General features: G+C 54.8%; 96 protein-coding genes, 6 tRNA genes and 1 pseudogene (2 of these 103 cut by a window edge). 48 read left to right on the forward strand and 55 right to left on the reverse strand.

The window, feature by feature from the left end:
- The 6 genes from SCARR_RS25380 to rpoD form a co-directional block, all read right to left on the reverse strand.
- Nucleotides 1-1,730, reverse strand: the 5' portion of a protein-coding gene (locus SCARR_RS25380) for a sulfatase-like hydrolase/transferase (protein WP_136065112.1). Its footprint begins 1,207 nt before the window's first position; only the first 1,730 of its 2,937 coding nucleotides appear in the window; it begins with the start codon at nt 1,728-1,730; the stop codon falls past the left edge of the window.
- Between the two features lie 46 nt (nt 1,731-1,776).
- The gene (locus SCARR_RS25385; RefSeq protein WP_136065114.1) at nt 1,777-2,163 is read right to left on the reverse strand and encodes a response regulator; all 387 of its coding nucleotides are present in this window, start codon (nt 2,161-2,163) and stop codon (nt 1,777-1,779) included.
- Between the two features lie 188 nt (nt 2,164-2,351).
- Entirely contained in the window at nt 2,352-2,987 is a 636-nt protein-coding gene (locus tag SCARR_RS25390; protein WP_136065116.1) for a response regulator, read from the reverse strand.
- Between the two features lie 121 nt (nt 2,988-3,108).
- On the reverse strand, nt 3,109-5,232 hold the full coding sequence (locus SCARR_RS25395; RefSeq protein WP_136065118.1) for a sensor histidine kinase: 2,124 nt from the start codon (nt 5,230-5,232) through the stop codon (nt 3,109-3,111).
- A 252-nt stretch (nt 5,233-5,484) separates the two neighbouring features.
- Nucleotides 5,485-6,822, reverse strand: coding sequence for a uridine kinase family protein (locus SCARR_RS25400; protein WP_136065120.1), 1,338 nt, complete (start codon nt 6,820-6,822; stop codon nt 5,485-5,487).
- Nucleotides 6,823-6,824: 2 nt separating this feature from the next.
- Nucleotides 6,825-8,540 carry an RNA polymerase sigma factor RpoD gene (gene rpoD, locus SCARR_RS29415; protein ID WP_222846462.1) on the reverse strand — a complete coding sequence of 572 codons (1,716 nt, stop codon included), beginning with the start codon at nt 8,538-8,540 and terminating at the stop codon, nt 6,825-6,827.
- Between the two features lie 28 nt (nt 8,541-8,568).
- Between rpoD and SCARR_RS28720 the strand changes: the two genes are divergently transcribed.
- The 6 genes from SCARR_RS28720 to SCARR_RS25430 are packed head-to-tail and all read left to right on the forward strand — an operon-like array spanning nt 8,569 to nt 14,604.
- Nucleotides 8,569-8,922, forward strand: a complete 354-nt coding sequence (locus tag SCARR_RS28720) for a hypothetical protein (protein WP_222846463.1) — start codon at nt 8,569-8,571, stop codon at nt 8,920-8,922.
- Between the two features lie 31 nt (nt 8,923-8,953).
- Entirely contained in the window at nt 8,954-11,113 is a 2,160-nt protein-coding gene (locus SCARR_RS25410; protein ID WP_136065124.1) for a tetratricopeptide repeat protein, read from the forward strand.
- Nucleotides 11,114-11,151: 38 nt separating this feature from the next.
- Nucleotides 11,152-11,520: a hypothetical protein gene (locus SCARR_RS25415; RefSeq protein WP_136065126.1), complete on the forward strand. Its 369-nt coding sequence runs from the start codon at nt 11,152-11,154 to the stop codon at nt 11,518-11,520.
- Between the two features lies 1 nt (nt 11,521).
- On the forward strand, nt 11,522-12,991 hold the full coding sequence (locus SCARR_RS25420) for a leucyl aminopeptidase family protein (RefSeq protein WP_136065128.1): 1,470 nt from the start codon (nt 11,522-11,524) through the stop codon (nt 12,989-12,991).
- 3 nt (nt 12,992-12,994) lie between these two features.
- Nucleotides 12,995-13,528 (forward strand): DUF456 domain-containing protein, encoded by a 534-nt coding sequence (locus SCARR_RS25425; RefSeq protein ID WP_136065130.1) that lies wholly within the window; start codon nt 12,995-12,997, stop codon nt 13,526-13,528.
- Entirely contained in the window at nt 13,525-14,604 is a 1,080-nt protein-coding gene (locus tag SCARR_RS25430) for a hypothetical protein (RefSeq protein ID WP_136065132.1), read from the forward strand. The genes SCARR_RS25425 and SCARR_RS25430 overlap by 4 nt, the downstream gene beginning before the upstream one ends.
- Before the next feature lie 99 nt (nt 14,605-14,703).
- Here SCARR_RS25430 and SCARR_RS25435 read toward each other — a convergent pair whose 3' ends face one another.
- Nucleotides 14,704-15,639, reverse strand: a complete 936-nt coding sequence (locus tag SCARR_RS25435; protein WP_168433615.1) for a 1-phosphofructokinase family hexose kinase — start codon at nt 15,637-15,639, stop codon at nt 14,704-14,706.
- 89 nt (nt 15,640-15,728) lie between these two features.
- Between SCARR_RS25435 and SCARR_RS25440 the strand changes: the two genes are divergently transcribed.
- From SCARR_RS25440 to SCARR_RS25450, 3 genes are all read left to right on the forward strand, one after another.
- Nucleotides 15,729-15,813, forward strand: a tRNA-Tyr gene (locus SCARR_RS25440).
- 10 nt (nt 15,814-15,823) lie between these two features.
- Nucleotides 15,824-15,900: transfer RNA gene (locus SCARR_RS25445), tRNA-Val, on the forward strand.
- Nucleotides 15,901-15,910: 10 nt separating this feature from the next.
- A tRNA-Pro gene (locus SCARR_RS25450) sits at nt 15,911-15,987 on the forward strand.
- Between the two features lie 45 nt (nt 15,988-16,032).
- On the opposite strand, the gene SCARR_RS28725 is transcribed toward SCARR_RS25450, so the two are convergent.
- The 3 genes from SCARR_RS28725 to nrfH form a co-directional block, all read right to left on the reverse strand.
- Nucleotides 16,033-16,326, reverse strand: coding sequence for a transposase (locus tag SCARR_RS28725; protein WP_222846464.1), 294 nt, complete (start codon nt 16,324-16,326; stop codon nt 16,033-16,035).
- 546 nt (nt 16,327-16,872) lie between these two features.
- On the reverse strand, nt 16,873-18,297 hold the full coding sequence (locus SCARR_RS25460; RefSeq protein ID WP_136065138.1) for an ammonia-forming cytochrome c nitrite reductase subunit c552: 1,425 nt from the start codon (nt 18,295-18,297) through the stop codon (nt 16,873-16,875).
- Nucleotides 18,290-18,796 (reverse strand): cytochrome c nitrite reductase small subunit, encoded by a 507-nt coding sequence (gene nrfH / locus SCARR_RS25465; protein WP_222846465.1) that lies wholly within the window; start codon nt 18,794-18,796, stop codon nt 18,290-18,292. Before nrfH ends, SCARR_RS25460 begins: the two co-directional genes overlap by 8 nt.
- Before the next feature lie 221 nt (nt 18,797-19,017).
- On the opposite strand from nrfH, the gene mtaB reads away from it, so the two are divergent.
- Genes mtaB through rnc form a run of 3 tightly spaced genes read left to right on the forward strand, consistent with a single transcriptional unit; the run spans nt 19,018 to nt 21,937 of the window.
- Complete coding sequence (mtaB, locus tag SCARR_RS25470) at nt 19,018-20,307, forward strand: tRNA (N(6)-L-threonylcarbamoyladenosine(37)-C(2))-methylthiotransferase MtaB (protein ID WP_136065142.1); 1,290 nt, start codon at nt 19,018-19,020, stop codon at nt 20,305-20,307.
- A 47-nt stretch (nt 20,308-20,354) separates the two neighbouring features.
- Entirely contained in the window at nt 20,355-21,230 is an 876-nt protein-coding gene (locus SCARR_RS25475; protein WP_168433616.1) for a class I SAM-dependent methyltransferase, read from the forward strand.
- Nucleotides 21,230-21,937, forward strand: coding sequence for a ribonuclease III (rnc, locus tag SCARR_RS25480; protein WP_136065146.1), 708 nt, complete (start codon nt 21,230-21,232; stop codon nt 21,935-21,937). Before SCARR_RS25475 ends, rnc begins: the two co-directional genes overlap by 1 nt.
- A 7-nt stretch (nt 21,938-21,944) precedes the next feature.
- Here rnc and SCARR_RS25485 read toward each other — a convergent pair whose 3' ends face one another.
- Nucleotides 21,945-22,472 (reverse strand): NUDIX domain-containing protein, encoded by a 528-nt coding sequence (locus tag SCARR_RS25485; RefSeq protein ID WP_136065148.1) that lies wholly within the window; start codon nt 22,470-22,472, stop codon nt 21,945-21,947.
- A gap of 53 nt (nt 22,473-22,525) precedes the next feature.
- Here SCARR_RS25485 and SCARR_RS25490 point away from each other — a divergent pair, with 53 nt between their 5' ends.
- On the forward strand, nt 22,526-23,671 hold the full coding sequence (locus SCARR_RS25490) for a deoxyguanosinetriphosphate triphosphohydrolase (protein WP_136065150.1): 1,146 nt from the start codon (nt 22,526-22,528) through the stop codon (nt 23,669-23,671).
- Here the strand turns inward: SCARR_RS25490 and SCARR_RS25495 are convergent.
- From SCARR_RS25495 to SCARR_RS25520, 6 genes are all read right to left on the reverse strand, one after another.
- Nucleotides 23,668-25,116: a TrkH family potassium uptake protein gene (locus SCARR_RS25495; RefSeq protein ID WP_136065152.1), complete on the reverse strand. Its 1,449-nt coding sequence runs from the start codon at nt 25,114-25,116 to the stop codon at nt 23,668-23,670. The genes SCARR_RS25490 and SCARR_RS25495 overlap by 4 nt on opposite strands.
- A gap of 12 nt (nt 25,117-25,128) precedes the next feature.
- Nucleotides 25,129-26,472: a Trk system potassium transporter TrkA gene (gene trkA, locus SCARR_RS25500; protein ID WP_136065154.1), complete on the reverse strand. Its 1,344-nt coding sequence runs from the start codon at nt 26,470-26,472 to the stop codon at nt 25,129-25,131.
- Nucleotides 26,473-26,559: 87 nt separating this feature from the next.
- Nucleotides 26,560-27,258, reverse strand: a complete 699-nt coding sequence (locus tag SCARR_RS25505) for a PHP domain-containing protein (protein WP_136065156.1) — start codon at nt 27,256-27,258, stop codon at nt 26,560-26,562.
- A 9-nt stretch (nt 27,259-27,267) separates the two neighbouring features.
- Nucleotides 27,268-27,612, reverse strand: a complete 345-nt coding sequence (locus SCARR_RS25510; RefSeq protein ID WP_136065158.1) for a DRTGG domain-containing protein — start codon at nt 27,610-27,612, stop codon at nt 27,268-27,270.
- Nucleotides 27,602-28,531, reverse strand: a complete 930-nt coding sequence (locus tag SCARR_RS25515) for a CBS domain-containing protein (RefSeq protein WP_136065160.1) — start codon at nt 28,529-28,531, stop codon at nt 27,602-27,604. Before SCARR_RS25515 ends, SCARR_RS25510 begins: the two co-directional genes overlap by 11 nt.
- A complete protein-coding gene (locus SCARR_RS25520; protein ID WP_136065162.1) occupies nt 28,531-28,869 on the reverse strand; it encodes a hypothetical protein in 339 nt (112 codons plus the stop codon). Before SCARR_RS25520 ends, SCARR_RS25515 begins: the two co-directional genes overlap by 1 nt.
- Before the next feature lie 163 nt (nt 28,870-29,032).
- On the opposite strand from SCARR_RS25520, the gene surE reads away from it, so the two are divergent.
- From surE to SCARR_RS25535, 3 genes are all read left to right on the forward strand, one after another.
- Nucleotides 29,033-29,794 (forward strand): 5'/3'-nucleotidase SurE, encoded by a 762-nt coding sequence (surE, locus tag SCARR_RS25525; protein ID WP_136065164.1) that lies wholly within the window; start codon nt 29,033-29,035, stop codon nt 29,792-29,794.
- A gap of 90 nt (nt 29,795-29,884) precedes the next feature.
- Entirely contained in the window at nt 29,885-30,118 is a 234-nt protein-coding gene (locus tag SCARR_RS25530; RefSeq protein WP_136065166.1) for a ribbon-helix-helix protein, CopG family, read from the forward strand.
- A 3-nt stretch (nt 30,119-30,121) separates the two neighbouring features.
- Nucleotides 30,122-30,508, forward strand: coding sequence for a type II toxin-antitoxin system VapC family toxin (locus SCARR_RS25535; protein WP_136065168.1), 387 nt, complete (start codon nt 30,122-30,124; stop codon nt 30,506-30,508).
- Between the two features lie 32 nt (nt 30,509-30,540).
- On the opposite strand, the gene lipB is transcribed toward SCARR_RS25535, so the two are convergent.
- From lipB to SCARR_RS25585, 10 genes are all read right to left on the reverse strand, one after another.
- Complete coding sequence (gene lipB / locus SCARR_RS25540) at nt 30,541-31,245, reverse strand: lipoyl(octanoyl) transferase LipB (RefSeq protein WP_136065170.1); 705 nt, start codon at nt 31,243-31,245, stop codon at nt 30,541-30,543.
- A gap of 60 nt (nt 31,246-31,305) precedes the next feature.
- Nucleotides 31,306-31,689, reverse strand: a complete 384-nt coding sequence (gcvH, locus tag SCARR_RS25545) for a glycine cleavage system protein GcvH (protein WP_168433617.1) — start codon at nt 31,687-31,689, stop codon at nt 31,306-31,308.
- A 37-nt stretch (nt 31,690-31,726) separates the two neighbouring features.
- Nucleotides 31,727-31,800 (reverse strand) — tRNA-Cys (locus SCARR_RS25550).
- A gap of 106 nt (nt 31,801-31,906) precedes the next feature.
- Nucleotides 31,907-32,752, reverse strand: coding sequence for a pantoate--beta-alanine ligase (gene panC, locus SCARR_RS25555; protein WP_136065771.1), 846 nt, complete (start codon nt 32,750-32,752; stop codon nt 31,907-31,909).
- 1 nt (nt 32,753) lies between these two features.
- Nucleotides 32,754-33,545 (reverse strand): 3-methyl-2-oxobutanoate hydroxymethyltransferase, encoded by a 792-nt coding sequence (gene panB / locus SCARR_RS25560; protein ID WP_136065174.1) that lies wholly within the window; start codon nt 33,543-33,545, stop codon nt 32,754-32,756.
- 121 nt (nt 33,546-33,666) lie between these two features.
- Nucleotides 33,667-34,173, reverse strand: a complete 507-nt coding sequence (gene folK, locus SCARR_RS25565) for a 2-amino-4-hydroxy-6-hydroxymethyldihydropteridine diphosphokinase (RefSeq protein WP_136065176.1) — start codon at nt 34,171-34,173, stop codon at nt 33,667-33,669.
- Nucleotides 34,157-34,951, reverse strand: a complete 795-nt coding sequence (dapF, locus tag SCARR_RS25570) for a diaminopimelate epimerase (protein ID WP_168433618.1) — start codon at nt 34,949-34,951, stop codon at nt 34,157-34,159. The genes folK and dapF overlap by 17 nt, the downstream gene beginning before the upstream one ends.
- A gap of 96 nt (nt 34,952-35,047) precedes the next feature.
- The gene (locus tag SCARR_RS25575) at nt 35,048-36,217 is read right to left on the reverse strand and encodes a sodium ion-translocating decarboxylase subunit beta (protein WP_407984928.1); all 1,170 of its coding nucleotides are present in this window, start codon (nt 36,215-36,217) and stop codon (nt 35,048-35,050) included.
- A gap of 342 nt (nt 36,218-36,559) precedes the next feature.
- Entirely contained in the window at nt 36,560-38,350 is a 1,791-nt protein-coding gene (locus SCARR_RS25580) for a biotin/lipoyl-containing protein (RefSeq protein WP_136065775.1), read from the reverse strand.
- A 58-nt stretch (nt 38,351-38,408) separates the two neighbouring features.
- Nucleotides 38,409-38,636 (reverse strand): OadG family protein, encoded by a 228-nt coding sequence (locus SCARR_RS25585; RefSeq protein WP_136065180.1) that lies wholly within the window; start codon nt 38,634-38,636, stop codon nt 38,409-38,411.
- A 134-nt stretch (nt 38,637-38,770) separates the two neighbouring features.
- Between SCARR_RS25585 and SCARR_RS25590 the strand changes: the two genes are divergently transcribed.
- Both SCARR_RS25590 and SCARR_RS25595 read left to right on the forward strand, forming a co-directional pair.
- On the forward strand, nt 38,771-39,505 hold the full coding sequence (locus SCARR_RS25590) for a biotin--[acetyl-CoA-carboxylase] ligase (protein ID WP_136065182.1): 735 nt from the start codon (nt 38,771-38,773) through the stop codon (nt 39,503-39,505).
- On the forward strand, nt 39,502-39,948 hold the full coding sequence (locus SCARR_RS25595; RefSeq protein WP_136065184.1) for a 3D domain-containing protein: 447 nt from the start codon (nt 39,502-39,504) through the stop codon (nt 39,946-39,948). The genes SCARR_RS25590 and SCARR_RS25595 overlap by 4 nt, the downstream gene beginning before the upstream one ends.
- A 15-nt stretch (nt 39,949-39,963) precedes the next feature.
- Here SCARR_RS25595 and SCARR_RS25600 read toward each other — a convergent pair whose 3' ends face one another.
- From SCARR_RS25600 to SCARR_RS25640, 9 genes are all read right to left on the reverse strand, one after another.
- Complete coding sequence (locus SCARR_RS25600; protein WP_136065186.1) at nt 39,964-40,794, reverse strand: ParA family protein; 831 nt, start codon at nt 40,792-40,794, stop codon at nt 39,964-39,966.
- A 101-nt stretch (nt 40,795-40,895) separates the two neighbouring features.
- Complete coding sequence (locus SCARR_RS25605) at nt 40,896-41,609, reverse strand: RsmE family RNA methyltransferase (RefSeq protein WP_136065188.1); 714 nt, start codon at nt 41,607-41,609, stop codon at nt 40,896-40,898.
- A 65-nt stretch (nt 41,610-41,674) separates the two neighbouring features.
- Nucleotides 41,675-42,847, reverse strand: a complete 1,173-nt coding sequence (gene dnaJ, locus SCARR_RS25610) for a molecular chaperone DnaJ (RefSeq protein ID WP_136065191.1) — start codon at nt 42,845-42,847, stop codon at nt 41,675-41,677.
- Between the two features lie 3 nt (nt 42,848-42,850).
- Nucleotides 42,851-43,456 (reverse strand): nucleotide exchange factor GrpE, encoded by a 606-nt coding sequence (locus SCARR_RS25615; RefSeq protein ID WP_136065193.1) that lies wholly within the window; start codon nt 43,454-43,456, stop codon nt 42,851-42,853.
- A gap of 133 nt (nt 43,457-43,589) precedes the next feature.
- The gene (gene uxaC, locus SCARR_RS25620) at nt 43,590-44,996 is read right to left on the reverse strand and encodes a glucuronate isomerase (protein ID WP_136065195.1); all 1,407 of its coding nucleotides are present in this window, start codon (nt 44,994-44,996) and stop codon (nt 43,590-43,592) included.
- A gap of 28 nt (nt 44,997-45,024) precedes the next feature.
- The gene (gnd, locus tag SCARR_RS25625; protein WP_136065197.1) at nt 45,025-46,431 is read right to left on the reverse strand and encodes a decarboxylating NADP(+)-dependent phosphogluconate dehydrogenase; all 1,407 of its coding nucleotides are present in this window, start codon (nt 46,429-46,431) and stop codon (nt 45,025-45,027) included.
- Nucleotides 46,428-47,708, reverse strand: a complete 1,281-nt coding sequence (locus tag SCARR_RS25630) for a lactate racemase domain-containing protein (protein ID WP_136065199.1) — start codon at nt 47,706-47,708, stop codon at nt 46,428-46,430. The genes gnd (SCARR_RS25625) and SCARR_RS25630 overlap by 4 nt, the downstream gene beginning before the upstream one ends.
- Before the next feature lie 50 nt (nt 47,709-47,758).
- Nucleotides 47,759-49,234 carry a decarboxylating NADP(+)-dependent phosphogluconate dehydrogenase gene (gene gnd, locus SCARR_RS25635; RefSeq protein WP_407984894.1) on the reverse strand — a complete coding sequence of 492 codons (1,476 nt, stop codon included), beginning with the start codon at nt 49,232-49,234 and terminating at the stop codon, nt 47,759-47,761.
- A gap of 44 nt (nt 49,235-49,278) precedes the next feature.
- Complete coding sequence (locus SCARR_RS25640; protein WP_136065203.1) at nt 49,279-50,352, reverse strand: sugar kinase; 1,074 nt, start codon at nt 50,350-50,352, stop codon at nt 49,279-49,281.
- Between the two features lie 205 nt (nt 50,353-50,557).
- Here SCARR_RS25640 and uxuA point away from each other — a divergent pair, with 205 nt between their 5' ends.
- The 9 genes from uxuA (at nt 50,558) to SCARR_RS25685 (ending at nt 62,816) form a co-directional block, all read left to right on the forward strand.
- Nucleotides 50,558-52,036: a mannonate dehydratase gene (gene uxuA / locus SCARR_RS25645; RefSeq protein WP_136065205.1), complete on the forward strand. Its 1,479-nt coding sequence runs from the start codon at nt 50,558-50,560 to the stop codon at nt 52,034-52,036.
- A gap of 71 nt (nt 52,037-52,107) precedes the next feature.
- On the forward strand, nt 52,108-52,350 hold the full coding sequence (locus SCARR_RS25650) for a DUF6868 family protein (RefSeq protein ID WP_136065207.1): 243 nt from the start codon (nt 52,108-52,110) through the stop codon (nt 52,348-52,350).
- Nucleotides 52,351-52,486: 136 nt separating this feature from the next.
- On the forward strand, nt 52,487-53,806 hold the full coding sequence (locus tag SCARR_RS25655) for a dihydroorotase (protein WP_136065209.1): 1,320 nt from the start codon (nt 52,487-52,489) through the stop codon (nt 53,804-53,806).
- A gap of 48 nt (nt 53,807-53,854) precedes the next feature.
- Complete coding sequence (locus tag SCARR_RS25660; protein WP_187356391.1) at nt 53,855-55,081, forward strand: ATP-binding protein; 1,227 nt, start codon at nt 53,855-53,857, stop codon at nt 55,079-55,081.
- 89 nt (nt 55,082-55,170) lie between these two features.
- The gene (locus SCARR_RS25665; RefSeq protein WP_136065211.1) at nt 55,171-56,916 is read left to right on the forward strand and encodes a hypothetical protein; all 1,746 of its coding nucleotides are present in this window, start codon (nt 55,171-55,173) and stop codon (nt 56,914-56,916) included.
- 72 nt (nt 56,917-56,988) lie between these two features.
- On the forward strand, nt 56,989-58,866 hold the full coding sequence (locus SCARR_RS25670) for a TIGR01212 family radical SAM protein (RefSeq protein ID WP_136065213.1): 1,878 nt from the start codon (nt 56,989-56,991) through the stop codon (nt 58,864-58,866).
- A gap of 38 nt (nt 58,867-58,904) precedes the next feature.
- Nucleotides 58,905-59,918, forward strand: a complete 1,014-nt coding sequence (locus tag SCARR_RS25675) for a 3-deoxy-7-phosphoheptulonate synthase (RefSeq protein ID WP_407984929.1) — start codon at nt 58,905-58,907, stop codon at nt 59,916-59,918.
- Between the two features lie 85 nt (nt 59,919-60,003).
- A complete protein-coding gene (locus SCARR_RS25680) occupies nt 60,004-62,205 on the forward strand; it encodes a serine/threonine-protein kinase (protein WP_136065217.1) in 2,202 nt (733 codons plus the stop codon).
- Nucleotides 62,206-62,207: 2 nt separating this feature from the next.
- The gene (locus SCARR_RS25685) at nt 62,208-62,816 is read left to right on the forward strand and encodes an RNA polymerase sigma factor (protein WP_136065219.1); all 609 of its coding nucleotides are present in this window, start codon (nt 62,208-62,210) and stop codon (nt 62,814-62,816) included.
- Between the two features lie 228 nt (nt 62,817-63,044).
- Here SCARR_RS25685 and SCARR_RS25690 read toward each other — a convergent pair whose 3' ends face one another.
- The 5 genes from SCARR_RS25690 to SCARR_RS25710 all read right to left on the reverse strand — a co-directional run bounded on the left by SCARR_RS25690 (nt 63,045) and on the right by SCARR_RS25710 (nt 68,546).
- Nucleotides 63,045-63,656: a class I SAM-dependent methyltransferase gene (locus SCARR_RS25690; RefSeq protein ID WP_136065221.1), complete on the reverse strand. Its 612-nt coding sequence runs from the start codon at nt 63,654-63,656 to the stop codon at nt 63,045-63,047.
- Entirely contained in the window at nt 63,646-64,974 is a 1,329-nt protein-coding gene (locus tag SCARR_RS25695) for a PQQ-binding-like beta-propeller repeat protein (protein ID WP_168433619.1), read from the reverse strand. Before SCARR_RS25695 ends, SCARR_RS25690 begins: the two co-directional genes overlap by 11 nt.
- A 309-nt stretch (nt 64,975-65,283) precedes the next feature.
- A complete protein-coding gene (locus SCARR_RS25700; protein WP_222846468.1) occupies nt 65,284-65,613 on the reverse strand; it encodes a sulfatase-like hydrolase/transferase in 330 nt (109 codons plus the stop codon).
- A gap of 87 nt (nt 65,614-65,700) precedes the next feature.
- Nucleotides 65,701-67,143, reverse strand: coding sequence for an arylsulfatase (locus tag SCARR_RS25705; RefSeq protein ID WP_136065227.1), 1,443 nt, complete (start codon nt 67,141-67,143; stop codon nt 65,701-65,703).
- Nucleotides 67,140-68,546 (reverse strand): sulfatase, encoded by a 1,407-nt coding sequence (locus SCARR_RS25710; RefSeq protein ID WP_136065229.1) that lies wholly within the window; start codon nt 68,544-68,546, stop codon nt 67,140-67,142. The genes SCARR_RS25705 and SCARR_RS25710 overlap by 4 nt, the downstream gene beginning before the upstream one ends.
- Nucleotides 68,547-68,647: 101 nt before the next feature.
- Here SCARR_RS25710 and SCARR_RS25715 point away from each other — a divergent pair, with 101 nt between their 5' ends.
- Entirely contained in the window at nt 68,648-69,892 is a 1,245-nt protein-coding gene (locus SCARR_RS25715) for an IS4 family transposase (RefSeq protein ID WP_136065231.1), read from the forward strand.
- A gap of 144 nt (nt 69,893-70,036) precedes the next feature.
- On the forward strand, nt 70,037-70,246 hold the full coding sequence (locus tag SCARR_RS25720) for a transposase domain-containing protein (RefSeq protein WP_168432988.1): 210 nt from the start codon (nt 70,037-70,039) through the stop codon (nt 70,244-70,246).
- A gap of 241 nt (nt 70,247-70,487) precedes the next feature.
- On the opposite strand, the gene SCARR_RS25725 is transcribed toward SCARR_RS25720, so the two are convergent.
- Both SCARR_RS25725 and SCARR_RS25730 read right to left on the reverse strand, forming a co-directional pair.
- Complete coding sequence (locus SCARR_RS25725; RefSeq protein ID WP_222846469.1) at nt 70,488-72,026, reverse strand: sulfatase family protein; 1,539 nt, start codon at nt 72,024-72,026, stop codon at nt 70,488-70,490.
- Nucleotides 72,027-72,707: 681 nt separating this feature from the next.
- A complete protein-coding gene (locus SCARR_RS25730; protein ID WP_136065233.1) occupies nt 72,708-72,881 on the reverse strand; it encodes a hypothetical protein in 174 nt (57 codons plus the stop codon).
- 390 nt (nt 72,882-73,271) lie between these two features.
- Here SCARR_RS25730 and SCARR_RS25735 point away from each other — a divergent pair, with 390 nt between their 5' ends.
- Nucleotides 73,272-74,417: an AraC family transcriptional regulator gene (locus SCARR_RS25735; protein WP_136065235.1), complete on the forward strand. Its 1,146-nt coding sequence runs from the start codon at nt 73,272-73,274 to the stop codon at nt 74,415-74,417.
- Between the two features lie 267 nt (nt 74,418-74,684).
- On the opposite strand, the gene SCARR_RS25740 is transcribed toward SCARR_RS25735, so the two are convergent.
- Nucleotides 74,685-74,760, reverse strand: a tRNA-Phe gene (locus SCARR_RS25740).
- A gap of 121 nt (nt 74,761-74,881) precedes the next feature.
- Here SCARR_RS25740 and SCARR_RS25745 point away from each other — a divergent pair.
- The gene (locus SCARR_RS25745) at nt 74,882-75,832 is read left to right on the forward strand and encodes a phosphotransferase (protein ID WP_136065237.1); all 951 of its coding nucleotides are present in this window, start codon (nt 74,882-74,884) and stop codon (nt 75,830-75,832) included.
- 70 nt (nt 75,833-75,902) lie between these two features.
- A tRNA-Pro gene (locus tag SCARR_RS25750) sits at nt 75,903-75,979 on the forward strand.
- Nucleotides 75,980-76,121: 142 nt separating this feature from the next.
- On the opposite strand, the gene SCARR_RS25755 is transcribed toward SCARR_RS25750, so the two are convergent.
- From SCARR_RS25755 to SCARR_RS25790, 8 genes are all read right to left on the reverse strand, one after another.
- Nucleotides 76,122-77,156: a hypothetical protein gene (locus SCARR_RS25755; RefSeq protein ID WP_136065239.1), complete on the reverse strand. Its 1,035-nt coding sequence runs from the start codon at nt 77,154-77,156 to the stop codon at nt 76,122-76,124.
- An 80-nt stretch (nt 77,157-77,236) separates the two neighbouring features.
- Nucleotides 77,237-78,016, reverse strand: coding sequence for a hypothetical protein (locus SCARR_RS25760; RefSeq protein WP_136065241.1), 780 nt, complete (start codon nt 78,014-78,016; stop codon nt 77,237-77,239).
- Nucleotides 78,017-78,105: 89 nt separating this feature from the next.
- Complete coding sequence (locus tag SCARR_RS25765; RefSeq protein ID WP_168433620.1) at nt 78,106-79,224, reverse strand: ankyrin repeat domain-containing protein; 1,119 nt, start codon at nt 79,222-79,224, stop codon at nt 78,106-78,108.
- Between the two features lie 90 nt (nt 79,225-79,314).
- Nucleotides 79,315-80,472 (reverse strand): M48 family metallopeptidase, encoded by a 1,158-nt coding sequence (locus SCARR_RS25770; protein ID WP_136065245.1) that lies wholly within the window; start codon nt 80,470-80,472, stop codon nt 79,315-79,317.
- 5 nt (nt 80,473-80,477) lie between these two features.
- A complete protein-coding gene (locus SCARR_RS25775) occupies nt 80,478-81,638 on the reverse strand; it encodes a TerB family tellurite resistance protein (RefSeq protein WP_136065247.1) in 1,161 nt (386 codons plus the stop codon).
- A gap of 20 nt (nt 81,639-81,658) precedes the next feature.
- The gene (locus tag SCARR_RS25780) at nt 81,659-83,203 is read right to left on the reverse strand and encodes an Hsp70 family protein (protein ID WP_136065249.1); all 1,545 of its coding nucleotides are present in this window, start codon (nt 83,201-83,203) and stop codon (nt 81,659-81,661) included.
- Between the two features lie 16 nt (nt 83,204-83,219).
- Nucleotides 83,220-84,182 (reverse strand): nucleotide exchange factor GrpE, encoded by a 963-nt coding sequence (locus tag SCARR_RS25785; protein WP_136065251.1) that lies wholly within the window; start codon nt 84,180-84,182, stop codon nt 83,220-83,222.
- Nucleotides 84,183-84,395: 213 nt separating this feature from the next.
- Entirely contained in the window at nt 84,396-86,063 is a 1,668-nt protein-coding gene (locus tag SCARR_RS25790; RefSeq protein WP_136065253.1) for a DUF6538 domain-containing protein, read from the reverse strand.
- Between the two features lie 278 nt (nt 86,064-86,341).
- Between SCARR_RS25790 and SCARR_RS25795 the strand changes: the two genes are divergently transcribed.
- Nucleotides 86,342-87,616, forward strand: a complete 1,275-nt coding sequence (locus tag SCARR_RS25795; RefSeq protein WP_168433621.1) for a tyrosine-type recombinase/integrase — start codon at nt 86,342-86,344, stop codon at nt 87,614-87,616.
- Between the two features lie 113 nt (nt 87,617-87,729).
- On the opposite strand, the gene SCARR_RS25800 is transcribed toward SCARR_RS25795, so the two are convergent.
- Nucleotides 87,730-88,647, reverse strand: coding sequence for a nucleotidyl transferase AbiEii/AbiGii toxin family protein (locus tag SCARR_RS25800; RefSeq protein ID WP_222846470.1), 918 nt, complete (start codon nt 88,645-88,647; stop codon nt 87,730-87,732).
- Nucleotides 88,644-89,237, reverse strand: a complete 594-nt coding sequence (locus SCARR_RS25805) for a type IV toxin-antitoxin system AbiEi family antitoxin domain-containing protein (protein ID WP_136065257.1) — start codon at nt 89,235-89,237, stop codon at nt 88,644-88,646. Before SCARR_RS25805 ends, SCARR_RS25800 begins: the two co-directional genes overlap by 4 nt.
- A gap of 475 nt (nt 89,238-89,712) precedes the next feature.
- Here SCARR_RS25805 and SCARR_RS29420 point away from each other — a divergent pair.
- From SCARR_RS29420 to SCARR_RS25860, 11 genes and pseudogenes are all read left to right on the forward strand, one after another.
- Nucleotides 89,713-89,853: pseudogene (locus SCARR_RS29420) on the forward strand (aldo/keto reductase); the annotation flags it as partial.
- Between the two features lie 432 nt (nt 89,854-90,285).
- On the forward strand, nt 90,286-93,399 hold the full coding sequence (locus SCARR_RS25815) for a right-handed parallel beta-helix repeat-containing protein (RefSeq protein WP_136065259.1): 3,114 nt from the start codon (nt 90,286-90,288) through the stop codon (nt 93,397-93,399).
- A 36-nt stretch (nt 93,400-93,435) separates the two neighbouring features.
- A complete protein-coding gene (locus SCARR_RS25820) occupies nt 93,436-94,875 on the forward strand; it encodes a sulfatase-like hydrolase/transferase (protein ID WP_136065261.1) in 1,440 nt (479 codons plus the stop codon).
- A gap of 2 nt (nt 94,876-94,877) precedes the next feature.
- On the forward strand, nt 94,878-97,070 hold the full coding sequence (locus tag SCARR_RS25825) for a right-handed parallel beta-helix repeat-containing protein (protein WP_136065263.1): 2,193 nt from the start codon (nt 94,878-94,880) through the stop codon (nt 97,068-97,070).
- A gap of 326 nt (nt 97,071-97,396) precedes the next feature.
- On the forward strand, nt 97,397-98,737 hold the full coding sequence (locus SCARR_RS25830; protein ID WP_136065265.1) for an alpha-L-fucosidase: 1,341 nt from the start codon (nt 97,397-97,399) through the stop codon (nt 98,735-98,737).
- Between the two features lie 3 nt (nt 98,738-98,740).
- Entirely contained in the window at nt 98,741-100,162 is a 1,422-nt protein-coding gene (locus SCARR_RS25835) for a sulfatase (RefSeq protein ID WP_136065268.1), read from the forward strand.
- A 21-nt stretch (nt 100,163-100,183) separates the two neighbouring features.
- The gene (locus tag SCARR_RS25840; protein WP_136065269.1) at nt 100,184-102,940 is read left to right on the forward strand and encodes a sulfatase-like hydrolase/transferase; all 2,757 of its coding nucleotides are present in this window, start codon (nt 100,184-100,186) and stop codon (nt 102,938-102,940) included.
- A gap of 16 nt (nt 102,941-102,956) precedes the next feature.
- A complete protein-coding gene (locus SCARR_RS25845; RefSeq protein WP_136065271.1) occupies nt 102,957-104,348 on the forward strand; it encodes a sulfatase family protein in 1,392 nt (463 codons plus the stop codon).
- 318 nt (nt 104,349-104,666) lie between these two features.
- Nucleotides 104,667-106,466, forward strand: a complete 1,800-nt coding sequence (locus tag SCARR_RS25850) for a hypothetical protein (RefSeq protein ID WP_136065273.1) — start codon at nt 104,667-104,669, stop codon at nt 106,464-106,466.
- Nucleotides 106,467-106,614: 148 nt separating this feature from the next.
- Nucleotides 106,615-107,376 (forward strand): hypothetical protein, encoded by a 762-nt coding sequence (locus SCARR_RS25855; protein WP_136065275.1) that lies wholly within the window; start codon nt 106,615-106,617, stop codon nt 107,374-107,376.
- 165 nt (nt 107,377-107,541) lie between these two features.
- The gene (locus tag SCARR_RS25860) at nt 107,542-109,635 is read left to right on the forward strand and encodes a serine/threonine protein kinase (protein WP_136065277.1); all 2,094 of its coding nucleotides are present in this window, start codon (nt 107,542-107,544) and stop codon (nt 109,633-109,635) included.
- Here the strand turns inward: SCARR_RS25860 and SCARR_RS25865 are convergent.
- Entirely contained in the window at nt 109,632-110,381 is a 750-nt protein-coding gene (locus SCARR_RS25865; protein WP_222846471.1) for an RNA polymerase sigma factor, read from the reverse strand. The two genes, SCARR_RS25860 and SCARR_RS25865, sit on opposite strands and share 4 nt — an antisense overlap.
- 69 nt (nt 110,382-110,450) lie before the next feature.
- On the opposite strand from SCARR_RS25865, the gene SCARR_RS25870 reads away from it, so the two are divergent.
- The 4 genes in view from SCARR_RS25870 to SCARR_RS25885 are tightly spaced (at most 50 nt apart) and all read left to right on the forward strand, a layout consistent with a single transcriptional unit that may run on beyond the window.
- Nucleotides 110,451-111,941 carry a glycoside hydrolase family protein gene (locus SCARR_RS25870; protein ID WP_168433622.1) on the forward strand — a complete coding sequence of 497 codons (1,491 nt, stop codon included), beginning with the start codon at nt 110,451-110,453 and terminating at the stop codon, nt 111,939-111,941.
- A 50-nt stretch (nt 111,942-111,991) separates the two neighbouring features.
- On the forward strand, nt 111,992-113,830 hold the full coding sequence (locus tag SCARR_RS25875) for a right-handed parallel beta-helix repeat-containing protein (RefSeq protein WP_168433623.1): 1,839 nt from the start codon (nt 111,992-111,994) through the stop codon (nt 113,828-113,830).
- 21 nt (nt 113,831-113,851) lie between these two features.
- Nucleotides 113,852-115,315: a sulfatase gene (locus SCARR_RS25880; protein WP_136065286.1), complete on the forward strand. Its 1,464-nt coding sequence runs from the start codon at nt 113,852-113,854 to the stop codon at nt 115,313-115,315.
- Between the two features lie 20 nt (nt 115,316-115,335).
- Nucleotides 115,336-115,343, forward strand: the 5' end (the start) of a protein-coding gene (locus tag SCARR_RS25885; RefSeq protein WP_222846472.1) for an alpha-L-fucosidase. It continues 1,501 nt past the right edge of the window; 8 of the gene's 1,509 nt are visible here — the first part of the coding sequence; it begins with the start codon at nt 115,336-115,338; the stop codon falls past the right edge of the window.

Below are 115,343 nucleotides of genomic sequence, written 5' to 3' on the forward strand. Positions count from 1 at the left end.
ATCGTTGAAGAACCAATCGCTCTGGGCACGACTGCAAACCCGGCAGGGTTCGGCAAGGGCGGATGTACATCGGGGGCAACATAGGCGGTGGTGGTTCGGGGATCATTCTTCTGATCATGCTGAAGGTAGAGCGAGTGAAGCTCATTGCTCAGCGCAACGTGTTCCGGCAATGGAACCCCTTCCAGCAGATTGGTGGATTGGCCGAGATCGTCCGCAAGATTATAGAGTGGGCCTCCGCCTTTGGCCTGATCGAAGAACATCACGAAATCACCCTGCCGGATGGCGTAGGGATACACTTTGGAGTTCTGGCTCTGGTGAATCATGAAATCGTGGACGGGGACGTTTTCATCCTGTTCACCGAGAAGAATAGGCAGAATATTCGCGCAATCCATTGCCTGATCAGCGGGCATGCTGTTGGTGGTCAACGCATACATCACCCCCACCCAGTCGTGGCCGCAGATGAGCTGGTCGCTCACGGAATTAGTTTCGATCATGCCCAGCCACATCGCCACAAACGGAACACGGTACCCGCCCTCCTCCATCTGAGCCTTCCAGCCGCGCAAAGCCCCCGTTGAATCATAGTCCGGCAAGCCGCGGTCAGTTCCCAGCCCCCCATTGTCCGAAGTAAACATGACCAGCGTATTGGTCAGAATGCTGTCCGAAAAGTTGCCGTCACCGTTCGGATCATCCAAACTGTTCAGGATGCGACCCACCTGCAGATCGAGCTCGTAGATGATGTCGGCAATATTCGAGCCGCCCGTCGCCCCGGCCACGGGCACATTCGGCGGCGTGCCCGGCGTTCCATCCGCGTTCGGTTCAAAATCGATGGGCGGGGTGTGAGGCAGATGCACCTGTGGCGAGCAATAGTACATCATGAACGGCGTGTCCGGATGGTTCGCCACGTGATCGCCAATGAAAGTCGCCGCCTTCTTCGAGTTGATGATTCCGTTCTGGCTGGAGTTCCAGTTTACGTCGCCGAGCGTGTCGGCAAAATCCTGGATAACGCCCGTACCGTTCACGCCGGGATGGCTCCCGACCGCCCAATCCATCAGATCGGAATTCATTCCGGGCAAAGACGGGTTCAGCGGGTCGGCGGGATCGATTTTCACGAAACGGTCGTTTTCAAAATACAGATAGGGAGCATTCTGGATGCCGCCATGTGTGCAGAAAGTGTAGTCGAACCCGTAGGTGGTCGGAAAATTCGGCATGACGGATTCATAATCCTCGGCACCGCCGCCAAAATGCATTTTGCCGAAAAAGGCGGTTCGATAACCCGCAGTCTTTGCAATTTCCCCCACCGTTACATGCTTTCGCCCATTGGAAAACGCGCTCGTTGCCGTGAACCCCCACGTGCCCCACTGCACCCCGTTGCGGTAGGGGTTCGATCCCGTCATCATCGAAAAGCGCGTCGGGGCGCACAACGCCGCCGGAGAATGCGCATCCGTAAACATAATGCCCTGCTCCACCATCCGGTCAAGGTTTGGAGTCGGAATAGGATCGTTCAACCCCTGACAACGCCTATAGGCCGCGATGTCCGACCATCCCCAATCGTCCGCCATGATCATAACAACATTAGGAAGACCGGAGCCAATCGACCTATTTATGACATCGTGCTCCTCCACATCGGAATTCACATCGGCATTCACATCAACCACATATGTTGCGGACTGAGCCGACGTCAAGAATACTAGTGATAAGGCAATCACCATCCAAAGTTTGCTTTGCGTCATCGAGACTGCTCCCTCTAGGTTGATTGTAAAAACCAGATACCCTCGATCAGGCGACGGCTGGACTCAAATCATCCGCAAAAACCTCTCGCAAACCTTGTACGATTTCGGGGCCATCGGACTCCTTCAACAGATAACCTGAGGCTCCCGCCTTCAACGCTGCCGCGACCTTTTCCTTCTCCTTAAAAACGGTCAGAACCATCACGGCAACCTTGGGGGCGATTCTGGACAGCTTCCGGATGGCCTCAACCCCGCTCATGCCGGGCAAACCCAGATCCATCAGCACCACATCCGGTGAAGCCTCAGAAGCCAATGCCTCAAAAAATTCCGAGCACGCAGGAAACACGCGTCCTACGTCAACCTGATCTTCGAGTTCAAGCGAGGCCCGCAGGTTACGGCGGTAACCGGCGTCATCTTCAACAATCCATATATTCATTGGTTTCACGGCTATATATTCCTAATTGAGAGGGTATTGTCCCAATTCGAGGGCACGCCGTCTACTGGAGGAATCTCTAGGTGTGAAAGACCGGTCAAAAGTCGCAGGTCGAAAAGTCGAAAGGCTTTTCCGTGCGGAATCCACAGACCTAGGACATTCGACCTTTCGACTTTCGGACAACCAAAGAATTAAATAATTCCGGAACGCAACGCTTTGGCGACGGCGCCGGTTTGGGACTGTACGTGAAGCTTTTTGTAGATATTGGTGAGATGGAAGCCAGTGGTGCCGACACTGATGTTCAGCACGTCGGCGATTTCCTTGACCGCCAACCCTTCTGCCAGTTTTTCGAGAACTTCGATTTCGCGGCCGGACAGGTTGAACTCTTCGGTGGGCGCCGGTTTACGAAGCTGTTCCACCACGATCTTTGCAACGGCGGGACTCAATGCGGAACCGCCCACCAAAACCTCCTGCAAACCCTTAACGATTTCGGGGCCGTCGGACTCCTTCAACAAGTATCCCGCCGCACCCGCATCCAACGCCTCGAGCACCTTTCCCTTGTCCTTGAATACGGTCAGCACCATAACCGCAATGTCCGGGGCTACTTGGGCGAGTTTGCGTATCGCTTCGAGTCCGCTCATGCCGGGCAATCCCAGATCCATCAGTACGATATCCGGCGCATCCTCTGTCTTTAATGCCTCGAAAAACTCAATGCACGAAGGGAACACGCAACTCACGGAAATGTGTTTTTCCAGCTCAAGCGACATGCGCAGGTTACGTCGATAACTGGCATCATCTTCTACAAGCCATATATTGATCGGTATCATCTTCACTCCGTTCAGAACTCCGAATATCGAATAAGAAACTTCGAATCATGAAGTCTGGCATTCTGCATTCATTATTCCCTGTTCGTTATTCATCGGTTTCAACTGAAGTTGCAAAGCAACCTCAGTTGGAGGTTTGGTATGTATGATCCGTTCGGATCAGCAAGGCGCTCAACGGCACGGTCAGCGCTACCGTTGTCCCTTTTCCAGGTTCTGTTTGCAAATCCATTTTCCCGCCCAGTTCCGCCGCCCGTTTTCCCATGCTGTCGACGCCCCAACCCTCGCGGTTTTCTTTGCGGTCAAAGCCGCAGCCGTTGTCCTCCAGGCTGAGCGTTAGGATTTCATTGTTTACCGATATGCGAAGCTGTACCTCCGTCGCTCCGGAGTGCCGAGCGCAATTATGCACGGCCTCCTTGAAAAACATGAGTAGATGACGCTTAAAGGGTAGAGGAACCTCACGGTTCGGGCAGCTCGCGGGCAGATCCACAATCAACTCTATCCCGCTAAGCACACGCTCTGCACGCTCGGTAAGTTTTTTCAGCAATTCCGGCAGGCGGATTGTGACTTGATCAATAACCCAGACCACATCTTTTAACGAAGCAGAAGCCTCGCGGGCCATCAAAGAGAGTTCGGAAAGATCCGATGGAGTTGCGCCGGCATCCTCCATGCGTCTAGCCGCCAGGGTAATGCCGCCTAAACTGCTGCCGACCTCATCGTGGAGATCACGCGTGATGCGGTTCTTCAGTTTTTTAAGCACCTTCCGACGCTGCAGGCGCTGCAAGCCCATCGCACCGAGCAATCCAACACCGATTAATCCGCCCCCCCAAATGCTCGCCCGGAATTTGAGTCCACTCCAAGCGTCCCGCGCCAGCTCCAATTTCTGCTCTACCACGGCCAACCGTCTATCGAGCGGCCTGCGCAGAGCCAGACCTTTAATCCATTCCACTTCGCGAAGAATACGGCGCTTCCGGCTGAACCCATCGACCAAACGCGGCAACTGTTCCATTCCCGCCTGCGGGATTCCCGACGCTGATACGGCACAGTTGAGCGACCAGACCTCGTCATATTCCGATACCCGGATCTCGCCCAAACCCAAAATCTTTTTTCCCTTATATGTGCCAAGGTCATCAAGGGTAAGGCGTATATAGCGCGCTTTTTCCCCTCTGGTAATGACGTTCAGCAGATTATCGTTATGCAAACGTCCCCGCACACTGCTAGCCTCAAACCGTTGTGCCTCGTTAAAATCCGGATGATTCGAAATCTCAACAGAAACCATTCCCGGAAACCCAAACTGAGGTATAGCCATTCCATTCGGCGCTTGAGCCGGCCAAAGCTGCACACGGCCAATGCGTTGCACCTGACCCAGATCCAACACGACCTGCACCGGATCCCCGCAAAAATCTTCACCATCCCAAGACACCATGAAATCTTCTACTTCGGAAACCTCTTCACTCAACGGCATCCCCAATCCCGAAACACCATCATTCAGATAGCTTACATCCCACAATGGAATTTTCGACAATGAGTTCGTTGTGCCAAGCAACACCGTATCCCAGCCCATCATATTATCGCCAAGCCGATCCGTGTTCTCCGGATCTCGGAACAGATAGATTTCTCCCAGCGCATGGAAGGAAGCACCTGCCCCCTCCGGCAGCATAGTCATCCGAAGTTGATAGACCCCGATATCCCCAATAAAAAAGAATACAGGATACGGTCCGGGATCCGGAAAATCCTCATCCATCCAGTTGACCACTTCAACCCATTCATACGGAGGCGATGAAACAACCCACTTCCCTTCTGGACCGCCTACCCATCCGGCCCCACGGTCGACCACTTCGATCTTAAATCGTTTCGGGAACGCATAACTTCCCGTTTTCCCAGGAACAAAAGCCGGCACCAATGCAATTGCGCCCAGTTCGGGATCAAATCGAAATTGAACGTCAATCTGACTGATTGACTCACCGTCGTGCTCCGCCTCATCCAATGGCAGGGAATGATACCCCATATGATCGGACAGCGGCCGGGGCGCATGCTGAGGCAAACGCGAGATCTCTTTCAACAGTAGTTTTTGCTCTTCTTCCAGTTGCTGAATACGCGCAGGAAGCCAGTGTCTCAAAGTCACGTCGTTTTCTATACGTTCCGGCACCAGATCGGGCCTTCGGGGATCCACCGGCTCCGCATAGGAAAGACCGGCCCATACAAGCACCCATCCAGAAAGAAACAACTTAACTGGTTCATAATTCGCCATCAAACAACCTCACTAAAACTCCCTTCAACAAACTATCTCACATACGCAGCACCCATTCGGTGAGATAATGAAACTTCAATAGCATGCGACAACGGCCCTGTCATCCATGAACAAAAAAATACAGCCAATACAGCATGATGTACAAGGGAACACCGCTGACGGGCAATGAGGACATTGCCCCTCCATAAATTCACCCAGCGACCACATATTTAATTGAAACGATCCAGCCCCTAAGCGACCTGATTCAACCGTTTAATAGGTGTAGTCGCTGCCGCCGATGAATTCGCGGAAGAGGGAGTTGGAAGAAATACGGGACTCGTCCACCCCGCTCTGCAGAGGCGCAAGGAACTGCATCACGCGCTGGGCGCGCAAGTAGGCATCCTGACGCTTAAAGTCATCGCGATAACGTTCGATCGCCTCGGGGAAGAAATGGAACAACTTGTCCTTCAGCACCGGGAATTCGTAGGGCATCGCGCTATTAACGACAAAGTCGACGTTTCCGATGAAGGGAATGATGTACTGCAGCTCGCTTTTGCGGACATAGTGCCAATGGGTGAGCGTCAGCATGGGATCGTGGCTGCGGTTCCAGCTGTCGCGAATCATGCGGCGCATCAAGCGGTGGTCGGCCCAGCGCATGAATTCGTCGCCGCCGCTGCGCAGCTGCCCGAGCGTTTCAATGTATAGCCGGAACTTGTGGGCATCCGGCACGCTGCGGGTCATGTCTGAATAGAGGCCGTGCAGGCAGTCCATCAGTAGGATTTCATCGTCGGCCAGATGCATTTCGTGGACGTCGAGCGTCCGCTTGCCGGTGTGGAAATTGTAGTGCGGTGTTTTGACGGCATTGCCGGCCAGAAGCTGCTCTAGATGCTCGTTGATCAGCTCAATATCGAGCGCCTGCGGCGTTTCATAGTCGTAGTCGCCAAACTCGTCTTTGGGGTGCTGTTCAAGATCGTAGAAATAGTGGTCGACGTTGATGGCCTTGAGCTTTTTTCCGTGGAAGGAAAGCTGTTCCTCCATCTTGATGGTGGTGGTGGTTTTGCCGGAAGAGGACGGACCGGCCACGATGACCAGCCGGACGTCGTCGCCGTGGTCGAGCAGCCGCGTTGCGGCGGCGCGGCATTCATCGGCATAGCGCTGTTCACAAGCGGCCACTAAATCCGGATAGTTCCCGTCGGCAATGATTTGGTTGATGCCTTCAACGGACTCGCACCCATGCTCGATGTTCCAGCGGAGCACTTCGTAAATAAGCTTGTAGGGAATGTTGTCGGTCGCCTCGATGGCGCCGCGCTTGGCCTCGCGCACCTCGGTGCGCTTTTGGCGGTAGATGATGTAGGCGCGGGCGGTCTTGACGTGCCCGCTTTCCATCAGCAATGCTTCGACGATGTCCTGAAGATCCTCGACCGTTGGAACCTGCGCAGCATAGCTGTTGCTGGTGCGCTGTTCCACTAGGCCGGCCAGACGCTCGGCCTCTTCAAAGCCAAAGCCGCCGCAGGAGGCGGCGGCTTTGAGTATCGCATTGGCGATACGGCCTTTGTCGTAGGGAGCAACCTGTCCGTCACGCTTAATGATGGTTCTGGTTTTCCCCTTCATGGCTATTCGCCGTCCAAGAAGCCCTCGAGCTTGCGGATACGGGTCGGGTGGCGCATTTTGCGGAGCGCCTTCGCTTCGATCTGGCGAATGCGTTCGCGAGTGACGTTAAACTTGCGTCCCACTTCCTCCAACGTGCGCGGATAGCCGTCGACCAGTCCGAAACGAAGCGTCAGCACTTCCTGCTCGCGCTCGGTCAGGGTTTGCAGGACGTCGCCGATCTTTTCCTTCAGCAGGCTGAACGCGGTCATTTCGTCGGGCTTCTCGGCCGACTTGTCTTCGATGAAGTCGCCAAAGTGCGTATCGTCGCTGTCGCCGATCGGGCTCTGCAGCGAAATCGGCTGCTGGGCAATCTTCAAGATGGCGCGCACGCGCTCAACGGGCAGCTCCATCTCGTCGGCCAGCTCTTCCGGGGAGGCTTCGCGGCCGAACTCCTGCAGCAGCTGCTTCTGGATGCGCATCAGCTTGTTGATGGTTTCGATCATGTGGACCGGAATACGGATAGTACGCGCCTGGTCGGCAATCGAACGGGTGATCGCCTGCCGGATCCACCAGGTGGCATAGGTACTGAATTTGTAGCCTCGGCGGTATTCAAATTTTTCCACCGCTTTCATCAGCCCCATGTTGCCTTCCTGAATCAGGTCGAGGAAGGAGAGCCCGCGGTTGGTGTATTTCTTGGCGATACTGATCACCAAGCGCAGGTTGGCCTCGATCATCTCGGTCTTGGCCTTCAATCCCTTGCGCAGCCAGACCCGCAAATCCGCATAGTGCGCGGAAAACTCTTTCTGCTCCATCTGCAGATAGGTCTCCAACTCACGAATCTCCTTGCGGACCTCGCGAAGATCGGCCACGGCGCTTTTGGCGCGGCTCTTTTTCAGTCGGTCGATTTCATCGAGGAAATTCTTCATTTTTCCGTGGTGCTTATCGACTTCCGGAACAATGTCTTCGATGGCCTTCTGCTTAAAGTGCAGCTGCTTGAAATATTCGGTAAGCCGCTCCTGCGCCTTGTCGAAAAGCTTCATGGCCTTCTTTTCGTCTTCGCTGCCGTTCTTGGCCTTGACGTATTCAAGATAATACTTGAGCTTCAGCTCGCGGTTGCGGTCGATGCCCTTAAGCACCTTGGGCAGATCGTTGAAATAGTCTTCGCGGCATTCAACGTGCTTATCGGAAATAATGCGGTCGAAACGTTCTTTGCCCATTTCCAAGCGGGTGATGACGCCGAGATAGGCAGCGGTGGCGCAGCCGAGGCGGTTGAACATTTTGGTGGTGGCAATTTCCGCCTCTTCGATGCGCATGGAGATTTCAACCTCCTGTTCGCGCGTCAACAGCGGCACCTGACCCATTTGCTTGAGGTACATGCGAACCGGATCGTCGAGCACGTCGCTGCGGGCGCTCTGCTTATCGGCCTGCTCTTTTTCAAGACGCGCCTGAAACTCTTCTACATCATCCTGGCGGATGATTTCGATTTCCATGCTCTGCAGCAGCCCGACAATCTTGTCGATATCCTCGACGACCACCATGTCTTCCGGAAATGCTTCGTTAATATCTTCGAAGGTCAAAAAACCATGATCCGCCGCCAAAGCCATGAGCTCCTTGATACGGTCGTTGCGTTCCTCGCGCTCCATCAGCGAAACGCCCCCGGCGGTAGCCTCTTCGACCGCCTTGACGGTATCATCTACCCGCTTCTTGTCATGAGCCTCCTGCGCTTCAGCCTTAGTCATCTTTCTTGGCTTCGCTTTGGTCTCGGCCTTGGCCGTCTTTTTTGGTGCAGCCTTGGCCACGGCCTTTTTCTTTGCGGGGGCCTTTTTCTTTGCAGAAACGGGCACTCTCTTCGCGGGATCCGCCGCTTTTTTAGAAACATTGATCGTCGTGGAGGCCTTGCTTCCCGAAGTTTTATTGGAAGTTGCTTTCGCGATTTTTTTCGTTGCGGTTTTCTTCTTGGAAGGGGTCTTCTTCGATACAGCCATGGCAGTCCTTGGTTATAAAAGCACACAATTCACCTATTATAGCGGCGAAACAGGGGAATTAATAGAAACTTGCGCCTTCCGTCAACGTAATTTGTCAAAAATTGTTTTAAAGGCGCATTCCACTAATTTCGCTTGAAGATTTCCGGCGCAGCAAACACTATTTTGCCATGACTTTTATTTTCCGGAAATATCCTTCGCATCCGTGGCTCAACGAATGGACGCTGGAGCCCCGTGGCTGCGGCGCCGCATTCCACGAAAAAAACGCGGGGCTTTTTTTCCAAACCCTCGAAATCGTTGGGCGGGTGGCGCCGAATCTGGAAAACCCAGCGTGGTGCCTGCAGATTCCCGTTCCTCAAAACAGCCGCACCAACATGCTGTTCAACGGTTTTTGCGCCTATTTAGAGCGCCGTAAAAACATTTTTGCCGCCGAAGTGATCGTGCCCGAAGCCGGCGTGCTCTGGGGACGCTACGCCGGCATTCCCGATCCCGTACTGGCGACCGAATGCGAAACCGACACCGCCGACGGCCTCCAATGGCTGGAGCATGACGATTCGCCGGCTATGCTGGCCGTGCGCAACGGGCACTTCTGCCTGATTACCAAAGCGCGCATCCGCGACGACGCCGCACGCCTCGCCCTCTCCTATCTCGAACGCGACATCGAGGAGGAGCTGCTGAAGGAATACGAGCACCGAAGCGGCGCGTTCAGCCTGTTCGAACTCATGGCCCACCACGACTCGTTGGCCGCCATCAGCGCCGAATGCATGATGCGCGCCCTGCGCCCCGCCGAAGGGGTTATTCCCATGGCATGGAGCCAGTCGCCCGAAACGGAGGCTCCCGCGCTCAATGCGAACGAGCTGCATCCGCTCGCGCTGGCCTGGAGCCACATCGACATCCACACCGCAGAAGAACTGATGCTTTGCACGCTTAAAACGCAGGCCAGTTCCGGCGCGATACCCGTCCACCTCTCTCCGCACGGCGCGCACTCCGTTCTGGAAGCCCCCAAACCCTTGCTGGCCAAAACTGCCGAAGCCGTTTGGCGCGTGCGCCGAAACCCTGACTTTCTTTCCGCCATCATCCCCCTGCTCCGCCGCCACCTGCAATGGCTGCTGCATCATTTCGACCCTAAGCGCCGAGGCATGCATTGCTGGCAGAACAGCAGTGAAATCCCGACTCCCGAAATTTACGAAACCGACCTCTCCACGGTGGATTTGACCGTGCTGCTGCTCACCGAAATCGACGCCCTCAACCACCTGCGCGAGCAGTCCGCGCCCTACGCTGACTATCCGTCCTATTTCCCGGAAGAGCGCGAAGCCCTCGAGCACAACCTTGTTGATCAATTCTGGAACGACGAGGAATCCGCATTCACCAACGCCTTTGTGCGTGGCGTGGCCACCAAGGTGGAGGGCATCCCCTCGCTTACACCTTTGCTTTGGAAGCCGTTGTCGAACATGTACCGCAGCGCCATCATGGAACGACTGAAAGAATCGGGGTCGCTGCCCGGAGGGGTTGACGTGCTCTCGTGGCACAAGTCTTCATTAGAGAATCAAGGATTCCCGCTTCACCAGCAGCTGCTGGTGCTCGATGCGCTCAAGGTCGCCGACCCGCACGGCACGCTCGTCAGCGACTTTTCGCGGATAACGCTGCAGGGCTTCGTCGAGTGGCACTCCCTTTCGCTGGAGGAGCATAAAGCACTTCGCATCGCCCCAACCATCGCCGCCTTCATCATAAATGTCCAGGCCACCCACCAATACCGCTACCACGCCAAAGGCGGCATTACCGGATACCTGTTCAAACTGTTCCGAAAAATGCGCACCGACCGCTTCGACCTCTTCGTTGTTTTGGTCACGCTGTTCACCGTGTTCGCCGTCCATACCATCTACAGCCTCTTGCATCAGCCCCCTCCGCTCAACCTGCTTCAGGCGCAAATGAACAGCGCCTATTCCAGCAAAGACGCCACCGAAACGTTGAAAAACTGCCAGAACATCATCAAGCACTACCCCGACGAGGCGTCAATGGCCAACCTGCTGGCCGGCAACATCTTGTTGATGCAGGGCGATCCGGCAACAGCCAGCGCCCTGCTCACCAAGGTCCGCGCAACCCATCCCGACAGCCCAGGCCCGATGATTTCCCTCGGACTCGCCCTGCAGCAGCAGGGCCGCTTCAAGGAGGCCGAGGAAAACTATGCCGAATTCTGCTATCTCTTCGATGAAATCTTCCCCGAACTGGTGTCAGAAATAAACCAATACCGCTACTTGGCCAAAGAACGGTTCCGGTCGCCTCCAAAGTGGACGGAAATTTATCGATATCAGCTTATGCATGAATTATAGTCCCGCGCATTAATCAACGTAAAACCGGAAGATTTAATATGAAAAACATACTGCTCATTACCGCGGCCGCATCGATCCTTCTTTGCGCAGGCTGTGCCGACAAAGCCGAGAAGGAGGCCAAACCCACCTTCCTGTTCTGGTGCTTCCGCAAGGAAATCCAGCAGCAGAACTATCACGTACCCGAACTGAAAACCCCCGCCCAGGCCGCTTACATCCAAGGCCGCCTCAAGAGCATTCCCGGCTATGTCGACAGCAGCTGGAACCTTGAAAACGGCCTCTTTACGGTCAGCTACAAAAGCAGCGAAGTCCGCACTATGAATTTTGAAGAAGCCATCGCCCTCTCCGGTTTCGCCGCCAACAACCGGCCGGCCAACCCGAAGGCCAAAATCCCCGACGGAGTAAAATAACATGAAACTCACCATCTCCCCCTCCCCCTTGGCCGAGCAGAAAAAAGATGCCATCATCATCTTTTTCCAAGGCGCTGACCCCCTGTTGCCCTCCGGCCATGCCGCACTGAAAAAGCTGGTTGCTGCATACGTTAAAAACGCCGCCTTCAAAGGGCAGGCCGGTCAGACCGCAGTTTTCCCGCTGCCGGAAAAAATGAAGGCGAACCGATTGATCGTTGCCGGACTCGGCGAAGACAAGGATTTCTACAACGGCCTGCTCGAACAAGCCGCGGCCGCGGCCGTAAAGGCCGGACGCGCCGCCGGCATGAAGTCGTTCGCCATGGCATCAACGATCAAACTCACGGGCGTGTCCGAAGCCGACTACCAGCTGCTCGCCGGGCGCGGCGCCGCTTGGGGAACCTATGAGTTCTCCACCTTCAAGTCGGACCACAAAAAGAAGCCCGCGGCCTCACTGGTTTTTGCCGGCGCCGTAAAGGACCGCACCGCCGTCAAGAATGCCGAAGCGCAAGGCACCGCCCTGCTCGACACCGCCAACGTGGCCAACCTGCCCGGCAACGAAGCCCCGCCGGCCAAAATCGCCGATTGGGCTAAAGCCATGGCCAAAGCCAACGGGCTATCCTGCCAAGTGCTTGGCAAAGCCGAACTCACAAAAAAAGGCTGCGGCGGAATCCTATCCGTTGCACAGGGCAGCGCGCAGGATGCAAAAATGATCATTCTCAAGCATGCCGGCACCGACAAAACCGCCAAACCCATCGTACTCGTCGGCAAAACCGTCACCTTCGACAGCGGAGGCATTTCGCTCAAACCCGGCAAAGGCATGGGCTGGATGCGCTACGATAAATGCGGAGGCATGGCCGTCCTCACCGCCATGCAGATGATTGCCCGCATGAACGTGAAGACGCCCGTGGTCGGCATCCTCGGCGCAGCCGAAAACATGCCCGGCTCGCGGGCCACCCGCCCCGGCGACATCATCAAAGCCTACAATGGCAAAACCATTGAAGTGCTTAACACTGATGCCGAAGGCCGCCTCGTACTGGCCGATGCCCTCGGACTAGCCGCCGAAATGAAGCCCGCAGCCATCGTCGATCTCGCCACGCTGACCGGCGCCGTGATCGTCGCCCTCGGCTCCGCCGCCTCCGCCGTGCTCGGCAACGACCAAAAACTGATCAACCAACTCGTTTCTTCCGGCACCGAAGCTGGCGAGCGACTCTGGCAGCTGCCGCTCTACAAGGACTATTCCGATGAGATGAAGTCCGACTTTGCCGACCTCTCCAACCTCGGGAAATCCGGCGGGGCCGGCACCGCCACCGCGGCCGCGTTCCTTCAGGAATTTGTCCCCGACGGCATTCCCTGGGCACATATCGACATTGCCGGCACGGCCTGGGTAGAATCAGCCAAGCCTTATCAGGACGCCGGCGCAACGCTGTTTGGTTCGCGCCTGCTCGCGCAGTGGATCAGCGCGCAAGGCTGACGCATGGAAGTCGACTGGCATTCGGTCGGATCGGTCGGCATCTATTCGCTGGCGGGCTTCCTCTGCCTGATTGCCTTCGTGCTCTCCTGCCTGTCGCTATCCGGCACATGGGTGGTGCTGGGCGCAACCGGACTCGTCGCATGGTCTCGATGGCCGGCGTTCCCCGGCATTGGCACCCTCGTGGTTTTCCTGCTCCTTTGCATCGCCGTTGAAGTCATCGAAGGACTGGCCGGCGCGTGGGGCGTTCAAAAGCGCGGCGGCTCCAAGGCGGCCGGCTGGGCGGCGCTCGGCGGAGGCTTTCTCGGCATGATGCTAGGCGGCTTCATTCCTGTCCCGGTCATCGGCAGCCTGCTCGGCATGATAGCCGGAAGCTTTGGATGCGCCTTTCTGGTGGAGCACGCCAAAATGAAAAAGGCCGGCCACGCCGCGCACGTAGCCACCGGCGCCGTACTGGCACGGCTCGGCGTCATCTTCCTCAAGGTCGGCGTCACGCTAGCCATGACCTTCGCCCTCGCCATCGGAATTGCTGTCACATGAAAAAGATCGCATACTACATCACCGCCCACGGCTACGGGCACGGAACCCGCTCGTGCGACATCCTCAACGCGTTGCAGGCCGCCGCGCCGGACGTTTCAATCATCATCAAAACAGATCTCCCAGTCGACTTCATCGCCAGCCGAATTACGCACGGCATCGAGCATCGGTGCGGCGCGTTCGACGTCGGCCTCATCCAACAGGATTCGATCCAGATTGACCTCGAAGCCTCGATCGAAGCCATCGAGACCCTTTATAAACGGGAAGAGGAACTCATTGCCCAAGAGATGGCGTTTCTACAGGAGGAAAACGTGGGCGTGGTCGTAGCCGACATCCCTGCCATTCCGCTGGCCGCAGCGCAGCGGGCCGGCATTCCAAACATTGCAACCGGCAACTTTGGATGGGACTGGATCTACTCCGAATTCATCGGTCATGATCCGCGCTGGCAAATCTATGTCGATAAGTTCCGCGCCGTCTATGAACGCACCGACCTGCTGATGCGCCAGCCGTTCGCTGAACCCATGTCGGCCTTCCCCAATCAAATTGATTTGCCGCTGCTCGCCAAGCCCGGCATCAACCGGCGGAGCGAACTGTCCCAAGCCGCCGGCGCCGATCCAGAGAAACAGTGGGTGCTGCTTTCGTTCACCACGCTTAACCTCGACGCCCATGCATTGGAAAATCTGTCACACCTGCGCAGGTGTGACGTTTTTGCGGTGGAACCACTGGAATGGCCGGGCTCGGTTGTGCGCACCATCTCGCGCTCTACCGCCTCGTTTGCCGACGTGCTGGCTTCAATGGATTGCGTAGTCACCAAGCCCGGCTTCGGGATCGTTTCCGAGTGCATTGCCAACGACAAACCCATCATCTACGCCGACCGCGAAAACTTCCGGGAATATCCGGTGCTGGTGGAAAGCATCGAGCACTATTGCCGCAACGCCTTTATTCCGACAACCGACCTTTATGCCGGAAACCTTGGGCGCGCCCTGGAACAGGCCGAAAAGGCAACGGCCCCGCCGGAACAAATGCCGCGTGGCGGAGCAGAGATCGCCGCCCGGCACATTCTCGAACGGCTGGGTTAGGTTGCGTGGGGCTGGATTCCGGTCCGGCGCCCCTTTGCACGCATGACGCCGGATCGGAATCCGGCCCCACAGTAAAAGCCGCACCATTCGTTAACCACCCTAGCCTAGCGGCGCCACCCGAACTTGTGCACTCAAGCGCTCAACGTCTTCAAGTTTGAGCATCCCCGAAACCAAATTCAGCGCATTGGCCGCCCCGCAGGCCATGCCGTTGGTCAGTGCGCCGGAAATATCCGACCCGTTGTTCAATGCCACAGCCATGCCGGCCGTCACCGCATCGCCGCTCCCCACAGGATTCACCGCCTCGATCTTCGGCGGAAAAATTTCAAAAGCCCGGGATGAATCCACGAAAAAAGCCGTGCGTCCGCCCCGCGTGATCAATACGGCCTGTGCGCCGCTGGCAATCAATTCCTTGCACGCCCCCAGCAAATCATCGCCGCCCATCGTCTGCAGCAGCTCCACATCATTAATCTTCACCATGAAGGGCTTGTGCTCCAGCGCCAACAACAGCGGCTCACCCGGCGCATCCAAAATCACGCGCCCACCCTGCTCATGAACCATCCTGCAAATTTGAGCATAGGCATCGACCGGAGCCCCGGCAGGCAGCTTCCCCGAAACGGGAACAATGGCGCCCGTAAGTTCCAATGATTCGAACAGCTTCATCATGTGCCGCCAATTATCATGGCTAAGCGGCGGCATTTCCTCCACCAACTCCGTCGTTTCCGGATTCCCCGCTTCCACCAGCGTTTGGCATACGCGCGTTTCACCTTCCACCACGACATGACGGCAGCCAACATCCTCCGTATCGAGCATCTGCCTCAGCAGCGTGCCGTTTGCCCCGCCGACAAATCCGACCAATATCGGACTCCCCCCTTGCTGCTTCACCATGCGCGCCGTATTAGCCCCCTTGCCACCAATTCCGATGGTGACTTTAGAAGCTCGGTTAACAATGCCTTTTTCAACTTTCGGGAATTCAAGAATGCGCTGTACGCACGGCGTAAATCCGCAACAGATAATGGGTTTTGATGATGTCTTCATATGCAAAACATAATAACGCAATTTTTTCATGAATTCACAGTAGACAAACCAATTTTTTCGGGTATGTTATTCGCTCCTTTACGGGAAACGGTGGGGTAGCGAAGCGGTCAAACGCAGCAGACTGTAAATCTGCCCTCTTAGAGTTCGATGGTTCGAATCCATCCCCCACCACCACTTTTTTTAGGGACGATTAGCTCAGCTGGCTAGAGCACTGCCTTGACATGGCAGGGGTCGAAGGTTCAAGTCCTTTATCGTCCACCATTTTTTTGTTCGGGGCGTGGCTCAGCCTGGTAGAGCGCTACACTGGGGGTGTAGAGGCCGCTGGTTCAAATCCAGTCGCCCCGACCATTTTTTCCGGCTCTCCCCAAAGACGGGAGCGAGGGCGGATTTTCTTTAACCACACATTACGATTACCCGCAACCGGTAATTCGTAAAATTCCTGAACCCATACGCTCGGCGATGGATCACTTCCATCTTCGTATGGAACCCTTCTGTGATGCCGTTGTTTTTCGTAAACCGCCACATGCAGACGATCTCTGAGCTCCAGTTGTCGAGTGTCTCGGCCAAAGTCTCCATAGCCGGGAAGCCGGAGTAGCGCAGCTTCCATATCCAGCCCACCAGTTGCGGGATCAGTGGCTGGCACAGCTTCTTGGTTCGATGCTTGATGTTCAGCAGAGCACAGAGCACCTTCTTGCGGATAAGGGAATCTACAAAGCCACGATTGGCGACGGGCCCAAAGCTAAAACTTCGATCATCACACTAAAGGACAAAACCGACTTAAAACTCGTTTACTAACCCAAGCCTAAAACAGGCCTAAAAAAAACGATTCATCTCTGCACCTTCAATCCAAAGCGACTTCCCAGAAGAAAGGATGCAGGCAGAAGGATTTGAGTTCCCAAAGCAGGAAAAATCATTCTGCCACCCAATTATTCTGTCTAACCTTTTCGTAAAGATCAGTTAAAAGGATGGATCGCTAATCATACAATGCGAAGCTATTACTGACCGTCAGCGACAGGACTCAGTTCAATGAAGCGGATGCCGCCGCCCTTGAACTGCAGATTCCGGTTTCCCTGGAAAAAGCCGGACCGCTTTGAAGAAGAGCAAAGGTATCCTTAGCGGGGCGTTTTTCTTTTCAGCATGCTCTAACATGCAACAAAGCTCCGGAGCAATTTCCAGAATTTATTGCTGTCAGAGGCTTCGCTGAGAAGCGAGGCCTTTTTTTATCCAGAGGAGCTATTTCAGAAGCTTGAGCGCTTCAACCTGGCCTTGGCGGGCATAGTCGGCCGCTTCGCCGAGGATGCGCGCGGCTTCCTGCGGGGCATGGAAGCCCATCGAGTTTTCGGCGGCGATGTAGTCCAAGCGCCACTGCGCTTTGCGCTGCAGCTCCAACGCGGGCTTAAGCTGTTCAGGCGTTGCCCCGGCATCCTTGGCGGTCTGCACGGCGTCAAGCAGATCCATCAGCGCGGCGCCGCCGCGTTGCAGCAGATCAAAGTTTTTCTGCTGGATCGAATCGACGCGCGCCAAAATTTCCGCCTCGGGAATATGGTGGCAGACCTGGCAGGCGCGGTTGACGTTCAGCAGCGGGCTGCGCACCCAGTGGTCAGAAACCTTGGAAGCGCCGTCACGCATGTACGGCATATGGCAGTCGGCGCAGGCCACGCCGCTGCGGGCATGGATGCCTTGGCTCCACAGCTCGAACTCAGGATGCTGCGCCTTGAGGATTTCGGCACCAGACTCCTTGTGCTTATAGTCGTAGAAACGCTCGCCTTTAATTTCGGTTTCGTTCCACTCTTTTTCCGCACCATCCATCGTCAAGCCATTGGCCCACGGGAAGGTGAGCGGCATGCCGCTGGAGCAGTAGTATTCCACGTGGCACTGGCCACACGCAAACGAGCGCATTTCACCGCGGGTGGCATCCACGTTCGGATCGTACGGGGTTTTGCGGGATCCCTGCCGCCAAATATCGATCGACGGAATAGCCGGAACCGGCGCATCGGATTCGGCCAGTTTCTGTATGCCGACAATGAATGCCGGACGTGTTACGCGCAGCGCCATGGAGTCGGGATCGTGGCAATCGACGCAGGATACGGAATGGCCGTGCCCCATGTCGTGCACCATTTTGTTGAGCTCCTGATACGACATCTTGTGGGTTTTGTTCATGCCGACGAGCGCATCGCCGTCGCCGAGAGCGCGGTAGACCGGCATAATCGCCGCATGGCAATGCATGCAGGATCCGGACTGCGGCTTGCTTAGGCGCTCCGTGCTTTCCTGGTCGGAAAGCATATAGGCATGTCCGCGGCGGTCGCGGTAGTCGATGGAAAAGGCATAGCCGAGGAACATGCGCTTGAGCCATGGGTCGCGCTCAATCTTTTCTTCCGGCAGGGCTTCGCTGCCGCCATGGCCGCCGAAACGGGTGCGGGTGGAAAGGGCCGTGCGTTTGTAGGAATCATACTGCTTAGGCCAGTTTTTACCCCACTCGGCAGGATCGGTCGTATCCTCGGTGACCTCCACCAAGCGGACATAAGGGGCTTTGGCCTCAGCCTTGCGTTCGAAAATGTTCATCAAGAGCGCCAAAACAACCACGACCGCCAAGGCAACCGCGATGATGAGCCCGATCAATATTCCTACACTACCTTGTTTTCTGTTCCGTTTATTCATGGCTATTCCCTTCCCTGTTCTCTCCGCGATCCGCACCGCCAATACTCGTTGGCAATGCCCCATGGCCGACCGATGCATGGCAATGCACGCAACTGACGGCATCTGGATTGGTTATGTCACCTCTAAAAAGCCCGTGCACCATATCCTCATGGCACGACACGCAGTTGTGCTGCAGAATTTTCTGATTCTTCCCCTTGATCATGATGGGCTCATGAAAATCCTGAAGCGTGAAGCCTTTCGAGTGGTGGTAGCCGTTTTCGGCCTTCGCAATGTATTTGGCAATAAAGGTATGGGGCAAGTGGCAATCAACGCAGCCAGCCACAGTGTGGTGGCTGGACTTTTGCCAGGAATCATACTGCGGCGTCATGATGTGGCAGTTGGCGCAGGCCTTCGGATCTGTGCTGAAATAGGAAAGCCCTTCGGCATAGCGGAACGTGAATGCTCCCGTGCCAACCAAAATGCCGAGAAGCACAGCCAACGCAATTAACTTTTTATCCAATGCCATCGCTCCTCCGTGCTCCATCCCCTTAAGCCAAACGAGCAATACCCGATAAAAGAACCCGTATTACTGCTGTATTGTACCGTGCATGTTTTGAATTCATCTTTGAAGGATAAAATCACTCAAACATCCTAATCGTATTAAATATAAACATCCGTTTCATTCCGGCCCTAATTGCTGCTTGCTTCCAAACCACGGAAAACGTATGAGAAACAGCCTTTATGAATGCAATGAAACTAGAAACCTATCTCGTCAACGTCCTTGGATGCAAAGTCAACCAATACGATGCCCAGCAGATTGAGCAGCTGCTCGAACGCTATGGCCTGAACAAGGCCGAAGTCACCGATGAAGCCGACGTGATCGTAGTACACACCTGTGGGGTCACCGCCGCCGCCGCCCGGAAATCGCGCCAGACCATCCGCAACATGCAGCGCGACAACCCCCTCGCCCACGTTATTGTAACCGGATGCGCCGCCAACGACGATCTCACCCATGTCGACCAGGATCCGGTTTTCCGCGTTCCCGCCGGCGCTGACTGGTTGCAGCGCCTCGCCGGACAGCTCGACTCACTGGCCCTGCCCAACCCCCGAGCCGGCGAAGGCATCGAAACCGACACCTTCACCATTTCGCGCTTCGAGGGCCACACCCGCGCCTTTTTAAAAGTACAGGACGGCTGCGACATTGGTTGCTCCTTCTGCATCATCCCCCAGTTGCGGAAAGAGCCGCGCGACAAAGCCATAGACGTCGCTGTGCGCGAGGCGACCGTCCTGACCGAAGCCGGCTACCGCGAAATCGTCGTCACCGGCGTCAGCGTCGGCCTCTACGGCCGGGAGCGTGGCTCCTCCCTCGCCGAGATGCTCCGCAATCTCGCCGCGGTTCCAAACATTGGACGCATCCGCCTGTCCAGCCTGCACCCCGGTGAGCTGACCGACGAGCTGCTCGAAGTCTGGGCCTCATCGCCGAACATTATGCCACACCTGCATCTCTCGCTGCAGTCCGGCTCCGACGTTATACTGCACGCCATGCGTCGCGGCTACACCGCCGATGAATACTACGACGCCGTGCAACGCGCACGCGCCGCACTCGACAACCCCGCCTTCACCACCGACGTCATCGTCGGCTTCCCCGGCGAGACCGACGCCTATTTTGACGAATGCTATGCGTTCTGCCAGAAGGTCGGCTTTTCCCAGATGCACATTTTCACCTATTCCCCGCGCCCGAAAACCATGGCCGCCAAAATGGGCGGACAGGTCAACGGCGCCCTCGCCACGGCGCGCAGCGAGCGCTTGCACGCGCTCGGCGAGACCCTTGCACTCAACTACCACCAGCCGTTTATCGGCCGGCCCGTCGAGGTGCTGGTTGAAGGCGTCAAGGACGGCGTGGCGCACGGCTATTCCAAGCACTACATCCCTGTGGAGTTTGAAGCCGCCGATGTTTTGCGGGGGCAGATTGCCGCCATTGAAGCCACAGAGGCCACCCCGCTTGGCATTTCAAGGCTGAATAGACTTTAAACCCGCCAACCCCGCACCTATATTGCCAATACAAATTTATGCAAGAGATGGACGACAACTTAGATGCGGAAATCCGGCTGTGGCAGCAAAAGCTCTTCAGTCGCTCCATTCGGCGCAGCCGCAAGCTGGAGCGGATCCTTAATCTTGTCGGGAAAGCGCTGAACCTCCAGTGTCTGGAAATCAGCGCCGGCGACGGCGTGATCAGCGCCAACCTGCGCACACTAGGCGGCAGCTGGAAAACCGCTGTCCCCAACAAAGCCGCCGCCCACTCCATCAGTTATTCCCAAAACGAAGCTATTACACTCATCGAACACGGCCAGCTCCCGTTCGAAGACCACTCCTTCGACCGCCTCGTTATCGTTGACGCACTCAAAAACTTTACCGAAGACGCGACGTTCATTCGCGAATGCCACCGGGTCTTGAAAAACGATGCGTGGGTCATCATCAGTGAAGCGCGCCGCGTGCCCTTCAGCCTGGTTGCACTGCTGCAGCGCATCTTCAGCCTTTCGCCCGTCGCCAAAGGACAGCGACGGAACGGCTACACGCCCGGCGGACTCTTCAACATTCTCAAAGACGGCTTCGATGTGCCGGAAACCATCAGCTATTCCAACGGCCTGCTCGAAACCGCCGCCACCCTCGGAGAAGCCGTTCAAAAATCCATGTCGAGCGACCACTACTGGCTGATTGCCGAAAAAGCCGGGCAAAGCGAGCTCTACCGCTACCGCCGGCTCTATTCGCTGGCCGGCTTCGCCTATCCCTTCCTCTGGCTGTTTTCCAAAATGGAATTCCTGCCCGGACACAAGCTTCTCGTAAAAAGCCGCCGGCGCCACTGGCGCCCCCGCCTGCAGCCCAAGCTTATCGATGGCCGGTCCATTGCAGAAGCCGCCATCAACACCAAAATCGGAACGGCGGCACCGTTTTAATGATGGCCTCCTACCGCAAACTAGAACAAGCCGTCGGCTATCGTTTTAAAAAGAAAGCCTTGCTGGAGCTCGCGCTCACCCATCCGTCGTTCCGATATGAAGACAAGGATTCCTCCGACGACAACCAGCGCTTGGAATATCTCGGCGATGCCGTCCTCAGCCTCATTGCGGCCGAACACCTCTTCAAAAACAATCCCGAAGCGCGCGAAGGCGACATGTCCAAACTGCGCAGCCGCCTCACCCAAGACCGCAAGCTCGCCCAAATCGGCGCAAAGGCCGGCATCGGCGAATTCCTGATGCTCGGCCGCGGCGAAAAACTCAACGGCGGCGCCAAACGCGCATCCAACTTGGCCGACGCCGTCGAAGCCATCATCGGCGCGGCGTGGATCGACGGCGGCGCGCGCGCCGTGAACAAGATCTTCAAAAAAATCTTCCTGCCCGAGCTCGAGGAGCTCGACGAATCGTCGGAAAAAAGCAATCCCAAAGGCAACCTGCAGGAATATGCCCAAAGCCACGATTTTGACATTCCCGAATACGAAACCGTCGAAACAGCCGGCCCCGAGCACGACCGCATCTTTACTGTCGAAGTGAAAGCCTGCGGAAAAAGCTGGAAAGCCTCGGCCGGCAGCAAGCGCGAAGGCGAGCGCAAAGCCGCCTTCCTCGCCCTAGAGGAGCTGCGTAAAACCACGAAGCAACCCGCCGAGTAGCCCCGCGCTAGCCCTTCTTGGCTTTATAAAGCATCCAGGCGGCGAGGGTTTTGGCGTCGGCGATCTGGTTGCTGCGGATCATTTCGTCCATCTCGGCCTCGGCTAGAATGACGGTCTCAATGTTTTCATCTTCATCGAACGAGGTCGCGCCCTGCTCGGCCACGGTGGCAAAATAGATATCGATGCGCTCGGTGCAGTAGCCGACGCTGGGAAAGATGGAGCCAAGCAACTCGAGGGACTCGGCCGTATAGCCCGTCTCTTCCTGAAGCTCGCGCGCGGCGGAAACAGCCTCGGCTTCGCCGGGGTCGCAATTGCCGGCCACGACTTCGAAGCAGACGCGCTCCATCGCCTTGCGGAACTGGCGGATGAACACAAAGCGACCGTCAGGACGCTGGGGAACAATCGCCACCGCCACGCCGTGCCTGACGATCTCGCGCACAGACATCCGTCCGTCCTCCAGCTCCACATCCAGCACATCCACACTCAGGATGCGCCCTTCGAATACCGTCTTGCTTGAAATTGTTTTTTCGTACATTTACACCTCTGCGGTTTGAACTCTGCAACGGCCTGTTTTATAGTATACTCCATATGAATCACGCGAGAAAAGATTGGGAGCACACAGAGGAGGCGCATCTTGCGCCCTACGCCTGCAAGAGTTCGAAAAGCCTCGGACGCATGCATCCGGAAACGCCCCATCCCCTGCGGTCGTGCTTTGCGCGCGACCGCGACCGCATTTTCCACAGCCGCTGCTTCCGCAGGCTGGAATACAAAACGCAGGTTTTTGTGAACGGCACGGCCGACCACTACCGCACACGCCTGACCCACACGATGGAAATGTCGGCCGTCGGCCGGACGCTGGCGCGCATCCTCAAAGCCAACGAAGATCTGACAGAATGCATCTGCCTGGCGCACGATATTGGCCACAGCCCGTTCGGGCATGTCGGCGAAAAGGTGCTCGACGACCTGATGGCCGACCACGGCGGATTCGACCACAACCTGCAAAGCCTGCGCTGCATCGAAGTGGTGGAGTCGCCCTACCCTGACTTTCAAGGGCTGAATCTTTCGTGGGAAGTCCGCGCCGGACTACTCAAGCACGAAGCGCACATCGAAGGCGCCTCGCTCAATGGGCACCCCATCGGCCCGTTCCAATCGTTAGAGGCGCAGATTGCCGATCTGGCCGACGACATGACCTACCATGCCCACGACGTCGATGACGGCCTCGAAGCGGGTATCATCACCCTGCTGCAGCTGGAGACCACCGAATTTTGGCGCACCGCGGCCGACGCCACGAAAAAACGCTACCCCAATCTGGACACAGACCGCTTCGTGCGCGCCACCATCCGCTGCATGCTTGAGCTGCAGGTGGTTGATGCCACGGAGCACGCGTTCCAAACCTTGGAAAAAACCACGCCGAAAGATGTCCGCAGTGTAATGGCCGCGCCGGAGCGCATTGTTGACTTTAATCCAGAGATGAAGCGGATGCTCGACGAGTTTACCGCCTTCATGTTTGAAAACCTATACTTCCACCATGGTGTAACCCACGCTACGATTCAATCGGTGGAAATGATGCGGAAGCTGTTTCTGCACTATATCGAGCAGCCGGAAACCATGGGCGCCAAAGCCCGCGGGCGCATCGAGCCGGAAGGCCTCTGGCGCACCGTCTGCGACTATGTCGCCGGCTGCACCGACCGCTACGCCATCGAGGAGCACCAGCGCTTCGGGCTGGGCGACTAGCGTTTCCAGAAGCCGGGCAGAAAGAGGATCAGCACGGTGTAGAGTTCGAGGCGGCCGAGCAGCATGAAAACGATCAAGATGCCCTGTCCGGACGGCGAAATGCAGGAATAGTTCTGCGTGGCGCCTACTGCATTCAGACCGGGGCCAATGTTGCCCAGCGTGGCAATTACGCACGAGCAGGCGGTTTCGAGATCCGGCGTGAAGAAGGTCATGATGAACGAGCCGATCGCGAAGATCAGGATGAAGATCGCGAAAAACGCGGCAATGTGCGAGATGACTTCCTGCTCGACCGGCTTGCCGCCCAGCTTCATTTGAATGACGGCCGACGGACGCATGAACAGCTTCATCTCGCGCACCATCTTCTTGAACATGATGAATACGCGGACCACCTTCATGCCGCCTCCGGTCGAACCGGCGCACCCGCCGATGAACATCATGACGACGAGCAGCAAGCGCGAGGCGTTCGGCCATTGGTCGAAATCCGCCGTGCAGAAGCCGGTGGTGGTCATAATGGAGGTGGCCGTAAAGGCGGAGTCGCGGAAGCAGCGGCTCAGCGCGCCGCCATCGGTGAGCCAAACGTTGAAGGTGATAAAGAGCGTGGCGCAGACGAGGAATATAAAATAGAAGCGGAACTCCGGATCGCGAAAGTAGCGGCCAGGCTTGCCGGTCAGTGCATAATAGTGCAACGAAAAGTTTACGCCGGCAAGAAACATGAAGACGATGAGAATGGTGTCGATCATAGCGCTGTCGAATGCGCCGACGCTGGCGGAGCGGGTGGAAAAGCCACCGGTGGCCATGGTGCCGAAGGCGTGGCAGAAGGAGTCGAACCAGCCCATGCCGGCGAATTTAAGGCATAGAACCTCGATCATCGTCAACAGCGCATAAACGCCCCACAGCAACTTGGCCGTCGTGGCGATACGCGGGGTGAGGCGGTCCTTGGAGGGACCGGGCATTTCGGCGCGGTAGATCTGCATGCCGCCCACGCCGAGAAACGGCAAGATGGCCACGCACAGCACCAGTACGCCCATCCCGCCGAACCAGTGCGTGAGCGCCCGCCAAAAATGGATCCCGCGCGGAATGCTTTCCAAATCGTTCAGCACCGATGCCCCGGTGGTGGTGAAGCCGGACATCGTTTCGAACATCGCTGATACGGGATGAGGGATGACGCCGGACAGAATGTAGGGCAGCGAGCCGAAAATCGTGGCGGAAATCCAGCCGAAGGTAACGATGCCGAAACCATCACGCCGCGACAGATTGATATCGCACCGCGTCAGAATGCCGGCCACACCCGCACAGGAGATGGCGATGAGGCCGGAGTAGACCAGACTCATCTGTACGGCGAGTGGCTCATCGTAGTAGTACGACACGCCGGCGCACCCGATAATCGCAATGCCGATTACGAACGTCATGTAGGAGACCAGATGGAATACGACGCGCTTGTTCATGGAGGCCTTCCTTTAAAGGAAAATGGATTGGATCTTCTTCACCGCATCGGGGTGGCAGAAAATGAGCACGCGGTCGCCGGTCTGCAGTTCGAGGTCGCCGGTGGCGGTGGCCACCTCCCCGTTGCGCATGACCGTGGCAATGATGGCGTTGCTCGGCATCTTGATTTCGTGGATGCGGCGGCCATCTACTTTTCCGTTGGGCGCAATGACGACATCGAGCAGCTCGCCAGGCAGATTGTGCAGCAACGAAGCGGCGCGCGCCTTCTTGGAGCGCAGCCAGTGCAGAATGGCGTTGGCGGTGGAAATGTACGGACTCACCACGCGGTTCACGAGATAGAGCTGTTCAACCACGGGAATGAAGTCGGTGCGCATAATCTGCGTGGCGGTGAACGCCGCCCCCTTCTTTTGTGCCATCAGGCAGTTCATGATGTTGCCTTCGTCGTCGCCGGTCAGCGCAACAAACGCCGTGCTTTCGTGCAGGCCGGATTCCACGAGTGCACTTTCGGTCAGCGCATCGGCGCGCAGCACGAGGGTCTTGTTGAGTTCGGCGGAACAGAAACGCGCGCGTTCCTCGTCCTGCTCCAGCAAGACGCAATCTATTTCGGACTCAACATATTTGGCAAGCATCAGCCCAAGATCGCCGCCTCCGGCGATAATAACTTTCTCGAACGGCTTGATGTCGGGACAGACCCAATCGAAGAAGGTGGTAATATCGGGGCGCTGGCCGACGAGATAAACGATGTCGTTCTGCTCGAACACCGTGTTTCCGTGCGGCACAACCAGCTCGTCCTCCCGACGGATGGCAATCACGCGCACGCTTTGAATCAGATCGAGGCGGTCGCATTCAGCGGGCGTGCGCCCGAGCAGCGGGCTGACCGCATTCACGCTAAAGCCGGCCACCATCACCTTGCCGGAAAAAAGTTCAAAAGCTTCGAGTGCGCCCGGCATCTGGAGCATATTGAAGACTTCCCGTGCACATTCCTGCTTTTGGTTGATGACCAGATCGATGCCCATTTGCTGCAGGTCGTAGCTCGAAGAGGCTTGCAGGAAGCTGGGGTTCGTCACGCGGGCAATCTTGCCCTTGACTCCGGCATGGTGCGCAAACAGACAGGCGAGAATGTTCACCTCGTCGTTGTCGGTTACGGCGATGAGCAAATCGGATTTTTCCGTCTGCGCCTCTGCCAGAACGACCGGATTGGAGCCCCGCCCGCAAAAGGTGAGTATGTCGAGTCCGGCTTCCGCCTGCGCCAAGGCCTGCGGATCGACATCAATCATCACGATGCTGTGCTTTTCTTCGCACAGCCGCTTGGCGAGCTGCCGTCCTGCATTTCCTGCCCCAATAATTACGATTCGCATAAGTTTTCCCCCTGGAAAAGTCGTCGTATATGCTTAAATAAGCCCCGTTTAGCAACACAAAACCGTACCGCAATCCCGCTCGAAAAACTAGTCTGCACGGCTTTTCAATAGACTGGAACGGATGTTTCCCACCGTTAGAGCATCAATATCGAATTCCGTGCAGGCATCGCCGAGAGTGCTTAGACAGTGGGAGTCTGAATTGCGGACAATAGAATAATCCAGCGCCAAGGCAGGATCACCATAGGCCGTCAACTCAACGGCGTCGAACTCCTCGTCGGGAAGGAATCCGAGCTGGGAAATAATACCGTACACCTGCCGGTCGATGTGGGCCGGAATGAACAGGCCATCGAGGTCGTGCACCATTTCGAGCAGCGCGGAAATGCCGTACGGGGTTGCGCTGATCAAAAACTTTTCAGCAAAACCCAGAATCTCTTCGTTCTCATCGATGATGGGTTGATCGCCGAAGCGGTCGGGCTGGTTGGGCACATCGGGCAGGCTGTCGTAGACGCGCGCACCCATCTCCATGGCATTTTCCAACTTATCGAACAAGCAAAGCAGATGCGCCTCTTCAGAACTCGTCACTTCCATCCCGTATAGACAGGCCATGCCCTGCTGTTCACATATTTTTGCGAAGCCGGGCAGATTGAAGGCGCAGTTATGATCCGATAGTGCGATGGCGTTAAGACCGGAAACTTTCGCCTGCGCAACAATCGATGCAGGTGACATTTCCAGCGACGCGCAAGGCGACAAGCAACTGTGAATATGAAAATCCGCGCGGTACAACATGGCCGGCCTCTATGCCGCCGGGCAGCCGGCCAGATGCTGGGCAATCAGGCTGGAGGTCTGGAACTGGTTCTCCGCCGTCTGGAAAATCGCAATGCCCTCGCTTGCGGCGGCCTCAAGCACGTCGTCGGCGATGGGGCGGTTGTTGCAGATGATAATGGCCACCACGCCGGCCAGCGAGGAAACCGCCACCGTATTCTTGTGCGCTTGGATGGTGATGAGCACCGAGCCCTCGTCTGCATGAGCCATCACATCGCTCAAGAGGTCGGAAGTGTAGCCGCTGGAAACTTCCGCATCGGCATACTCCGATTGAACGCAGGTGAACTGATCCAAGGATTGAATGTCGCTAATCTTCATTTTGCTTCTCCGGTTTAAGATTGATGACCGCACGAATCATGGTGCCCATGCCCACAGCGGACTGGATGGCAAACTCATCGGACACGCGCTTCACATTAGGCAGCCCCATGCCGGCGCCAAACCCCTGCGAACGGATCCACTCGTTGGCGGTTGAATAGCCTTCGGTCAGCGCCTGCTCCACGTCTGCAATCCCAGGGCCGCGGTCGTGCGAAGAAATCTTCACCCGGTCGGCGTTGATATCGAAACTGAGCATGCCGCCAATGGAATGCGCCACCAGATTGATTTCAAGTTCATAGCTGGCGACAGCAACGCGGCGAACCAGTTTGGCGTGGAAACCACGCGCTTTCAGGAATTTCTTAATCTCGCTCGACGCCTTGCCGCCGTTCTCAAAGTCGTAGCGGTGCAGCTGGTAGACCTTCACCAGATCCATGGATTCGGTTTCCGGCACGGCACTATGTTGGTTTTCCATTTCGCGCAACTGGCGGGAAAGTTCTCGGATCAGCGCTAGGTTGATGTTGCGAAAGGTCAGGATCCCCGCCAACTCGTTCTTTTTATTTACGACAGGAAAGCTTCGGAACGAAAACTTGTTGAAAGCCGAGATGGCAAAAGAAAGCGGCATTTCCTCCGCCAAGGTCTGCACCTCGCCGGACATGTGAGAGGTCACGCCGTCTCCCATGTCGCCCTGCTCCAAGGCGTTCATCAGATCGTTCATGCTCACGAAGCCAACCACACGCTTGCTGTCGACCACCGGAACCCCCGTGATCCCGTTGTTCTTCATGATTTGCTGAACGTCGCGCATCGTGCAGTTGCGCGAGACGGCAAAAACCTTTTTGGTCATCACCTCGCTGATCTTCAATCCATAGATCAGCTCTTGAACCCGCAGCGACGATTGAAGAGGCGTTTTTTGCTCCTCGCCCATCAGGCCCCCATGAGCCTGCCGATGCGGATGCAGGATTCGTATTTAGGGAATTTGGTGCAGAGCAAGGCAACATCCTGATCCTTGGCTAGCTCAATCATGCCCTCGGTCACCGTTTTCTTGTTGGCGATAATCACCGCCTCGGAGCCGACAATACCTGCGGAACGGATCGACTGCTCGGTGGACAGCGAGGTGATCAGCAGCATTTCGTCGCGTTCACTCATCAAAACATCACTCATCAGGTCAGATGCAAATACCGTTTCAATGTTGATTTGCTCCCATCCGGCGGGACCATGCACCAGCTCGGCTTCGAGCATGTCGGCAATTCTATTTAAATTCATATCTGGCGTCTCTCTATAGGGGGTTTCGAATTGAAGGAGATACAAGAGGTTTTCGCCCACAGGTTCAATAGAAATATACCAGCATCGCCGCCTCGCGGCCCGGTTTCGAGTTTTTCGCGCAACATCATTGATGTTTTGATGCACGATCCCCATATTTCGACGCATGAAAATCTTACTTTGCAACGACGACGGCATCCATGCGCGCGGCATCGCCGAGCTCCACAGCTCCATCGGCCATATCGGCGACCTGCATGTCTGCGCCCCCGACACCGAACGCAGCGCCGCTGGGCACGCCATCACGCTCACCGATCCGATTAAAACCTTCAGCGTCGAAAAGAACGACCAGCTCTTCGGCACCGCCGTCGGCGGCACGCCGGCCGACTGCATCAAGCTCGCCCTCTGCCTGCTGCACAAGGACAATCCCCCCGACCTCGTCGTCAGCGGCATCAACCTCGGCTCGAACACCGGCATCAGCGTCCTCTACTCCGGCACCGTCTCCGCCGCCAGCGAGGCCGTCATCCTCGGTGTCCCCGCCATCGCCCTCTCGCTCTGCACCTACCAAAACCCCCACTGGGAAACCGCCGCCAAGGTCGCCTCCGAAATCGTCGCCAGAGTCGCGGAGAACCCGCTGCCCGACGGCACCCTGCTGAATGTGAACATACCGAACGTCCCGCTCTCCGAACTCAAGGGCATGAAAGCCGCCCGCATGGGGCGCTCACGTTTCGTTGAAAAGTTCACCACCCACCTCGACCCGCGCGGCAATAACTATTACTGGCTCGACGGAGAGCTCGACCTGCTCGACGACTCCGCCGACACCGACGTCCGCGTAGTCGAGTCCGGCTACGTCGCCCTCACCCCCATCCAGATCGAAATGACCGCCTATAAAGACATGGCGCAGGTCGCAACCTGGAATGTGAAGTATTGAAAAGTGATGAGTGAAACGTGAGGCGCGGAGGGCGTCTTGACATCCCCCGCATGTAATGTATAAGCATAATGTATACATTGGAGGTGTGGAATGGTACGCACACAGATCTATCTAACAGAAGAAGAAAAGACCGGACTAGGCGTATTGGCCAAATCCACGGGAAAAAAACAGGCCGAACTGATCCGCGAAGCCGTTGACCAGCTCATTATGTCTGCAAGCGACAGCCAGCGCGACGCCGTGCTCAGCAAAGCGAGCGGCATGTGGAAGGATCGGAAGGATCTACCTGACTTCGCTGAAACACGTCGCTCGTGGGACAGGAGCTGAACGATGGCCAGTCCCATGCTGATCGACGCCGATGTGATGATCGACTTTCTGCGAGGAGACCCGCAGGCCGCGGCGTTGCTTGCAGCAAACAGCGACCGCATTATACTCTCCTCCATCGTTGTGGCGGAACTCTATGCCGGCGTTCGGGGCGATACAGAGCTGCAGACGCTGGATTCGCTGATCTCTTTATTCAAAATCGCGCCTGTTTCTGCTGATTTGGCAAGACAAGGCGGCCTCTACAAAAACAAGTATGCGAAATCACATGGCGTAGGGCTCGCCGACGCCATTGTTGCCGCCACGGCCGAAGCAGAACATGCCGAACTCAAGACCCTCAACACCAAACACTATCCCATGCTCAAAGGACTGAAGCCTCCCTATCGAAAAGCATGAACCGTGAGCCGTGAAAAATCACGTTTCGCGGCTCAATCGTCACGAACCAATTTCGCCAGCGCGGGAGGCAACTCCCCATCGGCGTCAAACCGTTCGAGCTTGCGGTTGCAGACGGTTGAAAAGTGGTTCAAAAGCGAGTCGCAGACGGCGGGCATCTCGGGGCAGTCTTCGCCAAGAATGGTTTTAAGGGAGGCAACGGGTTCGCCGACGAGCCCGCAGGGAACAATCGTGTTAAATCCCATCAGGTTGTTGCTGACGTTGAAGCTCATGCCGTGGAACGACACCCATTTCTTGAGGCGGAAGCCGATGGCGGCAATCTTGCCGGCATCGGTCCATGCACCGGACTTGCCTTCGCGCCGGAAGCCTTTGACGCCGTAGTCGGCCAGCGTTTGGATGGCGACCTCTTCGAGATTGGAAAGATAGCCGTGCGAATCGGCCTCATTGCCACCGAGATAAAGGATGGGATAGAGCACCCATTGGCCGGGGCCGTGAAAGGTGACGTCGCCCCCGCGCTCGGCATGGAACAGCTCAATGCCCAGCTCGCGGTATTCCTCTTCGGTTTTTAGCAGATAGTTGGCACGTCCGCGGTTGCCCAACGTGACGACCGGATTGTGCTGCAGGATCAGCACCGTGTCGGGAATCTCGTTTTCCTGTCGCGCCTTGAGCAGGCGGCGCTGGATCTCCAGCCCTTGCTGGTAGGGAACGGGATTCTTGAAATGGACGGACCAAGCATTCATGGCATAAATAAAAAAAGGAGGATGCCCATCCTCCTTTAATCAGAATTCGATAAACATCGTTTAGTCGTTCGGGCAAAGCTCTTCGTACGAGTCGGCATCCATCATGTCATCCACATCGGATTCATCGACCATCTTCAGCTTGAAGAGCCAGCCTTCGCCGAAGGGGTCCTTGTTAACCAACTCGGGGTTGTCTTCGAGTCTCTCGTTGATTTCGATCACTTCGCCGGCCACAGGTGCGTAGATGTCGGCGGCGGCCTTTACAGACTCAACCACAGCGGCTTCCTCGCCGGCTTTGAATTCGGTTCCGACCTCAGGAAGCTCGGCGAACGTCAAGTCCGAGAGCTGGTTTTGGGCAAAATCGGTGATGCCTACGGTGGCGATGCCATCATTGAGGTCAACCCATTCGTGGGTCTTTGCGTAGAACAGATCCTGAGGAACAGCCATTATTCATCTCCATTAGTATCAACAGCCGAAAAAAAATTGGAGGTGCGGATCGGAGTCGAACCGATCTAGGTGGATTTGCAATCCACTGCCTAACCGCTTGGCTACCGCACCCTTTTGTTTTCAAAAGCGGTCATCAATGTAATGATGTGGTCATCGCTTTCAAACAAAATTATCGAAAAAAAGAAGGCGAATGTGCAAGCGTTTCATTCGCAATCCTCTACAGCACCACTACCCGGTTGTCAATCAGCCGGGTTGAACCGAATTTCACCGCCAACGCAATTAAAACCGGGTGGACCAATTGGTCAACCGCCTCTAGTGTTGCGTCATCAACAAACGAAATATAGTCCATTTCGGCCTCCGGGACTTTTTCGATCAACTCCACCATGCGGAGGCGAATTTGACCAACACTCAGCTCCCCCGACTCGGCCAATTGTTGCGCGATATCGAGCGACCGGCGCAGGCAGAGCGCATCCTTGCGCTGGGATTCGGAAAGATGTTTGTTGCGCGAGCTCATGGCCAAACCATCGGCTTCGCGCACGATCGGCCCGCGAACGATTTTGACGGGAAAATTCAGATCCCGCACCATGCGCTCGATGATGCGCAGCTGCTGGGCATCCTTTTCGCCGAAGACCGCAACATCCGGCAACACCAAATTAAACAGCTTTGCAACCACCGTGCAAACCCCGCGGAAGTGCCCGGGGCGCGATGCGCCGCACAGCACCCGCGACAACGTGTCTTCATCCACCCAAACGCTGGCGTCGGCCGCATACATGCCGACCGGGTCAGGATAAAAGACGATGTCCACGCCCTCCTGTTCGCACAGCGTTTCATCGCGCTCAAAATCGCGCGGGTAGGCACCGAGGTCTTCGTTTGGACCAAACTGGATCGGATTCACGAAAATGCTGGCCACAAGCACGTCACACGTTGACCGAGCAAGGCGCATCAGGGAGAGATGGCCTTCATGCAGAAAACCCATCGTCGGCACAAAACCAATGGAATACCCCGCCCGCTTCAATTCCAGCACACGGCACTGCATGGCTTCGGGTGATTTAATGATGTCCATGCTAATAGGTCTGCTCATCGGCGGGAAAGGCACCGGATTCTACTTCGGCTTTATAGGCCGCCAACGCTTCGGTGATGAGCGGATTGAGATTGGCGTACTTTTTCACGAACTTTGGAACGTGCTTGCCGCTGACACCAAGCAGGTCGGTGAAGACCAACACTTGGCCGTCGCATCCCGCTCCGGCCCCGATCCCGATGGTGGGAATGGAAAGCGCGCCCGAAATCAGTTCGCCCAGCTCGGCCGGCACGCACTCGAGCACCAGCGCAAAGGCACCGGCCTGCTCAACCGCCATGGCATCGTCCATCAACCGGCGCGCCTGTTCGGAGGTTTTGCCCTGCACCTTGTAGCCGCCCGTTTCCTTGATGCTCTGCGGCGTCAAGCCAATGTGCCCTAGCACGGGAATGCCGTTGCTCACCAGCGCCTCGATCAAGCCAGAACGCACGGCTCCGCCTTCGACCTTCACCGCATCAGCGCCAGCCTCCTTGATGAAGCGCCCGGCATTCTCCAACCCCATCTCGATGGATGGCTGATACGACATAAACGGCATATCGGCAATCACCAGCGCATTTTCCACACCGCGCGAAACCGCCGCCGTGTGGTGCAGCATTTCCTCCATGCTCACCGGCAAGGTTGTTTCGTAGCCCAACACCGTCATGCCCAGCGAGTCGCCCACCAGCACGGCCGGCACATCAGCTTCATCCACCAGCGACCCCGTCAGCGCATCGTACGCCGTCAGCATCGCAATCTTCTTCTCCCCCTTGAGGGCTCTTAGCTTTGAAGCGGTCCATTTCATAATCTATTCCGTATTGCGTATTGCGTATTGCGTATTGCGTATTGCGTATTGCGTAAAAATTTCGTCATATTTCTGCAGGCCGGTCAAGCAATACGTAGTCCGCAGTACGAAATACTTTCCCCTACCACTTTTCGTCGAAAATGCTTAGGCCATGATCGGGGGGCAGGGAGCGGAGGATTTCGGCAACCGACTTGCTGGCCTCGGGAAGCACCAGCTCAGGGCGGACGTCGCACAACGGCTGCACCACAAAACGACGCTCCGCCCAACGCGGATGCGGCACTTCCAGTCCGCCACTGTCGATAATTTGATCGCCCGCATAGATGATGTCCACATCGATCGGGCGTGGCGCATTGCGGTCGGACTCGTTCCGTTCGCGCCCGAGATTGGCCTCGATTTTCCCGATGTACGAAAGCCAGCTTTCGAGCGGCAGTTCGCTTTCCACGAGTACAACCGAGTTGAGATAGGCCATATCCTGATATTCCGGCTTCACGTCCACCGGCGTGGTTTCATAGATCGGCGACTGATCGACGAAGCTGGTTCGCGGTGCAGACAACAACAGATTTTTCGCCTGCATCAGCAAGCGCTTCCGGTTGTATAGATTGGAACCTAGGCTAAATCCGATTTCCATACTCAATCTCCCCCTCAAAAACAGTTGCCGCGCCGCCTGTCAGCGAGGGCGTTCCCTGAACTGAATCAATTACCAAATCAAAGCCCCCAGCGCAATGCACAGCCACCGGCAACTTGACCCAGCCCCGCTCTGCGGCAAGCAGGGCCGTGGCGGCCGCCCCCGTTCCGCAGGCCAGCGTCTCCGCCTCGACCCCGCGCTCATAGGTGCGAACAGACAATGTACCATCCGCTTCGACCTTCGCAAAGTTGGCATTTGATCCTTTCGGAGCAAACCGTTCGTGCCGGCGCAGCAGTTTTCCAAACCTTGGAAGATCCACCGCCTGCACGTCGTCAACCCAAGCCACGGCGTGCGGGACGCCCGTATTCACAAAGTCGACCGGACACTCCAGCCCAACGGGCAAGTCCAGTTCCAGATCCGTAAGCTCCGTCAGATCGAGACGAACCAGCCCTTCCAGAACCTGAGCACGAACGATGCCCGCGCCGGTTTCGATGCTCATAGCACTGGGCGCCGCGCCGAGATCATGCGCCATCCGGGCAAAGCAGCGCGCGCCGTTGCCGCACATGTCCTGCTCCCCACCATCGGGATTAATGAAGCGCATCCGCAGATCGGCCGCCTTCGAAGGTTGGAGCAAAATAATGCCGTCGCAGCCCACACCGATCCGGCGCGAAGCGATCCGTTGGATGAACAACTGGTCTTCAAGCGGGAACATCAGAGCGCGGTCGTCGACCATGATAAAGTCGTTGCCCGCCCCGTGCATTTTGGTGAATGGAATTTTCATTGAACCGGTGCCCAACTTGCCACAAATGCTCCAAGGTCTGGAAACAAAAAGGGCCGCCATTCGGCGACCCTTTCTGATTTCCAATGCTTGGAACCATTAACCAACGAGTGCGAGCAGCACACCAGCGGCAACGGCAGAGCCGATTACGCCAGCAACGTTCGGACCCATGGCGTGCATGAGAAGGAAGTTCTGCGGGTTGGCTTCGAGGCCAACCTTGTTGGATACGCGGGCCGCCATCGGAACGGCGGATACACCGGCGGAACCGATCAGCGGGTTGATCTGCTCCTTGCTGCACTTGTTCATCAGTTTGGCCAGCAACAAGCCGGAAGCCGTACCGATCACAAATGCACCTAGACCCAGAGCAAGGACGCCGAGCGTCTGAACGTTCAGGAACTTTTCGGCGGCCAGTTTGGAACCGACGGCCAAACCGAGCATGATGGTGACGATATTGATCAACGAGTTCTGCGCGGTTTCTGACAGGCGATCCACTACGGCGGATTCTTTCATCAGGTTGCCGAGCATCAGCATGCCGATCAGCGGAGTCGCGGAAGGCAGCAGCAACAGGCAGAGCACCAACACCAACAACGGAAAGACAATCTTCTCGGTTTTAGAAACGTGGCGCAGCTGTTTCATTACAATAGAGCGTTCTTCTTTGGTGGTCAGTGCGCGCATGATCGGCGGCTGAATGATCGGAACCAATGCCATATAGGAGTAGGCCGCAACCGCGATTGCCCCGAGCAGATTTGGCGACAGCCTCGAAGCAAGGAAGATGGCGGTCGGACCGTCGGCACCTCCAATGATGCCGATTGCGGCCGCATCCTGCATAGTAAACATATCAAACATGCCCCCCAAGGCCATCGCGCCCAACAGGGCGATAAAGATACCGAACTGCGCGGCAGCGCCGAGCAGAGCGGTCTTGGGATTGGCCAGCAACGGACCGAAGTCGGTCATTGCGCCTACACCCATGAAGATGAGCAGCGGGAATACGCCCGACTCAACACCCACGGTGTAGAAATAGTACAGAAATCCGGCCGGCTGCCCGGGCATCGGACCCGCCGAGATTCCAGCCATTGGAATGTTCGTCAGGATCGCGCCGAAACCGATCGGCAACAGCAGCAAGGGCTCGAAGCCCTTGGCAATGGCCAAATAGATCAGCAGCAGACCAATCAGAATCATCATAAACTGACCGAGGCCAGGAGGAAGCGACAGCGGCGGTTCATAGCCGGCGGCCTCAGCAGCTTCTACTTGCTGGGTCAGCTGATCCAGCAACGACTGCTCAACACCGTGCGCCTTGTGGATCTGATTCATCGCGCCGTGGAAATGACCTGCGGAAGTTTCCGCTTCTACGGTTTTGACGAGTGCCACTTGATAGGAGGCTGCTTTTTCTTCCTTTGTCGGCGGATTAAAGAAGCGGTAGATGCCGGTTTCCCGGCCCAGCTTCTGAAAGCCCTCGGCAATTGAAACACTTTTTTTGGTCTTCACGCCTTCCGCCGGGCAGCAGGCTTCTTCAGCCTGCACCTGGACGGCTCCGCCAAAAACGGCGGCAGCGAGAAGCCCCATGGTTATGAATTTCTTCATTGTTTGAAATCTCCGTTCGCTGTTGCGCTCTTAGTTGATGGAAGCCATGGCTTCGCCGGCGGTAACCTGCGCACCGGACTCGACTGCTATCGCTGTAATCGTACCTGCCGACGCAGCCTTCACTTCAACTTCCATCTTCATGGCTTCAACCACGAAAATCACATCGCCTTCGTTCACGAGGTCGCCCACATTCACAACAACCTTAATCACCTTGGCGTTCATCGGAGCTTTCACTTCGACGGAATCCGCAGAAGCATGAGCAACCGTTGCCGTGCCAGACGTTTCGATACCGTCTTCAACGCCGATGTCGTAGGCCTTGCCGTTGACGGTGGCTTTGTCGCCCTTGACGTCGACCGCAAACTTCTTGCCGTTGACGCTGACGGTGTAGCCGCCGTCGCCGCCTGCAGTAGTTGCAGAAGCCTGAGCAGCCGGAGTGAGTGCACCTTTACGAACGCCGTTGACTTCCATCTTACCGAGCAGGAAGTCGATGCCCTTCTGCATGCAGGCACCCGCGATGAAAATATTTTCATCGGTTTCTTCAAGGCTGTTTTCCTTGAGCAGGGCTTTGGCCGGCTCAACACCCTTCTTGGGATCCGCGTCGTTCAGGTCAACCGGGTTGGCGGTAGTCGGTTCGAGCTCGAGCTTTTCAGAAGCAATCTTAACGATTTCGGGATCGGGGGCGACCGGAGTCTTGCCGAAGTAGCCGAGAACCATCTTGCCGTAGCCTTCGGCAATCTTTTCCCACGGGCCAAAGATAACGTTGTTGAACGCCTGCTGGAAGTAGAACTGGGAAACCGGAGTAACGGAAGTTCCGAATCCGCCCCGGCGAACCACTTCGCCCATGGCGTGGATGCAGTCTTCGTACTTATCCATCATGTTGTTGTCGCGCATCATCTGCGTATTGGCCGTCAGCGCGCCGCCGGGCATCGGGGACCACGGAATCATCGGCTCAACCGATTTGGCTTCCGGCGGAAGCATGTAGTCAGCCATGCAGTCTTTGAAGACGGACTCGGCGTGCATCATTTTGTCGATGTCGATGTCAAGGTCGTAGTCTTCGCCGCGAAGCGCGTGCCACAGAGTGGCCACGTCCGGCTGGCAGGTGCCGCCGGAAGCCGGAGCCATCGAACAGTCAACCTGGTCGGCGCCGGCTTTGATCGCTGCGATGTAACCGACGGTGCCTACGCCGGCGGTTTCGTGGGAGTGGAAAACAATCTTGCAATCGGCCGGCAGGATCTTGCGGGCCATCTTGATGGTTTCGTACACCTTCTTCGGGGTGGACGTTCCGGAAGCATCCTTGAAGCAGACGCTGGTGAAGGGGATCTTCGCATCGATGATGCCCTGCAGGGTCTTCTGGTAGAACTCAACCGTATGTGCGCCTTCGCATCCGGGAGGCAGCTCCATCATCGTTACACAGACTTCATGGTTCAGGCCGTGATCCGTAATGGACCTGCCGGAGTCGATGAGGTTGTTGACATCGTTGAGTGCATCGAAGTTACGGATGGTGGTAATGCCGTGCTTCTTGAACATTTTCGCGTGCAGGTCGATCATATCGCGCGACTGCGAATCGAGGCCCACCACGTTGATGCCGCGGGCAAGCGTCTGCAGGTCGGCGTCGGGGCCGGCCGTTGCGCGAAACTTGTCCATCATGTCGAATGCGGACTCGTTGCAATAGAAAAAGGGAGCCTGGAAGCGAGCGCCGCCGCCGGCTTCGAAGTGCGTTTGTCCTGCTTCAACGCAGGCCTTAACGGCCGGCAGAAAATCTTCGGTTAATACGCGAGCGCCGTAAACGGATTGGAAGCCGTCACGGAACGCGGTGTTCATGATATGGATTGTTTTTTTAGCCACGATATTTCTCCTGGTTTAATTACATAAAATTGATTTAGCCGCGCTTTGCACGGATAGCAGCAAGAGCCACTGCAATTTCTGCGGACGGATCCACAGCCGGAGCCTTTTTGACTGCCGCTGGCTGCTCTTCGGGGAAGAGGTGCGCGAATTTACTGAAGAATGCCGCCGAACCTTTCATGGTCCAGATCATCAGTACGAGGAAGGAAAATACGGTAGCCATACCGATCACCATCAGAACAACGCCTTGCATCAGAAGTTCCATCTTTTCTATCTCCTTTGTTTTGATAAAATGAGCGCCTTGTATAAGGAATTTATGTTTCCATAGCTAGTGAAAAACTGGGTTTTTATTAATGATTTCGGTAATGAAACCCAATCTAAATAAAGGGGTAATGACAAATGCAATTCAAGGTCGACTGGCATGATCGTTTGGGATCCACCAACACCTATATGAAGCAACGCTTTATCCGTGAATCGGACATTCCAAGCGGAAGCATTGTTGCCACGCGCGAACAAACCGCAGGGCGGGGCCGGCAGGAGCGCAAATGGCTCTCTGCTCCCGACACCAACTTGTGCTTTTCCCTCTTTATCGCTACGCCGGCCGAGCTGATGGCCGTGCCCTCCCTAACCATGGCCATTGCAATGGCCGTTTCCGAGATGCTCAACCGCCTCCGCATTCCTGCCGCGCCCAAGTGGCCGAACGACGTGCTGGTGGACGGCAAAAAAATCTGCGGCATCCTCTCCGAGCGCGTTGAAAGCGGAGACTCTTCGGCCACAGGAATCATTGTCGGCATCGGCCTCAACGTGAACATGTCGTCCGTTGAAGCGGAAGCCATCGACCGCCCCGCCACATCGATGCTGATAGTAAGCAGCCAGGCGCACGATCTTTGCCGAACTCTGGAAAGTCTTTTTCAACCTCTGGAGCATTGGATTGAAGAATGGAAACAAGGGGGGTTCCCACGCCTGCGGGAAAGCTGGACCCAACAGGCCGGCCCGATAGGAAAACGGCTGACCGTACATGACGGCGACGTTATAAAGAGCGGCACACTCGCCGGCTTCGGCGATCACGGCGAACTGCTGCTCAATACCGAGAACGGAGTTGAAACCATTTGGTCGGGAGATGTTTCTGCATGAAAAACACAGCTCTATTCATCATATTGGCGGCGTTGCTGAGCGGATGTGCAACGGGGCGGCGGTACCGCGTGCCGGGCAACCAGAAGCCGGAAATCGTCAACATTGAAACCACCGGCTACTGCAAATGCGGCAAATGCTGCGGCTGGAAGCGCAACTGGAAATTCCAACCGGTAGTCGCCTACGGGCCGGCCAAAGGAAAGCCCAAGGCTGTAGGCATCACCGCATCGGGCACGCACGCAGACTGGGGCACGATCGCCGCCGACACGCGCTACTACCCCTTTGGAACCATCATGGAAGTCCCCGGCTATGGCTGGGGCCGCGTCGAAGACATCGGCGGAGGCATCAAGGGCATGCACATTGACCTCTACTTCCCCTCCCACAGCCAAGCTCTCGAATGGGGTCGCGAATGGAAAAAGGTCAAGATTTGGAAGCCGAAGAAATAGCCTCGGAACTGCGGTTTATTCCGCAGCCGTAATGCTCGAGACCGTCGGCAGGGCCTCAGCGGACGGCTCAGCATCCGGTTTCCGACGTTTGATGAACTCTTTGGCCAGATTGCGGTAGGCCGCCGCGCCAACGCAGTGCGGATCGTAATCCGTGACCGGTTTGCCGTAGCTCGGCGCCTCGCTCAAACGGACATTGCGCGGAATGAGCGTTTCAAAAACGCGGTCGCCAAAGTGCTTCACCACTTCCTGCACAACCTGTTGCGAAAGATTCGTGCTCACGTTGTACATCGTCATGAGGATGCCGCTGATGTGCAGTTTCGGATTTCCGGCATCGCGGATCTGGTTGACAATGTCCACCATCACCCCGAGGCCTTCGAGCGCAAGATATTCGCACTGAAGCGGAATAATCACTTCATCGGCAATATTCAGCGCGTTCATAAAGAGGATGCCCAGCGAAGGCGGGCAGTCGAGAATGATATAGTCATAGACATCGCTCTCAATCACCGGAGCGATAGCCAGCTTTAAGCGCTGGAGGTAGTCGTCCATCCGCGCAATCGCAATCTCCGCACCGGCCAAATCGAGCTCGGACGGAATAATGTCGAGATTCTTGATGCCGGTCTCCTTGATGAGGGTGGAGCAATCCGTTTCCCCCAGCAGCGCCGGAAAGACGCTGGCGCCAAAACCCTTTTCCAACCCCAGACCGCTGGTGGCGTTGGCCTGAGGATCGAGATCGATCAACAACACCTTCTTGCGCTTTTCCGCCAGACAGGCCGAAAAATTGATGGCGGTGGTGGTCTTTCCCACCCCGCCCTTCTGGTTTGCCAAAGCAACAACGGTAGTTTTCATAATCAATACTCTTCCTTAGCCACGGATCAATACGAATGAACACAGAGTGTAAGCGTCGCAAACCCAAAAACCGGCAATCAAAATTCTAAAATCGGAAATGCCTAAAGTAGCTCATAGGCCAGAACGCTTAAACCATAAATTGCCGCGGTTTCAGTCCGCAGGATGCGGTCGCCGAACGAAACCGGCACCGCGCCGGCCAGAACAGCGGCCTCAACCTCTTCCTCTGAAAAATCGCCCTCGGGGCCAATCAGCATCGCAACCTTCGATTTTCCTGCCTTTGGGACCTCGCGGAACGGCTTCGTGCCTTCATAAAGAGAACCAATCAAAACGAGGTCATAGCTTCCAAGGGATGAAAGAACGGCATCGAACTTTTCCAAGGGTTGGAGAACCGGCAGCCAGCGCACTTCGCACTGCTGCGCGGCATTGAGCACAATCTTGCTCCAGCGCTCCTGCTTCTTCGGGTTCGGCTTAAACTCAGTATGCTGCGAGAGCACCGGCCGAATCGTTGTTGCGCCCAGCTCAACGGCCTTCTGCAAAACCAGCTCCCAACGCTCGGGTTTGGGCACCGCTTGGATCAGATCAATCTCAACCGACGGAGCCGGCTCTTGCCAGCGTTTGGAGATCCGCGCTTCAACTGCGGTCTTCGAGACCGACTCAATGACCGCGTCGGCCACGCCGCCCTGCCCGTCAAACAGCGTAATTTCCTGTCCCGGCTGAACGCGCAGCACCCGCGCCAGATGATGTGACTCCTCCGAAGAAAGCACCGCAACGCCCTTTTCCAGCTCCGATGCATCAACTAGTGAATTTATACGCATTTAAGGGCAGAATAATTTAGTGGCAGAATAATTCCGGTGCACAGAAAAATCATTCTGCCTATTTCCTAATCGTCAGCTTCGAGCTTGCGTTTGCGCTCGTAGAATTTTTGCGCCCTTTTGTTCATTTTGGCGGTTTCTTCGAAATGGTTGTCGTGCAGCTTATCGCACAGCTCCTGCATCGCCTTCTTTTCCTTGCCGGAAAGGCGGGCAGGCACTTCAATCTTCACCATCACGTTTTGGTCGCCCTTGCCGTGGCCGTGGGCCGCATCAATCACGCCCTGGCCACGCAGGCGGAAAATTTTACCGCTCTCGGTGCCGGCCGGAATCTTAATCTTGGCGCCGCCGTGCAGCGTCGGCGCCTCGATTTCCCCGCCGAGCATCGCGATATTGAATGGAACGGGCACCTCGCAATAAATATCGAGGTCGCTGCGCTTGAAGAAATCGTGATCGCGCACGTGGAACACAATGAACAGATCGCCGGCAGGGCCGCCGCGTGCGCCCGCTTCGCCCTTGCCGGGCAAGCGCTGGCGCGAGCCGGATTCAACCCCGGCCGGAATGCGCAGCTTGATCGTTTTACGTTCCTTAACACTGCCCGCGCCGTTGCATTCGCGACACGGACTGGAGATGATTTCGCCGGCGCCGCCACAGGTCGGACAGGTTTGGGAAAACTGGATAAAGCCACCGCCGGCTGATACCTGGCCACGGCCGCCGCAGGATGGACAAGTGCTCTTGGACGTGCCCGGCTCGGCGCCGCTGCCGGAGCAGCGCCCGCAGGTTTCGGCCACCGGAAGCGTCAACGTACGACGCGAACCCAGCACCGCTTCTTCAAAGTCGACATCAAGATCATAGCGCAGGTCGGAGCCGCGCGCAGGTCCGTTGCTCCGGCGGCGTCCGCCGCCTCCCCCGCCAAACAGGTCGTTAATGTTGAAGCCGCCGCCGAACACCTGTTCAAAGATGTCGGACGCATCGTGGAAGCCGCCGCCGAACCCGCCGCCGAAGCCACCGCCCGGCGCAAATGCCTGATGGCCATACTGGTCATAGCGCGCTTTTTTGTCGGAGTCGCTGAGCACTTCATACGCTTCAGACGCTTCCTTGAAGCTTTCTTCGGCCGCGTTGTCGCCCGGATTGCGGTCGGGATGGTATTTCATGGCCACCTTGCGGTAGGCCTTTTTAATCTGATCGTCCGAGGCACTTCGGTCCACGCCGAGGATTTCGTAGTAGTCGCGTTTATCAGCCATCGATTATTCCCCGCCTTCTATGGCTTCCGCCGGGCCGGAAGAGACAACCACCTGCGCGGCGCGCAGCAGCTTCTCGCCAAACATATAGCCGCGTCGTATCTGGTTCGAGCAGATTTCGGCAGCGAAGTCATCGGACGGCATATGGGTAAGCGCCTCGTGCTTGTGGGGGTCGAATTCTTCGCCCACGGCTTCAATCGGCTTGAGGTTAAACTTGGTCAGCACGCTTTGGAACTGGTCGAACACCAGTTTAAATCCATCCAGCACCGCTGGGTCGGGGTTATGCTGCTCCGCGTTCTGGAGCCCCATTTCATAATGGTCGAGCACCGGAAGGATTTCGAGGAGCAGATCCTCGTTGGCGCGCTGATAGAGTTCAACGCGCTCGCGCTGGGTACGGTTGCGAAAATTGGCAAAGTCGGCCTGCAGGCGCACAAACTGGTCGCGCAACGACTCGTCTTCTTCCTCTTTCTCCACCGCAGGAACCTCATCCTCTTCAATGATTTCGGTATCCAGAAGCTCTTCAACCTCCGTCGCCTCTTTATCGGCCTGCTCTTCCTCAGCCAGTACGGCGTTTTCCTTCAAATCCTTGTCGTCGGTTTTCTTCTTGCCCATAATCAAAATCCTTTTATTTCCAAAGGCTGGAAAAATACGCGAAACCGCCCCAGTGTCAATAGGTCAATGCAAGGCAATCGGCCCCGAATAAAATACGAGCGGCCGGTTTTAAGACGTTCGCGAGAAAAGCGGCCTACAGTTCGATGCCGAAATATTCGACGGCATTGTTGTAGCAAATGTTTTCAACCATCTGGCCGAGCAGCTCCATATCAGCCGGAATTTCGCCGTTTTCGACATCATTGCCGATCAGATTGCAAAGGATGCGTCGGAAATATTCATGCCGCGGATACGAGAGGAAACTGCGCGAGTCGGTCAGCATGCCGACAAAGCGGCTGAGCAGGCCGAGGTTCGACAGCGCATTCATCTGCTTTTCCATCCCGTCCTTCTGGTCGAGGAACCACCAGCCCGAGCCAAACTGCATCTTGCCGGCGTACGAGCCGTCCTGATAGTTTCCGATCATCGTAGCAAACAGCTCGTTGTCGCCCGGATTAATATTGTAGAGGATGGTTTTCGTCAGCTGATTCGAGGAATCGAGCCGGTCGAGCAGCCGAATCATTCCCGGCCCTTGGCGATAGTCGGCAATCGAGTCAAACCCGGTATCCGGCCCCAACGCCTTGAACAACCGGCTGTTGTTGTTGCGGAACACGCCAACGTGAAACTGCTGCGCCCATCCACGGGTGTGGTTTAGCTTGCCGACAATATAAAGAGACGCCGCCAAATAAGCGTCAGCCTCTTCCTTTGTCGGTTCCCCGCCCCGCATCACTTTGCAGAAAATAGCATCCAATGTAGCCGAGTCCGCTTCCGCATCCGGAACATACGCCACGCCATGGTCCGACAAGCGGCATCCGACGGAGTGGAAATATTCATGGCGCAGATCAACCGCTTCCATCAGCGTAGCAAAATCAACAATCTCAACGCCGGAAGCCTCCGATAGCTGTTTTACATATCTTTTATACGCTTTCGGGTCGGAGATATTCATCGCCTTGTCCGGACGAAAGGCCGGAAGCACTTTGATTTCAAACCCTTCATCTTGAAGCTGCTTGTGCCAGCGCAGGTCGTCGACGGGATCGTCGGTGGTGCAGACCAACTTGACGTTCATCTTGCGCATTAGGTTGCGCGCGGAAAATTCCGGAGTGCGCAGCTTGGCCGTGCATTCCTCGTAGATTTCGTCGGCGGTCGCAGGGCTCAGCAGCGTGTCGATATCGAAGTAGCGCTGCAACTCCAAATGCGTCCAGTGGTAAAGCGGATTGCGCAGCGTTTGCGGCACCGTCTCCGCCCACTTCTGAAACTTGTCGCGCCAGGAAGCATCGCCGGTGCAGTATTTTTCTTCAATGCCGTTGGTGCGCATGCCGCGCCATTTGTAGTGGTCGCCGCCCAGCCAGCACTCGCCGATGTTGTCGTACTGCTTGTCCTCCGCAACCTCCTGCGCGGACAGGTGGCAGTGGTAGTCGTAGATCGGCATGTGCGCCGCATGTTCATGATACAGCTTGATCGCGGTTTTCGTCTGCAGCAGAAAATCTGCGTCCATAAATTTTTTCATTGTTCGTACTCCGTATTGCGTATTAATTCTAGAACCACTGGGTGTGAAAAAACTCACCGCGCGGCTGATCGATCCGTTCATAGGTGTGTGCGCCGAAATAGTCGCGCTGCGCCTGCAGCAGGTTGGCCGAGCCACGCGCGGTGCGGAAGCCATCGTAGTACGACAACGCCGAGCTCATCGCCGGAGAGGCAATGCCCGCGCGGGTCATGCAGGCGACGGCATTGCGCCAATGCACTTGCGCCTCACCGACCGCCTCCGCAACGAGCGGGTCGAGCAGCAGGTTCGACAAATCAGGGCTGCGCTGGAACGCCTCCTTGATGGTGCGCAGCAGCACGGAGCGAATAATGCATCCGCCGCGCCACAACTGAGCCAGCCGGGCAAGATCTAGATTCCAACCCTGCTCCTTGGAAACCTGCTGAATGAGTTGAAAACCCTGCGCGTAAGAAATAATCTTCGAGCCGTACAGCGCCTGCTTTATCTCTTCCACAAAATCTTCCTGATCCACATCGATGCCCATCTTTGGACCGGCCAACCATTTGGCAGCTTCTTCGCGGTCCGACTTCAGTGCGGAAAGACAACGTGCAAACACGGCCTCGCCGATCAGCGGCAACGGTTCCCCGGCATCCAGCGCAGCCATCAGCGTCCACTTACCGGTGCCTTTTTGTCCGGCAGCGTCAAGAATCATGTCCACCGTCTGTTCGCCGTCTTCGGTTTCGAAGGCCAAAATATCGCGGGTGATTTCGATCAGATAGGAATCAAGCTTGCCGTTGTTCCAGCGACCGAAAACCTCCGACATCGCAATGTTCGACATACTGAGACCGTCGCGCATTACCTGATAGGTTTCGCAGATCATCTGCATGTCGCCGTATTCAATGCCGTTGTGCACCATCTTCACAAAATGGCCGGAACCGCCGATTCCGACCCAGTCGACGCACGCTACGCCCTCGGGCGTGCGAGCCGCAATCGCCTCGAAGATGGGCTTGATCAATTCCCACGCGCCCGCCGAACCGCCGGGCATCATGGCAGGACCGTTAAGCGCGCCCTCTTCACCGCCGGAGACGCCGCACCCCACAAACAGCAAACCCTGCTCCTCGCAAAAACCAATGCGCCGCTCGGTGTCTTCCCACTGCGAGTTGCCGCCGTCAATCACCACATCGCCGGGTTGCAGCAGCGGAGCGAGCTCGCCCAGCACCGAATCCACCGGCGAGCCGGCCTTGATCATGATCATGATCTTGCGCGGGCGCTCAATCGACTCAACAAAAGCCTTCAGGCTGTCCGCATGGAAAAAGCCTTCGGTATATTCGGAGGCAAATCCTTTGCGGAACGACTCGTCCCAATCGTAGCACGACACGGTAAAGCCCTTAGACACCATGTTGCGGGCGAGGTTCGACCCCATCACTCCGAGACCGATCATTCCTATGTTTGCGTTGCTCATTTAAATTTTTCCTTGTACGCCCAGAGGCCGAGCGCGGGATTGCTGATGTAGAAAATCTCTTCACCGTCGGGCATCGTGTTGAAGCCATCTTTAAGCTCTTCGGGGTTATAAATTGCCGCCATTTCTTCATACGGAGCGGCCTCAAAACCGACGGAGCGGACTTCGTCGAGCGTGATGCCGTCGCCGGGGCAATAGGTGATTTTGAAGCGGCCCTCGGACGAGCCGTGGATCAGATGCGCCGCCGCGCCGAGGTTGCTGCGCAGCTCTTCGTCTTCCTCAACGTACTTGAGCGTAGCCGGCGTTCCGCAATAACCAAACTTGCGGATGAGCTTATCAATCGTTGGGTCTTCGCCGAACTCTTTCAACGCCGGGGCCAGCACGACCAGCTCGCCGTCGTCGGCTATCGCCATGCGGGTGCGGTAAACCGACTTGTTGCCCAGCCACGTGCTCTGGAATTCGTGCGGATCGAGATAGACGACCACCTTCTTCGGCTCGCGGTCGAGCAGAATAATGTTTACCGCGCGCGCCAGCTCGCAGGCCTCTTCGAAAACGGAAACGTCCTCGCCGGCATAAAAGCCGCGCATGTGCATTTCGCGGGTGTCGTAGTCCTGCTCCATCACCGTCAGCATGTAGGTAATCGGCAAATCGCTCAGATAGGTTTCGACCGCATGGTTAAACAACCGGCGCACGGGCGAGTCGGTTTGCCCGAGAATGTTTTCAATGCCCGCCACCGCTCCGAGAAAGTGCGACTTGTTGATGATGTCCGAACCGCCGGCACCGACGACAATATTCTTGGTGTAGTTGGCCATCCCGACCACTTCGTGCGGCACCACCTGGCCAATGGAGAGGATCAGGTCGTAGCCGTCGAACAGCATTTGGTTAACTTCGACGCCAACGGTGTAGTCGACTTTACCACATGAAAGTTCGGAGAGCATTTCGCCGTCGATCAATCCTTTCTGGACCACCTCGTTGCGCCAGTCGTGCACCTTGAAGGCGTCGAGCGGAATCGCATCGCCAAACATCATGCGCAGCTGCGCTTCCGTCATCGGATTATGCGTTCCAAGGGTTGGAAGAATATCAACCTGCACGCCCTCGCCCACAAGCTTTTCGTAGACCATCGCCGTAATCGGCCCGGCCATTGAATTCAGGCGGGTGTGGTCGGGCGGAAGGATCAGAACCTTCTTCAGCTCCCCCGCCTTATCCAAGCACTCAAAAACCAGCTCCCGAAGCTCGGTTTCGGAAATGGAGGTGTTTTCTCCAAAACGACTAATCATCATTTTTCTCCGACGGATCGGTCAGATCAGACCGATCCGTCTGGTTAGCATGATCAAACAATGTAGGTAGAAGCAGCGGTGTCGCCGCCGCGGCCGGTCCAGTTGGTGTGGAAGAATTCGCCGCGGGGCTTATCCAGCCGTTCGTAGGTGTGCGCGCCGAAATAGTCGCGCTGCGCCTGCAGCAGGTTGGCCGGAAGGCGGGCGGAGCGGTAGCCGTCGAAGTAGGTCAGCGCAGCGCCGATCGCCGGCATCGGAATTCCCAGTTCGACCGACTTGATGATTACGCGGCGCCAGGATGCCTGTGCTGTTTCGATCGCATCTTTAAAGAAGGGGTCGAGCAACAGGTTTACGAGATCAGGATCGGTATCAAACGCTTGTTTGATATTCCCCAGAAAGGCTGACCGGATGATGCAGCCACCGCGCCACATCAAGGCAATTTCGCCGTTGTTCAGCTTCCAGCCGTGCTCTTCGGCGGCGGCGCGCATGAGCTGATAGCCCTGTGCATAAGACACAATCTTGGAGGCATAGAGCGCCTGCTTGAGATCGTCAACCAGCGCGGCCTTGTCGCCATCGAACTTAACAGAGGGTCCGCTCAACACTTTCGAGGCAGCAACGCGCTCATCCTTCAGCGCGGAAAGGCAGCGGGCAAATACGGCCTCGCCGATCAGCGTGAGCGGCTGCCCGCAATCGAGCGCGGAAACCGCGGTCCATTTTCCGGTGCCCTTTTGGCCAGCCGTATCGAGAATCTGATCAATGACCGCTTCGCCGGCTTCGGTTTTGTAGCCGAGAATGTCGCGGGTGATTTCGACCAGATAGGAATCGAGCTCGCTCGCGTTCCAGACGGTAAATACCTCGTGCATCTCCTCGTTGGAGAGGCCGAGGCCTTCCTTCATCATTTGGTAGATTTCGCAGATCATCTGCATGTCGCCATATTCAATGCCGTTGTGGACCATCTTCACGAAATGGCCGGCGCCGTCGCTGCCGACCCACTCGCAACAGGGCTCGCCGGCTTCGGTCTGGGCGGAAATTTTCTGAAAGATCGGCTTCACGGCCGGCCATGCGGCCGGCGAGCCGCCGGGCATGATCGACGGACCGAGCAGCGCGCCCTCTTCGCCGCCGGAGACGCCGGTGCCGATGTAGAGCAGGCCTTTGCTTTCGACATATTCGGCGCGGCGGATCGTGTCGGGATAGTGGCTGTTGCCTCCGTCAATGATGATGTCGCCCTCTTCGAGGAATGGGATGACCTTTTCGATAAAGTCATCGACGGCCTGGCCGGCCTTGACGAGCATCATCACCTTGCGCGGACGCTCCAGGCTGGCGCAGAGTTCTTCGATGCTGTGGCATCCGATAAAGTTTTTGCCTGCGCCGCGGCCGGACACAAACTTGTCGACCTTTTCCACCGTGCGGTTGAAAACCGCCACAGTGAAGCCCTTGCTTTCCATGTTCAGGACGAGGTTTTCGCCCATTACTGCCAATCCGATCAATCCAATATCTGCTTTCATGATTCTCTCCTTATAATTGGGCGACATGCATATCGCCCCTATCCGTTGTGCGAGCGACATGCGTGTCGCCCCTACCGTTTCACTCGTGCGTTACCTTCCCAAATGCTCCAAAGCTGATCTTCGTCTGCGGGCTGCGCATAGTCGGTCAGCATCGTGGCCGCCAACGCGCCGCTGGCCCAACCAAACCGCGCGCACTTTTGCACGTCCCAGCCCTTTAGAATGCCATAGAGCAAGCCGCCGACAAAGCCGTCGCCGCCGCCGATGCGGTCGAGCACGCCGATTTCGCGCGGCTTGATGATCTCCCAATCGGTTCCGTCGGTCACCAGCGCGCCCCACATATGGCAGTTTGCCGAAACAACCTCCCGCAGCGTTGTGCCGAAGTAGGTTGCATTGGGATAAGCCGCCTGAACCCGGCCGATCATCTCTTTGAAGCCATCAATTTTTTCATCCAACCCCTTGCCGCCAGACTCCGGGCCTTCGATGCCGAGGCAGAGCTGGAAATCCTCTTCGTTGCCGATCAGGATGTCGCTGAGGGAAGCGATTTCGGCAAAGGCGTTGGCCAACTCGTCTTCCCGGCCCTTCCAAAAGCTGGCCCGGTGATTGAGGTCGAACGAGATTCGTGAACCGTTTTTCTTAGCGACACGGGCAATATCCAGGCAGAATTGGCAGGTTTTGGGCGACAGCGCCGCGATGAGCCCCGAAAGGTGTACAATTTCGACGCCTTCTTTTGCAAAAATCCGATCCAGGTCGAAATCATCCACACACAGTTCACGGCCAACCTCGCCGGCCCGATCGTTTTGCACGCGCGGCCCGCGGGAACCCCAGCCGCTGTCGGCCATGTTGATCTGGTGGCGGAAGCCCCACGGATCGCCCTGCTCAAACTCAGGGCCCTCGAAGTCCATCCGACGGCTTCCGAGGTTATCCTTGATAAAGTGCGAAACCGGGCTGTCTTTGACAAATGCGGTCAGTACCTTAACCGGCAACCCCAGGTATGAGGAAACGCTAGCCACATTGCTTTCCGCGCTGCTGGCCATCATTTTAAACGTGTCGCTGCAATGAAAAGGCTGCGAATCTACCGGGGTTAGACGCACTCCCATGCTGGTTGGCACAAGCAGGGCATACTTTTTCGATGCTGTTTCAGTCATTTTATTCTCCTCCAGAGGTTTATCGATAATCAACAGGTTATTAACAGCCTTTTCACTGCTTGTGAACGACTTCTTTAACTCGCAGGCCAAACCAACTCCTCAATGGTTTGAGAAAACGCTTTTACCGCATTTTAAGCAAGAAAAAACATTGCTTTTCAACAACTGCCCCCCGATATTGCCGCCGTTTTAACCAATAGGGCGAAATATGAGCGAAATCTTTAATCAAAACTGGAATCGGGAACGCGTCAGGGCCGGCATGCGCTGGTTTGGCCCAGAAGATGAGGTAACCATACGGAATATCCAGCAAACACCGGGCGTAACGAACATTGTTACGGCGCTTCACCACATTCCTGCCGGCGAAATCTGGACGGAAAGCGAGGTGGCCAAGCGCAAGATCGAGGTCGAGTTCCGGTCCCATTCCGATGCTCCGGCTGACCTCGAAGGCATGAAGCTTTACCAGTGGCACCAAATCCACGCCGAGCGCACCGGCCTCGTTTGGGACACCGCCGAAAGTTTGGTTTTTACCGAGGATATTAAAAACGGCAGCCCCGACCGCGAAAAGCACATCCGCAACTACAAGCAGAGCCTGCAAAACCTAGGCCGGTTTGGCATCATCAACGTGGTCGGCAATTTTATGCTGGTGGCCGACTGGACGCGCACAAGCATCACCGCCCTGCCCGACGGCTCCAAAACGCTGAAATACATCCATCCCGCCTTCGCCGCCTTCGACATCTATCTGCTGAAGCGCCACGACAACGAACAGGACTACGTCGACGACGATTCGTTCACCGCCGCGGAGGTCGAAGAAGCGCGCCAATACTGGAACCAATACCTAGCCAACGACACCGAACGCCAGCAGCAGCTGATCAACATGATCACTGCCGGTCTTCCCGGTGCACAGGAAGGGTTTACGCTCGACGACTTCCGCGCCGCGGTGTCCAAATACGAAGGCATGTCGGTCGAAGTGCTGCAGGACCACATTGCCTACTTCCTCGACACCGTCGTTCCAGTCGCCAATGCCTGCGGAGTGCGCCTTTGCTGCCATGCCGACGATCCCGCGTTCTCGCCTTTCCCCGGCACCCCGCGCGCCGTCGGCGGCTCGGCGGGCTACAAATTCCTGCTCGACCACGGCTGCGGCGTAAACATGTGCATCGGCTCGCTGATGGCTAACGAAAGCAACCGCGACATCACTGCCGTCATCCGCGAAATCGCCGAATATGGGGAAATGAAGGGGATGTCGATGGAGGATATCTTCCCGCACATCCACCTGCGCCCCATCGAGACCGACGGCAAAAACTTTCGCGAAGGCCACCATGCCGAACACCGCGAAGAGCTGGCCAAAGTGGTGCACACGCTGGTTGATCTCGGCTGGCAGGGCGTGTTCCGCCCCGACCACGCGCCGGCCTCCGACCACGGCTTCGGCCGCCCGGGCTACGACGTGATCGGCCGAGGCTACGGCGCGCAGCTCTTGCTCGGCCTCTTCGAAATGGCCGAGATTGTCAAGGCCACCCGCGCCAAGGCGGTCAAAGCCGCCATCAAAGCGAGCAAAGGCGACATGACCCTGAAAGACAAAGCTATCAAAGCCGCGCGCAAAGCCGAGGCCAAGCAGATCGGCAAAAAAATCGCCTTTATCAAGGTTCCGTTCGTCTTTGGCGAACAAGGAGTCTGCGCCAGCTTGGACTGATCTCGGAGCTTGCCACAAACCCTGAACAGCGCGACACTTCCGGCGTAGAAAGCAACACAAGGAGGTGCTCCATGAACGTGGTAATGCTTAAAGAATTCTTCGGTTGGATGACCGTGATCAACCTCGGACTATTCATTTTTTCAGCCGTTATGTGCATGTTTGCACGCGGCATGATCCAACGCACGCACGGCAAATTGTTCTGTTTGAGCGATGAGGCGATCAACGCATTCGTCTACGGCTATATTGGCATCTACAAGATACTCTTCATCGTCTTTAACCTGGTTCCGTGGCTCGCGCTCGTGATCATGAGCTAGCGGCTCAGAAGAAGTGTTGGCAAAATAATTTAGCGGCAGAACCATTTTCTAAACAGGCAGGAACTGAAAATTATTCTGCCGCTAAATTATTCTGCCTATCCTTGCGCCGGTCGTTCTGCTTGCATAGATTGCCCGCATGCAAACGATACTGATCACCAACGCCAATCTCGTAAACGAAGGTTCTTCCCGCCCCGCCGATGTATTTATCAAGAACGGACGGATCGAAAAGGTGGCCTCCAGCCTGACCAACCAAGCGGCCGACACGGTCATCGATGCCATGGGCAAAGCGCTGCTACCGGGCATGATCGACTGCCACGTGCACTGCCGCGATCCGGGACTGGAAGCCAAGGCCGACCTGCATTCCGAAACGCGCGCGGCCGTCGCCGGTGGCGTCACCTCCATCATGGAGATGCCCAACACCAAGCCGGCCGCCATCACCAACGCCGTGCTCGAAGACAAGTTTGCATTGGCCGCCACCAAGTGCGTCGCCAACTATTCCTTCCACCTCGGCGCTTCCAATTCCAACATGGATGAGCTGCTGGCAATGGATCCAAAAACCGTCTGCGGCGTGAAGCTTTTCATGGGCGCCTCAACCGGCGGCCTGCTCGTCGACCGCGCGCAGCAGCTGGAAGATATTTTTAGCCAGGTCAAGGTTCCGATTTCTCTCCATTGCGAAGACACCAACACAATTCGCAAAAACGAAAAAGACGCCCGCGAAAAATATGGAGAGGCCATTCCCTTTTCCGAGCATTGGAAAATCCGCTCCGAGGAAGCGTGCTACCGCTCCACCGCCCTCGCCGTCGAACTGGCCACTAAATACAATTCGCAGATCCACGTCCTGCACCTGACCACCGCCAAGGAACTCGGGCTGTTCAAGGCGGGACCAGTCGAAGGAAAGAAAATCACCGGCGAAGCCTGCCCGCATATGCTCTGGTTTTCGTCCGACGACTACGACCGCAAAGGCGCGCTGATCAAATGCAATCCCTCGATCAAAACCCCGGCCGACCGCAGCGCGCTGCGCGAAGCGGTGAAAAGCGGGCTGATCGATACCATCGGCACCGACCATGCCCCGCACCTTTGGGAAGAAAAGCAAAACCCATACGGCTCCGCCCCCTCCGGCCTGCCGCTCATCCAAAGCGCTATGCCCACGGCCGTGGAACTGTTCCCGCTCGAAATGGTCGCCGAAAAAACGGCACACAATCCGGCGCGTATTTTCCAATGTCTGGAACGCGGCTTTATCCGCGAAGGCTACTGGGCCGACCTCACCCTGATTGACACCGAAACCCCGCACACGGTTTCCAAGGACAACATTCTCTACAAATGCGGCTGGTCGCCTTTCGAAGGCGTCACCTTCAAATCCTCCATCGCCGCCACGCTCGTCAACGGGCAGCTCGCCTACATCGATGGCCAAGTCAACGACGCCGTCCGCGGGCAGCGCCTATTGTTTGACCGATAAACCCACCCAGAACAAACATGTAACATGTCTTTATAGAAGGCATTTTACATGGTTATATACTCGACATGGCAAGCGAACCGGAATATTAATTCGCTCATGGCTCAGTATATCCAACGTTATTTGGAGCAGGATTTAAAACAAGGATTGTCGCAATTTCCGGTCGTCGCCATTCTGGGCTCACGGCAATGCGGAAAATCGACTCTTGCGAAAAAAGTAATCCAGGATCTCGGAAAGTCTGTTTATCTGGACCTGGAGGTCGTTTCTGATCTGAGCAAACTCAACGACCCCGAAGCCTTTCTGCGAGCCAATCAGGACAAACTGGTCTGTCTGGATGAAATCCAACGCATACCTGAAATCTTTCCCTTGATCCGCGGGCTGACTGATATCACTCGCCGGTCTGGACAAATACTGGTTCTAGGATCAGCCTCGCCAGAACTCCTTCGCCAGACTTCGGAATCGCTCGCGGGGCGTATTAATTTCATCGACCTGACCCCGTTTCTCATCTCGGAACTTCCGGAAAATTCCCTTCGTCAACATTGGCTCAGAGGGGGCTACCCAGACAGCTTCCTTGCTCCATCCGATGCGGTGAGTTGGCGGTGGCGCGGGAATATGATCAGAACCTATCTAGAGCAGGACGTTCCCAATTTCGGTTTCACTATATCAACTCAAACCCTGCAACACCTTTGGATGATGTTGGCCCATACGAGCGGACAATTGCTCAATACCGCCAAACTCGCCGACTCGCTTGGCGTTTCACGCACCACGATCACATTCTACATCGATATTCTGGAGAAGACCTACATGGTTAGAGTTCTCAGGCCACTATTCACAAACCTGAAAAAACGGTTGGTTAAAAGCCCCAAAGTATATCTCCGCGATACCGGCCTTATGCATCATTTACTGAACATAGAAGACCAAAACACCCTGCTGGGTCACCCATCATACGGAGGCTCATGGGAAACCTACGCACTGGAACAGATTTGCTCAACTCTGGGCTACTCATGGAAGCCAGCGTTCTACCGTACCTCAAATGGTGCCGAAATTGATCTGGTGCTCGAAAAAGGAATGCGGCGGATCGCCGTCGAATTCAAGGCCTCCACCGCACCGAAAGCCACACGGGGGCTCCATCACGCCATGCAGGATCTCGACATTACCGAAGCCTACCTCGTTGCGCCGCTCCCCGAAGAAACCACCTACCCCTACCGCGAAGGCGTCACCGTCACCACCGTCGTCCAGCTTCCGGCCCTAATCGAGCCCTCTCCACAAAGCGATTGATTTCCGCATTGCGCGGACGCCTCGTAGAATCTGCGTGGATTGCTAGGTAGCACTTGTGACCAAGTGAGCACCAGCGGTGTATCATCTCTATGCACAAACAATTTCTGACTGCACTGATCCTCTCTTTATCAGCTATGGCCCCGGTGGCCCACGGCTTAACTACCTGGAAGGGGTCGACATCTGGCTACTGGGATATTCCGACCAACTGGGCGGGTGGTTTTCCGGCGAGCAACTCGACGGTGCGGCTCAACCACGACCGCCAAACCAATTCCTATACCGTCACCGTCCAGTCGCAGGCCATCACGGACAAGCTGTGGATGGATACCTATGCGGATGTGCCCGTCCACGTCCGCGTCAGCAGCGCCGGAAGCCTTCAGCTCAACAGCATGCGCATGGGGTTCAAGGAAGAGGACCGCGAATCCAGCTTCACAATCGATGGTGGAAGCGTATGGGGCATGGATCCGACCGACCCCTCCGTCACCAACACGGCTTTTCTCATTGGAAACAACCCGGACTGCATTGCAACCATGAGCGTGTTGAATGAAGGAACGCTGTCGGTCCAAGGCTCAAACGGACTCATTGTGGCCAGCAGCAAAGAGAGCATCGGCCGACTCGTCGTTGCCAACGGAAACGTGCGAATCAAAGATTCGCTGACGCTCGGAAAGGGCCCCGACTCGCTTGGGGAACTTTATATCTCTGGCACATCATCCGTCTCCATAACCGGTGCGCTTCATGTTGCGAAACTGGAGCTAGGCGCCCTCGCGCCAACCGGAACCGTGCATGTCGCCGGAGGAACGCTGGAATGCGGCACCTTGAACATCGGAGCGAACGGCGTCGGATCGTTCACACTCAGCGATGGACAGGTCCGCGCGCTTGACGGGGGCATCACGCTTGGGCAGGCCAACTCAACAGCTCAACTGAATATATATGGCGGCTCGATGGAAACCGCTGGTTCTTCGATGAACATCGGTCATCTTGACTCTACGGGCACCCTCTTCATGGCAAACGGAAACCTGAACATCGATGGCGCCATCGGACTTGGTTCTGCCAGCAGATCAATGGGAACATTGGATTTAACCGGTGGAACGATTACCTCGAAAGAACTGATTATAGGCGCGGCCACCTCTTCTACAGGAATCGTGCATCTACAAGGCGGCGAAATCGTTATACTTGGCTCTCTGAATGATTCCATCCAAGTTTCAAACGGTGTGCTTCGCATTGAGAAAGCGTTGGTTAAATGGAACAACCCGAACATTACGGACTGGATCACCAATGCCGTTGCAAACGGAACCATCGCGTGGTCGAACGGCTTGCCGTACGGGACCTACAGCGCAAATGGATTCGACGGCAGTTTCACCAACGAAGGTTCCACACTTTACTGGGACAACCTTGATAACGGATCTTCATTCACGCAAAGCGTCATTTGGGTGGAAGAATCGCCCTACAACACCTGGGCCGGCGATTACCTGCTCAGCGGAAGCAATGCCCTTTGGTCCGCCGACCCAGACCAAGACGGATTCGACAACCTTTCCGAATACGGACTCGGCGGAAACCCGGTCAATGGATTCAATCCCGAAATCGTGCCGGCATTTCAAATCCTGACCAGTTCCGGCCAAGCAGAATATATCTATCGCCAACGCAGCGACCCCGCCGCATACGGATTGACCTATTATCTGGAGCTAAACACCAACTTGACCACCCAATCCTGGACCACCAACGGATACACCCTCATTGGAGGCAGCCAGGACATCGGAGGATTCAGAACGGTCACCAATCAGGTTCCGACGGGCGGCAACAGCAGCCTCTTTATTCGGCTGCAAATCCAATACGAATGAATTACGGCAAGTTCGCGGAGTGCATGATGCGCCTTGACCTGAAATCATGAATCGCGCATTACTCACCGCCCAATGAACAAACCCTATCTCCAATATAAAGACTACCTCGTCGAACGGCATGGCGAATCGCTCTATCGCGTTCCGATCGACTTTAACCTCGGTTGCCCGAACCGCGAATCCGACGGCTCCGGCGGATGCACGTTCTGCAACGTCCGCGGCTCCGCCGCCGTGCAGACCATTGGGAAGAACTCTGTTGAAGAACAGATGAAAGAGGCAATCCGCTTTGCGCGCGACCGCTACGGCGCAAAAAAATACATGGCCTATATCCAGGCTTTTTCGGCGACGTTCGGCGAAAGCCAGCAACCGATGTATCTCAACCTGCTCGACGCATTTGATTTTACCGCCGTCAGCATCGGCACGCGCCCCGACTGCCTGACACCACAGGCCTGCGATTTTCTCGTGGAGCTCAACAAACATATCGAGGTGTGGGTGGAACTCGGCGTACAGACCGTGCATGACAAAACCCTCGAGCGCGTCAACCGCGGCCACGACTGGGCATCGAGCGAGACCGCCATAAAGAAACTGCACGGGCGCGGCATCAAGGTTGCGGTTCACGCGATCCTCGGCCTGCCCGGCGAAACCGCGACCGATTATCAACGGACGGCAGATACGCTGGCCGCCCTGCCGATCGACGCAGTGAAGATCCACAACCTGCATATTGAAAAAGGCACCACGCTTGCGCTGGAGCACGCGCTCACCTCCCTGCCCGTTTTGATGGAGCACGACTTTGCCGAACACCTGATGGACTTTATCCGTCGCATGCCGCCCCACGTTCCGATCATGCGCCTGACCACCGACACGCTCGACGAGGAACTCATCGCCCCGAAGTGGCACATGGCCAAAGGGCAGTTCAAGGACTACGTCATTCAGCAGATGACCTGCCGTGAATGGAGACAGGGAGACCTCTGGAGAGGCCGAGTTAAAAAGTTACAGAGTTTAAGAGTTGAAGAGGCCTCTTCAACCCTTGAACCCTTCAACCCTGTAACCACGAGCGACAGCTCGATCACCTTCTGGAACGAGGACTACAAAGAGCATTACCACACACCTGCTGGAGCGAGATTGGAAGCCGAGGAAAAATACATTGTTCCGAGCAAATTGAAGGAGCGACTGGCGGAAGGCAACGTACAGCTGCTGGATGTCTGTTTTGGGCTTGGATACAACAGTCTGGCGGCAATGAACATGGCGACTGGAGGGGCGCACGCCGTGCGCCCGGGCGGAGAGGCCTCCGCCCCTCCAAGCCTGACTATCACAGCACTGGAAATGGACCGGAGGGTGGTGGGCGCAGCGGCGCAAAACATCCAATCATTGGAAACCGATTCCAATGATTGGAAAAAGACACTAACTGAACTCTATCTGACCGGCGAATCACACCCCACGGCTCACGCACAGCGAGGCTGGAGCCTGCGACAGCAACGGAACGAAGTGCAGTGGCAATCGTCTATCTCCATCCTCTGGGGCGACGCGCGTTATACAGTGAGCAAACTACAACCGGAACAATTTGATCTAGTATTCCTCGATGCCTTTTCCACCCAGCGCAATAGCGAGCTGTGGACGGTCGACTTTTTCCGCAAACTTAAATCTGTCATGAAGCCAGACGCGGTTTTGCTGACCTATTGCGCGGCCATTCCCGTGCGTGCGGGGCTGATGGAAGCCGGCTTTTTTGTGGGCGAAACCGACCCCGTTGGGCGTCAGCGCGGCGGCACGATTGCCGCCATGCGGGAAGCGGACATTGAAATCCCCCTGCCCGACCACGAGCTTAAAATGATCTACGAAACCACGCGCGGCCTGCCCTACCGCGATCCGTACGGCGTCAGGACCAACAAGGAAATCCTGCGCAACCGCCAAGAGCGCATCATCGAAAGCAAACAAGAAGAGTCTTCCAATCGCTAGACAACTGTGTTTAATTTCGCCGGATTATGACAAACGACATCCATTTGACTGAAGATTTACGCGTAAAAGAACTCAAGAAACTGGTCTCGCCGACCAACCTCAAGGAAGAGCTGCCGCTCGGCATTGAGCTCACCAACAAAGTACTGGCCGACCGCGAAACCGTGCGCGACATCATCCACTTGCGCGATGACCGGATGTTGATCGTGATCGGCCCCTGCTCGATTCACGATCCAGTGGCGGCGATCGACTATGCCAAGCGCCTGGCCAAACTTGCCGACGCAGTGAAGGAACGCTACTTCATCGTGATGCGCGTCTATTTTGAAAAGCCCCGCACCACCATCGGCTGGAAGGGCTTCATCAACGATCCACACCTCGACAACTCTTGCGACATGAAGTTCGGCCTTCACTCGGCACGCAAGCTTCTACTGGATATCGCCAAGCTTGGACTGCCGATCGCCACCGAATTCCTCGACCCGATCGTACCTCAGTATACCGCCGACCTGGTCAGCTGGTCGGCCATCGGCGCGCGCACCACCGAATCCCAGACCCACCGCGAAATGTCCAGTGGCCTGTCGATGCCCGTGGGCTTCAAGAACGCCACCGACGGCAACATCGAGATCGCTATCAACGCCATTGAATCAGCCAGCAATCCGCACAGCTTCCTGGGCATCGACCAAAACGGGCATACCGCGGTCGTAAAGACCACCGGCAACCCGAATACGCACCTCGTACTGCGCGGTGGGAAGCAGCCTAACTTTAAATATCCAGAAGTCACCTATGCCGCCTGCAAGCTCGAAGCCGCAGGCCTTGAAAAATCGCTGATGGTTGACTGCTCGCACGCCAACGCCAGCAAGGTGGCGCGCAATCAGGTCAAGGTTTGGAAAGACATCCTCAAACAGCGTAAAAAAGGCGGCTGTCCGATCACCGGCGCAATGATCGAAAGCTTCATTGAAGAAGGCAGCCAAAAGATTTCCGGCGAATTAAAGTACGGCCTTTCCATCACCGACGCATGCGTCGATTGGGAAACCACCGAGCGCATGCTCCTTGGGTAGGCGCCGGGTTCATGCCGCTTTCGCAGGTTGCCCTGCCTTGGCACGAATGCTATTGTTCATGCCAATTTACATTCCCTGAAGACACATGGAAAAACCGGACGACAATCAAAACAAAACCAACCGCGAGATCGGCAATGCCGGCCTGTTTGCCGACGACATTGTTTTTTCCGACACCGAAAAAATCCTGTTTGAAGAGGATTTGCAGGAAAATCGCACGGCAAACCGCGATGGCTTGATGGATGGCAATCCAGCAGATCGCTACTCCGCCACCAAGAAGCTGAACCAAGGCGGCATGAAAGCCATCTGGGAGGTCGACGACCACCGCACGGCGCGCAAGGTGGCCATGGCGCTGATTCAGGATTCCAAGATTGCCTCCGAGGACGACATCGACTCGTTCCTCTACGAAGCGCGGCTGACAGCCAACCTGCAGCACCCGAACATTATCCCGATCTACGATATTGCGCTCGACGAGAACGGAAACCCCTACTTCACGATGAAGTCGCTCAAAGGTGAGACGCTGGGCGAAATCATCCGCCAGCTGAGCAACAACAATCAGGAATACCGGCTGCGCTACACCAACACGCGCCTGCTGGCTGTTTTCTTAAAGGTCTGCAACGCCATCGACTATGCCCACACCAAGGGCGTTATCCATCTTGACCTCAAGCCCTCGAACGTGAACATCGGCGACTTCGGCGATGTGCAGGTGCTCGACTGGGGCTTATCGACGCTCATTACGCACTTGAACGAATATGACGGCGAGCCGGTTTCGTGGCAAAGCATGGACGATGTCTCTTTGGAAAACGGACAGACGCTGACCCGCTACCTTGAACGCACGGCCAAGCGGCGCGAGTTCAAGAACGTGGTGGGCGGCACACCGGGCTATATGTCGCCCGAGCAGGCGCAAGGCGTTCCATCAGACATCGACTTCCAGACCGATGTCTACATGCTTGGCGCCATGCTCTACGAAATCCTGACCTACCATTGCCCGCTCGAAGGCGCCACGGTCAAAGAGGTGCTCCAGAAAACCGTGCGCGGCGACTTTCCGCCGCCCGGCAAATGCTCTCCCGAACTGCGCATTCCGCCCGCCCTTGCCGCCATCGCCATGAAGGCCATGGCCACCGATCCGGCCGACCGCTATCCCAACGTGGCCGCTATGATCCGCGATATTCACAGCTTCCAAGACGGCTTTGCAACCATCGCCGAAAACCCGACCTTCATCACCCACGCCACCCTGCTGGTCAAACGCCACAAGCTGGCGGTCAGCCTGATTGCCACAACGTTGGCCATTATTGCCGTAGTACTCGCCCAAAGCTTTTCCTCAATTAAAAACAGCGAACGCGTGGCAATAGACGCCCTTGCCGAGCTGAAGCAAAAGAACGACTATATCGAAGCCACAGCCCAAAAGGTGGCACCAGACTATCTCGACCTCATGATGCAGCAAGAAAAGGACTACGACTTCAAAGAAGCCGAGCAGTCGCTCGACACCGGCCTCGCGTTCGATCCCTCGCTTGAAACCGGCTGGTTGAAGAAGGGAAAGATGCTCCTCTGCCAGCAAAAGTTTTCCGACGCATGGAATATTCTCTCCGGCAGCCATGGCCAGCCCGTGCAGAAAGATCCCGCAGCCATCCTGCTAGCTGAGAAATACAAAGGCGAGGAACCGGTCCCCGACGCGGAAATCCCCCAACTCATACGCGAATTCAAGACCAGCAACTTGGGAAGCGGCATTCCGCGCCTATTCTACCACCTGAACCGCTCACCCTTTGACCCAGAAACCCACTTTCCGGCCATTGCCGAATCGCTCAAGCTACTGAATCCAAAGCTAGAAAACCTCAACTTCGAGTGGGCGCAAGGAACGGGTCGCGGGTGGAAAATCGACATTAGCGGCAATCCTGAACTCGACGACATTTCACCGCTCTGCGGATTGGACATCAACTCCTTGAACGCCGCCGGCATCGGAACGCCCGATTTAAAACTGCTCAGCGGAGACGGCTTGCGCGAACTTAACTTGGCGGATACGCAGCTCAACCACCTGTTCGAACTGGATCAACTGTCCGGGCTCACGGCACTCTATATCAGCGGAACAGGCATCCGCAACCTCTCCAATATCGTGAGATATCCAAAGCTCAGCTCGCTCGACATCAGCGGCATTGAAGGCCTTGCCATTTCACAACAGCTGATTTGGTGCCGCAGCCTAAAACTGCTCACGGTTTCCAATGCCTTCCGCAACGATCCCATCATCCGTACGCTAGCCCGCCGCGGTGTAATCATCATTTACAGCAACAACTAAACATGGTCGAAGAAAACCAATATCAAACGCGGGTCACCCTGCTGGCCAAGCTCAAGAAAACGGAAAACGACGAAGCGTGGCTTGAGTTCGAAGACATCTACCGAGGCTTCATCCTCAGCCTGATCCTGCGCATGGGCATCAACCGCGACGATGCCGAGGACATCAGCCAGGCCGTGCTGACCAAGGTCTGGCAGAAGATCGAGGATTTTGAGTACAACCAAAACAAGGGCAAGTTCCACAACTGGCTCGCCGCCATGACCCGCAACACCGTGAAGGATTTTTTCCGCACCAAGAAAAACTTCATCACCGGGCGTGATTCCGTGGAATACCAAGAGCATTACCACGACATCGAGGAGCACGTGCTTCCCGACATTGAAAACCTCGCACGCGAGGAATGGGTGCTGCACATCACCAATCTGGCGTGGGACAACATCAAGGACGATATCTACGAAACCAAACGCGAGGTCTTCAAAATGGTCTCCAGAGAGGTCCCCAACAAGGATATCGCCAAGCAGCTCGGCATCTCCGAGGCCAGCGTCCGAGTCTACAAAGCCGAAGTTTTTGAAAAAATGCGGAAAGAAATCACCCGCCTCAACCAAGAATTAGGATAGAAAACCCCCTGCAAAACCGCCATTTTCTCCATCACAGGCAGAAAAGATCAAAAAAATGCGCTTTTTGGGTAACACCCCGGCGCCGTCCCTCGTAATAACTAATGAACCCAACAATTTAATCAGGGCACACGCAACAACCCATAGTGAACCCAAACCCATTCGTTGCTAGCCCGTTACTCCAAAACCCCGCCTTGCGCGGGGTTTTTCTTTGCCCGCAGGTCGTGCGTGTCATTTCTCCGGCAGAGTTATCGCCCGTTTCTTCATCAAACACACCCACGCCCGGGGCGGCGTTTCCTGATCTGATCCAAAGCGCCCCGACGCGAGCGAGACGACCTCAAAACAGGGTTCCACCACCGCCGTCAGCTCGGCAGCCGTAAGCTGAGGCGGGCCTACCTCCCGTTTGGGCTCATCGGCATTTCCCACCAGCGTAAGCCAAAGCCCGTCGGGCACCAGCAAGCCTGCCACTTTTTCAGCAAAGGCCACCTTCCCCTCCGGCTCTGGAATGCTATGCAGACAGCCTCGATCAAATACAAAGCCAAACGGCGCATCCGGGACCGCATCCGCGAGAAAATCGCCTACAACAAAACAGCACTCAGCTTGAGCCACCGCCGCCTTTTCACGCGCCCTCTCCACCGCCGTCGCCGAAAGGTCGAAACCAATCACATCAAAGCCTTGCTGCGCCAGCCAAACCGCGTTGTTGCCAGTCCCGCATCCAATATCCAACGTCCGGCAGGGCTGGACCGGCCTGCGCGAAACGACCTCCACTAAATTAAAATCAACCATGCCATGATCCCATGGCGTGTCGCCGGACCGGTAACGCTCTTCAAACCTATTCCCCATCGCCGCTCTCCTTATTCAAATCCAAGCAAATCAGGCGCGCCGCATGCTTGCCGTCCGGCAGGTTTTGGCCGATATAGGCGCGCCCGCCGCTCAACACCGGCCCCGTCCACGATTGGTCGGCCTTGAACAGGCGGACCGCCGATAAAATAGTGCATCCGTCCGGCGACAGCTCCAGCCAGGCCAACAGGCCGTTTTCGCCGAGGCAGAGGAACCGGCCGTCGGCATAAATCAGCGAACCAATGCCGAATCCGCCCTCCCCGGGCGGCGGACGGTAGCGATCCGCACCCCGGCCAGCACCTTCAGAGGCATCGGCGGCGGAGGCGCCTTCGAGCTTCGGCACAGTGCGCCAGACGCGTTTTCCTGTCGCCCATTCCATGCAAACCAGCTTGTTGTTGGCAAAGCCGTAGAGATGGCCATCAACCAGGATCGGCGTGGCCCAATGCGAGGCATAGGCCTTGGTGCGGTAGACTTCCTTGAACGTAAAATCCGGAAGCACCTCCAGCATCACGCCGCCCACATCGTAGGAAGACGAAATAAAAACACGGTTGCCCGAAACCACCGGCGTTGACGCATTCGCCGACGCATGGCGCGGACTGCGCCACGCAAAACGGTCGAGGATTTTTCCAGAGGAGGGATCCAGGCAGAGCAAACCGCCCACCGGTGGATTCGACTCCCCGCCGGCAAAAACCAGCAGCACGCGCCGGCCGTGCATCGCAGCCGCAACCGGGCTCGCATAGCTGCGTCCCCATTGATCCCCCGAAACCCATTTTGTTTCGCCGGTCAGCTTGTCGAACGCCGCCACGCACTTCTTCATGCCGAGATTCACCACCACCAAACCGCCCTCAACCAGAGGCGAACCGGCAAAGCCAAAAAATTCCATGCTCACGCCAAACTCATTTACCAGCTGGCGACGCCACAGCAACTTGCCGTCCTGCAACTGATAACAGCTCAACGCGCCCTGCACGCCTAACGCATAAACTCGATCGCCGTCAATGGACGGACTGGCGCGAGGTCCGTTGAGATAGCCAAAGCGGTCCCGGTATGTGACAGGGATCCCATCCGACCAAAGCAGCGCGCCCGTCGTCGCATCCAAACACTCCACCTTCTCCGTTGATTGAAACCGCGCGTGATGAATCAACCGGTTCCCGGAAACCGACGGCGCGGAATAGCTCTCGCCCCGCGGATGCATCCAAAGTGTTTTTGTTGAGGAAAGGTCGGCCGTCAACCCCTGCTCCGCCGATCTCCCTTCACGTCCGACCCCCAAAAACTGAGGCCAGTCGGCAAAAATCTGCACAGACACGATTAACAAAATGGCCAACACAAAACGCATGAAGCCATTCTGCATGATTTACGGCATCCGGCAAACGATACCTGGGGAAAAGGAATGGCGTCCTGAACAGGATTCGAACCTGTGACCTAAGTGTTTTCTAAACGTATAAAACCCCTATTCACTGGGTTTTTACAATTTATGATCAACTCATATCAGTCGAAATCAACCAAATAGGGTACACAAAGGGCACACACTGTTTATATCGGGATCCGCAAATCCCGCGGCTACGAAATCAACTTCCATAGCCGTTCTTGAAAAGAAAACAGAAAACCGCCCGAAGTGTCCAGTTTCGGTTGGTTATATTTTAACTGGTGAAGTCCCCTGCCGATGCCTGTTCAGCTGATAAGGGCAGTGATTTAGCGCCCCCTTCTCGCGCACTTCACCTTCGTGACGATACGGCACGTTTTCAGGCAGGCCGCTGCCACCATACCAATAGGTGCCCCACCGCTGCTGATACTGGCCGGTAATGATGCCGCAACGCGATGGATTACAGATCGGGCTGGTGGCATACGCATCCGTGCACCACGCGCCTTCCGCGACTAAACGATCAAGATTAGGCATCTTGATGAAGTCGTGGACACCCAGGTGCGTAAAATCCGCATAGCCTTGATCATCCGCGACGATCAAGATGATATTGGGTCGGCAAAGGGGCTCGTTTGTAAACGCCGGCGCTGACCGCCAACCAACCGATAGCTTTTATTCGCTGCGGTATACCTATTTCTTGCCTTTATTCTTATTCATGTGGGCCTTGGCCGCAGGAAGTAAGGCGAGCGGAAATTCGGGGTGTTCCGTTCGGGCGGTCTTCAGATAGGTTTCAGCCCGCTCCATCACTTCCGGGTTTGCCGCCGCAAGATCCTTCTCTTCGGCGGGATCCTTTGCGAGATCATAGAGCTTAATGGGCCCGAGTTTTTCACCTTTGAAATCCCAGTGCCGCATGGCCTTCCAGTTGCCGAAACGAATCGCCTGCATCGGCCCGGTTTTTTCGTTGAACTCCCAGTAGAGATACGGATGAGATTTTTGAGCACCGCCCGTCAACGCCGGAACAAACGAGATGCCATCGGTCGCCTGCGAAGGGGTAACCCCCGCAAGCTCGCAGAGGGTTGGCAATACATCCCAAAAGGCACAAGCATGATCCACCTGCCCGCCCGGCTTAATACTGCCCGGCCACCATGCAAAAGCGGGCATGCGAATCCCGCCCTCGTGCACGGCGCGTTTTTTGCCGGAATAGATGCCGTTGCTATCGAAAAACCCCGTATCAAATTCATGACCGTTATCACTGGAAAAAATGATCAGCGTATTGCGATCGATCTTCTGTTCCTTCAGCTTTTGCACGATGCGTTCCATATAACCATCGACCCGCGAAATCATCCCGGCATAAGAAACATTCATATCCGGATCATTGCGGTAATGCCCCATATTCCCTTTCTTAACCGGCCAGCCTAATTCCCGATACGGGACCTGGGAGTCCTCGGGAACGGAGATTCCAAGGTGCGGAATCGTATAGGCCAAATAGAGAAAGAACGGTTGTTTCCCCGCATGGGCCTCAATAAATTTTTCAGCCTCGTCGGTGAACAGGTCATTCGAATAGATTTTCTTTTCCTCCCAATTGGAAGGGCCGCCCAAATCCACTTTTTCATAGTTGTGCCAAAGATAGTCCGGCCAGTGAAAATGGGCTTCTCCATGTGTGTTATAGCCATAGAATTCATCGAAGCCCTGCATCAATGGATGACCGCTGCGCACCAGGGCATCGTTCAACCCCCACTTGCCGTAACAGGCATTCGCATACCCCGCACGCTTGAGTTCTTTCGGCAGGGTCATATCAGATTCATCTAAACCGACGGGCTTTCCATGTTGTGTCCATTTTGGATTGCCGCGAACTTTGCAATGCCCTGTATGGCGCCCGGTCATGAGGGTTGCCCGCGAGGGCCCACATACCGGTGCCCCTGCATAATATGCATTAAGCACCGCGCCCTCGGCCGCCAGCCGATCCATCACCGGCGTTTTGATCTTTTGCTGACCGTTGAATCCGGCATCGCCCCAGCCCATATCATCGGTAATCACATAAATGATATTCGGTTTGATCGGCTCCGCGAGGGCAGTGCCCATCCCCAGGGCTGCTGCAGTAACCATGAGTATAAAAACGGGTCGTTTCATCATTTCTTTTTCTTCTTCGGCGAGGCTTTGTAATTCGGATCGAATGCGGGATTTTTAGCGGTTGGAACCGCTGCGTTCATTTCGGCGCGCCACTGCTTGAGCAGGCGATGGAGTTCAGCCGTTTTTTCGGGATGTTCCGCGGCCACATTCGTCCGTTCACCGAGATCGGATTCAAGATCGTAAAGTTCAATCGTTCCATCCTCGAAATATTCATGCAGTTTCCAGTTGCCCTGACGCAGTGTCGATCCGGGACGGGTCCGGAAAAGCACGTCATGTGAATCGTCCGCCTTCCCAGCATATTTCTGCAAATAAATGGGGAAATGCCAAAAGAGGGTCCGTTCGGGAAACGAACCGCTCTGCGTCAGCAATGGAACCAGGCTTTCGCCATCCAGCACTTTCCCTTGCGGCTTATCCACACCGGCGATCTCAAGAAAGGTCGGATAGAAATCAATTCCCACCACCGGAACCTTGCAGGTGGAGCTCGGCTTAACTTTGACCGGCCAGCGCACCAACAACGGCACGCGCGTGCCGCCCTCAAAGTAGGAACCTTTCCCGGCGCGGTATGGTGTTTGCATCGACGTGGCGCAGATGCCGCCATTGTCCGAGCAGAACAACACCAGCGTGTCGTCCGCCAGCCCAAGCGCGTCGAGTTCGTCCATAATTTTACCGATGCCTTGGTCCATCTTCGAAATCATCGTGGCATATTTAAGATTAACATCCTCGTCCTGATAGCGCGCCTCGAATTCCGGAACCAGCTCCAGTCCGGAATGCACCGAATAGTAGGCCATGTGCATAAAAAACGGCTGATCCTTATTGGCGCGCATAAACTTGATGGCCTGATCGGCAAAGATATCGACCCGGTGCGTGCCCGCCGGATACAGGTCGTTGTAAGGCGTCATGGAACCCTTTTTGAACGGCGAATAATATCCCCCGTGCGGCGACCCCGTCTCATCGCCGCCAATGTTCACATCACATCCCTGCTGCAGCGGATCATTCCCCACATGCCACTTGCCCAAATGAATAGTCTTGTATCCATCGGCCTTCAGAGCCCCTGCAATCGTCAGATTGTCGAGTTCCAGATGTTCAATATTTTTTATGGGGATCAGTTTGCGCTGTTGCGGCATGCCGCGCTCCGACGCTCCAACCGTATAAACACCGTGACGTGGTCCAAGCTGCCCGCTCAATACACATGCACGGCTGGGAGCGCAGTTGGCGGCCGGGGCATAGGCATCCGTAAAAAGCATGCCTTCGGCACGCAAACGGTCAATATTCGGTGTGTAGTAGCGATCGCTGTTGAACCCTACATCCATCACGCCAAGATCATCCGCGTTGATGTAAATGATATTCGGTTTGGCATAGGCGCTGCTTACAACCATACATAAAGCAATGAGTATGCGACTGATCATTTTCGTATCCTTCCTGATTTAATGGTTCTGTATCACTGTCATCCCATAGATTTTAAATAAAAAGGCTGGCTTGTGAGCTCTAAATCCTCCACTCGGAGGGTATGAAAAAACAGAGACAAAAACACAAACCAGCCGGACATAGGTATACAACCTTGAAGCAATTGTGCAATCTGATTCCCGGACACATGGTCACGAACCTTGCGAAGAAGCATGGCGTCGATGCCCGAAGCCAGACGTACACGCCATGGAGCCATGTGGTTTCGCTGCTTTATGCCCACTTTGCTCATGCGCTCGGGCTTAACGATGTATGCGACGCGCTCCAGATGAATGCGGCGGCGCTCTCCACCATCCGCGGTGCGGTTCCACCGTCCCGCAACAACCTGAGCCATGCGAATCAAGTGCGCGACGCGAACATGGCCGAAGAGCTTTATTGGAGCATGATGAAGCATCTGATGGACACGGTGCCTGGTTTTGCGAAGGGAAAGGTGCGTAGTGGATACCTCCGTCGCTTCAGCAAGGCGATCCATGCGCTCGATTCGACCACGATACAGCTGGTGGCCAATAGCATGGACTGGGCAAAGCACCGCCGCCGCAAGGCCGCCGCGAAGTGCCACATGCGTCTGGACCTGCAAAGCTTCCTTCCACGATGTGCCATTGTCGACACTGCAAAACACCATGACAGCCGCAAGACCTTGAGCTTGTGTGCCGACCTTGAAGCCGGAGAAATCGTTGTATTCGACAAGGCTTATATCAAATTCAAGCATCTCTTTGAGCTAACGGAGCGCGGCATTAATTGGGCGGGTCGAGCGAAAGACAACATGCAGTACACGGTGATGCGCTCCCTCGAAACGACTAAAAACAAGCGCATCCTTCGCGACGAAGTCATCGAGCTGATGCTCGAAAAATCGAAGAAGGCCTACCCGTGCGAGTTGCGCCGCGTTGTAGCCCTCGTGGAGATCAACGGCAAGGATGTCGAAATGGTCTTCCTGACCAACCATCTGGAGTGGAGCGCGTGGACGGTCGCGGAGCTCTACCGCTGCCGGTGGGATATCGAGGTGTTCTTTAAGGAAATCAAACAGACGCTCCAGCTCTCCGACTTTCTCGGCTACAGCGCTAATGCCGTACGCTGGCAGGTATGGACCGGGCTGCTCGTCCATCTGCTGATGCGCTGTCTCAAATTCATGCACGGATGGGATCACAGCTTCAAGCGCCTGTTCACCGTCGTAAGGGTCTCGCTTTGGCGTCGCTGGAACCTGCCCGCCTTGCTGGAATCCTATGGGACAGCCAAACCACCCGGTCGCATCCGAGGAGCACCGGAACAGGCGTATCTGCCGGGGTTCATCTAAATGCTGTGGGACAGCCAACTGTTTAAAACGGGGAATCATCATTACTCTTCAACAAAAAATCGGAATCGACTAAATAAACTAAACATCAGAAACCTTAACAAAAACGGGAGCTGACACTCCGTTAGCGTCCTCTATGGGATGACAGTGAAGAATTTTCTCTTTTTCGGCAGCCCTGACTCCGGCCAGACCAGCGCTGTTATCTATAGCCTCATTGAAACCTGCCGAAAGCTCGATATCAATCCGGCAGTCTACCTTCGTGAAGTCCTTACGGCTTTACCGACCATGAATCAATCCGAAGCGGCCAGTTGGACGCCTGCCCGCTGGAAATCAAACCGCGAAACCACCTGCGAGTAACTCCGTCAAGGGGGACTTCGAAAAGACGCATACGAAGGAGTTGCATGCCGTGCCGGTCAGCATGGTTCGGATCCCGTTCGGGCGAGTACACGAGGGGTTCCAATGTTTTAGAGCGGTTTAGGAAAAACTGTAGCCGCGATCCAAGATCGCGGTTTGGGCAGAGCGGGCGTTTCAAACGGAGGGCGAGATCATGGATCTCACCTACAAGAAAGGTGCCGGCTATCGCCTTTCATAGTCCGCTCTATTTCTTCTGGTTATAGTTGAATTGTTTTCCCATGTAGGGATATTGGTCGAAGATGTCGCCTTGGCCGAGGGTGCGGGGATCCTTCTGGTCGGTCAGATCCTGTTCCATCTGGGCGCGCAACCGTGTTTTGGCGGCGGCATATTCCGGATTGGCGGCGAGGTTGTTGATGCAGTCGGGATCTTTTTCGATCTGGTAGAGTTCTTCTTCCGGGCGTTTGCCGAAGCACATTTCGTAGTAGCGGTAGTCGGCATCGGAAGGCGCCAGTCCGGTCAGATAGGACTTGGTGGGCGAGCCGTCGCAGTTGCGCAGGCCGTATTCCGGGTTGCCGGTCGGCCAGAGGTCGGGCTTAATGTTGTGCACATAGAGGAACTCCTTGGTGCGGATCGCCCGGACGGGGTAGGCCAGATCGGTGCCGTCTTCGCTGGCGCGTCCGGTGTCGTGGCGTTCCTTGCCAAGCAGGGCGTAGGTGCGGGCCGGATCGATCTGGCCTGATCTGGGCGATTGCAGTACGTCGAGGAAGCTTTTGCCAGTCATCTGTGGATGCGCCGCTTCGCCGGCGACTTCCATGAAGGTGGGGGCCACGTCGGGGAAATTGACAAAGTCCTTCACCACGCGTCCGGGCTGAATGACGCCTTTCCAGTATGCAATCATCGGAACGTGGAAGCCTTCGTCATAAAGCTGTCCCTTGATGCGCGGGAAGGGCATGCCGTGGTCGGAGGTAGCAATGATGAGCGTGTTGTCGAGCAGGCCGCGCTCTTCCAATGCTTCGACGGCGAGTCCGAGGTGGCGGTCAAACCACTGGACTTCAAGTGCATAATCCAGCAGGTCGCCACGGACGGTGTCGTTGTCGGGGAAGAAAGGGGGCACAATGGCGTCTTCAAGTTTCATGCCTTCCTTTTTCCAGGAATCCTTCTCGTAGCCGCGGTGCGGTTCATAAGTGCCGAGCCAGAAGCAGAACGGCTCGCCGGCGGGCTTGCCGTCCAAGAACGCTGCAAAGTTGGCGGCATAGTCGATGGTTTTGATGCCTTTGAAGGGGGGCTTCAATTTAATCTTGTCGAAGGACGGGCCGGCGGGGTTGTGTTCGGTGGCATACGAGCCCGGGCCCCAGCCCTTGCCGGTCAGGCCGGCATGGTAGCCGGCCTCCATCAGCAGGTGCGGGTAAAACTTAAACTCAGCAGGGAAGTCCGGCCAGTGGTTGCAGGCTTCCTTAAGCTGCCAGCTGTATTTTCCCGTTACGAGGCAGGCTCGGGCCGGTGCGCACTTCGGATTGCAGTTGTAGGCGTTGGTGAAGCGGACGCCTTCTTTGGCCAGCCGGTCGAAAGCCGGTGTTTCGACGGTTGTTCCTCCATATGCGCCGAAGCTGCGGGCCGAGGCGTCGTCGGCTATGACGAAAAGGATGTTGGGCCGGCTGGCGGCCGCTTTGGCTTCGATAGGTTTTCCTGCCGCTACTGCCCATGAGGCAAGGGCAAGCATCCCCGCGACGGCAATCAGGACGCGTTTAATGTTCCAAACGTTGTTGTTTTTTCTCTTCGTCATGCTTCCCTAGCTCCTATTCTGATTTCCAAAGGACATACTATAGCCTGCAGAAGGGTCATCACATAGAGAAGGTTCCGAAAAAAATACTTTATTTAGCCAAGTTCAGACCTCGGCCAGAAATTCGTTGCCTGCTGAAAAGGTTGGCGGGCGGCTCCGAAGAGCCGCTTGCCGGGTGAGGAGGAGAGATTTTTTATATTCACCGGGCCAATCCCGCCGGAGGAGAGAGAGAGCGGGATTGGCCCGGCATTATTCACTTCGGTGTCAAATGCATGATGCATATTGAGCACATTGCGTGCCGTTGTTTACGGGTGGATCAATAATTGCGAAAGTGCAATGAACCTAAAAAATGCAGCTGCCAAGTTTGCCACAGATACGCGATTTGAGACCTGACGGCGTAGACGCCTACTCCGAGGGGCTCAAACCAAAGTAAATACGGCAAAATCGGCAACTGCGTTTTATAGGATGAATGCAGGTTACTACTATTTTTTATTCTAGCCTGTAGTCGTTTTCTTGAGGGACAATTATGTTGTATCCGGCTGTACTGATGGACAAAATTGTTTTCTGGTGTGGGCTGTGTCCGCGAGGCATCGAGGCTTTTGAGCTGCGCCTTGAGGGATGCTCCTTGTCTTCAGATAGAATTCGGCCTTTTGGAGGAATGACGTCCTCGTCGTCCACGGATAGCTACGCATCCCCGACAAAGCGCTCGCCCGGCGAAGGGCCGCAGCAGGGCGGTAACGGGCCGTAGAGAGTTGCATTAATCTGCTTCCGATCAACGTTAAGTTGCTTGGCCATCTGCGATGCTTTAAGACCATTCCCCTCAGCAAGCATCTCCAAAATTTTAGAAGCTAAATCCATTCCTTTCCCCTAAAAGTTACTCCTTCGCAAACTTTAACTCACTGAGAATGCAGGATCGGCTGTAGATTAACATTTCTGCAGCATGGGTAGGTTGGGGAAAAAAGTTTAATCATCGCAACCCGCACATTACTCCATCAAAACATCATTTCATAGGTCTGGCACCCCTGATCAAAGCAACGAAAGGCAAAGAGACGGCGCTTGGCAGTTTACCCTCAAGGATGCGCGGCATAAGCTGAAATTGCTTTACCCTAAATTATAGTTTGACGATGCGCTGGTTCCCTATAATAGCAGCTTTTCATTCATTCAAACATCCATCCTTCCGCGATCGGTAAGATTGCAAAATGCAAGAGGCTCTTGCATATACGCACATCATATGCGATATGTCGCCACATGGATAAATCATCGGAAATTCCACAAGTAGCCATTCTGATTAGCACCTCAGGAAACTGGGGCCGGCAGATCGTTAAAGGAATTCTGGCCTATGCCAATGAAGTGGGACCTTGGCACATTTGGATAAATCCGCATGCGCCGGACAAAATGGATGAGCTGCCTTTGGGTTGGCGGGGCGATGGGGTCATTGGTCGCATCGCACTGCCCAATTTGGCCAACGAGCTCAAGAAATCCGGCTTGCCCGTGGTGAATGTGGCCGACAGCCCGCTGGAGGGCTTTTCCGCCCCCTGCGTCAGAACCGATGACCGCATAGCCACCCGGATGGCGGCGGAACATTTCATTGACCGGGGATTTCGGAACATCGCCTTCGTAGGGCCGCGCCATCTGGACAATCCGGTCTGGTACGCCAAGGCCTTTCAAGATGCCCTCTCCGAACACGGGCTGCCCTGCCACGTATACCCGGCCAAGAAAAATGAATCCGAGCTGGGTGCCGACCTCTCCACATGGCTGGTTTCACTGCCCAAACCGGTCGGTATCCTGATCTGGGGCCACGGCTATGGACGGGCGGCCGTGGACTGCTGCATGGAGGCCGGCATTGCGGTGCCCCACGATGTCGCCATCCTGAGCGGCAGCTACGACGACCTGCTCTCCCATGCCTGCTTCCCAGCCCTCTCCGGCATTCTCGGCCCCCAGGAGCATATCGGCTACAAAGCCGCCCAGTTGCTGCACGCCATGATGCGAGGGGAAAACGTACCGCACGACACCCACTACCTCCCCCCGCGCGGCATTATGGAACGCCTTTCCACCGACACCCTTGCCGTCGAAGATCCCAAGCTCGTACAGGTCGTCCGATACCTCAAAAAACATGCCTTCGAATCCATTACCATGAAGGACATCCTGCGTGCTGTGCCCATGGCCCGTCGCTCGCTCGAACGCCGCTTCCAGCAGGTCTTCGGACGCTCTCCGCTCGACGAAGTACGGCGCCTGCGCATCGACAAGGCGCGCAAGCTCCTCGCCGAAACCGACCTGCCCATGCAGCATATTGCCGAAGCCTGCGGCTTCGCCACCTACAACTATCTCACCCACGTCTTCAAGCAAACCACCGGCGCCACCCCTCGCGACTACCGCAAACGCTTCCGCACCTAGCACTCCCCTTCCCGCGAGGGCCCATACGAAGAAGGGAGGGGGCCAGCGCCGAACGCATCGGTTCAGAAATTTTACGAATTGCCGGTTGCGGGCAATCGAGATTCCTCCGATTTGTCGGAATCATATGCGCTTAATGAAAGTTTGCCTCTGCCTGCGTTTTTGGGGGAGAGTCGAACCTCTTTCGGAGAGAGCAACCTGTCGTTGCTGGAAAGCCATAAAACAAAAAAAACCCTAGGAATTTTAGATTCACTAGGGAAATAAGAAAGGTGGTGGCGAGTCCCAGAATTGAACTGGGGACACGCGGATTTTCAATCCGCTGCTCTACCAACTGAGCTAACTCGCCGTAAAATTGAAGCGCGAATTATACGGATCGGCAATGATGCGTCAACCGAATTGATGCAAAAAAAATCTAAAATGCATCCTGTACTTGAACTGAAGCGGTTTTTAGTAAAAAACTCACCGGCATGGATCAAAACAACTACGAAAAAATACTGCGCAACTGGGGAGTGGACCCCCGGCCGGAAAAACTAAGCGCTAAACTTCAGGGCAGCCCGGAGCGAACCTGTTTTCGCATTGCTTTAGCCGGCTCAGACGGCGAGTCTTGGGTGCTGGAAGAGATTGAGCAGAACACCTATTCCCGCAAGAAGTGCATTGCGGCAACCATGGAGAACCTCGAGATCTCCGGTTTGGCGTGCATCCACCCATACCGCCGCAACTCACTCGGCCAGTTTGTCACCCATTGCGGAGGGCGCTTGTATATGCTCCGTCCGCACGTGGCCGGCGAGCCGCTCAATCGAAAGAAGTGGCTGAAAGAGCCGGGACGCAGCGCCGCCATGGCGGATTTTTTAATTCAACTCCGGAAGGCGACCGACAAGCAGCCGCGCAACGAAGAGGAGAAGCCCTTCGCCTTGCGCGAATTCATCCAACAGCGAATGGTGCGTTTTGCAAAGCATCGAGCCGACCTGTTCGCAGGATTGGCGCCCGTGTCTCATGTAATGGCGACGTCTTTTTTCCCCGTACTCAATACATTGCCTACTGTCCTGTGCCACGGTGATTTCCACCCGCTCAATGTGGTTTGGGGAGATCAAACCATTGAATCGGTCATTGATTGGGAGTTTTGCGGTCTCAAGCCAGAGGCCTACGACGCCGCGCTGCTGGTCGGATGCATCGGCTTCGACAATCCCGATGGCTTGATCACAGAGTTCACCATCGGGTTTATTGACCGGCTTCGCGAGTCCGGCATCTTCCAAGCCGATACATGGGAGGCGTTTTTTGACCTGGTCATCGCCATCCGCTTCTGTTGGCTCTCCGAATGGATGCGGCTTCATGATGAGAGCTCCCGCGATCTCGAGATGCTTTACATGAATCTGCTGACCACTCAGAAACGCTATATTTTAGACAAATGGGGGTTCTGATTAAATTCCTTCGGATTCCGGCTTGCCATTTAGCGGCGGATTCGTACACTGCGTAGCTTCTTTGGACAATCGGGGCGTGGCTCAGCCTGGTAGAGCGCTACGTTCGGGACGTAGAAGTCGCTGGTTCGATTCCAGTCGCCCCGACCATCTTGTTTTTTCCCAATAAAAGCACACCTTCTGGTGCTGCTGTGAGCCTTGATTTGTAGCATTTCGTAGCAATCCATCAAGGTTAATTTGTCGATTATCTACCACAGGAATCCTTGCCTGTTCACAGGTTTTCTGTTCAAAATCAAAAGTCGGCAGCATCAGTGGCGGGCATTTTATTGCTTTGCGGAACTTTTTTGCAGGTCAATACGGGGTAGAAATCATTGCCAAAACATTCCTTGTAAACCTTGAGGATGTACAACGATAGCTGACTGGCGTTCCGCTCAGCCGTAATGAAGCCATCATGTTCAACGAGAGTTACAATGCCTTCGCCCTTGGGCTTGGTCAGCAGACACTCTTCAAGAATTCCACGAGCTATGAATCCCTCCAGAGCCTGACACTTCCAGCCCTCCTGAACATAGAACCAAGGGACAAGCTCAGGGTGTACCTCTTCGACTTTTGAAACGATGGCGTCTCCTACTGCTCGGGGATTACCCAGCATGCCGAACACAATGTCTTTCATGGGCTGAGCCCACGTCTTGTATGGCGGAGTCCTTGTCGCTGCATCCTTTGCTTTCTGTCGGGATGAAACGCTGAACATTTTAATCATTGTCAGCTTTACCCAATCCCGAAGTATGCCCCTGACATCTTCACCGTATGAGCCATCGTAGAAAGAGTTCACCACAGCGGAGTAGGGATCGCCCGTGTATTGCTTCTTCACCCGTTTGGCATACACCAACCGAGCCCAGTTGGCCTGCATGTCCACCTCAACCGTTGGCTCTCCATTGATCGTGAGGTAACGACGAATCTCACGCTTGATGTTTTGATAGCCTGGAGCCCATAGCCTGCCACCATCATTGTGACGCCCTTTCTGAGCATTCATGTGTACGCTGGTGTCGATGCTTCCTGCTGGTTGTCTGTCCAGACGTGACGTAGAAAGTTCTCCCGTATCTTTATCGTAGACCAAGAGCTTTCGGATGGTCTTCAACGGGATGCTTCGCCAATCGATCCTGACATCGACATCTTCTTCGTCCATACGCTTGTTCAAATCCTTGCAGAACTTGTTGAAGCCTCTGGTGGTTCGGTTATCCCGATAGTCCACCAGCGGTGACGAGTCGTTGTCCAGTACCTCCCGCACCATGAAGGAGGCAACGGGCGTTATCCCTCTATGTGTAGCCATGAGTCAGCCTGTAGGTCTATCTCAAGGTAGCTATGAGTCCACTATGAAGGTCAGACCGTTGTGATATTGGATGAGAGCATCTACCCCAGCTCCTTCTCGCCAAGCTGAGGCGTCCAACCGCGCATTGCCAACCACTTCTTTGCCATCGTTTCATCGATGAGCCCTTCTTTCAGGTAGTGGGCGACATAGGCGTCTCTGTCTTCAATGATTTGTTGTGGTGTCCGACCTCGGAGTTCACGTTTTTGCTCGCGGTTAGCTTCCTCCTCCTGCTGTTTCTGAAGCTGGCGAGGTGTTGGAGTCAGAGGCTTCCCCGCTACGCCCTCGACTACCCGCAACGACTCGGGCGACAGCATGTCCACCGCAGAGTCCATCAGGAGGGTGTCAATCAGCGCCTTGAAGCCACGACAGCTGAACGTGGGTTCAATGCCATCCGTAGTGTATTGACGACGACAGGCGGGATTCTCGACACCTTCGTAGGCGTAACGCCTTTCTTTGTAGATCTGAAGGCGCTCATCTTCGCCCAGCACCTTCTGCCTGCCTTCGTTGGTATCGGCAAGGTGCTCAAGCAATCGTTCGCACAGATCGCAACCGAAGGGAGGCCTGTCGTCCCCGAAGAGCTGCTTTACGTTGACGTGAGGAGAACCCACCGCCAGCTTCCAGATGCATGAGCTCAGCATCGGCCTGATGTGCTTCCCACCGCGCCTGAGCCTATCGAGTTCCCCTGTGCGATCCCTGAGTCGCCATTGCGCAACCAGCACGGGTTTGATCGGGGTGGTGAGCTGGTGCTTACTCTGTTCTTTGCGCTGCTTTACTGCCCACGCTTTCTTCTGCTGATTGCGATCATACCGAACGATTCCCACTCGTGGCACTCCAGAGGTGTTGGTCGATCTGACCTGATTCTGTCGGACTCCCCCAAGCCCCCGCCCTGCGTACTTCTTATCAGCCCCCACTATAAGCTTCCCTTTAGTTGCCTCTGAAAACGCCAGACCGATGAGCCTGAATAAGAGATGGTATCTGGATAATCTTCTCCCTCACCATAGGGTGGCTCAGTGTCATAGTGATACCTGTAGAACATAGGATGATCAGCATTAGGGCGCTGCGTGTAGACATATGGATGCCCCACTAAAACCAACCCAATGCGGTTTGCAGGATCAACGTCTACCCAAGCCTTCATGTGGGCTATTTGAGCATGCGTTTTGGTGTTGTACTCTTTCGGGTATAGATGTTGATTCTGCTCAAAAGCATCAATGCTGTGCAACTCGCCATCCTTATGCACCCATCTGATCACATCCGCGAATGCATACTTCCAATATTCATAGTTTGGAGTGAAGGTGTCACGGTCATAAGGCTTCATGTAGTCCATGAAGTCATTGCTCCCTGCAAGAGTAGTTTCGTTGGTCGTATAGATTACCCGAAAGAATCCTGTGTCCTGCCAATCCGTATTGGTCAGACTGTGCGCGTGCTGGAGGGTGTAGTCTCCTGCTTCTGGTGCATCAACGATCAGCATCGCCTCGTTTCCGCTATAGGTAAACCGAATGATTGCTCCGTTCGTTTCCGCTACTGACTCATGAACAGCCACCATTAACCCTGCTGCAAATAATAAAACTTGTATTTTCGACACCCAAACCACCTTTGATAACTGCGGCAAAAAGCAATCATTGCCGAACGCGACAATCTTATGCGTGTCGGCTCCTGCTTCGAGCAAAAGGGTAGCTACTGCGATGTGGCCAAATTGAGCAGCCATCATTAATGGAGTAGTACCTGTTGAATCGGGAAATAATTGAAAGCCAGCTTCTACATCCGCACCATGCTCTATAAGCAACCGCGCGACCTTTGGGCAACCATTCATCGCAGCGCAATGGAGAAGAGTGTTTCCCTCGCCCCCAACTGTATTGACGTCTGCACCGCTGTTGATCGCGCTTTTTACAATTTCGTATGAGTCATCGGCCAGTTGTTTTTGCACTATGAGTCTAAACAGCTCGTTATTCGCATTGATACGTTTCTTTCTCGCCATCTTAGCTGCAAAACGCTCCTCGCTACTCATCGACAACCATTTTTTTAATCCCATTTCGTATACCTCCACTATTTCATCATTGCCACAACCACTCCACAGCATCAGGAATCCTCGCCAAAGAAGCATTCCTTATTCTTTCGCTGATCACCCCAAACAGATCACACGATCAAGCTGGATTTGGCGCAGCGTCCGCTCAAGCACGCGCTCCCTAACCTTGATCTCCCCCCCAGCCAACTCTGCAAAATGCTCCAGATCCTGATAGAGCGCTTCCTTGGTCTCCTCATCCATAAGGCGAACACTACGCAGAGCCTTTTCAAACTTAGTGATGACCGCATCAGCTCCGTTATCCCGAATGAAGTTAAGGGCGTCCAGCGCGGTTTCCTCGCCAAAAGTCTGGCGCATGAGAGCCTGCTCGTCCTTGCTCAGATGCCCATCTGAAACGAACAACGACAGGACGCCCCAAAACATAGCTGAATCGGCCTCCTCCTTGTTTATTTTTGAAAGCCTAAATCCACTTACTGCTGCGAGATCTTTGGCTACCCGTTTGTCGAGCAAGTCCCGCGACAATGGCGGGCGTTCAGAACGACATGCCCATTGATAATAGGCCTCACTCATGTCAAACCAGAGCAGGGCGCGCATTCTTGTCGAGCATACTGGATGGGTGGACATCAGGCCAAATTCCGACCCCCCACTGTTCTTGAGCTCACGAGCCTGATCAAGGTAGGCCGACAGGTCAAACCGGATATACTTGTCAGGCAGTCCAGTCGCGAGTTTTAGCACAGCTTTGTAGGCACTATCCTTGTCATTCACTGCTACGAATCCAACACGGTCAGCACTGATCTCTCCAGCACGTTTGAGCGCTAAGATATTCAGGTTCTCAACCTGACTTTTGGCTTCATCTGGCTCGGGATACGCATGATGCCCCAACAGGTGGTGACCTAATTCATGCCCAATAACAAAACGAAGTTCATCCAGAGAGTGCAGTTGTATTAAACCAGAAGTCAGCGCTATGGAAACCGACTGCCCAGTTCCCGGAAAACAACACGCTTGCATTTCGGGTGAATTTTGGATGTAGGCATCGAGCGTATAGTCAGGAATCAAACGCTGACGGACATCCTCCATCACCTTTCCAAGGTCAGGAAATATCTTGGATACGATTCGCGTGGAAGACGCAAGGTTGTTGCATTTCAATTGCCTCTGGAACTCCTCTGAGTCAGCCACATTCCGTTGCAAGCCCGCACTCAACAGGGAGTCGTTTTTGAAGCGCAGCAATTCTATTCGCTTTTGAGAAAAGTCAGGCATCGCAACTACGCATTCGCAAGCTCTCTCTGAGAAAGCTCAGCCCGCTTTTGCCCAATCAGGTCAAGCATCTCCTTGGCTTGCTCCCTCTTAGCAGCATCCTTATGAGCCGCCAGCTGATTCCACTTCTGGAACTCCTGCCGGAGGTGCTTCTTGATTTCGCGCTCGGACATGTCTGATGTGATGCCCAGCAACTCGTCAACATTAAGCACTCCAGACTGATTCTGGATGACTGCCGCAAAATGTTTATCACGCATCGCTCTGAATCGGTCCTGATCAACCCCCAGCAAATCGGCAAGTTGATTCACCATTCTCAATTCGTCTTCTTCGGCCACACCATCAGCTTGCGCAACCTTCAAGCATAGTTCAAGCGCATCATACCGATCAGCTACAGAAGCCACATCCAGCATGAGCTTGCAGACGTCCTTTACATCTCTGAGCTTCCCACACTTGAAGCTTTCGAGTTCCTGCTTAATGGTGTTGTTTAATCGATCTTTTGCAGCTTCCGCATCAGATGACATCTCAACCCGCTTACGAATCCATTCACGAATGATATGAGCCTCATCTTGATGAACTTCACCATCTGCTGAACTTACCGCAAAGGCCAACTGCACGGTGTATACTTCAAGCTTCTCACGATTCTCCCGCGCCTCCATATATCCAGCGTCTTTGAAATCATAAGTGGTGGTACACGTAGACGATGCATTTGTTCCCTTAATATCTACCAAGAACTTTACCGTCCTCATTCCCTTCCTTGGGAACACAAGCGTATCAATGGGAATCGACACCACATCAATCCAGTTCTGCAATACATTCGCCTGATAGGGTAGAGGAAAGTCTGAAATGAAGGCCAAAACAGGAGTGTCTCCAAGCTGCAGAGCATCCAATGTACATACAATAGGCTCTTTTTTCCCACCAGTTACATCCATCGCCGTAAGACTCAGCGTTGCAGCATAGCCCTGAAAGGGTGCTGTAATACCCCCCTTCATTTCAACCTTTATGACCTCATACTGAGAACCTTCAAAGGTCTCTGTGGATTTGGTTGCCCGTACTTTGAACGGTATATCACCAGAAGCGGTCTTCCCTGTTGCAAGGTTTCCCACAGCTCCCAAACCTGCCCTGATGAATCCAAATACCACTATAATAGCTATGATGCCTAAAATTTCCATTTATTCCATTCCTTTGGTCGTTACTCAATGGTGAAGTCAGCCAGCTTTGCCTTTTGGCCTTCAATAGTGCGCTCAGATGACTCTCCACTCTTCAAATCCAAATCAAAAACTTTAGATTTCCCACTCGCAGGCTCCGTGAAGACGCATGTCATACGCTGATCTTTATCATAGCTGTACTTGATCTCCACTGGGCTTCCGGGTGGCAGTCCTTGCGGTAACTCTAAGAATCCTTCTGCAATGGGATCTCCAATTAAATCTGGATCAGCACTTTCGCCTTGTGTAACCCGCGTGTTGACCTTTTCTTGACCGTCAACTCTCGTATAGAAGGTGTCATTCACTTCGCACGGTATCGCCGTGTTTTTCGGAATAATAATGACGTTGGTGAGCGCCTCTGCCTGAGTGACCTCATCTACGGCTATGCAAAGCGTCCCATAGCTATGGTTGCAAACATCGCCAACCTTTACGTCACTAAGCCCAGCAGCAATCCCTGCATCAACCTGAGAGGGATTGTCTTCAAGCATCCTCAGGCCAGCATATAAGGCCGCTCCCAACGAAACGCATTCATCAACGTTACCGATTAGGGAAGGTTCATACTTAAACATTTTCTTTAGCAATGACTGGACTGCTGGAATTCTACTGCTGCCACCCACCAACAACACTTTATCAATATCGCTTGCCTCATCCTCGGCTTCATCCAAGGCTGTTTCAATGAGCATCTCTATACGTGCCAAATCTGATGATATTAGAGAATCATATTCAGAGCGAGTGATCGTGCCTTGAACCCTTCCGCTATCGCCTTTCAGCTTGTAGCTAACAGAATCCTTCTTCGAGAGAGATTTCTTTGTCTTCTCCGCGTAGTCTTCGATTTCAGCTTTTTCCTCATCATCGGAGTAAAGATTTCCGCCTGTTTCCTCTTTGTATTTTTGAGCAAAGAACTCGGTTAGTTTCTGGTCGAAGTTATAGCCGCCCAGATTGCTATCTCCGCTCGATGCAACTATCTCGATGTCCTGTCCTGCAACATTAGCAATCGAGACATCAAAAGTACCTCCTCCCAGATCGAAGATAAGCACATGACCCTGTATTTCATGTGTGATTGCATAGTAGAAGGCAGCAGCAGTAGGTTCATTGACGATGCCCACAACATTTAGGCCAGCAATCTTTCCTGCATCCATAGTTGCCTTTCGTGCAACCTCGCCAAAGTTTGCGGGAATACTGATCACTACATCCGTTATCTCCCCTACTTGCGGAGATGCATCCTGATGCAACTTCTTTAAAATCAAGGAGGACAACTCAGCAGGAGTATAGTCTTTCCCATCAATAGTGCGCTTGTGCTCCGCATCACCCATGTGTTTCTTTATCCAGCGGACAGACCGCCCAACATCATCATAACGGCTACGAATCGCTTCTTCACCCGTTAGAATGCGCCCGTCAGGCGAAAAAAATACCGCAGAGGGCATAATTCTCTCCCCATCACGGTTGGCGATGATGTCGGGTCTCCCCATATTGTTGAGGTGTGAAATCGCTGAAAAAGTAGTTCCCAAGTCAATCCCTGCTATTTTACTCATCGTATTGCCCTTTCCTTTATGCAAACACCACTACGCGAGCTGCCTGTATCACCCGCTCTTGATCATTATTAAATTCGTAGATGTAGCCAGCCCGTTCAACACGCGCAACCTTGCCCCTGCGCGCAGGATCATCATTTGGTTCTTTATCCTGGGCTTGCTCCCAGTATTTTTCATTGCCAGCATAGGTATCACCAACCGGAGGAATAATTTGATCAACACTATTCCGTTCAAGCAGTTCCACCATGTCGTCCCGCGCATCGATTAACTCTTCCCGCGCTTCTTCATCGGAGACATTGTTGATGCACTTATCCAAGTTGCTTATCGTACGAGCTATTTCACGAACGAAGTTCTTCAGCATCTGATAGTCGTAACCCTCCTCGAAACGCTTAACCACCTGGTTGTTCTCATCGAGAAAACCACGAATCCCAGAAAGAGATCCATTGACCCCTTGTATTGTCCCTGCGGCATCATCAACTTTGGAAAGAGCCACAGCTTGGAATTGTTTAGCGCTGGATGTCTGCAAAGAGAAATCAGATTTAAGTTCCGCGATGGCCTGCTCAACAACTCTCTGATGCGAAATCTGGCTCTTCTCAATCTCCTTAAAAATTAGAGCGAGTGCTTTGCCTGTTTTCTTCTGCAATTGAGCTGAAGCCTTACCCATCTCCTGAACAGTGACTTCCAGCTGATCCATTCGCTTGTGAATTGCGTCAGCATCCTGAACCAGTTTTTTTAGCTCCTCAGTTTTCTTTTGTGAAAGCATTGGACGCGTGAAGAAGCCGACCAAATCTTCCTTGAGGTCGTTGGATGGCTGTTGCTCATTCAAATCATCATCAACGGCGGGCTCGTTGTTAACAGATGAAACCGGTTTTTGATCTTCTGGTGGTTCCTTCTGAGTTTCACCAAGCACATCAGTAGAATTTTTTTCGTCAACCTCCGCCACCTCGGCATCTTTAGCGACTTCTTCGACTGCCTTATCCATTTGAGCCTCCTGTGTTTAGGATACGCCATTTATAACGTATTTATGCTATCTGAACAATTCAGACAAGTATATATGATATTGAAATTAAATTGTCAATATGTGATATAATTGATCATGTTTGCCGTGCGGTTTTGAGATTAGAAACTTATCACAAGTAATAAAGAAGCCCCCAGAGTATTCCTCTGGAGGCCACGCGACAGGGTTTACAATTTTCTAAACGGTCACAGCCATAGCGTCCACCGTATCCCGCAAAGTCTCGCGCATAGCCTGCTTATCCACATAACCCTCATGGGTGCTATTACCTGCCGTAGCGTGTCCCTCAATCCTCTGGACGTGCTCAATCGGAAGTCCCAACATCCTTGCCCGTGTAATGGCCGTATGTCTCAAGCTATGGGCATTCCTTCCGCCTGACACCACGTCCAACCCGTTGAACCACCTCGACCACCCGCGACGGTATCCGTTAGCCTCTGTGTATGTAGCATCTTTCCAGAGTGGGATATCCATACTCTGAGCCTGTCGCTTGCGTACGTAGACCGCAAATGCCTTGTCTTCCATGAGTACCTTCGGAAGCGGTAAATATCGCTCAGACGCCTTGTTTTTTAGCCTCTGGGTGCTGTGCCTCGCCACGATGTCCAGTGTTCCCGCTTCAACATCGATATCGCACGTCCTCAATTGGCAACATTCGTTTGCCCTCATTCCAAGATGCACGACAATGAGCGTTCCCCAACGTCGCGCAGGGAATCGCTTGAAGTTTGAACTATTAGCTTCCTCAATGATCGTCTTAATTTCCTCATCGGTGTACACCTTGGCAACTTCTTCTGATGCCTCTTCGGTTTCTGCACTCGTTCCCTGTTTCTTCGTCTGAGTGTAGGGTGCTATGGCTGCGCAAGGATCAATGCTGACACGTCCTGTTTTTAAGGCGTAGGCAAACACCCCCCGAATTGACCGCATACGATTATTAATCGTAGTAGTGCTAATCCGTGCGACGGACGCATCCATGGCAAGCAATTCCTTTAGGCTCGCCTCGGGAAACTTCTTCGAGGCATTGGACGGGAGGTGTGCCAGACAGTCATCGCGAAACTTCAAGATATCGCTAATCGTAAAACTCTGAGCATCCTCTCGTCCGAAGTAGTCCACAAAGAGTTTGGCGTCTGAAGTCAGCCCCGTGCACGTCCTGAGAGCTCTCTCCTTAGACTTGAGCATTTCCTCAAGTATGGCGGTCAGTGATTCTGAAGACTGAGCCTCTGCGTCGGACTTTTGGCTTTCTTTCTTCGCCGATTTTTCGCTCACAACTGGACTTCGGTAGTGGCTCAAATCAATCGGATAATCGACCATCAAACCCAGCTCTTCACTAATGGCGGTGTAATAGGCAACGAGGATTTCGAGAACAACCAACACAACGCGACGCTTCAACCGCTGATCGTAATCCCAAAGCTCAAGCTCTTCTCGCAGATTTCGACGACCATCCAACAGACCAGCACAGGTGACCTGTCGATATTGCCCCGTCCTCGTGTCGTCAATCTCATCGTCGAGACCGTACTGGAACATTTCGAGAGCGCTGTCCTTGAGACTGCTCAGCGTCTTTCTGATGTCTTCATCGAGCCTCTCGCGGAGCTTCGCACGTAAGGCCTGCACCTTTACATCGACATCCGCCTCAGTGAGAACTGCTGTATTTCCCCGCATCCCGTCAAAGGTGAGCTTCCACTCCTCAGTGAGTTGCCCTGTCATGTATTTGGCTTCATGTGGATCGCGGGTGTCTAAACTCTTGGTGATCTCATTTCGACCGACACGCTTCCGCAAATCTGCGGGTACGGATAACCTGAAATGATACCAACCGTTCCTTTTTACTGTGTTCGTAATGCGCATGCTTATTACTGGCATAATGCTATTCCTTTCGTCTAACCATTTGTAGTGTTTTGTAGCACTCGAAAAGCGACTTTGATTAGGAATAGCCCTGTTTTATAGGGCTTTGCTACATGTGGGACGGTCTCCAGTCGCCCCGACCATTCTTACCTCTTCGTATTGAGTATTTTACGGAGAGGTATTTTTTTTAGGTTCCATCTAATTCGCGGGAAGTGTGGTAGAAAGTGTGGCTTTCTGCCGTTTGAATTTCCGCCTTGTTACAAGCGGGCGCAATGCGCTCAACAAGGAGATGGATCATGGGATTGGAACTTAAGAGAACGGCGAACAAGACGCTTCGTTCAAAGTGGTGGTACGGTCGTTATACCTTCAACGGTAAACGGCAATTCATTAATCTAGGCGTCGAGGTACGTGGAACCCCACCGGATAGTCTCCGGCAGACCGGCAATGCGGCCTTCGAACATTCCCGACTCACGGCCAAGGTCAAACTGGACGGTTTGATTTCTGAGGCCCACAGCCATAAAAATGCAGAAAAACATTTGGAAGAACTCTACGCGCTAAAATCGGGCTCTTCTATTGAGCAGATTCCGTTGGTGGATATTGAATCCTGTTGGCTGAATCTGCCTTCCCGGAAGCGCCGAACCGAACTGTGGGAGAAAAATCAGTGCACCACGCTGCGGAAATTCCGGGAATTCATTGGAGAGCGGCACCCTGCGGTAAAATACCTGTCTCAGGTAACACCGCGGATGGCGCAGGAGTGGCTCCGACACCTGGACGAGTTGGGCTTTGCCGCGGCCACCTACAACGATAAGATACATCTCTTGAAAGGCTTCTTCGATCGTATCGGTCCCGATGCCGGCATCGGTCGCAATCCGTTTAGTAGCTGTCCGACCAAGCTCAAGACTACAGTGCACCACCAGCCTTTCACGCTTGATGAGCTCAACCGCATCCTGCAGCACGCTGAAGGCGTCATGCGCTCGATCTTCATTGTCGGCATGTGCACCGCCATGCGGCAGGGCGACTGCTGTCAGCTCAAGTGGGACGAAGTCGATCTGCTTGGCGCCTTCATCACGGTTCAGACCTCCAAAACCGGAGAAACCGCAGAGATCCCGCTCTTCCCGGCCCTGCGCGAAGAGAACGAACGGCAGCCGCGCACCGATAAATATGTCTTCCCCGAAGCAGCAAAGCTGTACCAATGCAAAAACTTCGGCATCTCCTGGCGCGTCAAGCAGGTGCTCAAGGCCGCCAAGATTAAAACCGATCTCGAAGTGCGAAGACCGCATTCAGAACGCCACCGTCAAAGGCTTCCACTCCCTGCGCACCACGTGGATCACCATGGCGCTCAGTGCCGGGGTTCCGATGGAGCTCGTCCGGCGTGTAACCGGCCATTCCACCGTGGAAGTCGTGCTGAAATACTATTTCCGCCCCGACCGCGAAGCTTTTCGAAACGCTCTCGAGACCGCTATGCCGAGATTGTTGACGCAAGGAACCGCACCGGCCGCGGATCAATCGCTGCAGGAGTTGGAACGGTTGGCACGAGAGGCCCCGAAGCTCGACAAAACCGAGCTGCTTAAACGACTGCAAGCCCTAGTCGATCAAGTTGCCGCCTAAAGTCTAATGATCAATACGGCGGTCTAAAAATCAGTGATTTTTGGTGGGCGAAATCCGAAGTTTCGCCCGAACTCTTTTAGCGCCACGGTCCGCCGGGGTCCCAATTTGATTCGAAGGGGGTGTTGTCAATCTGAGCTTCAACCATGGGGCGGAAAAACGTCTGCAACCAAGTGACTACCTCCTCAAACTGGTTTGGTGCGATATCCTGAATGCCCTGCTTTCGTAGGAAGGCCGTCCATTGCGTTTGTTTCCCAGCGGTTCGGGCAAAACGCGCGCTGAAAAAATCATCCTCCAGCCGAAACGGAGTGTGGCGATGCTCAAAGGTGGCGGCGCAGGCCTTTTGCAGCTCGGTCCCGGATAAAGCGGCATGCTGGGTGATATTCCAAATATCGTAAAAATCCTTCATGCGACTGTTCAGGGTTCCCAGCTTGACCATGGTTTCGAATTTTTCGGCGATTACCGTCAGTTGGTGATAGCAGCGCAGCTGCGGCGCGGGAAAGTCGAGGATGGAAGGAAGTATGGCCGGAATCGCATCGGGAACCAAGGCATCGCCAAAGCCGATGTCGATCTGTAAGGGAATCCGGCTTTTTTCCAGATAGGCGAAGGTGCGTATACGCACGCCTTCATAGTCGGCATCTTCCTTGATCCGCTCGGCGCGGATATTTTCAAGATCAAACCGGACGCCGTCATCTTCGACCACGGTTTCGCAAACATCCCTCGCGATATGTTCCAGATTGACGAGGGAGTTTTTGGTAAAGCCGAGCAGGTCTATGTCGAGTGTGGTGCGCCGTTCGTATTCAGTTTGCCACACGGCGAAAAGCAGTGCCCCCTTTAACACGAACTGATCGGAGTGCTCCGATTGAGATAACCGATAGAGGAACCGCTCCATGGCATAGCGCTGGAGCAGTTCCTGATATACCCGCCCCGTCTCGCGGGCTTTGTTTTGCAGGCGAGCCTTGACCGATGCGGCAAGATTTTTTGGTGCCGGGCTCACAGCGAAGCCTCCAGATAAGGCCGCATCACTTCTTCAACCCGGCATATCCGCGCATAGTGCATGATCTTGTTCCCATCGAACCGATAACGCTCCCGATATAGTTTGAGGGCTTCGAGCACAACATCCGTGCCGATCTGGTTGCGAAACTTGAAGCAGTCTGCAATCGTTTTTTCAACGCAGTACACCTTAACGGAAAGATCGGCCATGGATCGGGTTTCAATGCCTTCGGAGTAGGCCTCCCCGGAAAAGCGATGGACCGAGAGGGGCGGGTTCTTCAGGACGGGAATCCGGCTCGTTCTCGGAAGCGCGATGAAAATCTGTCTCGGTATTTCCGTGGTGATTTCATGGAAGGAGAGCGCCGAAAGCAGGCAGAGTACCGCACGGGGATATTTAAGGCTTACCGCAACCAGATCAGGATCGGCGACCGGGGGCAGGCTGGCCAGTCGATAAATCCCCCGGGCAATCGGTACAACAACCCCTTTGTCGCGCAGGTGGTAAAGCATGTAGCGGCTCATGCCGGCTGCCAGCGCCTCGTTCATGCGAAGCTGCCCGCCATGCTTCTTGAATAGTTTTTCAATCGACCGATCCATAAGACAACCTGCACACATTTGTTAATATGTGGATACATAATGTCTTGTGCGGATGAGATCAACTTTTTTCCAACCGAAATTAAATGCAGGGCGAGGGGAATGACTTTCAATCGGCAGTGTTTCCGAAACCCTGAGGGCTCCCATCGGAGTCATATTCTTTCGTGGCTGGCTGATTTAATCCAGCGCTCTCTACATGTTGTGTTTTAGGGCGAAAATATCGCCAAATTTAACCATGGGTGGTACCTAATTGCGCCGACTTGAGTCAATCAGCCACCCACGTATTCTTTTCATTTTTGAAACTGGTTCGGCACTGGGGTCATGATGTGGAAAATGGCGATATGGCGAAGGGTTAACTGTTTGAAAAAGGGTGGTCTTTGGTGGGTAAAACCCTTTGCATGGCCCAAGTGCATAGGTTTTTTGCCTGCATCCAAGGCTTGATCATTAATTTATAGAACCGATAACCCATTCGTCCATCGAGCCGCTTACCGATGAGGAGATGAAGGAGATTGCGAATATTGACAAAAACTGCCGGCTAATCAAAGGGCAGGTCTTTACCTGGGAAGGAAGTTCCGGATGGGAAGACCTCTGGGATTTGGACGGAACCATCACTGAATAATTACTTATTACAGGAGACCAACATGCAAGAAATTCCAGCAACGACGATCGGGGGCTATGCCGATCTACACCGCCCTCGGCATCGACTGGAAAGCCGCCTACATGCCCGTCCGAAGCGAGGTGGTCCTGTCGCGTTTTTGTAGTGCCTCCGGAAACGCTTTCGTTGATTTACAAGAGGTTACGTCAGTGAATAAGAAACTCGAGTTAATCATGGATCTGATCAGCGCATTCGATGCTCTGTTATTGGGGTGCCTATTGCAGATCAGTTCCAGAACGATGAGGGTATGCTGCAGTAGTCTGCCCACATCACGGTTCGACCGGATTTGTTCAAAAAATGTGTTCACCTATCAGTGCAACCGGCATCTGTCGTGTAAAGGGTGCTTCCGTTTGAAGGCCATGTCGTAAAAGTTGGAATACCGCAAAAAGGGTAGAAATGCGTTTTAAAACGAAAGTCAGCCGAAAAAAGCGCATGGGAATTCCAAGGGTTGGAACTCTGGTCCTGTTGTTGCGCGGCACGGCGATGGCGACCGATTACCTGCTTTATGTTGATCAAGGCCATCCGGCCGCTTCAGACACCAATGCCGGTACGTCCCTGGACTTCCCCGTTCTTACCCTCGCTCGCGGGCTGGATTTGGCCAAAACGCAACTCAACAGCGGTCAAAGCGTTCGCGTGAGTGTCGGAGCCGGAATCTACCGCGAAAATTATTCCATGTACTTGAGCCCCGGCAGCGCCGCGCAAAGTGCCGCACTTGCGATCGAAGGTGCGCCTTTCGGCGCGACCGTTATCGATGGGACGCTCGACGGCGGTTTCGAGTCGGCCGGCTGGACGGCCGTGGCTGGCAGTCCGGATGTCTATTCCCATCCGTGGACCTTCTCGTATGGGCTCGATGCCGGGTTCTGGGCGAATTCGCTGGGGAAAGTGCCATCGGGGCCGGCGTTGCGGCGGGAAATGCTTTTTGTGGACGATCGAATGCTGATGCCCCGCGCGATTGAAGATTATCTATGGGATGATCCGGACGGGCCCGAGGGAAGCGATGGCGCCTTGGTTTATCAGGGGATTAATGCCGCCGGGCTCGGCGTATTGGATGAGCCCTGGACATTTGCTGTTGCCGACAATGCTACTTCGCCGCTGGAGTATCGCGCCCAGCTATTCATGCGGTTGCCGGACGGAATGGACATCAACTCGCTGGGCTCGATTCTTCCGACCCGCCGACTGGACAGCCCTGAGGCATTGCTGGTTTTCAGCAACAAGGATAACCTCACGTTGCGCAATCTGGTGTTTCGACGGGCAGGCACCCGGTTGGTAAATTCGGCGCTGGAGTTGAAGGACTGCAACGATGCCCTGATCGAAGATTGCGATGTGCTCAACTGTAATGGACAGGGCCTCGGGTTTTCCGTTGATGGGTTGGTGATGAAGCGGTGCCGCATTAACTATCATGGTTTGAAGGGCGCGGGACGTATGTTCAACAATAGCTTATTCGTGGATTGCGAATTTAACTATAATTGTTGGCTGGCTGAACTAGGTGATTTTCTGAATTTCGACGCGGCGGGCATCAAGCTGGGGCAGGAATCGGAATACACCCTGCTCAAGCGCTGCATTGCTGTCGGCAATCGGGATCAGGGACTCTGGAATGATGTCGCCACGCTTGGCATCCGCTATGAAGAATGTTTTGCCTATGGCAATGTGAATGGCTCCGGTATCTTTCTGGAATATTCGCAGGACGATCCGTCGCGCGGTGACGACAGTGCGTATCGTTGTGTTTCGGGATTTAATCAACGGGGCATGCAGTTTTCCAACGCCCGTCGTCCGTCGGCCTCCGAATGCCTGTTGGTCAACAACACCGAAGTTGAGTTCCGCATTCCGCTCATCACGACCCGTGTGCCCAACAGCGCCGCAACCTACGAAAATTTGGCGTTCACCAATAGCTTCATTTACAACCAGCGCGGCGCGGATGTGATCATGGCCGGGAAGACGGCCAGCGATCCCGAACCCCTCTCCATTATGAATTTTGGCGGAAATACCTATTATTCCAGCGATCCAGAGAACGCCTTTCAGGCCGCCGGAGGATTGATCGATGGCTCGCTTTCTGAATGGAAAAGTCATTTAGAAACCGTCGGCGCGGCAGGGGTGCAAGATGCAACCTCGACCATGACGACCATCCCTGACTATGCAACCGATCCACTCGATTTTGAACCCGGCTCTGCCCTGAGCGCCATGGCCGAGGGCTGGGATGTTGCGGTTCCGTATGAAGTAATCTGGCCGAGCACAGGTTCTTTTTCCAATGCTTGGAAATTCGGGGAGCCGGAACGTCCCGGTCGCGCCGGTTATAAAGATGGAAGCTATGTGGTTGTGGCGGGGGGAACCAACGATGCCGGGCATTTTCTTTCCGAGCCGGCTGAGGTCGCGTTTGATCTGATGGTTCGTGTGGTTGACGTGGAGAATACAGGGCCTGATGCCTGTGCCGGATTGATGGTCCGTGATGCACGGATATCGGGAGCGGGTATGGCGTCGATTTCGGTCACGGCGGGAAACGGGGTGGTATTTAAAAGCCAGAACTCGGGCGGGCAAAGCAATGCGACCGGTTTTTCCGCCCCGTGCTGGATCCGTTTGGTTCGCAATGGTGATACCTTTGATGGATATGCATCGGTTGAGGGTGCGGGCTGGCAACGGGTGGGGAGCGCAACCGTTGCGATGGCAGCACCGTCTGAGGTGGGTCTGTTTGTTTCCGCTCAGGATGATTCCGCGCTCTGCACCGCGTTGTTTGACGGCTTGAGTACGGACTACGACAGCACGTTGATCGCGACGTATGAGATGGGTTCGGCCTCTGCTCAGTCCGTTGGGGGCGGCATTGTGGCCGGCGAAATTTTATCCACGGGTGACGGACAGTATTTAACGGATAAAACGCTGGATCCAGATCCGACGCCAGATGGCACCCAACCTTTCTTGCAGCGCTATCTCAACAGCGGAAGTCTCTACTTCACGGTATCGCCGGAGGTTGGGTATTCGATTGATTTCCAAACCCTGGAATTCGATATGCAGATCCAGAGCGGGGATCGCTGGGTGGAGCTGACGTCCAGCCAGACGGGCACGAATATTCTCTGGTCTGCCCAGAGTTCGGATACGTTGGGGTTTATGGAAAGTACCAATCTGATCGGAACCGGTTTCCAGGCTTTGGAAGTGGATCTTTCGTCCTTCCCCGAACTGCAGCATGCGACCAACGAGACGGTCTTTACCTTTAGCTATTTTGCTCTCCCGGCGGTAACGGATCGGACGAACTGGCGATTGGATAATCTTCACATAGCGGGCTTGGTGTCCACGCTTCCGGTATTCGAGCCCGGAGACGTGACGGTCGGTCTTTACGGATCGGATTGCGTATTGAATTGGATGGGTTCTTCTGCGGGAACCTACACGGTGCAAACGCGGACCAACCTGGTTTCCGGGGTATGGGAGAATACAGGCGAAAGCATGCCGGGGCTGGATGGGCCAATGTCCGCCACCAATGCGGTGGATAAACCGCAGTCGTTTTTCCGGCTCATTGTCGAATAGGTTTTTATAAATGATCACCACAAGGTGGGAGTTCCAATGAATAGACGTTTTTTTATTAGTAGTGGGGTGGCGTTGGCGGGAGCGGCAATGGCTGCGCCTGTGAAGCGACCGAATATTCTATTCATTTTTTCCGATGACCAGTGCTGGAATGCTCTGGGCTGTCTTGGGAGCGAGGTAAAAACGCCGAACCTCGACCGTATGGTGGAGCAGGGAACCCTTTTTAATAATGCTTACAACATGGGTGCGTGGCAGGGCGCGGTCTGTATGGCCAGCCGGACGATGTTGATGACCGGAAAATCGCTGTGGAATGCGCATGCATATGATCAGGATAAAACAAGAAATCCGTCCGATTTCTGGAGCGACCGGTTTAAGCGATCCGGTTATAAAACCTATTTTGCAGGCAAGTGGCATGTCTCGAATATCAAGCCTCCGCAGATCTACGATGTGACCGGAACGGTGCGACCGGGCATGCCGGACTATTTTGATCCGGCGATGGGCGGACGGTATCCCTGGAATAAGCGTTTCGCGGGCTATTTCCGTCCCGAAGCGCCGGGTAAAGACAACTGGGATCCGAGTGATCCGAAATTCGGCGGATTCTGGGAGGGCGGAAAGCACTGGAGTGAGGTGCTGGGAGATGAAAGCATCGGCTTCCTGAAAGATGCCGCGAAGTCGGAGTTACCGTTTTTTATGCAGTTGGCCTTTAATGCGCCGCATGATCCGCGTCAGTCGCCGAAGAAATATGTGGAGTTGTACCCACTTGATTCGGTTGAGGTGCCAAAAAACTTTCTGCCGGAAAATCCGTATGCCGATGCCATGCAGTCGGGCAAGGGGCTGCGGGACGAAGATCTCGCCCCGTTCCCGCGAACCGAGTTTGCCATCAAGACGCACCGGCAGGAGTATTATGCGATTATCACGCATATGGATCATGAGATCGGGCGTATTCTCCATACCTTGGAAAAAACCGGACAGCGCGAAAACACGATCATTGTATTTACCTCCGATCACGGACTGGCCTGCGGTCAGCATGGACTGGTGGGCAAGCAGAATATGTTTGAGCATAGCATGAAACCGCCGCTGATTTTTTGCGGGAAGGGAATTCCGCAGGGAAAGACTATTGATGCGCCGGTTTATATGCAGGATCTGATGCCGACCACCCTGGAGCTGGCTGGGGTAAAGATTCCGTCTGCGGTTGAATTTAAAAGTCTGGTGCCCGTCATCCAAGGTTCGGAAAAAGAGCCGTATTCGGCCATCTACGGCGCTTATAAGATGGCGCAGCGCATGGTGCGTATGGGGGATATGAAGCTGATCTGGTATCCGGATGCGGACAAATATCTGTTGTTCGATGTAAAAAAGGATCCTCTTGAAATGAACGACCTTTCATCCAACTCGGAACAGGCGGGCACGTTGAAGCGTTTAAAGGCCGAGCTGAAACGGCAGCAACGCAAGTTTAACGATCCGATGCTGGTTTCGCAATAGACATGAGAGTCCTTCTTTTCATAATTTTTGTGGCGACGGTTTGTGCGCGCGGAGCGGAATACACCGTTGATTCCGGCGGAAACGACAACCATCCCGGAACGCCGGGAAAACCGTTCCGGACCATTTCGAAAGCCGCCTCGCTGATGCAGGCGGGCGACACCTGTCGCATTCTGCCGGGAACCTATCGCGAGAGCGTGGCTCTTCGGGCGTCGGGAACGGTTGATCTGCCGATCCGTTTTGTCGGTGCGGTGAATGCAGACGGCTCCCCGGCGGTGCGGATTGACGGAACGGATAAACTGGACGCAGCGTGGAAAGTGGTTGCGGTAAACGGGGTTCGTGCGTTCGCCGCACCGCTTTCCCGACCAACCAGCCAGCTTTTTTCCAATGATCGGATGATGACCGAAGCGCGGTGGCCGGATCAGCGGTTCAACCAGATCTGGGATCGATCGACCTGGGCGAAAAGCGCCAAGGGGAGCCGGAAGGATCTGATGATTTGCGAGGAGTTGGCGGAAACCGGCGTTGATTGGACGGGGGCGATCGCCACGCTGAATGTCGCGCATCAATTCAAGACCTGGACGCGAAGCGTTCTGGAACATCGGAAGGGTTCGCCGGAATTTAACTATGAGCTTGGCGAGCGCCTGAACAGCGGCGCCGATGAAGGGCATACGTGGTGGGACGATCGCTTTTATCTAAGCGGAAAGATCGAGGCGCTGACCTCGCCGGAGGAGTGGTTCTACGATGATGCGAAAGGGCGACTCCTGTTCATTCCTCCGGACGGCCGGGCGCCGAAGAAGGGCGAGGTGGCGGTCAAAACGCGCGATTTCGGGTTTTCGGGAACAAATCTGGAACATGTGGAGATTTCCGGGATCGGTTTTTTCGGATGCACTTTTGCCTTCCGGAATTCAAACCATCTGACGGTCGAAAACAGCCGGGTACTGTATCCAAATTATGCCCGGATTCTGAATGGTCCTCTTCTCGAGGTCGAAAATTCCGATGTGGCGCAGACGTATGTGATCGGCGACAGCAACACAGTACGGAAGGTCAGCGTCGCCTATGGAAACACCGGCGGGATCAAGATGACCGGTAGCGGGAACCTCATCGAGAATTGCATCGTGCATGATGTCTGCTGGGGCGGCGGGCTGTCATATCCGTCCGTGATGATTCATTCCAGTAATCGCCAGCCGGGCGATTCAACGGTGGCGCGCTGCACCATTTTCAATTGCGGCAACCTCGGCATCCGGTTCATGCACCAGAACAATCTGATTGAATACAACCGTGTCTACAATACCGGGCTGGCCTGCAAGGATATCTCCGCCATTCATACGGGCAGCCCGGCCTGCGCGGGCAGTATTGCCCGCTACAACTGGGTGCACGATTCCCGTGGCAAGGGGATGCGCGGCGACGACCAGACCCGCGGCCTTACCTTTCACCATAACGTGATCTGGAACTGCGACGAGGGAATGATCGTGAAGGGCGATTTTAACACGTGCTACAACAACACCATTCTCGGTTCCGACGGCCATGGCTGCCTGATTATTCCGACGCGTCCCGAGCCGCGGAAATGGTGGGCGAAAAATAAATTTCTGGATGTGCAAAATTTAAACAGTGTGTTTTGCAGCAACCTGGTCGAAACGATCTCATATCGCTACGACCCGTTGCCCGGCGACCAGGTTCACTCGAATGTCGAGTTTGCCGGGCTTCCGTTCAAGGATCGGCTGATCTCGTTCGGTGGCGCGCGTTCCTTCAATCCTGAATGGATTAAGGAATTGGACTCCAATATAGGAGCCTATGAATCCGGCGTCGAGCCGTGGCGTGCCGGGGCGGATTGGCAGGCCCCGTCCATTGGCATAGAGCTTTCCATCAACGCGGAGGTCGCCCGCGGTTGGAGGCTGGACGCCCCTCAGAGAGCACCGGTGGTGAGACTGTCGGCGAAGCTGCTGAATTCCAAGCTAAGTGCCGTCTCGCTCAACAAGCTTCAGCAGCTTTATTCCGAATGCTGGACGCCGAAAGAGGCGGCTACCCGTAAAACGGCCATCCGGAAACGCGGGGAATATGAAGCGGGTTCTGCGGAATACAAGGCGCTCCATGCCCAGGTTGTCGGTTTACATCGAGCGGCGAATGAATGCCTTCAGGAACGAGCCGGCGAAGTCCTCGCCGGAAGTGAACTCACGCTTTTTTATGAAGTGATGGAATAGTTGGGTAAATCGGACGCGAAGCTATTTTCGACCTGCTGATTAAACGATACGGCAATGACGTAGTCGCATTCAACAACACCTGCGGGGTGAATCTGTAGTGCAGCGCTGGCCTGAAGGACAGGGCGTCCTCCATTGACACTTTTTGTCGGTTTTTTTGTTCATGTTCAGAGCGGGCTGGCATCCCTCTGTATGGATGGTGCTTGCGACGGTCGTGTCGGCCATCTTTGGGGCTGATCGGTATGGTTGGCGGTTTTATGTTCGAAATCTGCCGTTTCATGCTGATTTAGTCGCGATTAGCTTGGCGTCAGGCATTCAAAAGGTGGGTTATGAAAAACAAACAGGTGTTCATTTTAATTTTGGTTATCGCATTTGGCTGGTCGGCTTTCGGGGAAACACCGGAACAGCGCGACGAGCGTATGGAATGGTGGCGCGAGGCGCGGTTCGGAATGTTTATTCATTGGGGCGTCTATTCGATCCCCGCCGGGGAATGGAAGGGCGAGCCGGTGAAGGGCATCTCCGAGTGGATCCAATCCAAGGGTGAAATTCCGGCGGCGGATTACGCGGTGCTGAAGGATCAATTCAATCCGGTGCAATACGACGCCGATGAATGGGTGCGTCTGGCCAAAAACGCGGGCATGAAATATATCGTGATCACCAGCAAGCATCACGATGGATTTTGCCTATGGGATTCGGCCCAGACGGATTGGGATATCGCTTCGACGCCTTATAAAAAGGATCTGCTCAAACCGTTGGCTGAGGCGTGCGAAAAGTATGGCGTTAAACTCTGCTTCTACCACTCCATCATGGATTGGAAACATCCTGACTATGGCCTCAAAAAGCCGTGGAGAGGGAATGCAGACAATCCGAATCCCGACATGGATGCCTACACCGCTTATATGAAGGCGCAGCTGAAGGAGCTGCTCTCCAACTATGGTAACATCGGCGTGCTGTGGTTCGACGGGGAATGGGAAAAAGCCTGGACGCATGAGCGCAGTGAGGATCTGGACGACTATCTGCGAGCGATTAATCCCTCGCTCATCATTAACAACCGGGTTGATGTAGGGCGTCAGGGATATAAGGGAATGAATAAAGAAGGTGACTTCCGCGGCGATTTCGGCACGCCGGAGCAGGAAATTCCGCATACCGGTTTTCCGGGTGTCGATTGGGAATCCTGTATGACCATGAACACCAGTTGGGGCTATAAAAAATCGGACGACCAATGGAAGTCCACCGATGCCCTCATTCGCAACTTGGTCGACATTGCTTCTAAAGGCGGAAATTACCTGTTGAATGTAGGCCCCACCGCAGAAGGGCTGATTCCTGCGCCGAGCGTAGAACGGTTGCAGGAAATGGGCGCGTGGATGGCGGTGAACGGCGAGTCTATTCACGGCACCTCGGCCAGCACGCTGCCTGAACTCGATTGGGGGCGTTGTACGATAAAACGAGCGGGAAAAACCACGACCTTTTATCTGCACGTTTTCGATTGGCCTTCAGACGGCAAACTGGTTATTCCGGGACTGAAGCCGAAAAAAGCCAAGGCCACGATGCTTGATGGCGGACAAAAGCTGAAGGGTCGATCCACCGACGCCGGGTATGTGATCGAGGTCGACCCAACGGCTCCCGATGTGATCGACAGCGTGATTGTTCTGAAGGTGACAGGAACATAAGAAATGAAATTTAGAGTTATGTTGGTCATCACCGGGCTGGTCTGCGCATCCGTTTGCGCCGACCGTCCCAATATCTTGTTTATCGCGGTGGATGATCTGCGTCCGGAACTGAATTGCTATGGTGCCACTGGAATCATTTCCCCGAACATTGACCGTCTGGCGGATTCAGGCATCGTGTTCAATCGCGCCTATTGCAATGTTCCGGTCTGCGGTGCGTCGCGAGCCAGTCTGCTGACCGGAATGCATCCATTGACCGATCGCTTTACCACCTATGGTTCGCGCGTGGACGAAGAGGCGGCCGGTTTGGCGACTTTGCCTGGGCATTTCAAGAACAACGGCTATCACACGGCGGGCGTCGGCAAGATTTTCCACCATCCGGATGATGGGCTCGAAAGCTGGTCGGATGTGCCGGTGCGGCCCGACTATCCCAATGACCTTGCGGTGCAGGAGGAGTGGCGCGACTATCGCAGCGCCGAATATGCCGGGCTTCATGAACTGGAGCGGCCGGGCGGGGCGGTCGGCCCCGCGTGGGAAGCGGGCGATGTGGCAGACGATGTGTATTACGACGGCAAAACCACCCAACTGGCGCTGGATAAGCTGGACGCGCTGGCCAAACAAAACCAACCCTTCTTTCTGGGCGTGGGCTTCATTCGTCCGCATCTTCCCTTCAATGCCCCAAAGAAGTACTGGGATTTGTATGACCCGGCGAGCCTGGAGCTGGCGGACAATCCCTATATGCCAAAGGATGCTCCGCCTGATGCCCGGTTCAATTTCGGCGAATTGCGTTCCTATGCCAACATTCCCGACGGGAAGGAGCCGCTGGACGATGCCACGGCGCGCACCTTGCGCCATGGCTATTCTGCCTGTGTGAGCTATGTGGACGCGCAAATCGGAATGGTGCTTCGAAAATTGGATGAACTGGGACTGGCGGGAAACACGATTATTGTGTTGTGGGGCGATCATGGATGGAGCTTGGGCGAGCACGCCCAATGGGGGAAGCATACCTGTTTCAACAATGCGCTGCAGTCTCCGCTGATCATTCACACGCCGGGCGGATTGGCCGGAACAAAGACGGATGCTCTGGTTCAGTTTGTCGATGTCTATCCAACGCTGTGCGATCTGGCGGGGCTCTCCAAACCGGAGCATGTGCAAGGGCGCAGCCTTACGCCGGTTCTGAAAGATCCGTCCGCCGAGGTGAACGAGGTTCTTTTCGCCCGTTGGAACAACGGGGAAACCCTTATTTCAAAACGCTTCAACTATACGCAATACTACGACCGCAAGACGGGTGCCGTGAAATCGAGCATGCTTTACGATCGGCTCACCGACCCGGCGGAGAACGTAAACGTGGTCAATCATCCCGAATTCAAGCCGGTGGTTGAAAAGCTGTCAGCCGCCCTTGAGCAGCATATGAAGGAACGCCGTTAGTCGGCGAAAAGGACAGGAGACATGATGAAGTTGTGGTTGTTTTTGATGGGGATTGGGCTGGCCATTCAGTGCGCGGCGCAACCCAATGTGATTGTCATCATGGCGGATGACTTTGGGTTCGAGTGTGTCGAAACGTATGGGGGCGAATCGTACTCCACACCCCGGATGAACCAGATGGCGGTGGATGGGGTGAAGTTCAATCATGCTCACGCTCAGCCGATTTGCACGCCGTCGCGCGTGCAGATCATGACCGGGAAATACAACGTCCGTAACTACACCAAGTTTGCCACACTGGATCAAAGCCAGGACACCTTCGGTCATCCGTTCCGCAACGCGGGCTATTCCACCTGTGTGGTGGGGAAGTGGCAGCTGGGCGGAACGGGACAGACCATTGAAGATTTTGGCTTCGACGAGCATTGCCTTTGGTCGATCTTAAGCACGGCCGAGCGCTATGTCAGCCCCGACATCGTGACCAACGGCGTCAAGCAGAACTATCCCGGCCAATACGGCCCCGACATCCAACACGCCTATGCCAAGGATTTCATTCTCCGCAACACCAACACGCCGTTCTATCTCTACTATCCCATCACGCTCACGCACTCGCCGTTCCAGCCGACACCCGACTCCGCCGACTGGGATCCGAACCGCGATCCCTATTTCAGCGACCCCGTTTATTTCGGCGACATGGTGGCCTATCTCGATAAGCTGCTCGGCGATCTGCTCGACTTTCTCGAAACCACCGGCCTCGCGGAAAACACGCTGGTGATTTTCACCGGAGACAACGGCACCGACCGCCTCATCTATTCCGTCCAGAACGGCGTCACCGTGCAGGGCGGCAAGGGGTTGACGACAGATGCGGGAACGCATGTGCCGATGCTCATTTCCTGGCCGGGAACGGTTCAGTCTAACCTCGTGGTGAACGATATCGTCGACTTTGCCGATATCTACACCACCCTTATCGATGCCGCAGATGTGCCGGTTGATCCGGCGGTGGCGGCGGAAAAGGATGGCGTCAGTTTCCTTCCCTTGATGAACGGCCAGGCGGGAATGCCGCGCGACCATAGCTATTGCTGGTATATGCGCCGCACCGACATGACCGAAATTCATGAGTTTGTCCAGGATCAGACCTATAAGCTCTACGCGACCGGCGACTTCCACAACAAGACACTCGATCTGCTGGAGCAAAGTCCGCTCAGTCCCACTTCGTTAACGTCGGAAGAAACCACGCTGAAAACCTATTTCGACACCCTGCTGCTTCAATATGGCGCGTTGCGCCCGGACGGCATCCCGTACAACAACAGCGTACCGTATTCCGTTCCCGGAACGATCGAGGCGGAGCGCTATGATTTTGGTCTGGACGGCATTACCTACCACGATACAACCGCCGATTCGAATGTCGGCGGCACAACGCGCACGGATGATGTGGATATCCACACGATCAACAACGCAACGGTGGTGGATGAAATCGCTACGGGCGAGTGGTTGGAATATTCCGTGGATGTGGACGAGGCCGGGACGTATGCCTTCGCCGTGCGCTATGCGGCGGAATCCGTAGATGGCCGTCTTCATTTTGAAATCGGCGGCGAGTCCGTTTCTGGTACGCTCGATCTTCCGGCAACGGGTTCGGTTTCGAATTATGCAACGGCGGTCCTCGACGAGGTCCAGCTTCCGGGAGGCGAATGCAAGCTGACGGTGGTCTTTGACCAGCCCGGCATGAACATCGATCTTTTCACCGCGACCTATGTCGGGGAACCCGTTGCTCCGCCGGTGGCTCCCGTGACGGTCTGGAGCGAGGACTTCGAGACCACCCCGCCGAATGTCGAACAGACCGCCAATTTTATCCTCGGCGGATCAACACCAACGCCGGACTTCGATACAAATGTCTGGGCGGTCACGGGGAATCCGACGCTGGCGGGATTTGATGAAAATCCCGGTGCGGCCACCACACTCGCTTCCTACGACGCCGGTGTTCCGCGGCTGCGTGCGGTGGGCATCGTCCTGGGGGCGGAAACCTTTACGGCGGGCAACGGAACCTATCGCCTTGTGTACGATGTGGCGCTCTCGGGCATTGCGGATCTCTCTAACGACTATGGCCAGATCCTGATCTATTCCGGCGCGGGCTACAACAACACGGATTCCGCCTATACTATGGATGTGACGAGGCTGGCGCCGCAGGTGATTTCTTTTGAGGGTTCCGGCAGCGCATCAGCATCGTTGCTGGCGGATTCCGGTAAGATCGGCGCAACGGCGGTGAAGGCGGAGCTGGAGTTTGAATATACCGGCGGCGACGTTTCGTTGACGTTTGCTTCGTCGGGCGCGACCTTGGCGCTCTGGGATAACCTGAGCGTTTTCATGCCGGGCTCGGGCGCGCTTCAGTTTTCCGGTTGGGTCACGCAGTTTCCAACCCTTGGAAGCCAAACCAATTCGATCGACAATCCCGATGGCGACACGCTGAACAATCTTTACGAATTTGCCCTCGGCGGCATCCCGACCAACGGGGCGCACATCGGCCACGTACCGGTTTTCCAAACCTTGGAAGAGGGGGGAACCAACTGGTTTGAATATGTCTATGCCCGCCGCAAAAATCCAGCCGAACACGGATTGCATTATTATCTCGTGAAGAACACCAATCTGGTATCGAGCATCTGGAGTGTGGCAAGCAACGAGGTGGTGGCTGCGGAGCTGGATGAGGATTTCGAGGTGGTCTCCAACCGCTTCCCTACCAATGAAGAAGACGCACAGTTTATCCATCTGAAGATCGAAGAAATTTCCCTTTAGTGACAGGAGATAAGAAATGAAGACAGGACGAATTTTTCTGGTTACCGCAATGGCAGCTGGCTTGGCGCAGGCCGCCGCATCCAAACCTAATTTTGTTTTTTTTCTGAGCGATGATCAGCTTAAGGCGGATTATGGCTGCTACGGACTGCCGCTCGATTTAACGCCCACCACGGACCAGTTGGCAAAGCAGGGATTGGTGTTTGAGAAAATGTTTACGGCCGAGCCGATCTGCGCACCGAGTCGGGCGATGCTATTCACGGGACAGTATCCCGTTCGTAACGGCCTGTTCGTGCAGCACACGGCATCGCGCGCCGGAACCAAAACGGTCTATGATGCGCTCACCCCGCTGGGGTATGATGTTTCGTTGATCGGTAAGGTTCATGTGAAGCCGAACTCCGTATTTCGCTGGAGCTCTCCAGCCACAAAACAGAATATCAAGGCGTTGCCTATGGAGGATGTGGATGCCTATTTCGCGAAGAATAAAGAAAAACCGTTTTGTCTGTTTCTGACCTCTCATTATCCGCACGGCCCGTATCCGGCTAAGCCAAAGTTTCCACAGGATCAGGTGGTGGTTCATCCCTTCATGAAGGGTGGCTCAAAAAATGGGCTGGCTGGATATTATGATCATATTTCCAAAAAGGAAAAAGAGCTGGCGCAGGTTCTACAGCTATTGGAAAAATATAAACTGGATGAAAATACGGTCTTTGTTTATTCATCCGATCATGGGAATGGCATGGGCGCCAAATACACCGTTTATGATCGCGGCCTAAACGTACCGTTTATTGTTCGCTGGCTGGGCAGGATCAAGCCGGGCCGCACCAAAGCGCTATCCAGCTATGCGGATGTTGTGCCGACATTTGTAGAGCTGGCCGGGGGTGAACCGGTTGACGGGGTAGATGGAAAAAGTTTTGCTTCCATACTGAAAAACCCCGAAGAAAAACATCAAAAGTATGTTTATGGCGTCATGACGCAGCAGGGCGTCTGGGGGACCCATGTATTCCCTCGACGTTCCGTTCATAACGGACGTTTTCATTATATCTATAATTTCAATACGCTTGAAAAAATCGCGAGGGATGAATCGAAAAATAAAACCATCGATCCCTTCCATCGTATCGGTGCTGAGATGCACCCGGAGGTCACCGAAGAAGAACTGTACGATACTGATTCGGATCCGTGGGAGCTCAATAACCTGGCCAGCAATCCGTCTCTTGTGAAAATCAAGTCAGAGCTGAAAGGCGAATTATTCCAATGGATGGAAAGTCAGAATGATTTTCTGACGGAGGGCGGCGAAATTCCCTATCTCAAGAGTAAACATCCGGTCGATCAGTCCAGCGAAAAGTATACTTGTCCCCCGGAGCTGGAAGGAGCCATTAAAACCTATCTCGATCCCCACAATCTGACGGAATAATTAATGTTGGAGATAAAGGATGAATAAATCTGTTCACCTGTTCTGTTGAGCGGCATCCATTGTTATGTGCGACAGTTTGAATGGATGAGTTGGATTGCATTACGTGCGGCGCGCTCGGAGAGCGATCCCTACCTTCTGCGGGTTCCACGCTTGATGGCCGGATTTGCTGTGCCGCATGGTTTCGTAAATCGTGATTTTAGTTTCATTTGTGCTGATTGTTGGTTTTGGATGCAGGGTATCTCTTATTGTTTTGAAGTAGGTTTACGGTATGACACGTATGGTTAGGCTATAGGGTTAAAACGACGAGGAGAGGGAACGATGAAGACAATGAAAAGTTTGAAAATCATGGCTCTGTTGGGATTATTGACCGGTAGTGCGTTTGCGGCGGCACCGATCTCATACTGGACCTTCGATGAGGACACCGCAGGTTTAGGTTTAAAGACCACCATCGATTCGGGGAGTCAGGCTACCAACACCAAGTGGTCAGCCGACACCGTGGATCATGGGCAGGTGACCGACGGCTTGGGGAGTTTTGTCGTCTCCGGGAACGCATTAAACCGCTACACCCAATTGACCGATTTGTCGGGCAACGCGGCCGCCTATAATCCCGCCTATACGTCGGGCGTCTACCGGTTGGAGCTTAATTTAGCATCATGGGAATTGGATACGGCAACCGCAGGCAAGATTTTCGTGGCTGCCAGAAATGATGCAACTGAGCTTGCCAGAATTGAATTCTATGTTACGGGTGCGAATGCGACTAAAGTCCAGTGGAATGTGGGATCCGGCACATTTCGAAACCGCGAATTCACCTGGACCAATTCCGTCGTTTCGTTCGCTATCGAACTCGATTTAGATAATGATACGGCGAGATATTATATGGATGAAACGCAAATTGGCGTTGACTTCGCGTTTACCGCCGCGCAAATGGATAACTTTCGTTATGCCGGAGTGGATTGGAACGGTAGCGGCAGCGAAATCGTCAAGATCGACTCGATGGGCTTAATGGATGAGTTGGCAGATCCGCCGACTCCGCCACCGGAGTATGAGTTCGTCCCGGTCTCATCCTGGGCCTTTGATGATGATGCTGCAGGCGCAGGGCTGAAGACCGCCATCGATTCGGGAAGCCAGGCCGCCAACACCCAATGGGCAAACGACACCGTGGTTCAGGGGCAGGTGACCGACGGTTTGGGAAATTTTGTGATCAACGGGGATACGGTATCGCGTTGGAGCAATCTGGTCGATTTGACGGGCGGCGAGTCCGCTTATAATCCCGCCTATACGTCGGGCGTCTACCGTTTTGAAGTCAATTTTGCATCGTGGGCGATCAGTGATGCGTCCGATGGCGATGTCTCCTTTATTGTGCGGAATGGCGCGAGCGAGATCGCCAAGATCGGATTCAGTATGCTGGGCACGAACAGCGCCCAAATCCAGTTGAGCAACGAGGGGGGAGATTACAGAAACCAAGCCTTTACCGGCACCAACAGTGCTGTTCTTGCTGTAATCGAGTTGGATCTCGATAATGATATAGCAAGATATTTCCTGAATGGGGTTCAGCTTAGCATTAATTTTGCGTTTACTGCCGCACAAGTGGACAACCTGCGTTATGGAACGTCGTCTGCCTGGAATGGAACCAGCACCGACGCGCTGAATATCGATTCGATCGGGTTTTTTGTTGAAACCGAGGTTGTAGAACCGCCACAAACGACGACCGAGATCTACAATGCCTGGATTTTTGATTATCCGGGTGTGGGTGCGAACACCAACCTGCAGGATCATGGCGATAGTGACGACCTCGACAACCTGACCGAATATGCATGGGGCGGCGATCCGTCCGACGGCAACAGTCAGGGTAACACGCCGGTGCAGACGGTGTTGAGCGACGCCACCAATGTAATGGAATATATCTATTTTGAGCGCACCAATGCGGTCGCCCTCGGATTGGCCTCGATCCTCGAAGTGGGGACCGACCTGGTCTTTACCAACTGGGCCGACGGTAGCCCCTATGTGGTAGGCAGCGGCGCTTCTGCGGATGCGGGCTTTAATGCGGTAACCAACTGGATTCCGACCGATGCGGAGGACAAGCAGTTCATCCATCTACAGATTAAGTTCACCCCGTAGTTTATGTTTACAAAGGAACACAGGAAAATATCTCTCGCGATTGTCGAGGGGGCGGTCATTTGACCGTTTGCCAGCGAAATAAATACGGATTGGAGTCGGGAGTTGGCCCGGAGGTCGAGAAACGGACTTCATTCGAAAAAGGAAAGGAATGGACATGAAAATAATAAAAATTATCGCACTGGCGTGTGTATTCGCGGGGGCGGCGTTTGCATCGCCGATCTCATACTGGACCTTCGATGCTGATGCTGAAGGTCTGGGGATTAAGAGTGCCATCGATTCGGGAAGCCAGGCCGCCAACACAAAGTGGTCCGCCGACACCGTGGCTCAGGGACAGGTGACCGACGGCTTGGGGAGTTTTGTCATCTCCGGAAACGCATTAAACCGCTACTGTTCACTGACGGATTTGTCGGGCAATGAGGCCGCCTATAATCCCGCCTATGCGTCGGGCGTCTACCGGTTGGAATTGAATTTAGCATCATGGGAATTGGATACGGCAACCGCCGGCAAGGTCTTCGTGGCTGCCAGAAGCGGCGCAACAGAGCTCGCCAGGATTGAATTCTTTCTTACGGGTGCGGATGCTGTTACCGCCCAGTGGAACGTGGGTGCCGGCACATTTCGAAACCGCACCTTCACCGGGATCAATTCTGCCCTTTCGTTTTCTACCGAGCTTGATTTCGATAACAACACGGCGAAATATTATATGGGTGAAACGCAAATCGGCTTAGACTTCGCGTTTAACGCCGCGCAAATGGATAACTTTCGTTATGCTGCGATAGATTGGAACGGTAGCAGTACCGAAACCGTTAAAATCGACTCGATGGGCTTATCTGTGATTCCTGAACCCGCTACGCTGGGGATGGTGGTTGCAATGGGCACCGGCATACTTTTTGTACGTCGTCTAATGATATAGTCTGCGATCGTTTTTCCCCGTAAAGGATGGTTGAAAATACGCCTCGGTTTTCCGGGGCGTTTTGCTTGGTTACCGGCCTTTCCGAGTCGAGTTCTTCTCTGGCCAAACCGACTGTTTCGTGAGATTCTCAAGGCTTGTTTTCCGGTAGTCGGGAGAGAGGACGGTATGCGTGAAGATTATGATCAACTGAATGAGGATTTTGAGGATCGTCGGAGTTTGTTGGGTGAATTCTTCGAACCGGAAAAGCAGAGGTTGGATCCGGATGAAGAGTTGGCGCTGAACCCTATTTTCGAGGGACTTAAAGGGCAGTCCGCGCACTATTCCGACATGGCATTCGTTTGCGAAGGGGGCGAAAAGAAAATCTTCAAAGTGCGTGATTTGCGCACTGATCGTATTGTAGCGATGGCGAAACCGCTCTCTTGTGAAACGCCTGCGAAAAAAGAGGATTTTTTGCGGGAGGCTCGGCTGACCGCCTGTCTACAGCACCCGAATATCGTGACCATCTATGATCAGGGGCTGGATGATGACCATGTTCCCTATTTTACGATGGAGTTTATACATGGGGACAATCTCAGAACGATCATCGAACGGCTGGTGGATGACGATGAGGAGACGCAGGCGCGCTATCCACGGGAGCGGTTGCTTGAGATTTTTGTGAAGGTTTGTGATGCGGTCTCCTATGCCCATTCGCGTGGTGTGGCACATTTGGACATCAAACCGGCCAATATTCAGGTGGGGCCGTTTGGCGAGGTTCAGTTGTGTGACTGGGGGGTGTCAAAGGTTCTTTCAAGGGGATTTGATGAACAATTAGAGGGATGCCTTCTGGATGATGATCGGCCGAATAGCGATTTGTTGAACGATTTAATGCCGGTGGATATGGTGACGGGGACGCCCGGATTTATTGCCCCGGAGCAGGTTGGATCCGGCAAGCCGATCTCTGAATTGACGGATGTATATGCATTGGGGGCAGTGCTCTATTATTTGTTGACCTTTCGGGTTCCGGTTTGCGGCAAATCCAATCAGGAGATATTGAAAAAAACGAAGGCCGGGGAGTTGGTGCCCTTAATGTCCCATTCCGCCGGCCGGTTTATTCCAAAGGGCCTGGCAGCGGTCGCACGGAAAGCGTTGTCGCTTGACCCGGAAGATCGTTACGTTTCAGTGCAGGCTTTGAGGTCGGAGCTGGATCGCTTCATGACGGGATTTGCAACGGAGGCGCAGCATGCCGGTCCGTTGCAACGTGCGGCTCTTTTGCTGAAACGCCGCCCGGTTGTGTTTCGCGTGATTGCCATCTCCATTGTAGTTTCCTTGTTGGTGTTGATCATTTCATTTTTTCGAGTGGTCCATGCAAAGGAAGAGGCGGTGAAGGCAAGAAGCACTGCGGAGGAAAACCTACGGCTTTATATTGAGGCATCCGACCGTTCGAATATGTTTGCTGATAACGTTCGTAAGGTAGCAGTCGGGTTCTATCAGCAGGAGAATTTCATGGAAGCCAACGCGAAGGAACACCTGTTGAAACTGCAGCTTCAGGAGACTTTGGATGAGCAACGCAGGAAGCAGATTACCCACAAGCTGGCGATGCTGCATTTTGTGCGGCAGCAGTTTCATCAGGCCAATCCCTATTTCCGTCAATCGGGCTGCGATCCGGAGACGGATCGCTTTTTCGGACTTTCCGAGGAATTTGTGAAGAGGAAGGGGCCAGGGGGTGGGTGGCTCGAAAGAGATGTGCTGCTGGAGCTGATGAACAGGGTTCCGGTTGCGTACGACAATATTTTCAATGCGTTGGGCCACTATTATCTGCAAACGAAATTCAAGGCGCCACTGGATTCGGAGGAAATTCTTCCGTTGATTGAAACGCTGCTGGATCGTCTGAACCATCAGGGCCAGCATGCCGAAAAGAGGCATACGTTGGCGCTGGACCAGGTGGACGGCGGATGGCGGTTGTCGCTGGCAGGGAAATCATATGCGGTGTTAAACCTTCCGTTGACGACGGCCAGAACCGAGTCAAATGTATTGAATCCATTGGGGCTGTATGCGCTGGATATCAGCTATAGTAAGATCAACGACCCGTTGCAACTGGAGGGCTCCGGCATTAAAGAACTGGAGATGCGCGGGGTGAACTGGGACCGACCGCAGATTCGAATGCTGAACCGTTTGCGTTTGAACAAGCTGACGCATTCGCTGGATGTGTCGGATGCCTTCCTTCAGGAAGTTCTGCCGAATGTTGAGCTGGTTCGGGTTAATAAAAGTTTAACTTTTTAGAGCAGATCCTCACGCAGTTGCTGGATTTCGGCGAAGAAACGGGATTTGACGCGCGCTTTAAGCGTGTTGATTGAGTTGAGGCCAATGCCGGTTCGCCGCGCGATCTCCTCGCGCGCAACGCCTTCCAGGCTCAGCCGGAATACCTCCATTGTTTTTTTGCTGAAGCAGGGCTCAATCTTTTTCATGGCTAGGTGGGTCAGGTGGATCTGCCATTCTTTTTCGGCAATCGTATCGATGTCCGGCAGGCGGATGGATTGAAGATAGCTGAGAGAGGCGTCGCCAGCGGCTTTTTTTTCTATATCCTGTCGCCGTGAGCGGGATCGAATGAACTGTTTTACCTCGTTTTTAGTGAGCATGGCCAGATAGCTGCGGAAACGGCGGATCTCATCAGTCTTCATCCCCGGGAGCTTTTCCCAAAGCTTTATGATGACTTTCTGATGAATCTCTTCGGTGTCTTGCTGCGAGATATTCATGTTTCGGATCACGGCGTAGATGTAGCGCGAGTAGATCCCGGCAAACTCTTCCCAGGCGGCTTCGTTGTATTGATCTTTTACGCGCTCGATCAGGGTCTTGCGGGTAGAGAAAGTTGGCTGAGTATTATTATCGTTACACATGAAATGAATGTATCGCATAGCGGGGTGAACGCAACAGATAAGTTGATCGACGAGGGCCTGGTTCATCTCTTCGGATCCGCCTAGCGAATTGGAGCTTCGGTCGTTGTGAAAAAAGTACTTAAAATTGTTCATCTTACCCGGTGAACGGCATCTATCGGATGTAACGTTGATTAAAAGGACCACGGGATGAAGAAATCAGATATGAATCGTTGGCTAACTGTCGTGTTGACAGGGGTGTTTGTTTTCAGCGCGGCGGGAGGGGGTGCAAGGCCTCTGTCGCTGGAGCTGTTGATGGAAAAAAGCCGGCCCTTGAATAAGGAATGTTACGGCTCGAACCTTCAGTTGCAGTATAGCCCGATCTGGTTCAACCATCCCGAGTTCATTGAACTCTACAAGGAGACGGGCAAGCCGTTTATCCGGTTCCCCGGTGGTACGACGGCCAACTTTTACAATCCCGAGACGGGCTTGATGTCCGAGGACACGCCCTACAAAAAGCATGACTTTTCCTCGCTGAACAACAATATCCGGAAATTCAGAAACGGGGGCGGCAACACCGATGAAGGGTTTTTGGAATTTGTTAAGCAGACCGGCTCGCGCTACAGCGTGGTGTTGAACGTCAGTACCCGGACGGTGGCGCAGAACCGTGCATGGCTGAAGAGCGTGAAAGCCCGGGGTTTTGAGATGACCCATTTCGAAATCGGCAACGAGCTCTACTATAATTTCTTCGACTGGGCCGATGCCGGCAAGTCGGCAAAAACCTACATTAGCCGGGCAAAGGAAAGCGCGGCTATGATCCGCTCTGTTTTTCCGAAGGCCAAGGTCGGTGTTATCGTCCCCAGTCACATCTACATGTTCGAATCGTACGGCGGGCGGCAGGACAAGCTGCCAAAACGAATGCAGCAGTGGTATGACGCAATGGAGAAAGAGACTTTTTTCGATGCGGTTGTGATCCACTTATATTCGAACATCGGCATGAAGTCGGGAACGAAGGTGGAGGATTTTATCTCCGTTGCCCAAGGCTATGAAAATGTGATTGGCTATGCGGAGCGCAATCTCGATTCGGCCCTCGATATGCTGGAGAAAAAATTTCCGGATAAGGAAATCTGGGTGACGGAATATGGTGTGAATGGCTTTAATGGTACGCTGGCCGAATTCGGCCTGCGCGATTCGCACCTGGGCTGCCTGCACAGCGATCTGATGCTCATGCGCTATTTTTCCCGACCCTCCGTAAGCATTGCGCATTGGCACTCCTTTAACGAGTTCTATGAATGCCGGCATGGAGCCACGCCCGGCATCAAGGATGAACGATCAAACCAATATGCGCACTTCAGCCTGTTTGCCGAGCCGGTCCTTAACAGCGAGCAGTATGTCCCGGTCAAGGTTGACCAAGGCGCCCAGCTGGAAGCCGGAGCGTTTGTCGGGAAGAGTAAAGGTTATGTCATTGTGCTCAACAAGCGAGGTGAAACCCATTCCCTGAAATCACTGAAGTCGGGCAAATTTATTCGCCTGACGGGTGCGCTGCAGTTGACCCTGTCAGAAGATCTTTCGCTGGCCACGGCGATGGAAGCTGCCGACAAAATGGAACGGGTTGAATTGCGCGATGATGCACTTCGGTCTGTTGTTTTTCCTCCCTATTCGATTACCCGTCTGGAATATGAATTTGATGCAGGGCAGGTTGTTGCTGCACCCTGAATTTTAAAAATAAAGGTTTGAAAATGTACGAGAGCAAGAGACGACTTGGATTGTTGACGATAGGAATGCTGCTGGTTGCGGGGTGGGCCGGGGCAACGGAATATCATGTTTCAGTACAAGGAAAAGCCGACGCTCCGGGGACGGCAAAAAAACCGCTGCGGACCATTCAGTCCGCCGCGAATCTTGCGATGCCGGGCGATACGATTACGGTGCATGGGGGCATCTATCGCGAACGGATCGACCCGCCGCGCGGGGGCACGTCTGAGGACCAGCGTATTGTCTATCAGGCCGCACCGGGTGAGAAAGTGACCATCTCCGGAGCTGAAGAGGCCAAAGGTTGGGAGCATCAGTCTGGCAATGTCTGGCTGCTTTTCCTGCCGAACGATTATTTCGGGGCGTACAATCCGTTCTTTATCCCTCTTCAAGGCGACTGGTTTTTCCCATTAAAGCAGGAACATAAAGTCGGGGCAGTTTATTTCAACGGCAACGAAATCAACGAAGCCGCTGCGCTGGAAGATCTGTACGGAACCTGCCATGGCAAAAAGTGGTATTCCAAATCGGATAACCAGGGCACCTGGATCTGGGCCAACTTTGTCGGTATGCCGCCGGACGGTGAAGTGAATCCGAACAAAGAGAATGTTGAAATCAGCAAACGCCGCGCCGTTTTTTATCCGTCCAAACCCAACATCGACTACATCACGGTGCGCGGCTTCGAACTGACCAAGGCCGCGAATCCCTGGTCGCCGCCGACCACCGAGCAGATCGGCCTGATCGGTACCGGCTGGAGCAAAGGCTGGATCATCGAGAACAACGAGATCACCCGGGCGCGCTGCACGGGGTTGACCTTGGGCAAAAACTTCGACCGGATGGATGGGCTGATGGACTATGGCTACAACGCTCACTACCAGTTGGTGGAACGCGTGATTGCTCGCGGCGACTGGACGAAGGAAAATATGGGTGGCCATCTGGTGCGCAACAACACGATTGCCTATTGCGGGCAGTCCGGCATCGTCGGTAGCCACGGTGCCGCATTTTCCACCATCACCGGCAATGTGATTCATGATATCTTCATGTATAAATCGTTCGATGGTTTCGAACAGGCCGGTATCAAGTTCCATGCGCCGGTCGATACCCTCATCAGCAACAACCTGATCTATAATTCCGGATGCAAGGGCATCTGGCTCGACTGGATGTCGCAGGGCGCGCGCGTGACGGGCAATGTGCTGTTCAACCATCAGGAGCAAGACCTGTTTGTGGAGGTCAACCACGGGCCGTTGCTGGTGGATAACAATATCCTTCTTTCGGATGAATCGGTGCGGGATGCCTCCCAGGGCAGCGCCTACGTACACAATCTGTTCGGCGGAAAGGTGGTGCAGCGCGCGGAACACGAACGCCTGACCCAATACTTCAAGCCGCACTCGACCGAGTTGGTGGGCCGTTCCAAAATCTTCGATGGCGACGACCGCTTCTACAACAACATCGTCATGGACGATTCCGGTCTGCGCAGTTACAACAACTGCAAAGAGGAGGTTTGGATGGATGGAAATCTCTTCCTTTACAAGGCGGTTCCTGCCGACAAGCTGGAAAAAAAGGCGCAGTTCGACCAAGAGGCCGATACCCGTTTCCGGATTCGGAACAACGGCGGAAAAGTATTTCTCGAACTGGATCTGAACGCGGAGTGGGCTAAAGGACAGACGCGTGATTTGATTACCACCGAAATGCTCGGCAAGACTCAGATCACCAGGCAGACGTTTGATCATGCCGACGGCTCTTCGGTGGCCATCGATACCGATTTGTTCGGCAAGCCGCGGAATGCGAAAAATCCGTTCCCCGGCCCGGTCGAGCTGTCCGGTTCCGTTAAAAAAATTCAGATTTGGCCGCGTAAATAAAATACTTCAAAGGAGAAAGCTATGATTCCAAGGTTTGGAAAACTCGCGCGGACAGGGCTGTTGGTAGCTCTTTCCGGTTTCACGTTTCAGGGTTCAAGTTTCGCTGCGAAGCCGCCGAACGTATTGTTCGTGGCGGTCGACGATTTGCGGACGGATCTGGGCTGCTACGTCGCGGACTACATGAAAACGCCCAACATTGACAAGCTGGCCAACGGCGGCCTGCTGTTCGAGCAGGCCTATTGCCAGCAGGCGGTTTGCGGCCCGTCGCGTATCAGTCTGTTGACGGGGCTTCGGCCGGATACCACCAAGGTGTACACGTTGGATCAGCCGCTCGATAAAGAGCTGCCCGATACGCTGACGCTGCCTCAGCATTTCAAGCAGAATGGATACAAGACCATCTCGTTGGGTAAGATCTATCACCACGGCACCGATGATAAAGAGTTCTGGGATGTGCTCGATAGTTGCTCCGCTCCGAAATATGCCAATCCGAAAAATGTGGCGCTAGTCGAAAAACTCACCAAAGAGGCCCATGCCAAAGGGCTGACCAAGGGTAAGGAATTTCGGAAAGCCACCCAGGGGCCGCCGGTTGAATGCGCCGATGTGCCGGACAATACCTATGGCGATGGAATCACGGCCGACCGGGCCATTGAGGCGATTCGCAACAAAGGTGATGAGCCGCTCTTCCTTGCAGTAGGTTTCAGAAAGCCGCACCTGACCTTTGCTGCGCCGAAAACATACTGGGATCTCTATGATCACGACACAATCACGATCCCGTCGCACGACCGGCCAGAGGGTGCCGCCGATCTGGCTTTTACCACTTGGGGGGAACTGCGCGGCTATCACGGTATGCCGGAAAACGGCGGTGTGACCGATGAACAGGCCAAGACCCTGATTCACGGCTACCGCGCCTGCGTCTCCTACATCGACGCCCAGCTCGGGCGCGTGCTCGCCGAACTCGATAAACAAGGGTTGCGCGAGGATACCATCATCGTCCTCTGGGGCGATCATGGCTGGAAGCTCGGTGACTATGGCGACTGGTGCAAGCACACCAACTTTGAGCTCGATACCCATGTGCCGCTGATCTACAGCGGCCTCGGCGTTCCCGCGGGCAAGCGCTCCGCAGCGTTGGTGGAATTTGTCGATATCTTTCCGACGCTGGCCGAAGCTTGCGGGCTGGAGGTTCCCGAATGTGACGGGCTCAGCTCGGTTCCGCTCTTCAAGGATCCTTCCAAACCTTGGAAAAAGGCCGCCTTCAGCCAGTATCCCCGGGGCGGGGGCATGGGCCACACGATCCGTTCCGGAAAATGGCGCTACACGGAATGGAAAAACTCTAAGGGAAAGGTGACCGCCCGCGAGCTTTATGATCACAGCGAATCCGATATCGCCACGGTCAATCTGGCCGATCACCCCGAATACAAAAACGTGGCTAAAAAGATGGCCGCCATTCTCAAGGCCGGCCCAGAATCCGCGCTTCCTAAAAATTAAAAACAGCAGAGGAATTTAAGATGAAACG

Origin of the sequence: Pontiella sulfatireligans (genome assembly GCF_900890705.1) — a bacterium.
In the GTDB taxonomy this organism is placed as follows: domain Bacteria; phylum Verrucomicrobiota; class Kiritimatiellia; order Kiritimatiellales; family Pontiellaceae; genus Pontiella; species Pontiella sulfatireligans.

Excerpts from the sequence above, each read along its gene's own strand:
- SCARR_RS25715 (WP_136065231.1), top strand. The coding sequence starts at position 68,648 with ATGAAAAAACAGAGACAAAAACACAAACCAGCCGGACATAGGTATACA.
- SCARR_RS25590 (WP_136065182.1), top strand. The coding sequence starts at position 38,771 with ATGCAATTCAAGGTCGACTGGCATGATCGTTTGGGATCCACCAACACC.
- SCARR_RS25585 (WP_136065180.1), bottom strand. The coding sequence starts at position 38,636 with ATGGAACTTCTGATGCAAGGCGTTGTTCTGATGGTGATCGGTATGGCT.
- gnd (WP_136065197.1), bottom strand. The coding sequence starts at position 46,431 with ATGAGCAACGCAAACATAGGAATGATCGGTCTCGGAGTGATGGGGTCG.
- SCARR_RS25600 (WP_136065186.1), bottom strand. The coding sequence starts at position 40,794 with ATGAAAACTACCGTTGTTGCTTTGGCAAACCAGAAGGGCGGGGTGGGA.
- SCARR_RS25785 (WP_136065251.1), bottom strand. The coding sequence starts at position 84,182 with ATGGATAAGGCAGTCGAAGAAGTCGCTAAAGATGCCGAGGTGGCGGAG.
- SCARR_RS25515 (WP_136065160.1), bottom strand. The coding sequence starts at position 28,531 with ATGGGCGAGGAGCAAAAAACGCCTCTTCAATCGTCGCTGCGGGTTCAA.
- SCARR_RS25485 (WP_136065148.1), bottom strand. The coding sequence starts at position 22,472 with ATGTACGAAAAAACAATTTCAAGCAAGACGGTATTCGAAGGGCGCATC.
- SCARR_RS25745 (WP_136065237.1), top strand. The coding sequence starts at position 74,882 with ATGGATCAAAACAACTACGAAAAAATACTGCGCAACTGGGGAGTGGAC.
- SCARR_RS25475 (WP_168433616.1), top strand. The coding sequence starts at position 20,355 with ATGGACGACAACTTAGATGCGGAAATCCGGCTGTGGCAGCAAAAGCTC.
- SCARR_RS25520 (WP_136065162.1), bottom strand. The coding sequence starts at position 28,869 with ATGAATTTAAATAGAATTGCCGACATGCTCGAAGCCGAGCTGGTGCAT.
- SCARR_RS25435 (WP_168433615.1), bottom strand. The coding sequence starts at position 15,639 with ATGAAGACATCATCAAAACCCATTATCTGTTGCGGATTTACGCCGTGC.
- SCARR_RS25725 (WP_222846469.1), bottom strand. The coding sequence starts at position 72,026 with ATGACGAAGAGAAAAAACAACAACGTTTGGAACATTAAACGCGTCCTG.
- lipB (WP_136065170.1), bottom strand. The coding sequence starts at position 31,245 with ATGAATGCTTGGTCCGTCCATTTCAAGAATCCCGTTCCCTACCAGCAA.
- SCARR_RS25650 (WP_136065207.1), top strand. The coding sequence starts at position 52,108 with ATGAACGTGGTAATGCTTAAAGAATTCTTCGGTTGGATGACCGTGATC.
- SCARR_RS25490 (WP_136065150.1), top strand. The coding sequence starts at position 22,526 with ATGAATCACGCGAGAAAAGATTGGGAGCACACAGAGGAGGCGCATCTT.
- gcvH (WP_168433617.1), bottom strand. The coding sequence starts at position 31,689 with ATGGCTGTTCCTCAGGATCTGTTCTACGCAAAGACCCACGAATGGGTT.
- trkA (WP_136065154.1), bottom strand. The coding sequence starts at position 26,472 with ATGCGAATCGTAATTATTGGGGCAGGAAATGCAGGACGGCAGCTCGCC.
- gnd (WP_407984894.1), bottom strand. The coding sequence starts at position 49,234 with ATGTCGCCCAATTATAAGGAGAGAATCATGAAAGCAGATATTGGATTG.
- SCARR_RS25775 (WP_136065247.1), bottom strand. The coding sequence starts at position 81,638 with ATGGAAATTTTAGGCATCATAGCTATTATAGTGGTATTTGGATTCATC.
- SCARR_RS25755 (WP_136065239.1), bottom strand. The coding sequence starts at position 77,156 with ATGGCTACACATAGAGGGATAACGCCCGTTGCCTCCTTCATGGTGCGG.
- SCARR_RS25630 (WP_136065199.1), bottom strand. The coding sequence starts at position 47,708 with ATGATGATTAGTCGTTTTGGAGAAAACACCTCCATTTCCGAAACCGAG.
- SCARR_RS25835 (WP_136065268.1), top strand. The coding sequence starts at position 98,741 with ATGAAATTTAGAGTTATGTTGGTCATCACCGGGCTGGTCTGCGCATCC.
- SCARR_RS25395 (WP_136065118.1), bottom strand. The coding sequence starts at position 5,232 with ATGGCGAATTATGAACCAGTTAAGTTGTTTCTTTCTGGATGGGTGCTT.
- SCARR_RS25615 (WP_136065193.1), bottom strand. The coding sequence starts at position 43,456 with ATGGGCAAGAAGAAAACCGACGACAAGGATTTGAAGGAAAACGCCGTA.
- SCARR_RS25660 (WP_187356391.1), top strand. The coding sequence starts at position 53,855 with ATGGTTATATACTCGACATGGCAAGCGAACCGGAATATTAATTCGCTC.
- rpoD (WP_222846462.1), bottom strand. The coding sequence starts at position 8,540 with ATGACTAAGGCTGAAGCGCAGGAGGCTCATGACAAGAAGCGGGTAGAT.
- SCARR_RS25580 (WP_136065775.1), bottom strand. The coding sequence starts at position 38,350 with ATGAACACCGCGTTCCGTGACGGCTTCCAATCCGTTTACGGCGCTCGC.
- surE (WP_136065164.1), top strand. The coding sequence starts at position 29,033 with ATGAAAATCTTACTTTGCAACGACGACGGCATCCATGCGCGCGGCATC.
- SCARR_RS25690 (WP_136065221.1), bottom strand. The coding sequence starts at position 63,656 with ATGGGGAATAGGTTTGAAGAGCGTTACCGGTCCGGCGACACGCCATGG.
- SCARR_RS25415 (WP_136065126.1), top strand. The coding sequence starts at position 11,152 with ATGAAAAACATACTGCTCATTACCGCGGCCGCATCGATCCTTCTTTGC.
- SCARR_RS25705 (WP_136065227.1), bottom strand. The coding sequence starts at position 67,143 with ATGATGAAACGACCCGTTTTTATACTCATGGTTACTGCAGCAGCCCTG.
- SCARR_RS25815 (WP_136065259.1), top strand. The coding sequence starts at position 90,286 with ATGCGTTTTAAAACGAAAGTCAGCCGAAAAAAGCGCATGGGAATTCCA.
- SCARR_RS25865 (WP_222846471.1), bottom strand. The coding sequence starts at position 110,381 with ATGAACAATTTTAAGTACTTTTTTCACAACGACCGAAGCTCCAATTCG.
- SCARR_RS25420 (WP_136065128.1), top strand. The coding sequence starts at position 11,522 with ATGAAACTCACCATCTCCCCCTCCCCCTTGGCCGAGCAGAAAAAAGAT.
- SCARR_RS25605 (WP_136065188.1), bottom strand. The coding sequence starts at position 41,609 with ATGCGTATAAATTCACTAGTTGATGCATCGGAGCTGGAAAAGGGCGTT.
- SCARR_RS25685 (WP_136065219.1), top strand. The coding sequence starts at position 62,208 with ATGGTCGAAGAAAACCAATATCAAACGCGGGTCACCCTGCTGGCCAAG.
- SCARR_RS25430 (WP_136065132.1), top strand. The coding sequence starts at position 13,525 with ATGAAAAAGATCGCATACTACATCACCGCCCACGGCTACGGGCACGGA.
- SCARR_RS25710 (WP_136065229.1), bottom strand. The coding sequence starts at position 68,546 with ATGATCAGTCGCATACTCATTGCTTTATGTATGGTTGTAAGCAGCGCC.
- SCARR_RS25790 (WP_136065253.1), bottom strand. The coding sequence starts at position 86,063 with ATGCCAGTAATAAGCATGCGCATTACGAACACAGTAAAAAGGAACGGT.
- uxuA (WP_136065205.1), top strand. The coding sequence starts at position 50,558 with ATGAGCGAAATCTTTAATCAAAACTGGAATCGGGAACGCGTCAGGGCC.
- SCARR_RS25735 (WP_136065235.1), top strand. The coding sequence starts at position 73,272 with ATGGATAAATCATCGGAAATTCCACAAGTAGCCATTCTGATTAGCACC.
- SCARR_RS25530 (WP_136065166.1), top strand. The coding sequence starts at position 29,885 with ATGGTACGCACACAGATCTATCTAACAGAAGAAGAAAAGACCGGACTA.
- SCARR_RS25390 (WP_136065116.1), bottom strand. The coding sequence starts at position 2,987 with ATGATACCGATCAATATATGGCTTGTAGAAGATGATGCCAGTTATCGA.
- SCARR_RS25730 (WP_136065233.1), bottom strand. The coding sequence starts at position 72,881 with ATGGATTTAGCTTCTAAAATTTTGGAGATGCTTGCTGAGGGGAATGGT.
- SCARR_RS25850 (WP_136065273.1), top strand. The coding sequence starts at position 104,667 with ATGAAGACAATGAAAAGTTTGAAAATCATGGCTCTGTTGGGATTATTG.
- SCARR_RS25770 (WP_136065245.1), bottom strand. The coding sequence starts at position 80,472 with ATGCCTGACTTTTCTCAAAAGCGAATAGAATTGCTGCGCTTCAAAAAC.
- panC (WP_136065771.1), bottom strand. The coding sequence starts at position 32,752 with ATGGACATCATTAAATCACCCGAAGCCATGCAGTGCCGTGTGCTGGAA.
- SCARR_RS25425 (WP_136065130.1), top strand. The coding sequence starts at position 12,995 with ATGGAAGTCGACTGGCATTCGGTCGGATCGGTCGGCATCTATTCGCTG.
- SCARR_RS25795 (WP_168433621.1), top strand. The coding sequence starts at position 86,342 with ATGGGATTGGAACTTAAGAGAACGGCGAACAAGACGCTTCGTTCAAAG.
- dapF (WP_168433618.1), bottom strand. The coding sequence starts at position 34,951 with ATGAAAATTCCATTCACCAAAATGCACGGGGCGGGCAACGACTTTATC.
- SCARR_RS25595 (WP_136065184.1), top strand. The coding sequence starts at position 39,502 with ATGAAAAACACAGCTCTATTCATCATATTGGCGGCGTTGCTGAGCGGA.
- SCARR_RS25855 (WP_136065275.1), top strand. The coding sequence starts at position 106,615 with ATGGACATGAAAATAATAAAAATTATCGCACTGGCGTGTGTATTCGCG.
- SCARR_RS25880 (WP_136065286.1), top strand. The coding sequence starts at position 113,852 with ATGATTCCAAGGTTTGGAAAACTCGCGCGGACAGGGCTGTTGGTAGCT.
- uxaC (WP_136065195.1), bottom strand. The coding sequence starts at position 44,996 with ATGAAAAAATTTATGGACGCAGATTTTCTGCTGCAGACGAAAACCGCG.
- SCARR_RS25460 (WP_136065138.1), bottom strand. The coding sequence starts at position 18,297 with ATGAATAAACGGAACAGAAAACAAGGTAGTGTAGGAATATTGATCGGG.
- SCARR_RS25830 (WP_136065265.1), top strand. The coding sequence starts at position 97,397 with ATGAAAAACAAACAGGTGTTCATTTTAATTTTGGTTATCGCATTTGGC.
- SCARR_RS25845 (WP_136065271.1), top strand. The coding sequence starts at position 102,957 with ATGAAGACAGGACGAATTTTTCTGGTTACCGCAATGGCAGCTGGCTTG.
- SCARR_RS25860 (WP_136065277.1), top strand. The coding sequence starts at position 107,542 with ATGCGTGAAGATTATGATCAACTGAATGAGGATTTTGAGGATCGTCGG.
- SCARR_RS25870 (WP_168433622.1), top strand. The coding sequence starts at position 110,451 with ATGAATCGTTGGCTAACTGTCGTGTTGACAGGGGTGTTTGTTTTCAGC.
- SCARR_RS25805 (WP_136065257.1), bottom strand. The coding sequence starts at position 89,237 with ATGGATCGGTCGATTGAAAAACTATTCAAGAAGCATGGCGGGCAGCTT.
- SCARR_RS25670 (WP_136065213.1), top strand. The coding sequence starts at position 56,989 with ATGAACAAACCCTATCTCCAATATAAAGACTACCTCGTCGAACGGCAT.
- SCARR_RS25510 (WP_136065158.1), bottom strand. The coding sequence starts at position 27,612 with ATGAAGATTAGCGACATTCAATCCTTGGATCAGTTCACCTGCGTTCAA.
- SCARR_RS25820 (WP_136065261.1), top strand. The coding sequence starts at position 93,436 with ATGAATAGACGTTTTTTTATTAGTAGTGGGGTGGCGTTGGCGGGAGCG.
- SCARR_RS25505 (WP_136065156.1), bottom strand. The coding sequence starts at position 27,258 with ATGTTGTACCGCGCGGATTTTCATATTCACAGTTGCTTGTCGCCTTGC.
- SCARR_RS25665 (WP_136065211.1), top strand. The coding sequence starts at position 55,171 with ATGCACAAACAATTTCTGACTGCACTGATCCTCTCTTTATCAGCTATG.
- folK (WP_136065176.1), bottom strand. The coding sequence starts at position 34,173 with ATGGAAATCGGATTTAGCCTAGGTTCCAATCTATACAACCGGAAGCGC.
- dnaJ (WP_136065191.1), bottom strand. The coding sequence starts at position 42,847 with ATGGCTGATAAACGCGACTACTACGAAATCCTCGGCGTGGACCGAAGT.
- SCARR_RS25840 (WP_136065269.1), top strand. The coding sequence starts at position 100,184 with ATGATGAAGTTGTGGTTGTTTTTGATGGGGATTGGGCTGGCCATTCAG.
- panB (WP_136065174.1), bottom strand. The coding sequence starts at position 33,545 with ATGAAATGGACCGCTTCAAAGCTAAGAGCCCTCAAGGGGGAGAAGAAG.
- SCARR_RS25495 (WP_136065152.1), bottom strand. The coding sequence starts at position 25,116 with ATGAACAAGCGCGTCGTATTCCATCTGGTCTCCTACATGACGTTCGTA.
- SCARR_RS25780 (WP_136065249.1), bottom strand. The coding sequence starts at position 83,203 with ATGAGTAAAATAGCAGGGATTGACTTGGGAACTACTTTTTCAGCGATT.
- rnc (WP_136065146.1), top strand. The coding sequence starts at position 21,230 with ATGATGGCCTCCTACCGCAAACTAGAACAAGCCGTCGGCTATCGTTTT.
- SCARR_RS25385 (WP_136065114.1), bottom strand. The coding sequence starts at position 2,163 with ATGAATATATGGATTGTTGAAGATGACGCCGGTTACCGCCGTAACCTG.
- SCARR_RS25655 (WP_136065209.1), top strand. The coding sequence starts at position 52,487 with ATGCAAACGATACTGATCACCAACGCCAATCTCGTAAACGAAGGTTCT.
- SCARR_RS25400 (WP_136065120.1), bottom strand. The coding sequence starts at position 6,822 with ATGAAGGGGAAAACCAGAACCATCATTAAGCGTGACGGACAGGTTGCT.
- SCARR_RS25640 (WP_136065203.1), bottom strand. The coding sequence starts at position 50,352 with ATGACTGAAACAGCATCGAAAAAGTATGCCCTGCTTGTGCCAACCAGC.
- SCARR_RS25410 (WP_136065124.1), top strand. The coding sequence starts at position 8,954 with ATGACTTTTATTTTCCGGAAATATCCTTCGCATCCGTGGCTCAACGAA.
- SCARR_RS25825 (WP_136065263.1), top strand. The coding sequence starts at position 94,878 with ATGAGAGTCCTTCTTTTCATAATTTTTGTGGCGACGGTTTGTGCGCGC.
- SCARR_RS25680 (WP_136065217.1), top strand. The coding sequence starts at position 60,004 with ATGGAAAAACCGGACGACAATCAAAACAAAACCAACCGCGAGATCGGC.
- mtaB (WP_136065142.1), top strand. The coding sequence starts at position 19,018 with ATGAATGCAATGAAACTAGAAACCTATCTCGTCAACGTCCTTGGATGC.
- SCARR_RS25765 (WP_168433620.1), bottom strand. The coding sequence starts at position 79,224 with ATGGGATTAAAAAAATGGTTGTCGATGAGTAGCGAGGAGCGTTTTGCA.
- SCARR_RS25535 (WP_136065168.1), top strand. The coding sequence starts at position 30,122 with ATGGCCAGTCCCATGCTGATCGACGCCGATGTGATGATCGACTTTCTG.